The organism is Pseudomonas sp. B7(2017) (assembly GCF_002112745.1).
GTDB classification, from domain to species: domain Bacteria; phylum Pseudomonadota; class Gammaproteobacteria; order Pseudomonadales; family Pseudomonadaceae; genus Aquipseudomonas; species Aquipseudomonas ekonensis.
Genome location: NZ_NEIP01000004.1, coordinates 1 through 114161, shown reverse-complemented (window position 1 = coordinate 114161; position 114161 = coordinate 1). Strand labels below are relative to the sequence as shown.

Here is a 114161-nt window from a genome sequence, read left to right as displayed (position 1 = left end):
ACTGCAGATTGAGCATGAAGCCTTGGGCCCATTCGTCCCGCTTGGATTGCTGGGCGCTGGTGCCGTCGCGGAAGTCTCGGTTGAAGTACATGTTGCGGGTTTCGAAGGTGGCGCTGCTGTCTTCGATGAAGTCGGCATGGCTCAGCGGGGAAAAGCCGGCAAGGGCGGCGGCGCTGGCGAGGGCGGTGCGGCTGAAGCGGGAAGGGCGGACAGGCGCGAAGGCCCGGCTCTGCAAGGACTGCATGGATGCTGTACTCCGTTTATTGTTCTTATTGGTCGAAAACGCTTCGTGGCGTTTTTCGCAGCGCTGTGTGCGGCAGCGACGGAAGTCGAAACATTCCGTTACCCGACTCTAGCGGCCTAACCTTTCGCTAACCTTTCAGTTGACTTTCACGGTTTTCGGGCTTCACAGCGGCGGTGGCGGCGGTAAACTCCGCGCCAAAGAGTGGCGTCGGCCACCCCCTGAATGAGGTGAGGATCCATGCGTGTTCTGCTCGTCGAAGACCATTTGCCGCTCGCCGAAAGCGTGGCGCAGGCGCTCAAGGGCACCGGTCTGACCGTGGATGTGCTGCATGACGGCGTGGCCGCCGACCTGGCGCTGGGCAGCGAGGAATACGCCATGGCGATCCTCGACGTGGGCCTGCCGCGCATGGACGGTTTCGAAGTACTGGCGCGCCTGCGCGCACGCGGCAAGAACCTGCCGGTGCTGATGCTCACGGCCCGCAGCGACGTCAAGGACCGGGTGCACGGCCTCAACCTCGGCGCCGACGATTACCTGGCCAAGCCGTTCGAGCTCACCGAACTGGAAGCGCGGGTCAAGGCCCTGCTGCGCCGCAGCGTGCTCGGCGGCGAACGCCAGCAGCGCTGCGGCGTGCTGGCCTACGATCTCGACACACGGCGCTTCACCCTCGGCGAAGAACTGCTCACCCTGACCTCCCGCGAACAGGCCGTGCTCGAAGCGCTGATCGCGCGGCCGGGGCGGGTGATGAGCAAGGAGCAACTGGCGGCGCAGGTGTTCGGCCTGGACGAGGAGGCGAGCCCCGACGCCATCGAGATCTACGTGCACCGCCTGCGCAAGAAGCTCGACGGGCACGCGGTGGCCATCGTGACCTTCCGTGGCCTGGGTTACCTCCTGGAAAGCCGCGATGCATAAGCCCGGCAGTCTGCGCTGGCGGTTGCTGTGGAACCTGGCGCTGCTGCTGGTGGTGCTGATGCTCGCCAGCGGCCTGAGCGCCTACTGGAACGGGCGCGAAGCTGCCGACACCGCCTACGACCGCACGCTGCTGGCGTCGGCCCGCACCATCGCCGCCGGCCTTTCGCAGCGTGACGGCAGCCTCAGCGCCGACGTGCCCTACGTGGCCCTCGACACCTTCGCCTACGACAGCGCCGGGCGCATCTACTACCAGGTCAACGACATCCACCAGAAGCTGATCTCCGGCTACGAGAACCTTCCCGGCCCGCCGCCCGGCACGCCGCGCACCGACAGCTACCCGGCCCTGGCGCGGTTCTACGACGCCACCTACCGCGGGCAGAACGTGCGGGTGGTGAGCCTGCTCAAGGCCGTCAGCGAACCGAACATGAACGGCATGGCGGAAATCCGCGTCGCCGAGACCGACGAAGCGCGGGTCAGCATGGCCCAGAGCCTGGCGGCCGACACGCTGCTGCGCCTGGGCATGCTGGCCGGCGGCGCGTTGCTGCTGGTGTGGTTCGCGGTGAGCGCCGCGCTGCGGCCGCTGGAGCGTTTGCGCACGGCGGTGGAGGAGCGTCAGCCCGATGACCTGCGGCCCTTGCCGCTGGTGCAGGTTCAGCGTGAGCTGTGGCCGCTGGTGCGGGCGCTCAACCATTTCACCGAGCGCTTGCGCGGGCAGTTCGAGCGTCAGGCGCAGTTCATCGCCGACGCGGCGCACGAGTTGCGCACGCCGCTGGCGGCGCTCAAGGCGCGGCTTGAGTTGGGCCTGCGCTCGAACGAGCCGCAGGTCTGGCACGACACCTTGCAGTCCTCGGCGCAAAGCACCGACCGGTTGACCCACCTGGCCAACCAGTTGCTGTCGCTGGCACGGGTGGAAAACGGCGCCCGGGCCATCGCTGAGGGCGGCGCGGAGCTGCTCGATTTGAGCCAGTTGGCCCGGGAGCTGGGCATGGCCATGGCGCCGTTGGCCCACGCCAGGGGCGTCGCGCTGGCGCTGGAGGCGGATCAGCCGGTGTGGCTGCGCGGCGAGCCGACGCTGCTCAACGAATTGCTGAGCAACCTGGTGGACAACGCGCTGGCGCACACGCCGCCGGGCGGCAATGTGATCCTGCGGGTCACGGCGCCGGCGGTGCTGGAAGTCGAGGATGACGGTCCGGGGATTCCGCTGCACGAGCGCGACCGGGTGTTCGAACGCTTCTACCGGCGCAACCAGCAGGTGGCGGGATCGGGCTTGGGGCTGGCGATCGTCGGCGAGATCTGCCGGGCGCACCTGGCGCAGATCACGCTGCATGACGGGGAGCAGGCGGGGTTGAAGGTCAGGGTCAGCTTCATCGCCGGATGAGGCTTTTGAGGATTGACTCTGGAAGGCGGCGCCGCCCGGCGGGAGCGAGCGCCCTCGCCACAGGGGTCAGTAGAACATCGACCGTGATTCTTCCAGGTCTGCGCACATTTCCTTGTTCTCCGTGTCGATCCCCAGCTTGCGGAACGCCGGAACGCTGAACGGGTCGATGCGCGCGAACGGATGCTCGGTGTCCTTGTGGCAGTACAGGCTGGCCACCTGCACCAGATCGACGTAATCGATCTCGGCCGACTCCCGCTTGAAGTCTTGGTACAGCCCCGGCAGTTCGACCAAGCGTTCCGGAAACTCCCAGACACGCAACAGCTTGTCGCCGAGCAGCGGGTGAATGTGGTCGATCACGTGGTTGAGGCTGACAGGATCCGACAGCAGTTCGTAGTGGTCTTCGGCGTAGGTCAGGATCGGCAGGACGCCGATCTGGTGCACCAGTCCGCCGAGGGCGGCCTGGTCGGGCTTGAGCTGGGTGTGGCGGCGGCACAGCGCGTAGCTGACCCCGGCGATCTCCAGGCTCTTGCGCCAGACTTCGCGCATCTTCTGTTCCACCACGTCGGAGCGGGCGTGGAAGATCTGCTCCATCACCAGGCCGATCGCCAGGTTGCTGCTGTAGTTGACGCCCAACCGGGTGATGGCCGTGTGCAGGTCGGTGACTTCCTGCGTCGCGCGCAGCAGCGGGCTGTTGACCACCTTGATCAGGCGCGCCGACAGCGCCGTGTCCCGGCCGATCACCTTGCTCAGGTCGCTGACGCTGATCTCCGGGTCTTCGGCGGCCTTGCGGATCTGCAGGGCCACTTCCGGCAAGGTGGGCAGAACCAGATCATCGTTGTCGATGGCCTCAACCAAATCCTGTTGGACCTTATCCGCCAGCTCGCTCATGTCGTTTCTCTAGGTCTTGCACCAAAGGCCGCGTTCAGCGCTGGATCTCGCGGTCGCGATCCAGTTCGTAAGGCAGGTCGAGCAATTGCAGCGCCGGGCCCTCGAGCGTGCCCAGGTGCACATCGCCCTCGTCGGCGGCTTCGGCTTGCAGCACCGCGAGCAGTTCGATGTTGTGTTCGGCGCGGGCGGCCAGCACCACTTCGCCGATGGAACTGCCGTGGCTCGGCGCAAACAGCGGGGTGCCGGGTTCCGGCAGTTCGCCGGCCTCCAGGCTGACGCGGTACAGACGACGCTTGAGCTTGCCCAGGTACTGCATGCGGGCGACGATTTCCTGGCCGGTGTAGCAGCCTTTCTTGAAGCTCACGCCACCGACGGCCTGCAGGTTGAGCATCTGCGGAATGAACAGCTCGCGGGTGCTCGGCATGACCTGGCCGATGCCGGCGCGGATCTGGCCCAGCAGCCAGCCGTTCAGGTCGCCTTCGGCCAATGCGGCGGACAGACGGGCCTTGATGGCGTCCGCCTGATCGGCGGGCACCCAGAGCTCGGCGCGATCCGGCGAGACGCGAACCGCGATCAGGCCTTCGTGGCGCGCCACGCTGTCGGTCTCGGCCGGCAGGGCCAGGCCGAGACCGTTCAGGGCCGCGTCCCCGTTAACCAGGCCAAAGCGCACCCAGGCTGCGCTTTCGTCGGTCAGTTTGGATTTGGAGAACACCGCGTACTTTTTCAGGTCCGCCAGTTGCGGCTCCAGCAGTTCGCCGGCCATCGCCATCAGCACGCCGTCGCCTTCGAGCAGGATGCGGAAACTGGACTGCATCCGGCCCTTTTGCGTGCAGCGGGCACCGAGGCTGGATTGGCTGTCGCTCAGGTAGTTGATGTTGCAGGTCAGCTGGCCTTGCAGGAACTTGCCGGCATCCGCGCCGCGGACCGCGAGAACGCCTTCATGTGACAGGGTGCAGAAAAAAGCAGAATCGGCCATGGGTCATCGCAGGGTAAAGAGACTGGGGCACATCATAAGGGGGGCACGTTGAAATGGATAGTTCATAAAGGATCGGTGGTGGCCGACCAAAGCCGACTGTTCGGCACGCGCCCGGCCTGTATACTTGCGGCCTATTTGAGGAGCGCTCCATGGTCGAACAAGTTGAACTGAACCGCCTCTTTTGGCACAGCCGCCGCGGCATGCTCGAGCTGGACGTGCTGCTGGTGCCGTTCGTGAAAGAGGTCTACGCGAACCTGAACGACGTGGATCGCGCGCTGTATGTCCGCCTGCTCGAATGCGAGGACCAGGACATGTTCGGCTGGTTCATGGAACGCAGCGAGTCCGATGATCCGGAACTGCAGCGCATGGTCCGCATGATCCTGGACCGTGTCCAGCCCAAGTGAAACCTTCGAATGCCGCTGGCAGGCCTCAGGGCAACTGCTGGCGGCGTATCTGCTGACCCAGGCGTTCGCCCTGGGAGCCGTCTTTTGTCTGTCCGTGCCGCTCTGGGCCAGTTTGCTGGGGGCTTTGGCCTGTCTGGGCCATGCCGCTTGGGTGTTGCCGCGTCAGATTCTTCTCAGCCATTCCAAGGCCTTCAGCGGTCTGCGCCGCGACGCGCAGGGTTGGCAGTTGTGGAACCGCGCCGATGGCTGGCAGCCGGTGCAGTTGCGGCCGGACAGCCTGGCGCTGCCGCTGATCGTGGTGCTGCGTTTTCGTCTGCGGGGCGAGCGGCGCACACGGTCGGTCTGCGTGCCCCGGGACGCGCAGGCGGCGGATGTGCACCGTCGCCTGCGGGTACGCCTCAAGTTCAGCCGGCGTAGGTGGGCGGCACCAGAATAGTGTCCAGCGCTTCGGGCAGCAGGTCCGGGTAGTCGAGGGTGAAATGCAGCCCGCGGCTTTCCTTGCGTTCCATGGCTGAGCGGATCATCAGCTGCGCCACCTGCGCCAGGTTGCGCAGTTCGATCAGGTCGCGGCTGACCTTGTAGTTGCTGTAGAACTCGTCGATCTCGTCCAGCAGCAGGCGCACGCGGTGCTGGGCCCGCTGCAGGCGCTTGTTGGTGCGCACGATGCCGACGTAGTCCCACATGAACCGCCGTAGTTCGTCCCAGTTGTGCGCGATGATCACGTCTTCGTCCGAATCGGTCACCTGGCTGGCGTCCCAGGCAGGCAGGGCGCTGGGCACGCTGACGTCGGCCAGTTGGCCGAGGATGTCGGCCGCCGCCGAGCGGGCGTAGACGAAACACTCCAGCAGCGAGTTGCTGGCCATGCGGTTGGCGCCGTGCAGGCCGGTGAAGCTGGTTTCGCCGATGGCATAGAGGCCCGGCACGTCGGTGCGGCCCTGCTGGTCGACCATCACGCCGCCGCAGGTGTAGTGCGCCGCCGGGACGACCGGGATCGGTTGTCGGGTGATGTCGATGCCGAATCCGAGGCAGCGCTCGTAGACGGTCGGGAAGTGGCTTTTGATGAACGCTTCGGGCTTGTGGCTGATGTCCAGGAAAACGCAGTCCACGCCCAGCCGCTTCATTTCATGGTCGATGGCCCGGGCCACGATGTCCCGGGGCGCCAGTTCGGCGCGCGGGTCGAAGCGCTGCATGAAGCGCTCGCCGTTCGGCAGCTTCAGGTGGGCGCCTTCGCCGCGCAGGGCCTCGGTGATCAGGAAACTCTTGGCTTGCGGGTGATACAGGCAGGTGGGGTGGAACTGGTTGAACTCCAGGTTCGCCACCCGGCAACCCGCCCGCCAGGCCATGGCGATGCCGTCGCCGCAGGCGCCGTCGGGGTTGCTGGTGTAGAGGTAGACCTTGGCCGCGCCGCCGGAGGCCAGGATCACGAACCTGGCGCCGTAAGTGTCGACTTCGCCGCTGCGGCGGTTGAGCACGTAGGCGCCGAGGCAGCGGTCGCCGTCCAGGCCCAGTCGGCGTTCGGTGATCAGATCGACGGCGACCCGCTGCTCCAGCAGTTCGATGTTCGGGCGTTCCTTGGCCTGGGCCAGCAGCGTCGTGAAAATGGCCGCGCCGGTGGCGTCGGCGGCGTGGATGATGCGCCGGTGGCTGTGGCCGCCCTCGCGGGTCAGGTGGAATTCGAAGCCGCCGTCCTCGCCGCTGGCGTGTTCGTCGCGGGTGAAGGGCACGCCTTGATCGATCAGCCACTGGATCGCTTCGCGGCTGTGCTCGACCGTGAAGCGCACCGCGTCCTCATGGCACAGGCCGCCGCCGGCGTTCAGGGTGTCGTCGACGTGGGATTCGACGGTGTCGGTGTCGTCCAGCACGGCCGCAACGCCGCCCTGGGCCCAATAGGTGGAGCCGTTGGCCAGATCGCCCTTGCTCAGCACGGCGATGCGCAAATGGCCCGGCAGGGTCAGCGCAAGACTCAAACCGGCAGCGCCGCTGCCAATGACCAGAACATCGTGTTGGAACTGTTGGCTCATTTCAGGATTCCGCTCAAAGCGACCCGGGTCGGGGGTGGCGCAAGACAGCTGGATCGGCACGTCGGGACCGCCACACAGCCCACTAGTATATAGAGGGGGGGATCGGCACAATAGCCGGGCCGATATGGCATTGTGAAACTACCGTGACGGGAAAATCCGAACGTTTCGTCGGATGCCTTTTGGGCAGACTTCGCAAAAAGACGGCTGTATCGGGGATGAAACACACTTTTTCCGCTCATGGTCGCCCAATGTCGGTATGGCGCGGCTATAAATATTTGGAACTTTTGCCAAGGGCCCAAGATCAATAGACAGGTGCCTGAGACAAGGGACAGTGTCGGCTTCGAAGCGGAACCTGAGGTCGGGTTCCTGCCGGCGAACCGATGACAAGATTATTCGCGCAGCCGGTTCATTCCGCGCTGCGTTTTTCGTGCGTGCCTAATCAGAGCCCCGCAGGAAACTTGCTTGGAGGGGGAGAACTTTTGCGAAAAGCCCGAGTCTATGTTTGCAAGTCCGGTCGTTTGGTTATGCAAGCCTCCTCCGAGCTCATCGAGGAGTGTTCATGCTAACCCAGGAAGAGGATCAGCAGCTGGTCGAGCGCGTTCAGCGTGGCGACAAGCGGGCGTTCGATCTGCTGGTGCTGAAGTATCAGCACAAAATTCTCGGGTTGATCGTGCGTTTCGTGCACGACACCCATGAGGCCCAGGACGTTGCGCAAGAAGCCTTCATCAAGGCATTCCGAGCGCTTGGCAACTTTCGCGGAGACAGCGCGTTCTATACGTGGCTTTACCGCATCGCCATCAACACGGCGAAGAACTATCTGGTTTCACGCGGCCGCAGGCCGCCGGATAGCGATGTCAGTTCCGAAGACGCAGAGTTCTACGACGGCGATCATGGCCTCAAGGATCTCGAATCGCCAGAACGCGCATTGCTGCGGGATGAGATCGAAGGCACCGTCCATCGAACCATTCAGCAATTGCCGGAAGATTTGCGCACGGCGTTGACGCTGCGCGAGTTCGACGGTCTGAGTTATGAAGACATTGCGAGCGTCATGCAATGTCCGGTGGGTACCGTGCGCTCCCGGATCTTCCGCGCCCGGGAGGCCATCGACAAAGCCCTGCAGCCGTTGTTGCAGGAAAACTAAAGACAGCGGCGACAGCCAAGAGAGGAACGCCATGAGTCGGGAAGCCCTGCAGGAATCGCTGTCCGCAGTGATGGATAACGAAGCGGACGAATTGGAATTGCGTCGGGTGCTCAATGCACTGGACGATGTTGAAACCCGTGAAACCTGGGCTCGCTACCAGATCGCTCGGGCAGCCATGCACAAGGATCTGCTGCTTCCGCGTCTGGATCTCGCTGCGGCGGTCTCTGCTGCGCTGGAAGACGAAGCCGCTCCGGCCAAGGTTTCCCGCGGCCCGTGGCGCAATCTCGGTCGCCTGGCTGTTGCGGCGTCGGTGACCGTGGCCGTGCTGGCCGGCGTGCGCCTGTACAACCACGACGAAATCGCTGGCGTGGAACTGGCTCAGCAGTCCAACCAGCCGACGTTGGCCGTGCCTCAAGTCAAGGGCCCGGCGGTTTTGGCAGGCTACAATGAGAGTTCGGAAGCCACAGGTCCCATGGCCAACGGCGTTCTGCAAGGCCAGCCAGGCTGGCACGATCAGCGTCTGCCAGGCTATCTGCGCCAGCATGCCCAGCAGGCCGCACTCAAGGGAACTGAAAGCGCACTGCCTTACGCGCGTGCAGCCAGCCTGGAAAACCGTTAAGGAGGATCATGCGCGCCATACCGCTACTCTCGCTTCTGCTTGGCGGCTGGTTCATCGTTCCAGCCCATGCCGACGACGCCCAGGACTGGTTGACCCGTCTGGGCCAGGCCGAACAGCAGCAGAGCTTTCACGGCACTTTCGTCTACGAGCGTAACGGCAGTTTCTCTACCCATACCATCTGGCATCGCGTCCAGAACGGCCAGGTTCGCGAGCGTCTGCTTCAGCTCGACGGATCGGCGCAGGAAGTGGTGCGGGTGGATGGACGGACGCAATGTGTCAGTGGCGCACTGATTGCGGGGCTGGGGGATTCTCCGAATTCCGCCGCCCGCCCCCTCGATCCTCAAAAACTCAAGAATTGGTACGAACTTGCCGTCATTGGCAAGTCGCGCGTGGCCGGACGTGAAGCGGTGATCGTATCGCTGACGCCCCGCGACCAGCACCGCTACGGTTTCGAACTGCATCTGGACAAACAGACGGGCCTGCCCCTCAAGTCGCTTCTGCTCAACGACAAAGGCCAGTTGCTCGAGCGTTTTCAGTTCACCCGCCTCGATACCTCTGAAATCCCTTCCGACAGCGACCTGCAGGCAGGATCCGACTGCCGCGCCGTCGCCCTGGACAGCGACAAGGCGTCCGCCGTCAAGGCTGCCCAGGTCTGGCATTCGGACTGGCTGCCGCCGGGCTTCGAGCTGACCAGCAGTACCTCGCGCAAGGATCCGGAGACCAAGACCCAGGTCAGCAGTCTGATGTATGACGATGGCCTGGCGCGCTTCTCGGTGTTCCTGGAGCCGCTCAACGGCGCCACGGTCACGGATACTCGGACTCAGCTCGGCCCGACCGTTGCGGTGTCCCGTCGCCTGACCACGCCCGAGGGCGAAATGATGGTGACCGTGGTCGGTGAGATCCCGATCGGCACCGCCGAACGAATTGCCTTGTCGATGCGCAATGATGGCGCCGCAACCAGCAAGCAGTAAGCCGATTCCGGCCAGGCTGTTTGCGCTGCTTCGTCGACATGCAGAAATGTTTGCTGAGCATTTTCATTTGCAAAACACCCGATTTTTTTCTATAGGTCAGAGCCTCTCGGCTCTGGCCTTGTCTGTCGTTCCCGGAACAAAAATGCCGGCCCGCAGTTTCCGGCGTTCCTTGCTCCATATCGCTTAACCCTGCTCGTCGTAACGGGAGCTGTATGTCGATACCTAGCTTGAAGTCCTATCTCTCCATTCTCGCCACCGTGCTGGTGCTCGGTCAGGCCGTGCCCGCCGTTCAGGCGGCCGAGCTGCCTGATTTCACCCAGCTGGTCGAGCAGGCCTCGCCTGCGGTGGTGAACATCAGCACCACGCAGAAGCTGCCCGACCGCAAGGTGAACCAGCAGATGCCGGACCTGGAAGGCTTGCCGCCGATGCTGCGCGAGTTCTTCGAGCGCGGCATGCCGCCGCAGCAGCGTTCGCCCCGCGGCGACCGTCAGCGTGAAGCCCAGTCGCTGGGTTCGGGCTTCATCATCTCGTCTGACGGCTACATTCTGACCAACAACCATGTGATCGCCGACGCCGACGAAATCCTCGTCCGCCTTGCCGACCGCAGCGAAATGAAAGCCAAGCTGATCGGCACCGACCCGCGCTCCGACGTGGCCCTGCTGAAGATCGACGGCAAGGACCTGCCGGTGCTCAAGCTCGGCAAGTCCCAGGATCTGAAGGCCGGCCAGTGGGTGGTGGCGATCGGTTCGCCGTTCGGCTTCGACCACACCGTGACCCAAGGCATCGTCAGCGCCGTCGGCCGCAGCCTGCCGAACGAAAACTACGTGCCGTTCATCCAGACCGACGTGCCGATCAATCCGGGCAACTCCGGCGGTCCGCTGTTCAACCTGAACGGTGAAGTGGTCGGCATCAACTCGCAGATCTACACCCGCTCCGGCGGCTTCATGGGCGTGTCGTTCGCCATCCCGATCGACGTGGCGATGGACGTCTCCAATCAGCTCAAGAGCGGTGGCAAGGTGAGCCGCGGCTGGCTGGGCGTGGTCATCCAGGAAGTGAACAAGGATCTGGCCGAATCGTTCGGCCTGGAGAAACCGGCCGGTGCGCTGGTGGCCCAGATCCAGGATGACGGCCCTGCCGCCAAGGGTGGCCTGCAAGTGGGCGACGTGATCCTGAGCATGAACGGTCAGCCGATCGTCATGTCCGCCGACCTGCCGCATCTGGTCGGTGCGCTGAAGGCGGGCGCCAAGGCCAACCTGGAAGTGATCCGCGACGGCAAGCGCAAGAACATCGAGCTGACCGTCGGTGCGATTCCCGATGAGGACAAGGACACGGACGTGCTGCCGAAGTCCGGTGTCGAGAGCACCAGCAACCGTCTGGGCGTGTCGGTCGGCGAGTTGAGCGCCGAGCAGAAGAAAACCTACGACCTCAAGGGCGGCGTGGTCATCAAGGAAGTCCAGGACGGCCCTGCGGCGCTGATCGGCCTGCAGCCGGGCGACATCATCACTCACCTGAACAACCAGGCCATCGGTTCCGCCAAGGAGTTCGCCGAGATCGCCAAAGCGCTTCCGAAGAACCGCTCGGTGTCGATGCGGGTGCTGCGTCAGGGACGCGCCAGCTTCATCACCTTCAAGCTGGCCGAGTGATCAGGTCGTCAATCCAATAAAAAACCGCCTCGAAAGAGGCGGTTTTTTTATGCCCGCAGTTTAATGCCAGCGGGCAGGCTCAGCCCATCATGTCCTTGATCATGCGCTCCTGTTCCATCAGTTCGCGCTGACGGGCATCGATGCGTGACGACAGCGGGAAATTGTTGCCGGCCTTGCGCTTGGCGAAGTCCAGTTGCTGGATCGCCTGCCGGTAATCGCCCACCAGGGCGAAATACTCGGCGCGGGCCTGGTGCAGGCCGATGATGTTGCCGGACAGGCCGCGGGTCTCGGCCACCTGATACCACACGTCCGGATCGTCCGGGCGCGACTTGAGCAGGCTGTCCAGGGCCTTTTCCGCATCGGCGGCGCGGTTCTGCTTGAGCAGCAGGTCGACCCGCACCTGGTTCAGCGGGTAGTTGCCGGGAAACTGCGTGAGCAGCCGGTCGACCCGCGACTGGGCGTCGGGCAGACGGTTGTTGGTGATGTCCAGGTCGACCTGGGCCAGGTTGTAGATCAGTTCGTTCGGGGACTTGGCCAGCAACTGCTTGAGGTTTTCCCGGGCGTCATTCAACTGGCCGCCCTTGATCTGGGCAATGGCCAGGCCGTAGCGGGCGACGTCGTTTTTCGGGTTCTCGTCCAGCTGCGCACGGAAGCGCTTGGCGCCCAGCCCTGGGGTCTCTTCGTAGATCAGCTGCACGCGGGCGCGGATCAACTGATAGCGCAGGCTGTCTTCGATGCCGCCGGGCTTGGCCTGTTCGGCGCGGTTGCGGGTGTCGGCGATCCGCGATTCGGTGACCGGGTGAGTCAGCAGGAATTCCGGCGGTTTGGCGTCGAAGCGGTACTGGCGCATCAGGCGCTCGAACATGGTCGGCATCGAGCGCGGGTCGTAGCCGGCCTTTTCCAGGTTGAGGATGCCGATGCGGTCGGCTTCCTGCTCGTTCTGACGCGAGAAGGTGCGTTGCGACTGGATCGCCGCCGCCTGGGTGCCGGCGATGGTTGCGATGCCCGCATCTCCGCCGCCGGCGGCCGCGATGACGATCCCGGCCAGCAGGGCGGCCATCATCGGCACCTGCATCCGCTGGGAGGCTTCGACGCCCCGGGCGAAGTGGCGTTGGGACAAGTGCGCCAGTTCGTGGGCCAGCACCGAGGCGTATTCGCCTTCGGTCTGGGCGTTGAGGAACAGGCCGCCGTTGACCCCGACCACGCCGCCGGGCGCGGCGAAGGCGTTGAGCTGCGGGCTGTTGATCAGGATGAACTCCAGGCGCCGGTCGCTGACCTGGCTGGTCTCCACCAGCTTGTAGACGCTGGACTCGACGTAGTCCTTGAGCTGCGGATCGTTCAGTTGGGAAACCTGGCTGCGCAGCAGCGCCAGCCAGGCACGGCCCAGCTGGTATTCCTGTTGCGGCGAGACAATGGCAGAGCTGGCATCACCGAGTGACGGCAGATCGTCGGCGAAGCCCGGAGAGGCGAGCAGGCAAGCGAGCGTCAGCAGGGTAGGGCGCAGAAAAGTCATGCACAAAGCCTTAGTCGACAAAGACCTTACTGTAGCCGGACACCGGGCCTGCGACCAGATATTCTAGGCGGCCTGACCCACCTGATCCGGAGTGACGCATGAACGACGCTGTAGCCCATGACCGCGAACTGGACGCCAGCGGCCTGAATTGTCCGTTGCCGTTGCTCAAGGCCAAGATGGAGCTCAACAAGCTGCCCAGCGGCGCGGTGCTCAAGGTGATCGCCACGGATGCGGGTTCCCAGCGCGATTTCCGCACCTTTGCCAAATTGGCCGGTCATACGCTGCTGCGCGAAGAAGACGAGGCGGGCGTCTACCGTTACTGGTTGAAAAAAGCCTGAAACCGACAGCGTTCAAGACCTAAGGAATATTGATGTTCAAAGTGTTACGCGACTGGGTTCAGCGCTACTTCTCCGATGAAGAGGCGGTGGTGCTGGCGGTGCTGCTGTTTCTCGCCTTCACGGCGGTGCTCACCTTGGGCGGCATGCTCGCGCCGGTGCTGGCGGGGATGGTGCTGGCTTACCTGATGCAGGGGCTGGTGGTCACCCTCGAACGGCTGCGCATGCCCGGCGGTGCGGCGGTGGGGCTGGTGTTCGCGCTGTTCATGGGCGTGCTGATGGTGTTCATCGTGGTGGTGCTGCCGCTGCTCTGGCATCAGTTGATCACGCTGTTCAACGAATTGCCGGGCATGCTCGCCAAATGGCAGTCGCTGCTGTTGCTGCTGCCGGAGCGTTATCCGCACCTGGTCTCCGACGAGCAGGTGCTGCAGGCCATCGAGGCGGCGCGGGGCGAGATCGGCAAGTTCGGCCAGTGGGCGCTGACGTTCTCGCTGTCGAGTCTGCCGCTGCTGGTGAACGTGATGATCTACCTGGTGCTGGTGCCGATCCTGGTGTTCTTCTTCCTCAAGGATCGGGCGATGATCGGCGAATGGGTGCGCGGCTATTTGCCGCGGGAGCGGGCGCTGATCACCCGGGTCGCCCAGGAAATGAACCGACAGATCGCCAACTACATCCGCGGCAAGGTCATCGAGATCGTGATCTGCGGCGGGGTGACGTACATCGCCTTCGTTGCGCTGGGCCTCAACTACGCCGCGCTGCTGGCCTTGCTGGTGGGCGTGTCGGTGGTGGTGCCGTATGTCGGGGCGGTGGTGGTGACCGTGCCGGTGCTGCTGATCGCGCTGTTCCAGTGGGGCTGGAGCGACCAGTTCATCTACCTGATGGCGGTGTACGGGATCATTCAGACCCTGGACGGCAACGTGCTGGTGCCGTTGCTGTTTTCCGAAGCGGTCAACCTGCACCCGGTGGCGATCATCTGCGCGGTGCTGTTGTTCGGCGGGTTGTGGGGGTTCTGGGGCGTGTTCTTCGCGATTCCCCTGGCGACGCTGTTCAAGGCTGTGCTGGATGCCTGGCCGCGCAAGGAGCCGGTGGTGGCCCCGCTGCTGTAGGGCGTGTTGCGGTGGCGCCCGAGAGGGCGCCACAAAGGCATCAAGCCTTGTTCAGGGCCTGCGCCGCCGCCAGAACCTCGTCCACATGCCCCGGCACCTTCACGCCACGCCATTCCTGACGCAGCACGCCGTTCTTGTCGATGAGGAACGTGCTGCGATCCACGCCCATGTATTCCTTGCCGTACAGCTTCTTCAGCTTGATCACGTCGAACAGCTGGCAGACGGCCTCGTCCTTGTCGCTGATCAGCTCGAACGGGAACTCCTGCTTGCACTTGAAGTTCTCGTGGGACTTCAGGCCGTCGCGGGAAACCCCGAAGATTTCCGTGTCGGCGGCCTGGAACGCGGCGTACTGGTCGCGAAAGCCCTGGCCTTCGGTGGTGCAGCCGGGGGTGCTGTCCTTCGGATAGAAGTAGATCACCACCTGCTTGCCCTTGAGGCCCGCGAGGCTGACGGTTTTCCCGCTGGTGGCGGGGGCTTCGAAATCGGCAACCGGTCGGTCGATCACAACGGCCATGAAAGCTTCCTTCTTACATTGGGTTCTGTGGGCGCCACGGTTCGATCAGCGCGTCCAGGTTCATCGCGTCGGCGAAGTCCAGGAACTGGTCGCGCAGCCAGCTGATCTGGGTGCCGGCCGGCAGGGTCACGGTGAACGTGGCGTTGAGCATGGTGCCGCCGGTCTGCGGGGCCTGGTAGGTGTCGCAGGTCAGGTTCTCCAGGTCGATGTTGTGGTCGGCGAAGAACTGGCACAGCTCGCTGATGATGTCGGAGCGGTAGGCCGAGCTGACGTAGGCCACGTAGGGCAAGGCCTGCGGGCGGTTTTCCAGGGCCGCGCTGCGCACCACGTTGACGGTGAAGGCATGGCGCTTGGCCAGGACCGGCAGGCTGCTCTCGAGGCGGGCCAGGCCGTCCCAGCTGCCCGAGATCTCGAGCACCAGCGCGCTGCACTCGCCGTGGCGGGTCAGGCGCGAGGTGACCACGGCGCAGCGGTTTTCATGGCTGGCGCGGCACAGCACGTTGGTCAGCTCCATGGGGTTGGCGCCGAGGGCACTGATGACAAGGAATTGTTCGCGAACTGTGGGGGTGGACATGCAGCGTTCCTAAAGCGATGAGCGGTCGGTAGTCATTAGAGGGCATCGCCTGTCGGGGAGTGCCTGAACAGGCCTGTGCGCAAGGCCCCGGCAACGTGCTTCGTCGGCGTCCGCCGTGGCGGGAGCGTCCGGCGGCGACGCTGGAACGGGGCCCGGAGGGCCGATTCGGGAGGCTGGAACCCGGCATGCGAGCCGATCTGTACCGATCAAAGCCTGAAGGGTAGCGAAAAGCGGCGCCAAGGGGAATGGCGGCAGCGCAGTACTTCGCTTGTGCAAGCATGTTGGCGCCAGTACCATTACCGCTCTCTTTTTCCGGCAGGAGCGGTTTCATGATTGCGGGCAGTATGGTGGCATTGGTCACACCCATGGATGCACAAGGGCGTCTAGACTGGGACAGCCTCAGCAAACTCGTGGACTTCCACCTCAAGAACGGCACCCATGCCATCGTCGCGGTCGGCACCACCGGCGAGTCGGCGACCCTTGACGTCGAAGAACACATTGCCGTCATCAAAGCCGTGGTCAAACAGGTCGCCGGCCGCATTCCGGTCATCGCCGGCACCGGCGCCAACTCGACCCGTGAAGCCGTCGAACTGACCCGCAACGCCAAAGAGGCCGGCGCCGACGCCTGCCTGCTGGTGGTGCCGTACTACAACAAGCCGACCCAGGAAGGCCTGTACCAGCACTTCAAGCACATCGCCGAAGCGGTCGACATCCCGCAGATCCTATACAACGTCCCCGGCCGCACCTCCTGCGACATGCAGGCCGAGACCGTGATCCGCCTCTCCACCGTGCCGAACATCATCGGCATCAAGGAAGCCACCGGCGACCTCAAGCGCGCCAAGGCGATCCTCGATGGCGTGAGCAAGGACTTCATCGTGCTGTCCGGCGATGATCCGACCGCCGTCGAACTGATCCTGATGGGCGGCAAGGGCAACATCTCCGTCACCGCCAACGTCGCCCCGCGCGAAATGGCCGACCTGTGCGAGGCCGCGCTGGAAGGCAACGCCGAGAAGGCGCGGGCCATCAACGAAAAACTGATGCCGCTGCACAAGGACCTGTTTATCGAAGCCAACCCGATCCCGGTGAAGTGGGCTTTGGCTGAAATGGGCCTGATGCACGAAGGCATCCGCCTGCCGCTGACCTGGCTGAGCGCTCCTTGTCATGAAACGCTGCGCTCGGCCCTGCGCCAGTGCGGCGTCCTGGTTTAATTGAGGAAGTACAACGCATGAAGCGAATGGCCGGACTTTCCGCACTTGCCTTGATTATCTCCAGCACCAGCGGCTGTGGATGGATCTGGGGCCCGGAAGGTTATTTCCGTGACCGTGGCAGCGACTACCTGCAGGCGCAACAGACCGCGCCGATGCAACTGCCGTCGGGTGTCAGCACCTCCAAGCGTCTGGATCCGCTGTTGCCGATCCCGCGCAACGTGGCTGACGACACCGCAAAAGGCGAGTACGTGGTTCCTCGTCCGCAACCGCTGTCGGCCATCGCCGACGCCGGTGACTACTCGCTGCAGAAGAGCGGCGATTCGCGCTGGGTGATGGCCCAGCATCCGCCGGCCGAAGTCTGGCCGGTCGCCGTGCAGTTCTTCCAGGACAACGGCTTCCGTCTGGACGAGCAGCGTCCGCAGACCGGCGAGTTCACCACCACCTGGCAGCATTCCGATGAGCTGTCCGCCTCCATGGCCAAGCGCCTGAGCGCGGCCGGCGTCGGCGCCGACAGCGAAACCCGCGTGCGGGTGCGCATCGAGCCTGGCGTGCAGCGCAACACCAGTGAAGTCTATGTGGTCAGCGCCGAGCGTCCTGCCGGCAGCACCGCCGACGTGGCGTTCACCAACCGTTCGGTCAACACCGGCCTGGACGCGGCGCTGGTCGACGACATGCTGGCGAGCATGAGCCGCACCTCCGAGAAGGGCGGTTCGGTGTCGATGCTGGCCTCCCGCGATTTCGACGCGCCGAGCCGCGTCAGCCTCAGCGAAGACGGCAGCGGCAACCCGGTGCTCAACGTCGGCAGCGACCTCGACCGTGCCTGGTCGAGCGTCGGCCGTGCGCTGGAGCAAGGCGAATGGCGCGTGGAAGACATCAACCGCAGCCTGGGCCTGTACTACATCAACCTGGCCGAGAAGGCCGAGAAGAAAGACGACAAGCCCGGTTTCTTCAGCAGCCTGTTCGGCAGCAAGCCTGACAAGGAAGAAGTCGAAGCCCGTGCCGAGCGCTATCAGGTTCGCCTGAGCAAGGTGGGCGAGAACGTCCAGGTGACCGTCGAGAAGAACATCAACACCGTGGCGCCGGCCGAAGTGGCCCGCAAGGTGTTGAGCGTGATTCAGGACAACCTGGGCTGATCCGATGCGTTTCGCCGTTCTCGGCAGCGGTAGCCAAGGGAACGGCACGCTGGTCGCCAGCGCCGATACGGTAGTGCTGGTGGATTGTGGCTTCTCCCTGCGGGAAACCGAAAAACGCCTGTTGCGCCTGGGTGTGAACCCGGCGCAACTGAGCGCGATACTCGTGACCCACGAACATGCCGACCACGTGCATGGCGTGGGTTTGCTGTCTCGGCGCTACAATCTGCCTGTCTATCTGAGCCGCGGCACGTTGCGCGGGATGCGCAAGCCGATTGACGCCACCGGTTTCGTCGCCGGCGGCGAGCGGTTGCAGATCGGCGCCTTGAGCATCCAGGCCATTGCCGTGGCCCATGATGCGCAGGAGCCGACCCAGTATGTGTTCAGCGACGGCGAGCGGCGTTTCGGCCTGCTGACCGACCTGGGCTCTTACTGCGAACAGGTGCTGGACGGCTACCGGGATCTCGATGCGTTGATGATCGAGGCCAACCATTGCCGCGATTTGCTGGCCCGCGGTCACTACCCGTACTTTCTCAAGCAGCGGGTGGGCGGCGAGCGGGGACATCTGAACAACCATCAGGCGGCATTCCTGGTGGCCGAGTTGGGTTGGCAAGGCCTGCAACACCTGGTTCTGGCCCATCTCAGCAGCAAGAACAACCTGCCGCAGCTGGCCCGGCAATGTTTCGTCGACACCCTCGGGTGCGACCCGGACTGGCTGCAACTGGCCGATCAAGATTCAGGGCTCGACTGGCGCCACATCGCCTAGCCCACCTATTTAGCAAGCGGAGCCCATCATGGAAAAACGTGAAGAACTCTACCGCGGCAAAGCCAAATCGGTTTACAAGACCGACGACGCCGACCGCCTGATCCTGCTGTTTCGCAACGACACCTCGGCGTTCGACGGCAAGCGCATCGAACAGCTCGACCGCAAGGGCATGGTGAACAACAAGTTCAACGCCTTCATCATGCAGAAGCTCGAAGCGGCCGGCATCCCGACCCAATTCGACAAGCTGCTGGGCGACAACGAGTGCCTGGTCAAGAAGCTCGACATGATCCCGGTCGAGTGCGTGGTGCGTAACTATGCCGCCGGCAGCCTGGTCAAGCGCCTGGGCGTCGAAGAGGGCATGAAGCTCAACCCCTACACCTTCGAGCTGTTCCTGAAGGACGACGCCAAGGGCGATCCGTTCATCAACGAATCCCACGTCGTGGCGTTCGGCTGGGGCACCGCCGAGCAGCTGGTGCGCATGAAGGAACTGTCCCTGAAGGTCAACGACGTCCTGAGCAAACTGTTCGACGACGCCGGCCTGCTGTTGGTGGACTTCAAGCTGGAATTCGGTGTGTTCAGCGACGGCTCCATCGTCCTGGGCGACGAATTCAGCCCGGACGGCTGCCGTCTGTGGGACAAGGACACCAAGAAGAAAATGGACAAGGACCGCTTCCGCCAAGGCCTCGGTGACGTCATCGAAGCCTACGAAGAAGTGGCCCACCGTCTGGGCGTACCGCTTTAATCGACGCAAGCATCTGATAGCACGGAAAAAATTTGCGTCAGGGGGTTCGCTTCCGGCAAAAGTGTTGTTATGATGCGCGCCGTTGGAGAGATGCCAGAGTGGCCGAATGGGACGGATTCGAAATCCGTTGTACCTTCGCGGGTACCTAGGGTTCGAATCCCTATCTCTCCGCCATTATTTGAAAAGCCCCGTAGCTGAGAAGCTACGGGGCTTTTTGTTTGCGCCGAAGAAAGCCGGCCGAACGCGGGCTTGCCTTTCGCGATAACTGACTAAACTTTCCGGTTCAGGGTCATGGGCCGCCGGCCTCTTCCGGCAGCCATTTCAATCCGTGAGGTTTGGCCATGGCAAAAGGCAAGAAGAAGGACGTCGAAAAAGGCAAGGCGACCGAAAAGACCAAGCTGTCGAGCAAGGACTACCTGGCCGAGCTGCGCCGTCTGCATGTCGAGCTGGTGAAGATGCAGGAGTGGGTGACGGCCAATGGCATCAAGGTCTGCATCATTTTCGAGGGGCGTGACGGGGCGGGGAAGGGCGGGACGATCAAGGCGATCACCGACCGGGTGAGCCCGCGGGTGTTCCGCGTGATCGCGCTGCCGGCGCCGACCGACCGCGAAAAGAGCCAGATGTACATCCAGCGCTATCTGCCGCATCTGCCGGCCGGCGGCGAGGTGGTGATCTTCGACCGCAGTTGGTACAACCGCGCCGGGGTCGAGCGGGTGATGGGCTTCTGCACCGACAAGCAGGTGGAGAAGTTTCTGCAGACCGTGCCGCTGGTGGAACGGGCCATCGTCGATTCGGGGGTGATCCTGCTCAAGTACTGGCTGAACGTCAGCCAGGAGGAGCAGACCCGCCGGCTCGAAGAGCGCATCACCGACGGGCGCAAGATCTGGAAGCTTTCGCCCATGGACCTCAAGTCTTACAGCCGCTGGTACGACTACTCCAGGGCCCGCGATGAGATGATCGAAGCCACCGACACCGGCTACGCGCCATGGCTGGTGGCCGACTCGAACGACAAGCGACGGGCGCGCCTGAACATCATTTCCGACCTGCTCAGCCGCATACCGTACAAAGAGGTGCCCAGGGAAAAGGTCGTCTTGCCCAAGCGGCAGAAGTCGGGTGGCTATCGGGAGACGAATTACCCCTTCAAGCACGTTGTGGAGCGCTTCTGACCCATGGGCCGCCGAAACCGCCGGGTATGGCAGATGCGGCGGCCTTTGCCGGCCTCAGATCTCCTTGACCGGCGTCTCTGCGTGCACGCCTTTGATCAATTCGATCACGTGCAGGCAGTCCGCCTTGTTCACGTAGGACTCCCCGCTGGCGACGGTTTCGTGGTTCCCGGCCCTCAGCCGCCAGCGCCATTGGCCCTTGCCGGTGCTCAGGGTGCCTTTGGATTGTCTGTAGATCTCGAAATACATTCAGTTCGCTCCATGCGATTGGGATATTGCGACACGCTGTGACGCACCGACGCAAGCCTAGCGGAGCTGGCTTTTTTGGCTATCGGGCATTTGTTTCCAATCGTTGGGAGATGTGTGAGCAAGGCCCGGGGCAGGGCGCACGAACCGGCTCCGGACGAGGTGCGATGCCGTCGCCTCATTCTTGCGCCGCCTCTGGCGGTGCTGCTTAATGAGGTACGGCTCAAGGTATTCGATCCCGGTTCGGCAACCGGTCAACACGCCAAGAGAAGAGCAGGCCCGTGAACCATCCGCTCGGGACGCATGTTGCGGGGCCGGTGACGTTGTCGCTGGTGATCCCCGTGTTCAACGAGGAGGACAGCCTCGACGGCTTTCTTGTGCGCATCGGGCAGGTCTTCGCGCGCGAGGCGCAGATCGGGCTTGAGCTGGTGTTCGTCAATGACGGCAGCACCGATGCGACGCTGGAGCGGCTGTTGCGGCATCAGAGGGATGACCCGCGGATCCGCGTCGTCGACCTGAGCCGCAACTTCGGCAAGGAAGCGGCGCTGTCGGCCGGCCTGCAGACTGCCACAGGGCAGATCGTGGTGCCGATCGACGTCGACCTGCAGGATCCGCCCGAAGTCATCCTGCAGATGGTCGCCCGCTGGCGGGAAGGCTATGAGATGGTGCTGGGCCACCGCATCAGCCGCCGCAACGACTCCTGGGCCAAGCAGACCTCCGCCAATTGGTTCTACCGCCTGCACAACAGGATCGCCGACCAACCCCTGCCGGAGAACGTCGGCGACTTTCGCTTGATGGACCGCTGCGTGGTGGACGCGCTGCTGACCCTGCCGGAGTCGAGGCGCTTCATGAAAGGGCTGTTCGCCTGGGTCGGTTTCCGCACCACCCATGTCGATTACGAGCGGCCGCAGCGCGCGGCGGGCAAGAGCAAGTTCAACGGCTGGCGGCTGTGGAATTTCGCGCTGGAGGGCATCACCAGTTTCAGCACCGAGCCGCTGCGGATTTGGACCTACCTGGGGGCGGCGGTGTCGCTGGTGTCCTTTGGCATCGCGATATTCATTGTGGCGCGGACGCTGATCTACGGCGTCGACTTGCCCGGCTATGCCTCGCTGATGGTCGCCGTGACGTTTCTCGGCGGCCTGCAACTGATCGGCATCGGGGTGCTCGGCGAGTACCTGGGCCGCACGTACATCGAAGCGAAGCACCGGCCGGTTTTCCTGGTGCGCCGCATCTACGAACCCAAGGACTGAGGCATGGACCTCAAGGAAGCCGACATCCTGGGCGAGCGCATCGGTGAGCATTGGTACTACGGCGCCAAGGCCGCGGCGATCCGCCGGATGCTGGGGGACGCGCCGGTCAGGCGGATTCTCGATGTCGGCGCCGGTTCAGGGTTCTTTTCCCGCCATCTGCTGGCCTGCACCGCCGCGTGCGAAGCCTGGTGCGTGGACACCGGCTACCCCGCCGACTCCAGTGGGGAGAGCGCCGGCAAACCGGTGCATTACCGCCGTGAACTCGGGGGCGTGGACGCCGACCTGGTGTTGCTGATGGATGTGCTGGAGCACGTCGATGACGACCTCGGCCTGCTTCGGGCCTGCATCGGCCAAGTCCCGTCCGGCAGCCGCTTTCTGATGACGGTGCCGGCCTTTGCGTTCATGTGGAGCGGGCACGACGATTTTCTCGGGCACAAGCGCCGATACACCCTGGGACGGTGCGAGGCCCTGGCCGCCGCTGCGGGCCTGCAAGTGGAGCGGGGCGCCTACGGTTTCGGTGCTGTGTTTCCGTTCGCGCTGGCGTCGCGTCTGCTGGCCGCAGGCTCGGCGCCGCGCTCTCAGCTCAAGCGCCACTCTGCCTTCGTCAATGCGCTGCTCAAGGCGCTGTGCAGGCTCGAATTGCCCCTGATGGGCATCAATCGCCTGGCCGGCCTGAGCGTGTTCGTGCTGGCGCGCAAACCGTGACGGTCGCCGACCGGTCCGCCCTGATCCGTCGCGGCCTGCGTTTCGCCGTGACCGGGCTGTTCGTCACGGCGCTGCATGCGTTGGTGGCGGTGCTGTTCATCCGCTTCGTCAGCCCGCGTCCGCCGGTGGCCAACGGCGTGGCCTTCGCTCTGGCGACGGTGGTGTCGTATGCGCTCAACACGGCCTGGAGCTTCTCCGCGCGGTTGCACGGCAAGACCCTGCTGCGCTTCATGTCGGTGTCGGCGGGCGGTTTTCTGTTGGCGGTGTTCGTGGCGTGGTCGGCGCAGGTTGCCGGCCTGCACTATCTGCTGGGTGTCGCGGCGGTGGCGCTGACGGTGCCTGCCTTCACGTTCGTGCTGCACAACGTCTGGACGTACCGATGACGGACGCCGCAGCCGCCGCGCCGTTTCGATGGACGGCGCCCCCCCTGCCTTTCTACACTGCCGCCATCTGGGGATGGGGGTGAAGGATGAACCGAAATGAACTGCGCAAGGCTGACATCAACCTGATGGTGGTGTTCGAGACGCTGATGCTCGAACGCAACGTGACGCGGGCCGCCGAAAAGTTGTTCCTCGGCCAGCCGACCATCAGTTCGGCGCTCAACCGCTTGCGCACGATGCTCAACGATCCGCTGTTCATCCGCGTCGGTCACCGCATGGAGCCGACGGCCCGGGCCGAAGACATCTTCCGCCACCTCAAGCCGGCGCTGGACTCCCTCTCGGTGGCCCTGAGCCTGACCCGAGATTTCGATCCCGCCGTCAGCACCATGACCTTTCGCATCGGCCTGTCCGACGACGTCGAGTTCGGCCTGCTGCCGCCGGCGCTGCGCACCCTGCGCCAGGAGGCGCCGAACGTGGTGTTCGTGGTGCAGCATGTCGACTACTGGCGGATCCCCGACCTGCTGGCTTCGGGCGACATCACCGTCGGCATCAGCCAGACCCGCGGCCTGCCGGCCAACGCCAAGCGCAAGCTGCTGCGGCACATCCAGCCGAGCATCCTGCGGGCGGACGCCTCCGCCACGCCGCTGACCCTCGATGAGTACTGCGCCCGCCCGCACGTGCTGGTGTCCCACACCGCCAACGTCAGCGGCTACGCCGACGAGTGGCTGGCGGACATCGGCCGCACCCGCCAAGTGGTACTGTCGGTGCCGCAGTACAGTGCGTTGCCGGCGCTGCTGGCCGGCACCGACCTGATCGCCAGCCTGCCGGACTACACGGCCGAGGCGATGGCCGCCTCGGGGCTGCTGTTCAAGGAGCCGTTCCCGTTCAAGACGCCGACACTGGACCTGTCGATGGTCTGGCTCAGCCATGTGGACAGTGATCCGGCCGAGCGCTGGCTGCGCTCGCGGCTTGAGGCGCTGATGAGCGAACGCCCCGCGACCTGACCGACACCGCAGCACCTGTAGGCGCGAGCCCGCTCCTCAGGGATTAGTGATATATGTACGGCCTTTGTGCCCAATGACTGGAGTTCCCCCATGCCGCACCTGCACCTGGAATACACCGCCAACCTGCCGCAGCTGAACGCCGACCTGGCGCTGATCCGGCTCAACAACACCTTGGTGGCTTCCGGTCAGTTCGCCGCGGAGTACGACATCAAGAGCCGTGCGGTGAAGGTCGAGACGTTCAGGGTCGGCACCGCGCCTGGCGAGCGGGCTTTCGTCCATGTGAAGCTGGCGCTGCTCAGCGGGCGTTCGCCGCAGATCAAGCGGCAGTTGTCGGAAAGCCTGCTGGCGGCGCTGCAGGACCTGTGCGAGTGGCCGGCCGGGGTCGACGTGCAGCTGTGCGTGGAGCTGCTGGACATCGACCGCGAGTCCTACACCAAGACCGCCATCGGCGTGTGAGGCTCAGGCGGCTTCCAGCTCCGAGCAGGTCTTGATGACCTGCTCGCGCAGCCAGAGGTTGGCGCTGTCCTGGTCGGCGTTGCGGCTCCACTGCATGTCGAGGGTGAAGCCGGGCAGGCCGTTGGGCGCCTCGCAGTGGTTGAACACCGCGTCGTTGGTCAGCAGGCGCTGGATGCGCCGGGGCAGGGTGAGGATGAAGTCGGTGCCGGTGATCATCTTCAGCGCCGCGCTGTAGCTGTTGGAGCGGGCGACGATCTGGCGCTTCTGCGCCTGGCGCGCCAGCCAGCCGTCGACCATGTTGGTGGTGGACATCCACGGCGTGGGGAACACGTGCCGGCGTTCGGTGAAGGCCTTGAGGCTCAGGCGTGGCTCCAGCGGTGTGGCGCGCTTGTCGAAGACGCAGACCAGATCGTCCTCCAGCAGCATGCGCGATTTCAGGTCGGCATGCTGGCGGTGAAAGTGCGGGCCGAAGCAGATCACCAGGTCGAGGCTGCCGTCGCGCAGCTCGTCGGCGGGCACGTCGGTCTCGAACTTGTGCATGTTGACCATCACCGGCAGATCGTCGAAATCGAAGCGCTTGAGCATCCGCGGCAGGATCAGTTGCTCGAAGTACTCCGGCGCGCAGATGTTGAAGGTGACCGCCTGGGCCGTCGGATCGAACACCGGGGGGCCGGCGTGGCACAGGTTGATGCTTTCGAGGATCTTCTGCACATGGCTGTACATGCCGTCGGCCTTGTAGGTCGGCCGCATGCCCGTGCGAGTGTTGATGAAGAGTTCGTCTTCGAAGCTGGTGCGCAGTTTCTTCAGGCAGTAACTGACGGTGGACTGGCTGACGAACAGCGCCTCCGACACGTCGGTGACACTGCTTTGCTCGTACACGGCGACGAACACCATGAGATCCTGCATGTCGAGCTTTCTAAGCAAGTTACTGTTCAGCATCCGTTCCGTCCTGCAGTGCTCCTTGCGCCGATCCGCGCAAACGTGTGCGGACGATCCTAACGGAACGATGGTGCCAGGAAAAACCCCTGTAGGACATTTTACGGTCAGTTGTGGGACAGAAAGTTCCAGCAACACGACGTGCCGAAGTAAACCCGTAAAAGATGGCCAGAAGCCTCCCCCGCAGGCGGGCTCAAGTCACGCTCAACGGATGTGGCGGGCGTAATGTTTGGGGTCGAAGCGCAGCACCATCAGCAGCATCAGCGCCATCACGGCGGTCAGTGACCACCAGGCGCCCTCGAAGCTGCCCGAGCGGTCGCGGATGAACCCGGCCAGCAACGGCGACAGGCCGGCGATCAGGTAGCCGATCCCTTGCACGAACGCGGTCAGGGCGCCGGCCCGTTGCGGCTCGTCGAGGTGGTCCAGGGACACAATCAGGCTCATGGGAAACAGGCCGCCGATGCCCAGGCCCAGCAGGCAGGGCCACAGCAGGCCCAAGTGGTGCGGGCTGAGGATCAGGCCGCAGAAGCCTGCGATGATCAGCACGAGCAGCCCGCCGAGCACCGCCCGCCGGTCACGGCTGCGGTTGGCGATGGCGGGCACCGTCAGGCCGGCGATCACTTCCATGGCGGTGAGGAAGCCCAGCACCAGGCCGGCGTGCTGTTCGCTGAAGCCTTGCTCCACGTAGTACGGCGCGAGCCAGGCCAGCACGCAGGTGTAGGACGCTGTGCCCAGGCCGAAGAAGAGCGCCAGCCACCAGGCGCGGGCGTTGGAGAAAAAGGATTCCCTCGCGGCCTTCACCGCCGCGACGGGTGAAGCCCCCGAACCTTGCGTCCGCCACGCCAGCGCGGCGCACAGCGCCAAGGCCGACCAGAGCGCCAGCCCTCCGCGCCAGCTGCCGCCGTGCAGCAGCACCAGCGGCGCGAGCGAGGCGGCCAGCGCGGCGCCGCCCATGATCGAGGTGACGTACAGCCCCATGCACAGCGCGACGTGGTCGGGAAAGCGCGATTTGATCAGCGCCGGCATCAGGGCCTGAATCAGCGCAATGCCGATCCCGGCGAGCACCGCACTGGCGATCAGCGGCGGCGCCGAGTCGAGGAACAGCCGCGACAGGCTTGCCAGCCCGATCACCAGCAACGACAGCAGCACCGTACGCCGTTCGCCCAGGCGTCGGCTGATGCCCAGGCCGAAAAACATCGCCAGCCCCATCGCCGTCACCGGCAGCATGGTCAACAGGGAGGCGAGGCTGAAGCTCAACGGGATGTCGCCGCGGATGGCCGACAGCAACGGGCCGACCGCTGCCATCGACGGCCGCAGGTTGAGGGCGACCAGCACGATGCCGAGCATCAGCCAGGCGGCGGGACGGGTGGTCGTGGTGCGTACGCTTTCCATTGACGGGCCTTGGGACGGGAGGCGGTCGATTAGGCGCGCGGGGCCTGTGGGCGGGCAAATCAGAAAGTCTGCGGTGGTATTTAAAAAGTCGATATCACGGCGTGGCAGTCACCCCAGGTGTCGGTTGTGCTGGCCTCATCGCTGGCAAGCCAGGCTCCCACAGGGTTTTGTGGTGTACAGGGAATTTGCGGCCCAGCGAGATCCCCTGTGGGAGCCAGCCTGCTGGCGATGGCGTCAGTGATCGCGCCACCCAGTCTGGGCAAAACCTATGAGCGAACTATTCTCAAATACATCGGGCCAACTATTCGTTGGCTTCTTTTTCACAAAAAATTGATGGTTGCCTGCTTAAAGTTTGTCCCGCCTTGATCAATGAAATTTTCACAATTGGTCACAGCGCTTCTTTCAGGAAATGCCCCTCTTTATGCTGAAGTTAAAAGCCGTGCGCCCGGAATGGGTGACGTTGTTGGCCAGTGCCTTTCTTTTGCTCGGATTCAATGGCGTGCTCTGGCAGCACCTGTCCGACATCACGTCGGCGGACGGCAAAGGCATCGCCATGCGCATCGCGTTCGGCGTCATGATTTTCGCGGCCTACAACATCGTGCTGACGCTGCTGGCGTTCCGGCCGGTGATGAAGCCGCTGCTGAGCCTGATGTTTCTGGTCAGCGCCGGCGTGGCCTACTTCATGAGCCAATATGGCGTATTGATTGATGCGGGCATGTTTCGCAACTTCGCCGAAACCAATGCCACGGAAGTTCGCGACCTGCTGTCCTTGAAGTTGTTTGTTTATATTCTCCTGCTCGGCGTCTTGCCGACCTGGCTGTTGTGGAAAGTTCCGGTCAACTACCGCAAGTGGCACCGGGAACTGTTGAGCAAAGTTATCGTGGGCGTCGCGTCGGCGGCGGTCATCGGCGGGGTGGCGCTGGCCAACTACCAGGGCCTGTCTTCGTTGTTCCGCAATCACCATGAACTGCGCCTGATGCTGGTGCCGAGCAACTACATCGGCGCCTCGGCCGGCTACCTGCGCGAGCAGGTCGCCTCGGTGCAGCAGCCGTTCGTCAAGATCGGCGAAGACGCCCAACGCAATCCGGCCGTGCAGAACCGTCCGCGCAAATCCCTGACCGTGCTGGTGGTGGGAGAGAGCGCCCGGGCGGAGAACTTCGGCATTCTGGGCTACGACCGGGACACCACGCCGAAGCTGGACAAGGAAGCCGGCCTGATCGCCTTCACCGACGTGCACTCGTGCGGCACCGAAACCGCCGTGTCCGTGCCGTGCATGTTTTCCGACATGGGCCGCCAGGACTACGACGCCAGCAAGGCGAAGAACCAGGAAGGGTTGCTGGACGTGCTCAAGCGCGCCGGCCTCGAAGTGATCTGGCGCGACAACCAGTCCGGCTGCAAGGGCACCTGCGACCGGGTCACCGTGCAGGACGTCAGCAACCTGAAAGACCCGGCCCTGTGCGCGAACAGCGAGTGCCGCGACGAGATCCTCCTGCAAGGCCTGCAGGGCTTCATCGACCGCCTGGACAAGGACACCGTGCTGGTGCTGCACCAGATGGGCAGCCACGGCCCGGAATACTTCAAGCGTTACCCCAAGGAATACGAGCATTTCACCCCGGTGTGCGAAAGCAACGCCCTGAACAACTGCAGCCGCGAAAGCATCGTCAATGGCTACGACAACACGCTGGTCTACACCGACCACGTGCTGTCGAGCCTGATCGATGTGCTGCGCAGCAACCAGGACAAGGTCGACACCGCGATGCTGTACCTGTCCGACCACGGCGAGTCCCTGGGCGAGTACAACCTGTTCCTGCACGGCACGCCGTACATGCTGGCGCCGGAACAGCAAAAGCACGTGGCGATGCTGGCCTGGTTCTCCGACAGCTACCAGAAGGCTTACTCGGTCGACACCCATTGCCTGCAACTGAGCCGCGACAAGCCCCTGAGCCAGGACAACCTGTTCCACTCGATGCTCGGCCTGCTGGAGGTGCAGAGCAACGTTTACCGGCATGACCTGGACCTGTTCGCCGGATGCCGCGGCGCGGTGATCGACGGGGTGCTGGCCAAGGACTGAGTCTTCAGACACGTCCTGTCAGACTATTCTTGCTCTCAAGCAGGAGATTTCATCAATCCACCTGCCCTGCAGAGGCGCGGAAAGCGCCGGCGGCGATATATACTGCGCGCCATTCTTCAAGGGAGAGCCGTGTGGCCATCGATATTCACTGGATTCGCGACAACGATAGCCTGGCGCGCCTGTGCGCCGAGTGGCAGCAGTTGCCCTTCGTGGCCCTCGACACCGAATTCATGCGGGTCGATACCTTTTACCCGATCGCCGGCCTGCTGCAGGTCGGCGACGGCCAGCGCGCCTACCTGATCGACCCGCTGACCATCGACGCCTGGCAACCGCTGGCCGCGCTGCTGGAGAACACGGCGGTGGTCAAGGTGCTGCACGCGTGCAGCGAAGACCTCGAAGTGCTCCTGCGCCTGACCGGCAGCCTGCCGGCGCCGCTGTTCGACACCCAACTGGCCGCCGCCTACCTGAACCTGGGGTTCTCCATGGGCTATTCGCGGCTGGTGCAGGAAGTGCTCGGCATCGAACTGCCCAAGGGCGAGACCCGGTCCGACTGGTTGCAGCGGCCGTTGTCCGACACTCAGGTCAGCTACGCTGCCGAAGACGCCGTGCACCTGGCCGAAGTGTTCGTGAAGCTGCGCCCGAAACTGTCGGACGAACGTTGCGCCTGGGTGCTGGAGGACGGTGCGGAACTGGTCGCCAACCTGCGCCGCGAAACCGACCCTTACGAGGTGTACCGCGAAGCCAAGCTGGCGTGGAAACTGTCCCGCGCCCAATTGGCCGTGCTGCGCGAGCTGTGCGCCTGGCGCGAACGCGAGGCCCGGGCCCGCAACCTGCCGCGCAACCGCATCGTGCGCGAGCAGTCGCTGTGGCCGCTGGCCCGCACGCAGCCGGACAACCTCGGCGCGTTGGCCAAGATCGAAGACATGCACCCGCGCACCGTGCGTCAGGACGGCGAGTTTCTGCTTGATCTGATCAAACGCTCTGGCAGTGTGTCCCCTGACCAGTGGCCGCCGGCGATCCCCGAGCCGCTGCCGATCGAGGCCGCTGCGCTGATCAAGCGGCTGCGCGCCATCGGCCAGGCCGAGGCGGAGCGTCTGGGGATCGCGCCGGAACTGATGCTGCGCAAGAAAACCCTCGAAGCGCTGGTCAAGAGCGGCTTCCCCGAGGGGCCTTACCAACTGCCAGATTCGCTGCGTGGCTGGCGCCGCGAACTGATGGGCCAGCAGCTGCTCGACAGCCTGGCCTCCGCCGGAGAACAGCCTTGAAACAGATTTGCTCGATCTACCGCAGCCCGAAGAAAAACGAAATGTACCTGTACGTGCTCAAGAGCGATGCGCTGGAGCGGGTGCCGGAGCCGCTGCTGGCCGCGTTCGGCAAGCCGCAGCACGCCTTTGACCTGGTGCTGACCCCCGAGCGCAAACTGGCGCGCGAGGACATCGCCGTGGTGCTGGAAAACCTCGACAAGCAGGGCTATCACCTGCAGATGCCGCCGGCCGAGGACGAATACATCGAACACCTGCCCGAAGAGTTGCTGCGACGCAACGACCCGGTCTGATCCGCGGGGCCCTGTCCTGGGCCCCGGATTTCCCTGGAACTGATTTTCACGGCGATGGCTGCCACGAAGCGGGCGGCCGTCTGCACGGTTTGCGAAAGGTTTGAACATGCGCGTTCTGATTGCCGAACACGACCACGCGGTATATGCCCGACTGTTGCGTCAGGCGGCGCCCGGGCTTGAGGTGCTGACCAGCGGCGACTCCGCCGAACTGGCCCGCCAGGCCGTCGAATGCCCGGTCTGGCTGGGCCAGCCGGACCTGCTGGCGACCCTGCTGCGCCAGGGCCACCGGCCGCAGTGGCTGCAATCGACCTGGGCCGGCATCACGCCGCTGCTGGCCGATGGCCTGTACCGCGATTACCGCCTGACCCGGGCCGTGGGCATCTTCGGCCAGGTGATGGCCGAGTACGTGCTGACCTACATGCTCGGCCACGAGCGCGAAGTGCTGGCGCGGCTGGTGAGCCAGGTCGAGCGCAAGTGGGACAACCGCACCGGCCAGAGCCTGGTGGGGCGCAAGGTGCTGATCGTCGGCACCGGCGACATCGGCCAGAGCGTGGCGCAGTTCCTGCGGCCGTTCGGGGTCGAGCTGTACGGCATCGCCAGCAGCGCCCGGGAGCAGGCGCCGTTCGTCGAGGTCGGTTCGATGGCCGATCTGCCGCGCCTGGTCGGGGAGGTGGATTACGTGGTCAACCTGCTGCCGAATACCCCGCAGACCCACGACATCTACAACGCGGCGCTGTTCCGGCAGTTCAAGCCGACGGGGCTGTTCATCAACGCCGGACGCGGTGTGGCGGTGGTCGATGCGGACCTGGTGGAGGCCTTGAAGGAAGGGCATCTGGCCGGCGCGGTGATCGACGTCTGCCGCCAGGAGCCGTTGCCGCAGCGGCATCCGTTCTGGACTGCCTGGGGCCTGCTGCTGACCGGGCACAGCTCGGCGCCGACCTCGCCGCCGATGATGGTGCAGCTGTTCCTGGAGAACCTGAAGGCCTATGAGGCCGGTGAGCCGCTGCGCGGAGAAGTGGACTTCGCCCGGGGCTACTGATGCCCGATGGACGATAGGCGCTGCGGGGGCTGACCTGCCCGCGACAGCGGCGTGTGTCAGTCACCGCTGGGTGTCCGGCGGAGCGCAATCGCGAGCAGGCTCGCTCCTGCATGGGATCTGCGTCGTGCACCTGTCCCTGTGGGAGCCAGCCTGCTGGCGATGGCGTCAGTGAGGCAACAAAGGCCTCAGAGGGTGAAGTCACCCTCGGCAGCCAGCTCGCTCAGCGGACGACGCGGGCTCGGCACTTCGCGGGCCTGCAGGTACTCGGCCAGGGTGGCCTTGTCGCCCAGCTTGCCGACGGCAACGGCCGCGTGCAGCGCGTAGCCTTCCGGGATGTTCAGCTCCTTGCGGGTCAGCTCCTGGTCGAAGCCGGCCATGCCGTGGGTGTGCCAGCCGCTCAGGCTCGCTTGCAGCGCCAGGTGGCCCCAGGCCGAACCGGTGTCGAAGGTGTGCCACAGCGCCGGGGTCTCTTCGGCGGCGCCCGGTGCGGTGAAGGTGGTCTTGGAGATCACGATCACCAGGGCCGAGGCGTGCTGTGCCCAGGCACGGTTGAATTCGTTGAGCAGGCCCAGGTAACGCTCCCAGTTCGGCGTGTCGCGACGGGCGTAGAGAAAGCGCCATGGCTGCGAGTTGTAGGCCGACGGCGCCCAGCGTGCGGCTTCGAAGAAGCTCAGCAGGGTTTCCTCCGGGATCGCTTCGCCGGTGAAGGCGCGGGGCGACCAGCGGTCGGTGAACTGCGGGTGAATGGCGTAATCGGCAACGCGAGGGTTGGCACTCATCAAGAGATTCCTTGCTACGTTTGAGTAAGAGAGTCGAACCGGAACCTGGCGGGGTCAGGCGGACTGACCGATGGGGTTCCGTTGAGCCGTGCGGTTCGCCGGACGGCAACGCGGTCGAGCGTTGATGGCACCCGGGCGGGGCTTGTTGCGACAGGCAAAGCTACTTGGCCCCGGGAAAACTGACAAGCCCGGCGCAACCGGCAGTCGCCGACGCTTGGTCCGCCGGGCCTTGGGCACTAGACTGGCGGCCTTTTCACCACCTGATGTTGATGCTTGAGCCATGGCCGCCAAAGTCGAACCGTTCTGGATACGCAAAACCCTCGATCAGCTCGATCCGCAGGAATGGGAATCGCTGTGCGACGGCTGTGGGCTGTGCTGTCTGCAGAAGCTTGAGGACGAAGAGGACAACAGCGTCTATTACACGCGCATCGCCTGCAAGCTGCTGGACCTCAAGACCTGCCAGTGCAGCGACTACCCCAACCGCCGCGAATTCGTGCCGGACTGCATCCAGCTCACGCCGGGCAAGGCCGACGAGTTCAAGTGGCTGCCGCCGACCTGCGGCTACCGCCTGGTCAGCGAAGGCAAGGACCTGCCGTTGTGGCACCACCTGGTGTGCGGCGACCGTGACGCGGTGCACCACGAACGCATTTCCCAGTCCGGGCGCATGCTCGCCGAAGGCAGCGTGCCGGAAGAGGACTGGGAAGATCACCTGATTTTCCGCGCCGGATAAACCTTCACAGACTCACAAGGGAGTGGGCATGGCTTCGGGATTGCGTCGGGTGCTGGCCGCAGGCCTGCTGGTGTTGAGCGCGCCGGTGTGGGCGGCGAACAAGGTCGATCTGGATTACCGCGTGCGCCTGTTGCCGCAGAGCGATCAGGCCGAAGTGCGCCTGACCCTCGCCAAGGGCGAAGCGGTGCGCCGCCTGGATTTCGACCTGGGCGACGGCAGCCGCTACAGCGATTTCAAGGCCGACGGCCAATGGCAGCTGAGCCCGGGTAAGCAGGCCCGCGGCGTATGGCGTCCGGCGGCGGACAGCGCCAGCCTGACCTATCGCGTGCGCATCAGCCACGGTCGCAAGAGCGGCAGCTTCGACACCCGCATGACCCCGGCCTGGGCGCTGCTGCGCGGCGATGAGCTGGTGCCGCCGGCCCGGCTCGACCAGCAGGACGGCACCGAGCTGGTCGCGCGTCTGCAGTTCGACTTGCCCGAGGGCTGGAACAGCATCGAAACCGCCTGGCCGCGCATCGGCCGGAACAAATTCCGCATCGACAACCCGTCGCGCCTGTTCGACCGTCCTACCGGCTGGATGCTCGCCGGTCACCTGGGCAGCCGCCGCGCACGGCTGGGGGAAACCGAAGTCACCGTGGCCTCGCCCAAGGGCCAGGGCATGCGGCGCATGGATGTGCTGACGCTGCTGACGTTCGTCTGGCCGCAGGTGCAGGCGCTGTATCCCCAGCATCCCGGCAAGCTGCTGATCGTCGGGGCCAACGACCCGATGTGGCGCGGCGGCCTGGGCGCCCATGGTTCCGTTTACCTGAACACCCGTTTGCCGCTGGTCAGCGAAAGCGGCGCCAGCGCCCTGCTGCGCGAGTTGACCCAAGTGCTGGGCCGGATCAACGACGGGCAGCGCAACGACTGGATCAGCGAAGGCTTGGCCGAGTACTACGCCGTTGAACTGCTGCGCCGCGCCGGCGGCATGAGCGACGACCGGTATCAGGCCTGGCAGGCGAAGCTGACCACGGACAGCCATGGCGTCACCACGTTGCGCGGCGTCCAGGCCAGTCCGGCGCAGGTGGCCAAGGCCGTGCTGCTGTTGCAGGAACTGGACCGCGAGATCCGCCTCAAGACCCGCAACAAGCGCTCGCTGGACGATGTGCTGCGCGGGGCGATGCAGTCGGGGCGAGTGGATGCCCCGGCGTTCGTGCAACTGGCCGAGGGCGTGATCGGCGAGTCGTCCAGGGTGCTCGACAGCGCATTGCTCAAGTAGCGCCGCTATCGCCAGCAGGCTGTTTCCCACCCTTTCCCCTGTGGGAGCCAGCCTGCTGGCGACAGGGCCCTTCAGCTCAACCCAGATCCAGGGTCAGACCCCGGCCTTCGGGGACTTGACCGACTCGTTGCCGGTCACCGTCGCCGTGCGGGTCGCGGCCTCGGCGTTGGCCTTCAAGGTGCGCAACTCTTCGCCGGCCCGCTCGATCTTCGCTCGCACGTTGTTCATGTCCTGACGGCTCTTTTCCAGCAGGCTCTTCACGGAGCTGTGCCCTGTGAGGCCGCGGGCCATGGCCACGCCGCCGATGGCCACCTGGATCAGGCCGAACACGCCGCCCCGGCGCAGGCCCTTGCCGACCATCAGCACACCGCCGGCCAGCGAGCCGATGCGTTCCCAGCCCTGCACGTTCTGGTCGGAACGGCTCTGGAAAGGGGTGGATTCGATGCGTTCGACGCGTTTGAGTTCGCTCATGATCTGTCTCCGGGCAATGAGTGGGGATACTCAAGCTGACTGCGCAGGCCGTCGGCTTGTTCCATCGCAATGGCGACGCTTCAGCGGAATTTCGGCCCGGAGCGGGTGTTCAGGCCCTTGGCCATGCGGTCGTAGAGCACGACGTTGACCGTGGCGGCCAGGTTCATGCAGCCGGTGGTGGGGATGTACACCACGTCTTCGCACCAGTCGCGGATCTCCTTGTCCAGCGAGCCGTCCTCGGGGCCGAAGATGTACAGGGCGCGGTCCGGGTGGGTGTACTCCGGCAGGGCGCGGGCACCGTCCACCAGCTCCACGGCGACCGGCACGCAGCCCAGGGGCAGGATCTTCTTCAGGTCGTCGATGCCGATCAGCGGGATGTCGTAGTGCACGCGCTTGGTGTCGGTGACGAAATCGGCGGCGCGCTCATAGCGCTTGCCGGTGTAGAACACCGACGCCACGCCGTAGCAGCCGGCGGCGCGCATCACCGAGCCGACGTTCTCCGGTGATTTGGGGTTGAACAAACCAATGCAGCTGTACCGTTTGTCTGCCACGAGCGGGGTGCCTTCGGAAAAAATAGGGCGATTATACGGGGATTGGGGAGGAGGGGGGCAGGTTCGGGATCTGCGGCGACTGTTCCGGCCCCATCGTCGGATCGCCGCCCGGGGTAGGCCCGCTCCCACAGGGGGCGGTAGTGCACATGACACTGTGGGAGCAACTGTCTTGCTTCTGTCCTACGGCGCCTTGAATGACGCCTTCGCTGGCAAGTCGAGTCGTCGCACCGCAGCTCCCACAGGGATCTTGGTGGATGCAAAAATTGTGACCACTGCAAAACCCTGTGGGAGCGGGCCTACCCCGGGCGGCGATCCGACGATGAGGCCCGGATGGCCGACAAAGAACCTCAGTCGTCCTTCTTCATCATCCCGGCCAACGCGGCAAACGGGTTGTGGGTGGCCTTGGCGATCTTCGGCGTGCTCAGCGAGCCTTCGCCGAAGTACTGCTGGTCGGTGTAGCGCGAATGTTCGTTGTCGTGGCAGTACAGGCACAGCAGCTCCCAGTTGGAGCCGTCCTGCGGGTTGTTGTCGTGGTTGTGGTCGCGGTGGTGCACGGTCAGTTCGCTCAGGCGCTTGCCGGAGAACTCCCGGGCGCAGCGCCCGCAGACGTGCGGGTACATTTTCAGGGCCTTGTCGCGGTAGCCCATTTCCTTGTCGCGCTGGTTGTCGGCGAGGATGCGGTCCAGTTTCGAGGTGTTGGTCGGGGTCGACGAACTCATGGGTTCACCTTGGTAATAGACTAATGACGGTTACAGCAGAGTTTAGCCCAGGGCCCGCAGGATCCTGCAAGAAAGGACAGGCAGCCGGATCCGGTTGGGAGTAGCCTGTGCACAGACTCAGGCCAATACGGAGCCCTGAATGAAGCGCACCATTCTAGCGGTCATTGCGATGGCCGCAATCTCGATCCCGCAGGTCCGGGCCCAGCAGTCGGTTCCGGTGGCGCCGGCCGGCCAGCCCGGCTCGCCCGGCACGGCGACGCCCACCCCGTACCCGCAGATCAGCCCCGTGCCGATCCCCAAGACCGGAGCCGGTAGTGGCGGCCCGCCGCTGGTGCCGATCGAAATGCCCAGCCCGCCGGCCAAGGACCAGCCGGTGCCGGGAATCGAACCTGCGGTCAAGAGCAAATCCCCCGGCGGCTAGATCTGCTGCGCCGCCAACTGGCCGTCGGCCATGCGCAGGCGCTTGGAGAGCGAGACGGCGAGGGCGCGGATGATCTTGGCGGCGATCTTCGGCGCGTCGTTGAGCATCTTTTCCAGGGAGTCCTTGCCCAGGTTGAGCAACTGGCAGTCGCTCGCCGCCACGCAGGTGGCCGAGCGGCGTTCGCCGTCGAGCACGGCCATCTCGCCGAACGCACGGCCGCTGCGCAGGGTGGCCATGGTCACGGTCTGGCCGTCGCCGTTGGTCTTCTGCACCGCTACCTGGCCGCTGTGGATGATGCACATGAAGCTGCCGGCATCGCCTTCGCGAAAGATCGCCTGGCCCTCGGCCACGGTGCTGATGCTGAAGTAACCCGAGGCGGCGGCGAAGTCCGCCGGCAGCAGTTGGTCGAACAGGCCGCAGTCCATCAGCCAGTCGCGGATTTCGTTGTTGAGCAGAGTCGGTTCTGACATGTCGTCGCGGTCTTTTTTGTTTTCACGGTTTCCAGGCTTCACACAGATTCCCTGCGGGGCGAATAGGCTCGCTCCCACAGGGCTGTACGAACTATCGGCCTGCGGTGTCGGGAGTTAAGACCCGACTGACCGGCGGAGTTCCTCAGGCGATCCCCAGAACCTTGAAGACAAATGCATATTCGAGCGCTGCGTCACGCAATCCCTGATAGCGCCCGCTCATGCCGCCATGGCCGGCGCCCAGTTCGGTCTTGAGCAGCAGCGGGTTGTCGTCGGTCTTGGTGGCGCGCAGCTTGGCCACCCATTTGGCCGCTTCCCAGTACTGCACACGGCTGTCGTTGTAGCCGGCGATCACCAGCGTGGCGGGGTAGGCCTGGGCGGTGACGTTCTCGTACGGCGCGTAGGCCTTGATCCGCGTGTACACGTCCGGCTCCCCGGGGTTGCCCCACTCGTCATATTCGGTGACGGTCAGCGGCAGCTCGGGATCGAGCATGGTGTTGAGCACGTCGACGAACGGCACTTCGGCGATCGCCGCGCCGAACAGGTCAGGGCGTTGGTTGAGCACCGCGCCGATCAGCAAGCCGCCGGCGCTGCCGCCGCTGATCGCCAGTTGCGGCGAGGTGGTGAAACCCTCGGCGATCAGGTGCTCGGCGCAGGCGATGAAGTCGCTGAAGGTGTTGTGCTTGTGTTCCTGCTTGCCGGCGCGGTACCAGGCCTCGCCCAGTTCGCCGCCGCCGCGCACGTGGGCGATGGCGAAGGCCATGCCGCGTTCAAGCAGGCTCAGGCGGGCGTGGGAGAACCACGGGTCGAGGCTCGAACCGTAAGCGCCGTAGCCGTACAGGTACAGCGGCACCGGCCGGCCGAGCATTTCCCGTTTGACCACCAGGCTGATCGGCACCAGGGTGCCGTCCGGCGCCGTGGCCCACAAGCGCTGGCTGACGTAGGCGTCGGCATCGAACGGGCCGAGCACCGGGGTCTGCTTGAGCACGGCCTGTTCACCGCTGGCCAGGATCAGCTGACGCACCTGGGCCGGCCGGTTGAGGGCCTCGTAGCGCAGGCGGATGCGGTCGCTGTCGAACTCCAGGCTGTTCTGCACGTAGAGGCTGTAGGCCGCGTCCGGCAACTGCACGCGGTAGGGCGCCAGGCCTTGGGGGCGGACTTCGATGACCGGCAGGCCGCCTTCGCGCAGGCTCAGGGTCAGGGCGCCGACGTTCAGGCTCAGGCCGTCGAGCATCACCGTGTCGCTGTGAGGGATCAGGTTCTGCCAATCGGCCTCGGTCGGGGCGTGGCCGGTGTCGGGGGCGTGATACAGCGCGAAGTTGATGCCGTCGCGGTTGGTGCGGATGAACCATGTCCACTGGCCGTCGAGCTTGCCGTGATCGACGTCGTATTCGTGATCCTCGACCCGTGGCGCCAGGCAAGTGAAGGCCTCCTGCGGCCGGTTGGCGTCCAGCGCCCAGACTTCGCTGGTGGTCTTGCTGCCCAGCGACAGCAGCAATTGCTGTTCGGAACTCGAACGGTAGCAATGCAGGAAGAAGCGCCCGTCCGGCTCGTGGAACACCTCTTCGGCGGCGGTGCCGTCCAGCCGGTAGCGCATGAGCATGTGCGGGCGGTGGGTGTCGTCGAGCACGCCGAAGAACAGGGTCAGGCTGTCGTTGGCCCAGGTCATGCTGCCGTCGCAGTCCTCGAACGCCAGTTCGCTGACCTTGCCGTTGGACAGCTCCTTGACGAACAGGGTGTAGATCTCATCCCCCGAGGCATCGACGCTGTAGGCCAGGCGCTGATGGTCCGGGCTGACGCTGAACGCGCCGAGGGAGAAGAACCCGCCGTTGGCCAGGGCGTTGGGGTCGAGCAGCAGCTGTTCGCGGCTTTCGTCCAGGGTCAGGCTGCCGTCGGTCGGCCGCGGGCAGCGGTAGTGGCGGGCGTATTCGTCGCCGGCGGTGGTGCGGGTGTAGTACAGGTACGGGCCCCAAGGGGAGGGCAGCGACAGGTCGGTTTCCAGGATGCGGCCCTTGATCTCCTCGAACAGGGTTTCGCGCAGGCCTTCCTGATCGGCGGTCTGCGCCTGCTGGTAGGCGTTTTCGGCCTTGAGGTAGTCGAGCACCGCGTCGGTGTCGCGCTCCTGCAGCCAGGCGTACGGGTCGGCTCCGGGGGCTCTGCGGGCGATCGGGGCGCTGAGGGCGTTGACGGATGCGGGCATGGAGGGCTCCAGGGCAAGATTCGGAAAGAGGGTGTTCGCAGGCCGGGACGGCATGGCCGATCCCGTGGGGCCAGCCAGACAGCATCGACGCCGAATGCGCCGGCCTCGTCGCCGGCAGGCCGGCTCCCGCAGGCTGCATGTCTTTTGGGGCAAGCCGGCCGTGCGAAAAGCCGTTACTATAAGCGCCTCTTTGCCTGCCTTGCCATGGACACCATGACCGAGAACGACTATCTGATCGCCTGGGGCCTCTACGCCTTCGCCGCCTTGGGCTGCCTGCTGGTGTGGATGCGCATGACCCGCTGGATGTGGCGCTGGCTGCGCGAGCCGCTGCGGCTGCTGGTGGCGGTGCTGCTGTTCGCGCCGACCATCATCGACCCGGTGAAGGAAAAATACGCCCCGGCGGTGGCCATCACGGCGCTGGATCTGCTGTTCAAGGTCGGCAACAACGCCTTTCGCGCGATCTCCGAGCTGCTGATGTACGCCATGATCGCCTTCGGCATCTACCTGATCTTCGTGCTGATCCGCTTCCCGATCGAACGGGCCTCAAACGCGCGCAAGGAACAGGCCGAAGCCGCCCGTGCCGCGGCCCGCGCCGAAGACGAGCGGGACGCCGGCCAAGCCTTCGGCGGCGCCGGCGACGACCGCTACGGCCGTCCGCCGTTGCCGGGCAACCCGCAGCGCATGCGGGTCGAGCCGCGTCTGTAGCCACGGGAACCTGCACATGTGTGAACTATTGGGCATGAGCGCCAACGTGCCGACCGACATCGTGTTCAGCTTCACCGGGCTGATGCAGCGCGGCGGCCGCACCGGCCCGCACCGCGACGGCTGGGGCATCGCGTTCTACGAAGGGCGCGGGCTGCGGCTGTTCCAGGATCCGGCGGCCAGCTGCGAATCGGAAGTCGCCAACCTGGTGCAGCGCTACCCGATCAAGAGCGAAGTGGTCATCGGCCACATCCGCCAGGCCAACGTCGGCAAGGTCTGCCTGTCCAACACCCACCCGTTCGTCCGCGAGCTGTGGGGGCGCAACTGGTGCTTCGCGCACAACGGCCAGTTGGCGGACTTTGCGCCGGCGCAGAGCTTCTACCGCCCGGTCGGCGACACCGACAGCGAGGCGGCGTTCTGCGACCTGCTCAACCGCGTGCGTGCCGCGTTCCCGGAACCGGTCGACATCGAAGTGCTGCTGCCGGACCTGGTGGCCGCCTGCGCCGAGTACCGCGGCAAAGGCGTGTTCAACTGCCTGCTCAGCGACGGCGACTGGCTGTTCTGCTATTGCTCGACCAAACTGGCGCAGATCACCCGGCGCGCGCCGTTCGGCCCGGCGCGGCTGAAGGACGTCGACGTGATCGTCGATTTCCAGGCCGAAACCACGCCCAACGACGTGGTCACGGTGATCGCCACCGAACCCTTGACCGAAAACGAAACCTGGACCCGCTACGAACCGGGCCAGTGGAGCCTGTGGCGGCGCGGCGAATGCGTCAGCCAAGGCAAGACCGAATAAGGATCCTGCGATGTTGCTCAGTTATCTGCGGCTGGTGTTGTTTGCGGCGGGCCTGTTGGTCGGTGTCCAGGTGCCGGGGTTCATCAACGACTACGCCAAACGGGTCGAGGCCCACCTGATCGAGGCGCAGACCGGCCTGCGCGGCTTCCAGGGCACCGCCGAGCAGTTCTTCAAGGGTGACCTGCAGGCGCTGGTCGCCCACTACCGCGCCAGCGAAGACCCGGTGTTCCGCAGCGACGCCGACAGCCTGAGCACCTTGCTCAACCGCCAGCTCGCGCTGGACAAGCAGTATCAGGCGATGCAGGGGCCGTGGTACATCCGCTTCCTGCAAGTGGTGCTGGCCGCCGATCCGGACATCCGCAAGGAAACCTGGAACGGCTACAGCTACCAGATCCTGTTGACCCCGGAGGCGATGATCTGGGGCATGGGCGGGGCGATGCTGCTGTCGTTCGGCCTGGAATGCCTGTTCCGCCTGATCGACTGGGTGGTGCTGGGCGGCAAGCGCCTGCGCCAGAGCCGGCCGATCGAGGAACGCGACCTGCGCGGCCTCTGACCTGACTGCCCCACGCCCAGCGTGGGGCAGTCATTTCGACAGGACGATGTAACCCTCGCCCACCTTGCGCGCATACGCCTCCAGCACCTGCTGGCACAGGGTCACGATGTCCTCGACCCATTCCACCCCGATCCGCCACGACACCACCACCTGCAGGTCCTGCGGCCGCTGCGCGATGTCGAGCAGGGTCAGTTCTCCCCGCGCCAGTTCCTCGGCCACCAGCACCGGCGGCAGGGCGCCGATGCCGAAGCCGTCGCGCAGCAGGCGGGTGATCGCCGACACCGAGTTCACGCAGTTCAGCCGTGGCGCCGGCACGCCCTCGGCCTGCATCAGCGCGAGGATGTCCTGGTGGGGGCGGGAGTTCTTCGAGTAGGTGATGATCCGCTCCTGCGCCAGGTCCGCCAGGCCCGTGTAGTCGCGGTTGTAGATCGATTGGCTGGCGACGATCCAGCCGACCGGATGGCTGGCCAGCGCCAGGCTGCGCACGCTTTCCTGGCGCACCAGGTCGGTCTGCAGGATCAGGTCGAGAAAACCCTTTTGCAGCTGATCGCAGAGGTTCAGCGACGTATCCGCCACCAGCTCGATTTCCACCCGGGGGTACAGGTCGGTCATCTGCGCCACCAACGGGCTGAGCCAGGTGTGGATCACCGTGTCCATCACGCCGATGCGCACCCGGCCGACCTTGCTGGAGCGGGTTTCGATCGACTGCTTCAGCGCCTGCATCGTGTCGAGCATCCGCTCGGCGTATTCCAGCACCTTCAGGCCTTCGGGCGTCAGGCTGACGCCCCGGGAGTCGCGCACGAACAGTTTCACCCCGAGTTCGCCTTCGAGCACCGCGATGCGGCTGGAAATCGAGGCCTGGGTGGTGAACAGCTTGTCGGCGGTCAGGCGAAAGCTCTTCAGGCGGGCGACCCAGACAAAGGTCTCGAGAAACTTCAGGTTCATGGGATCAAATTTTTCTTATGGCTAGGGCGGGTTTTTATTCGTTGGACGCAGCAGGGCGGTGCGCCCAAGAATCGGCGCATGCGGTTCCCACGATAGGCGTCGTCGGGACTACGAACAAGACCAATAAAAGCCTGCGGAGACTTGCCATGAGTGCGCCCGACACCCTCGATCACCCCAAGACGGCGGCCCGCCCCGGCCCCTTCGACTGGTACCGCAACATCAACAAGCAAGAGCGTCGCACCTTCTGGAGCTGCAAGATCGGCTACGGCCTCGACGGCATGGACACCCAGATGCTCAGCTTCGTGGTGCCGACCCTGATCGCGATGTGGGGCATCACCACGGGCCAGGCCGGGCTGATCCACACCAGTACCCTGATCGCGTCGGCCATCGGCGGGTGGGTGGCGGGGATCCTCTCCGACCGCATCGGCCGCGTGCGCACCCTCCAGCTGACGGTGCTGTGGTTCGCGTTCTTCACCTTCCTCTGCGGCTTCGCCCAGAACTACGAGCAACTGCTGATCGCCCGCACCTTGATGGGCTTCGGCTTCGGCGGCGAATGGACCGCCGGCGCCGTGCTGATCGGCGAAGTGATCCGCGCCAAGGACCGCGGCAAGGCGGTGGGCATGGTGCAGTCGGGCTGGGCCTTGGGCTGGGGGCTGACCGCGATCCTGTATGCGCTGCTGTATTCGGTGCTGCCGGCCGAAGACGCCTGGCGGGCGCTGTTCATCCTCGGCATCGTGCCGGCGGTGTTCGTGGTGTTCGTCCGCCGCCTGGTGAAGGATCCGGAGATCTACCGCGAAGCCAAGGCCGCGCAAACCCCGCAGAACCCGTCCAGGTTCTATGAGATCTTCGCCCCCGGCATGCTCTTCACCACGCTGCGCGCCTCGCTGCTGACCACCGGTGCGCTCGGCGGCTACTACGCGATCACCTCTTGGCTGCCGACCTTCCTGAAGAACGAGCGCGGCCTGAGCGTGCTCGGCACCGGCGGATACCTGGCGATGGTGATCGTCGGTTCCTATGCCGGCTATGTGATCAGCGCCTATCTGACCGACCTGCTGGGGCGCAAGAAGAACTTCATCCTGTTTGCGGTGGGTTCGTTCACCATCGTGCTGCTCTACACGCAGATGCCGGTCAGCAATGGCGTGATGCTGTGGCTGGGCTTTCCGTTGGGCTTCTTCGCCTCGGGGATCTTCAGCGGCATGGGCGCATTCCTCACCGAGCTGTTCCCGACCCGCATCCGCGGCTCCGGCCAGGGCTTCTGCTACAACGTCGGCCGGGCGCTGGCGGCGCTGTTTCCTTTGCTGATCGGCCTGCTCAGCCAGAAGGTGCCGCTGAGCCTGGGCATCGGCGCCTTCGCGGCGGTGTCCTATGGCGTGGTGATCCTCGCGGCGCTGAGCCTGCCGGAAACCCGCGGCAAGCAACTGGACGCACAGTAACTGATAACCTGCGGGGCGCTGCCTGACGGCAAGCGTCCTACGGCAGAAAAAGATCAAAGCTACAGGAGTGTTCAACGTGAACCGCCTGCTATTGAATTGCGACATCGGCGAGAGTTTCGGCAGCTGGACCATGGGGCTGGACGCCGAAGTGATGCCCTTCATCGACTGCGCCAACATCGCCTGCGGTTTCCACGCCGGCGATCCGGGCATCATGCGCAAGACCGTGAGCCTGGCCCTGAGCCACGGGGTGAAGGTCGGCGCGCACCCGGCCTATCAGGACCTGGTGGGGTTCGGCCGGCGTTCCATGGCCTACAGCGCCCAGGAACTGCAAGACATCCTGCATTACCAGATCGGCGCCCTCGACGGCATCTGCCGCGCCCAGGGCGGGCGGGTGAGCTACGTCAAACCCCATGGCGCGATGTACAACGACATGATGGCCAACCCGGCCCAGCTGCGGGCGGTGATCCAGGCCGTGGCGGCGTACGACCGTGCGCTGCCGCTGATGCTGATGGCCACCCGTGACAACTCGGCGGCGCAGCAGTTGGGTGACGAGTACGGCGTGACGCTCTGGTTCGAAGCCTTCGCCGACCGCGCCTACGACAACGCCGGGCGGCTGGTGTCGCGCCAGTTGCCCGGCGCGGTGCATCACGATCCTGAAACGGTGGTGCGGCAGGCGCTGACCATCGCCCGCGGCGAGTCCCTCGTCGCCAGCGACGGCTCGGATCTGCTCCTGCACGCCGACACCCTGTGCGTGCACGGCGACAACGCCGCTTCCGTGGCCGCCGTGCAGCGCATCCGCCAGGCCTTGGACGAGCAGGGCGCGTCATGAACCCACGGGTGGAAGTGGTGGCGCTGGATTGCCTGATGGTGCGCCTGTTCGATGAGATCGCCGAGGCCAACATGCCTTGGATGCTGGCCGCCGGCGAGCGGTTGCGCGCAGTGTTCGGTGATTGCCTGATTGATCTGGTTCCGTCCTACACGACGCTGATGGTGCATTACGACCTGACGGCCCTGAGCCCGGCCCAGGCGCGGGAGCGGATCGCCGAAGCCTTGACCGGGCTGTCGCCGAACACGGGTTCCGCGGGCCGCTGCCATGTGCTGCCGGTCTGGTACGACCTGAGCGTCGGGCCGGAGCTGAGCTTGCTGTCCCGGCGCAGCGGGTTGACGGTGCAGGAGGTGATCCGCCGCCACAGCGCACGGGAATATCAGGTGTTCGCCCTCGGTTTCGCCCCGGGCTTCGCCTTCATGGGGCTGGTGGAAGAGGCGCTGGCGGCGCCGCGGCTGGACACCCCGCGCAAGAAGGTCGCCGCCGGCAGCGTCGGTATCGCCGAGCGCCAGACCGCAGCGTATCCGGCGGTGTCCCCCGGCGGCTGGAACCTGATCGGCCGTACCCCGGCCAGGCTGTTCGACCGCGACCGAGACGGCTACAGCCTGATGCAGCCCGGCGACACCGTGCGGTTCGAGGCGGTGAGCCATGCCGAGTTCATCCGCCTCGGCGGTGACGACACGCCACTGGAGGCCCTGGCATGAGCCGATTGTTGATCGAAGCAAGCACACCGCTGTGCCAGTTGCAGGATGCGGGGCGGTTCGGCGTGCGCCATCTGGGCGTGACCCAGGGCGGCGCGGCGGACTGGCGCTCGATGGCCTGGGCCAACTGGCTGCTGGGCAACGGGCTTGACCGGCCGGTGATCGAGATCACCCTCGGCGGCTTTGCCGTGGTGGCGCAGCACGACTGCGTGCTGGCGCTGGCCGGGGCCGACCTCGGCGCCCGTATCGACGACGAGCCGCTGCTGCCTTGGCGCAGCTTCACCTTGCGTCGGGGGCAGACGCTGCAGTTCACCCAGCCGCTGAGCGGCGCCCGCGCCTATCTGGCGGCGCCCGGCGGTTTTGCGGCGGCGCAGGTGCTGGGCAGTTGCTCGACGGTGGTGCGCGAAGAACTGGGCGGCCTCGAGGGCAGGGGATTGCCGTTGGCCAAAGGCGCGCTGCTGGACTGTGACGATGCGACTTTGCCGGTGCGTGAAGTGCCGCTTGAGCATCGGCCGGACCTGGCCCTGAAGGCACCGCTGGACCTGGTGCTGGGCGCGCAGATCGGCGAATTCAGCGGGCAGAGCCTGTTCGATGCGTTCAACCGTGCCTGGACGCTCGACAGCCGGGCCGACCGCATGGGCATCCGCCTGCTGGGCACGCCGTTGCAGTACCAGGGCCGGCCGATGATTTCCGAAGGCATTCCGTTGGGCGCGGTGCAGGTGCCGCCGGACGGCCAGCCGATCGTGCTGCTCAATGACCGGCAGACCATCGGCGGTTACCCGCGCCTGGGCGCGTTGACGCCGTTGGCGCTGGCGCGCCTGGCGCAATGCTTGCCGGGGGCGCAGGTGCGGTTGCGGCCGGTGGTGCAGGACACCGCGCACCGTGAGCAGGTCGAGTATCTGCGGCGCTTCGTCGAACGCTGAGGGCTTTGTCGGCAGGTGCCGTTGGCGGGCAACTGTCGCGGCGTCATCACCGACGCCATCGCCAGCAGGCTGGCTCCCACAGGTTTCGTGGCGTACGCAAGGTTCGTGAACGGCCAGAACCTCTGTGGGAGCCAGCCTGCTGGCGATGGTGACCGTCCGGGCGACGAAGTCATTTGGACAGGAAGCGCATCCCTTCTTCCAACCCGCGCAACGTCAGCGGATACATCTGATCCTCGATCAGGTCGCGCACGATGTTGGTCGAGGAGGTGTAGCCCCAGGTGTCTTTTGGATAAGGGTTGATCCAGATGAGCTTCTTGTACTTCTCCATGAAGCGCTGCATCCACACGTAGCCCGGCTCTTCGTTCCAGTGCTCGACGCTGCCGCCGGCCTGGGTGATCTCGTAGGGCGCCATGGCGGCGTCGCCGATGAAGATCACCTTGTAGTCGGCGCCGTACTTGTGCAGCAGGTCCATGGTCGAAGTGCGCTCGGAGGTGCGGCGCATGTTGTTCTTCCACACCGACTCATAGATGAAGTTGTGGAAGTAGAAGTACTCCAGGTGCTTGAACTCGGTCTTGCAGGCCGAGAACAGTTCCTCGCAGATCTTCACATGGGCGTCCATCGAGCCGCCGATGTCGAACAGCAGCAACAGCTTGACCGTGTTGCGCCGCTCCGGACGCATCTGGATGTTCAGCAGGCCGGCGTCGCGGGCGGTGTGGTCGATGGTGCCGTCGATGTCCAGCTCTTCCGCCGCGCCCTGGCGGGCGAACTTGCGCAGGCGGCGCAGGGCGACCTTGATGTTGCGGGTGCCCAGCTCCACGGAGTCGTCAAGGTTCTTGTACTCGCGCTGATCCCAGACCTTCACGGCCTTGCCCTGGCGCTTGCCGGCGTCGCCGACCCGGATGCCCTCGGGGTTGAAGCCGCCGGAGCCGAACGGGCTGGTGCCGCCGGTGCCGATCCACTTGTTGCCGCCGGCGTGGCGTTCCTTCTGTTCTTCCAGGCGTTTCTTGAACTCTTCGATCAGCTTGTCCAGGCCCCCGAGGGACTGGATCTGCGCGCGCTCCTCGTCGGTCAGCGAGCGTTCGAATTCCTTGCGCAGCCAGTCTTCGGGAATCAGCGCCTGGAGGTGGTCGTCGAGCTTCTCCAGGCCGTTGAAGTAGGCGCCGAACGCGCGGTCGAACTTGTCGAAATGGCGCTCGTCCTTCACCAGGATCGCCCGGGACAGGAAGTAGAACTCGTCCATGTCGGCGAAGGTCACGCGCTGCTTCAGCGCGTTGATCAGGTCCAGCAGCTCGCGCACCGACACCGGCACCTTGGCTGCGCGCATTTCGTTGAACAGGTTGAGCAGCATGGCGTCAGCCTCTTAGCGGGTGCCGCGACGGCTCATGAAGGCCAGTCGCTCAAGCAGTTGCACGTCCTGCTCGTTCTTGACCAGGGCGCCGGCCAGCGGCGGGATGGCCTTGGTCGGATCGCGCTCGCGCAGCACCGCTTCGCCGATGTTGTCGGCCATCAGCAGCTTGAGCCAGTCGACCAGTTCGGAGGTCGAGGGCTTCTTCTTCAGGCCCGGCACCTTGCGTACGTCGAAGAACACGTCCAGCGCTTCGCTGACCAGGTCCTTCTTGATGTCCGGGTAGTGCACGTCGACGATCTTCTGCAGGGTGGTGCGGTCGGGGAAGGCGATGTAGTGGAAGAAGCAGCGGCGCAGGAAGGCGTCCGGCAGCTCTTTCTCGTTGTTGGAGGTAATGATGATGATCGGGCGCTTCTTGGCCTTGATGGTCTCGTCGATCTCGTAGACGTAGAACTCCATCTTGTCGAGTTCCTGCAACAGGTCGTTGGGGAACTCGATGTCGGCCTTGTCGATCTCGTCGATCAGCAGGATCACCCGCTCCTCGGACTCGAAGGCTTCCCACAGCTTGCCTTTCTTCAGGTAGTTGCGCACGTCGTGCACCTTGTCCACGCCCAGCTGCGAGTCGCGCAGGCGGCTGACCGCGTCGTACTCGTACAGGCCCTGGTGGGCCTTGGTGGTGGACTTGATGTGCCAGGTGATCAGCTTGGCGCCGAACGACTCGGCCAGTTGCTCGGCGAGCATGGTCTTGCCGGTGCCCGGTTCGCCCTTGACCAGCAGCGGCCGCTCCAGGGTGATGGCGGCGTTGACCGCCAGCTTCAGGTCATCGGTGGCGACGTAGGCCTGGGTGCCTTCGAACTTCATCTGCAAATCCTCGAACGGTGACGCCGGCCTGAACGGGCAGGGCGGGACGAAAAAACGGATGGCCCGACTATAACGCGCAGCCCGGCCGACTGTGAACGCAGACGGCGTATTCAGTCTCTGAATGGAGCGTCACATGTTGACTCGGTTTCGGCCGATGGATGGCATCGGCGACGGTTGCTTGGCCGGTCTGCCTTTGTGGCGAGGGAGCTTGCTCCCGCTGGACTGCGCAGCGGCCCCGTCAGTCGCCCGCATCGGGTTTCGGCCGTTCATACCGGGCATTGAACGCCTGGATGAAGCCGTTGCGCAGGATCTGCAGAAACGCCTCGAACGCACTGATGTCCTGGCGGTGGACGCTGCCGTTGAGTTCGACGCGGGTGGCGAACTGGTTCTTGCCCTGGTTTTTCAGCACGGTTTCGGTGCCGCCGACCAGCGCTTCCCAGATCGAGCGGAACAGGCCCTTGTTCTTGTCTTCCACGTCCTGCTGCCAATTGAACACGTCGACATCGCGCAGCAGCGGCTTGATGTAGCCGCTGAGCCGGGCCTTCTCGGCCCGGGCCTCGATCACCACGTCGCCGTGGCCGGCGTTGAAGTCGAACTTGCCGTAGGCCGAGGCGAAGTCGTTCAGGCGCCTGAGTTCGATGTCCCGGGCGCGAAGGCGGAACTCGAAGTCTTCGAAGTTGCTCAACGGATCGAACATGGCCAGGGTTTCCAGCGGTGCGTGGCCCAGCAGCAGGGCCTTGCCGTCCAGGCGGGCGTCGCGCTTGCCTTGGGTGTCCGCCACGTTGGTCAGGTTGCGCACGATGGCCTGGACGTGGGTGGCGCTCATGTCGACCGGTGGCTTGGAGTTGAAATTGCGAAAGCGGATGCGTCCGTCGTCGATCTGCACTTCGTCGAGGGTGATCGGCAGCAGCTTGCCCAGTTGGGCGCGCCAGTCGGTGCCCTGGCCGGTCTGGGAATTCTGCTTGTTGGCCCCGCCATCGACGAAGTTCACTTCGGGTTTGACGAATTTGACCCGTGCCACCACCGCATGGTCGTGCCACAGCGAACGCCAGCTGACCGACAGGTCGATCAGCGGCGCGTCGACGAACGGCACCGGCACCTTGCCCGTGACCTTGACGATCTTCAGGCCATTGATCTTGTAGGCGCCGCGCCACAGGGCGAGGTCGACGTCGGTGATCCGGCCGCGGTAGTCGCCCATGTCCGCCAGTTTGTCGTTCAGGTAGTCGCGCACCAGCCAAGGCAGGGCGACGTGCAGGGCGACCAGCAGCGCCACGACGGTGGCGAACGTCCACAGGGGCCAGCGGTAGCGACGTTTCATGACGGCATTTTCCGCAGGGTTTAAAGCGATTGACTGCTGCCCGCCGCAGTCGTTCGACCGGGTCGGGACGGGCTGGACTGGCCGCCGCAACAGGCTTACCTTGGACGGCTGAATCCAACGCTGTCGTAAGGACCCAGCCATGAGCCGCATTTTCGCTGACAACGCCCATTCCATCGGCAACACGCCGCTGGTGCAGATCAACCGGATCGCCCCGCGCGGCGTGACCATCCTGGCCAAGATCGAAGGTCGCAACCCGGGCTACTCGGTCAAGTGCCGGATCGGCGCGAACATGATCTGGGACGCCGAAAGCAGCGGCCGCCTCAAGCCGGGCATGACCATCATCGAGCCGACTTCGGGCAATACGGGCATCGGCTTGGCGTTCGTGGCGGCGGCCCGCGGCTACAAGCTGATGCTGACCATGCCGGCCTCGATGAGCATCGAGCGACGCAAGGTGCTCAAGGCCCTGGGCGCGGAGCTGGTGCTCACCGAGCCGGCCAAGGGCATGAAAGGCGCCATCGAGAAAGCCACCGAAATCGCCGCCAGCGATGCCGGCCGATATTTCATGCCGGCCCAGTTCGACAACCCGGCCAACCCGGCGATCCACGAGAAGACCACCGGTCCGGAAATCTGGAACGACACCGACGGCGCCATCGACGTGCTGGTGGCGGGAGTGGGCACCGGCGGAACCATCACCGGTGTCTCGCGGTATATCAAGAACACCCAGGGCAAACCGATCCTGTCGGTGGCGGTGGAACCGGTGGCGTCCCCGGTCATCACCCAGGCGCTGGCCGGTGAAGAGATCAAGCCCAGCCCCCACAAGATCCAGGGCATCGGCGCCGGTTTCGTGCCCAAGAACCTGGACCTGACGATGGTCGACCGGGTCGAGCAGGTCACCGATGAAGAGTCCAAGGCCATGGCCCTGCGGCTGATGCAGGAAGAGGGCATCCTGTGCGGGATTTCCTGCGGTGCGGCGATGGCGGTGGCGGTGCGGTTGGCCGAGACCCCGGAAATGCAGGGCAAGACCCTCGTCGTGGTGCTGCCGGACTCCGGTGAGCGTTACCTGTCGAGCATGTTGTTCAGCGATCTGTTCACCGATCAGGAGAACCAGCAGTAAGGGCAAGGATTGACTCACGTCAGCCGGGGTTCAGGACACGTGTGTTAAGAAGTGCTTTGTTGCGCAACCCTTAACACTGAATCTTGGCCCGGCGGGTTTTTCCCGGCGCCGGGAGTGTTTATCATGGCCGGCCGCCATGTCGGGCAGATGACATTGCGCAGCGTTGTCTTTTTTCAAGGAGTTGTTGATGACTTTTCCATTGGCCGCCAAGGTGTCGGTGCTGTTGCTGTTCGTGGGCAGCATTCTCTTCGTGCATCTGCGCGGCAAGGCGCGCCTGCCGGTGCTGCGTCAGTTCGTCAACCACTCGGCGCTGTTCGCCCCGTACAACACGTTGATGTACCTGTTCTCGGGCGTGCCGTCCCGGCCGTACCTGGACCGCAGCAAGTTCCCTGAGCTGGACGTGCTGCGCGACAACTGGGAAACCATCCGCGACGAGGCCATGCACCTGTTCGACGAGGGCTACATCCGCGCCGCCGAAAAGAACAACGACGCCGGTTTCGGCTCGTTCTTCAAGAAGGGCTGGAAGCGTTTTTACCTCAAGTGGTACGACAAGCCGCTGCCGTCCGCCGAGGCCCTGTGCCCCAAGACTGTGGCGCTGGTCAGTGCGATCCCCAACGTCAAGGGCGCGATGTTCGCGCTGTTGCCGGGCGGCAGCCACTTGAACCCGCACCGCGACCCGTTCGCCGGCTCCCTGCGCTACCACCTCGGCCTGTCGACGCCCAACTCCGACGATTGCCGGATCTTCGTCGACGGCCAGGTCTACGCCTGGCGCGACGGTGAGGACGTGATGTTCGACGAGACCTACGTGCACTGGGTCAAGAACGAAACCGACAAGACCCGCGTCATCCTGTTCTGCGACATCGAGCGTCCGCTGAGCAACCGCCTGATGACCCGTATCAACCGCTTCATCAGCGCCTGGCTGGGCCGGGCCACGGCCCCCCAGAACCTGGACGACGAACGCGTCGGCGGCATCAACCAGGCCTACGCTTGGAGCAAAAGCTTCAGCGACAAGTTCAGCGGCGCGGTCAAGCAATGGAAACGCCGCCACCCCAAGGCCTACCGCGTGATGCGGCCGGTGCTGGCGGTGGTGGTGCTGACGTTGCTGGGGTATTGGCTGTTTGGGTGATACCCGGCCGCAAACGAAAAAGCCGCTCCCGATGAGCGGCTTTTTCATGCCCGTGAATCCGGGGCGACGTGCGCGGCGTTCGATCGTCGCGCCCAATCGTTGCATTCTGTGTCACCGGCTGGTTATAGTCGGCCCTCGTGAGCTTCAGGCTCACCCCTCCAATCTGCAAAGAAGATCAGTCCAGATGCCTGCATCCCCAGTCAACGCGGTAGTCGATCCGGCGGTCAACGCTGGCGTCGTGCCGTGCGGGAACCGGCAGCCTGTGCAGATCAGTCATTACCCTCCACCACCTGTCAGTGGCACGCCGGTGCGCGCAGTCGCACCGCCACCGGGCGTCGGGGTTTCGGGCTGATCGGCGTTTTCCGCCGTCCCCCGTGCCCGCCCGGAAAAACCTACTGAATTTCAGCTTCGGCTGAGTTGGCTATTTGCCTGACTACAGGTGGCATGCATGTTTGTCCTTTCGAAAAAATCCGCGCTCGCGGCGGCGTCCACGAGCCTGTTCGTCCTGCTGTGGAGCAGCGGGGCGATCTTCTCCAAATGGGGCCTGGCCCACGCGTCGCCCTTTGCCTTTCTCCTGCTGCGTTTTGTGATCGCCCTGTGCGGGCTGGTGCTGCTGGTGCCGTTGCTCAAGCTGAAGCTGCCTGCCGGCGGCAGGCCGATGCTGTATGCGCTGGCCACCGGCGTGGTGTTGCTGGGGGCCTATCAGATCTTCTATCTGCTGGCCCTGGACCGCAAAGTCACGCCGGGGGTGATGGCGACCGTCATGGGCGTGCAGCCGATCCTGACGGTGGCGATCATGGAGCGTCAGCGTTCGGCTTCGCGGCTGTTCGGCCTGGCGCTGGGGCTGGCGGGGCTGGTGATGGTGGTCTACCAGGGCATCGGCCTGGCCGGGATGTCATGGGCCGGCATGCTGTTCGGCCTGCTGGCGTTGGCGAGCATGACGTTCGGCTCGATCATGCAGAAGCGCATCACCGACAACCCGCTCGGCACGCTGCCGGTGCAGTACCTGGCCGGATTGCTGCTGTGCGGGGTGTTCGTGCCGTTCCAGCCGTTCCATTTCGAGCGCACGGCGGGGTTCATCGTGCCGGTGCTGTGGATGGGGCTGGTGGTGTCGGTGCTGGCGACGCTGTTGCTGTACCGGCTGATCGCCCGGGGCAATCTGGTTAACGTCACCAGCCTGTTCTATCTGGTGCCGGCGGTCACGGCGGTGATGGATTACCTGATCTTCGGCAATCGCCTGGCGATGCTGAGCGTGCTGGGGATGGCGTTGATCATCGTCGGCCTGGTGTTCGTGTTCCGTAAGGCCTGACGGCGGTCATCGCCGGCGGGTCGGCATTCACAGGAATGCCTTGTGGGAGCCGGCCTGGCGGCGATGTCGTCGGTGCCGGCCTCATCGCTTGCAGGCAAGCTCCTACAGGGCTTTGCGGCCTGCCTGCCGGCGATGACTGTTTCAGTGACGCTGCCGGCCTAGCGTGCCGGCGCTTCGGCAGGTTTGGCCACCGCCGGCTTCAGCACCAGCCACAACGCCAGCGCAATCAACACCCCGCCATACAGATGCGCCAAAGACAGCGGCTCATCCAGGAACAACGCCCCCCACAGCACGCCGAACGGCGGAATCATGAAGGTCACGGTCATCGACTTGACCGGGCCGATCGAACTCAGCAAACGGAAATAGAGAATGTAGGCGAAGGCGGTGCACGCCAAGCCCAGGCCCAGCAGCGACAGCCACACGTTCCAGCCGCCCCAGCTCGCCGGCGGTTGGGTGAGGGCGCTGTAGCCGAACAGCGGCAGCAGGAACAGCGTGGCGCCGAGCATGCTGCCCAGTGCCGACAGGCGGCTGTCGAGCCCGCCGGCTTGGTCCAGCCAGCGCCGCGCCAGGAACCCGGCAAAGCCGTAGCAGGTGGTGGCCAGCAGGCAGGCGAGGGCGCCCATCAGCAGCGGCAGGTCGAACGCTACCGGGCCTGCGCGGGTGAGCACGCCGACGCCGAGCAGGCCGAGAAACACGCCGCCGAGCTTGGCCGCCGTGAGTCTTTCGCTGAAGAACAGCCCGCCGATCAGCACGCCCATCAGCGGCGTGGTGGCGTTGAAGATCGCCGAGTACCCGGCCGGCAGCACCTGGGCGGCCACCGAGTACAGCGTGGCCGGGATCCCGGAGTTGATCAGGCCCAGCAGCATCACGGTCTTCAGCTTTCCCTTGAAGTCCCAGCTGATGCGCATCAGACCGAGGATCACCAGCAGCCCGACGGCGGCGATCGAGACCCGGAAGAACGCCGTGGGAACCGTGCCGATCACCGGCGCGATGATGCGCATGAACAGAAAGCTGGCGCCCCAGATGGCCGCCAGCGACAGTAACCGGAAAATATCGACGGGGCTCACGGGGCACCTCCTGCTGCAAAGGGACGAGAGTGTTGCCGACGGCCCCGGCGATGGCAACCGCTGTTCGGGCATTTAATTCCTGTCGGCGGCGCGCAGGGCGGACCGTCCGCGGATTTGGCGCAAATTGCGCTTCTCCTGCGCAGGCTTCCGTGGCTAAGCTCAGGCTTTGGAGCACAGATCCTTAATTCCCGCAGAGGTCTCATCTATGCCGCAGCAATGGCCCGCCACCGATATCGCCCGCCTGATCCTCGATGGCTTCGACGATTACCGCGAGCATTTCCGCCGGATCACCGACGGTGCGCGGGAGCGCTTCGAACAGGCGCGCTGGCAGGAGACGCAGACCGCCTCGGCCGCGCGGATCAACCTGTACGAAGAGAAGGTGGGCGAGACCGTGGCGCGCCTGCGCGAGCACTTCCAGGAACCGGTGTTGATGGACGTCAGTTGCTGGCCGCTGGTCAAGAGCGCCTACATCGGCATCATCGACCTGCGCTTCGACGATGAGCTGTCCGAGACCTGGTACAACTCGATCTTCTGCGGGCTGTTCAGCCATGACCTGATCAGCGACGGCTGCATGTTCATCCACACCACCCGGCCGAGCCTGCGCCGTGCCCGGGCCGCGCAGACGCGCATCTACCGGCCCGAGGGGCAACTGTCGGGCATGCTCGCCAGCATCTTCGCCGACTACCGCTTCAGCGAAGACTACGCCGACCTGCCCCGGGACCTGCAGCGCCTCGAAGCGCAACTGCGGGACAACCTGCCGGACTGGGTGTGCAAGGATCCGGAGCTGAGCGTCGAGCTGTTCTCCTCGGTGCTGTACCGCAACAAGGGCGCGTACCTGGTGGGGCGCCTCTACACCAACGACGACCAGTGGCCGCTGGTGATTCCGTTGCTGCACCGCGAAGGGCGGGGGATCCAGATCGACGCGCTGATCACCGATGAGGCGGAAGTGTCGATCATCTTTTCCTTCACCCGTTCGTACTTCATGGTCGATGTGGCGGTGCCGGCGGAATTCATCGGCTTTCTGCGGCGCATCCTGCCGGGCAAGCACATCGCCGAGCTGTACACCTCCATCGGTTTCTACAAGCACGGCAAGTCGGAGTTCTACCGCGCGCTGATCAACCACCTGGCCAACACCGACGACCGCTTCATCATGGCGCCGGGGGTGCGCGGCATGGTCATGAGCGTATTCACCCTGCCGGGTTTCAACACGGTGTTCAAGATCATCAAGGACCGTTTCTCGCCGTCGAAGAACGTCGATCGCGCCACGGTGATCGAAAAGTACCGGCTGGTAAAAAGCGTCGACCGCGTGGGGCGCATGGCCGATACCCAGGAGTTCGCCGATTTCCGTTTCCCCGTGAGCAAGTTCGACCCGGCGTGCCTTGAGGAACTGCTGGAGGTCGCGCCCTCGACCGTGTCGCTTGAAGGCGAGACCGTGCTGATCCGCCACTGCTGGACCGAGCGCCGGATGACCCCGCTCAACCTCTACCTGGACAACGCCAACGAAGCCCAGGTGCGCGAAGCGCTGGAGGACTACGGCCTGGCGATCAAGCAACTGGCGGCGGCCAACATCTTTCCCGGCGACATGCTGCTGAAGAACTTCGGCGTCACCCGCCATGGCCGGGTGGTGTTCTACGACTACGACGAGATCTGCTTCCTCACCGAGGCCAACTTCCGCCATATCCCGCCGCCGCGCACCCCCGAGGACGAAATGGCCTCCGAGCCGTGGTACTCGATCGGGCCGCTGGACGTGTTCCCCGAGGAATTCCCGCCGTTCCTGTTCGCCGACGCCGGCCAGCGCAAGCTTTTCGACCAGTTGCACGGCGAGCTGTACAACGCCGACTACTGGAAGGGGTTGCAGGAAGCGATCCGGGCGGGGAAGGTGATCGATGTGTTCCCGTACCGGCGCAAGGGGCTGGACAACGAGTGAAGGTTGCCGACGCCATCGCGGGCCTGCTCCCACAGGAACTGCACTGCTCCTGAACTGCGGTGCCTGGACTGACGCCATCGCCAGCAGGCTGGCTCCCACAGGTTTTGTCCGCGAAATGGACGCACGCCGCTTTGCGTTGTGCGCCCATGCCATCATTTATGTCGCCAAATCTGCGACAATCGCCCCCTTGCGCCACCAGACCACCGAATTGCGTACCCGATGACCGACGAATCGCCCTCCATCGACAAACTGCTGAAGAACCTCGACCACGCCATGCTCGCCGACCGCCACCGGTTGCGCCGGCAGTTGCTTGAGCAGCGCAAGAAACCCGACGAAGCCAAGCTGGCCCAGTGGGTCGCGCGCATGCAGGCGTCCTGCGACCAGGTGCTGGCGCGCAAGGCCAGCGTGCCGGCGATCCGCTACGACGACAGCCTGCCCATCGCCGCCAAGCGTGACGAGATCAAGAAGGCGCTGGAGCAGCACCAGGTGCTGATCATCGCCGGCGAGACCGGCTCGGGCAAAACCACCCAGTTGCCGAAGATCTGCCTGGAGATCGGCCGTGGCCGGCACGGCCTGATCGGCCACACCCAGCCCCGCCGGATCGCCGCGCGCAGCGTCGCCAGCCGGGTCGCCGAGGAGCTCGGCACGCCGCTGGGCGCGCTGGTCGGCTATCAGGTGCGGTTCGAGGACCAGAGCGATTCCAGCACCCTGATCAAACTGATGACCGACGGCATCCTGCTGGCGGAGACCCAGAACGACCGTTACCTGGAACGCTACGACACGATCATCGTCGACGAGGCCCACGAACGCAGCCTCAACATCGATTTCCTGCTGGGCTACCTGAAGACCCTGCTGCCGCGCCGTCCGGACCTGAAGGTCATCATCACGTCGGCGACCATCGACCTGGAGCGTTTCTCCAAGCACTTCGACGATGCGCCGATCGTGGAAGTCTCCGGGCGCACGTTCCCGGTGGAGACCTGGTACCGCCCGCTGACCCTGGAGCAGGACGAAGAGGGCAACCGGGTCGAAGACGACTTGACCGTGGACCAGGCGATCCTCGCCACCCTCGACGAAATCGCCGCCTACGAGCGCAGCGAGCGCCGCAGTCCCGGCGATGTGCTGGTGTTCTTGCCGGGCGAGCGGGAGATCCGTGACGCCGCTGAAATGCTGCGCAAGGCCCAGCTCAAGCACACCGAAATCCTGCCGCTGTACGCGCGCCTGTCGCCGGCCGAGCAGCAGCGGATCTTCCAGTCCCACCCGGGCCGGCGTGTGGTGCTGGCGACCAACGTCGCCGAAACCTCGCTGACCGTGCCGGGCATCCGTTACGTGATCGACAGCGGCACCGCGCGCATCAGCCGCTACAGCTACCGCGCCAAAGTGCAGCGCCTGCCCGTCGAAGCGGTCTCCCAGGCCAGCGCCAACCAGCGCAAGGGCCGTTGCGGACGGGTCGAGCCGGGCATTTGCGTGCGCCTGTACAGCGAAGAGGATTTCCTCGGCCGGCCGGAATTCACCGACCCCGAGATCCTGCGCACCAACCTGGCGGCGGTGATTCTGCAGATGCTCCATCTGCGCCTCGGCGACATCACCGCGTTCCCGTTCATCGAGCCGCCGGACGGCAAGGCGATCAGCGACGGCTTCAACCTGCTGCAAGAACTGTCGGCGGTGGACCGCAACAATCAGCTGACCCCCGTCGGCCGCCAGCTGGCGCGCCTGCCGGTGGATCCGCGCATGGGCCGCATGCTGCTGGAAGCGGCGCGCCTGGGCAGCCTTCAGGAAGTGCTGATCGTGGCCAGCGCCATGTCGGTGCAGGATCCGCGCGAACGTCCGCCGGAGCGCCAGCAGGCCGCCGACCAGGCCCACGCGCAGTGGAAGGACGCCGATTCGGACTTCGCCGCGCTGGTCAACCTGTGGCGCGGCTTCGAGGAGCAGCGCCAGGCGCTGACCGCGAGCCCGCTGCGCAACTGGTGCCGCAAGAACTTCCTCAATTACCTGCGCCTGCGCGAATGGCGCGACGCCCATCGGCAACTGAGCCTGATCTGCCGCGACCTCCAGCTGAGCCTGAACAAGGAGCCGGCGGACTTCGCCAAGTTCCACAAAGCGGTGCTGGTGGGCCTGCTCAGCCAGATCGGCCAGAAGACCGAAGAGGGCGATTACCTCGGCGCCCGGCAGCGGCGGTTCTGGATTCACCCGTCGTCCGGGATCGGCAAGAAGCGTCCGCAGTGGGTGATGGCCGCCGAACTGGTGGAGACCACCAAGCTCTACGCGCGCATGGTCGCCAAGATCGACGCCGACTGGATCGAGCCGCTGGCCGGGCACCTGATCAAGAAGAACCACTTCGAACCGCACTGGGAGAAGAAGCGCGGCCAGGTGATCGCGTTCGAGCAGATCACCCTGTTCGGCCTGATCGTGGTCGGCCGCCGCCCGGTGCATTACGGCCCGGTGGATCCGGTGGTCTCGCGGGAGCTGTTCATCCGCGAAGGGCTGGTGCGCGGTGAGATCCAGTCCCGGGCCAAGTGCCTGACGGCGAACAAGCAGTTGCTGGAGCAGCTCGACGAACTGGAGGCCAAGGCCCGGCGCCGCGACATCCTGGCCGACGAAGAGACCCTGTACGCCTTCTACGACGCACGGCTGCCGGCGGAGATCCACCAGACCGCCACGTTCGACAGCTGGTACCGGGTCAACAGCCAGAAGGATCCGCAGCTGCTGATCATGCGCGAAGAGGACGTGCTGGCCCGCGAGGCCAGCGAAGTCACCGCGCGGGACTACCCGGACACCCTGCACATCGGCGACCTGGAACTGGCGCTCAGTTACCACTTCGAACCTAACCATCCCCGCGACGGCGTGACCCTGCGGGTGCCGGCGCCGCTGTTGCCGATGCTGCCGCCGGAGCGTCTGGAATGGCTGGTGCCGGGGCTGATCGAAGCCAAGTGCATCGCGCTGGTGCGCAACCTGCCCAAGGCCCTGCGCAAGAACTTCGTGCCGGTGCCGGACTTCGTCAGGGCGGCGTTGCAGCGCATGACGTTCGCCGAGGGTTCGTTGCCCCAGGCCCTGGGCCGCGAACTGCTGCGCATGACCGGTGCGCGGGTCAGCGACGAAGCCTGGGCCGAAGCCGAGCAGCAGGTCGAAGGGCATCTGCGGATGAACCTGGAAATCGTCGACGGGCAGGGCAAGTTCCTCGGCGAAGGACGCGACCTGGCCGAGCTCACCGCGCGTTTCGCCGAAGCCAGCCAGGCGGCGCTCGCCGTCCCGCAGAGTGCCAAGAGCCAGCAGCCGGTGGAGGCCAAGGTCTTTGCGCCGGTGGCGGAAAAGACCCAGCAGAAGATCGCCGGGCTGTCGATGACGGTGTATCCGGCGCTGGTGGAAGAGGGCGGCACGGTCAAGGAAGGGCGTTTCTCGACGCCGGCCGAAGCCGAGTTCCAGCACCGCCGCGCGTTGCAGCGGCTGTTGCTGCAACAGTTGGCCGAGCCGGCCAAGTTCCTGCGCGGCAAGTTGCCGGGGCTGACCGAACTGGGCCTGCTGTACCGCGAACTGGGGCGGGTGGAGGCGCTGGTCGAAGACATTCTGTTGGCCAGCCTCGACAGCTGCATCCTCGACGGCGAAGACCCGCTGCCCCGGGACGGCGCCGGTCTGGCGGCGCTGGCCGAGCGCAAGCGCGGCGCCTGGACCGAGCATGCCGAACGGGTGGCACGCCTGGTGCTGGAGATCCTCAAGCTGTGGCACGGCCTGCAGAAACGCTTCAAGGGCAAGATCGACCTGGCCCAGGCCGTGGCGCTGAACGACATCAAGCAGCAGCTCAGCCAGTTGGTGTACCCGGGCTTCGTGCGGGAAACGCCGATGCTGTGGCTCAAGGAGCTGCCGCGCTACCTCAAGGCGGTCGAACAGCGGTTCGAGAAGCTCGGCGCCCAGGTGCAGAAAGACCGGGTGTGGAGCGGCGAGCTGGCCGGCCTCTGGACGCAGTACCAGACCCGCGCCGCCAAGCACGCCCAGGAAGGCAAGCGCGATCCGCAGCTTGAGCTGTACCGCTGGTGGCTGGAGGAATACCGGGTTTCGCTGTTCGCCCAGCAGTTGGGGACGAAGGTGCCGGTCTCCGACAAGCGCCTGAACAAACAGTGGACGCAGGTCGAGGCCTAGCCTTCGGGCGCACGGCTACTGTGCAGGAGCGAGCCTGCTCGCGATGGCGGAGCATCAGGCAACGGATTGATCGATTGTCTGACAGTCCTTCAGCGCGGGCAGGCTCGCTTCCGCAGTCAATCGTCTGTTGTGTGTGGGACAGAGGTCAAAACCTTGGGTTTATGGCACACTTCGCGACCATAAACGCCGGTTTCACGGCCTAGAGCCTCCGGCGCAGGATGCGCTGCGCAATAAAGCGTCACCCGGTTATTGCGTCTACCGGACGGGAATAGACCCTTTGCGTGTTGGCACGTCGGTGCCAGCACTTTCTGCCTGAACAGATCAGAGAAACGACCATGCATAACGTCGTCATCAGCGGCACCGGCCTGTACACCCCGGCCAACAGCATCTCCAACGAAGAACTGGTGAACTCGTTCAACACCTACGTTGCGCAGTTCAACGCCGACAACGCCGATGCCATCGCCCGCGGCGAGATCCAGGCCCTGACCGAATCCAGCGCCGCGTTCATCGAGAAAGCCTCCGGCATCAAGAGCCGCTTCGTCATGGACAAGGAGGGCATCCTCGACCCTGCGCGCATGACGCCGCGCCTGCCGGAGCGTTCCAACGACGAATGGTCGGTGCTCTGCCAGATGGCCACCGCCGCCGCCGAACAGGCCCTGCAGCGCGCCGGCAAGACCGCCGCCGACATCGACGGCGTGATCGTCGCCTGCTCCAACCTGCAGCGCGCCTATCCGGCCATCGCCATCGAAGTCCAGGAAGCGCTGGGCATCCAGGGCTTCGGCTTCGACATGAACGTGGCCTGCTCGTCCGCCACCTTCGGCATCCAGGCCGCCGCCAACAGCGTGCAGCTGGGCCAGGCCCGGGCGATCCTGATGGTCAACCCGGAAGTCTGCACCGGCCACCTGAACTTCCGTGACCGCGACAGCCACTTCATCTTCGGCGACGCCGCCACCGCCGTGGTCATCGAGCGCGCCGACCTTGCGACCTCCAAGCACCAGTTCGACGTGGTCAGCACCAAACTGCTGACCAAGTTCTCCAACAACATCCGCAACAACTTCGGCTTCCTCAACCGCGCGGCGGAAGAGGGCGTCGGCGCCCGCGACAAGCTGTTCGTGCAGGAAGGCCGCAAGGTGTTCAAGGACGTCTGCCCGATGGTGGCCGAGCTGATCGGCGAGCACCTGGAAGAGAACAAGCTCAACGTCGGCGACGTGAAGCGCTTCTGGCTGCACCAGGCCAACCTGAGCATGAACCACCTGATCGTGCGCAAGCTGCTGGGCCGCGAAGCCACCGAAGAAGAGGCGCCGGTGATCCTCGACACCTACGCCAACACCAGCTCCGCCGGTTCCGTGATCGCGTTCCACAAGCACCAGGACGACCTGGCGGCCGGTTCGCTGGCGGTACTGAGTTCGTTCGGTGCCGGCTACTCGATCGGCAGCGTGATTCTGCGCAAGCGTTAAGGGACGCTTCATTTCCTCTTAATCGCGCTGACGTTTCCTACATCCGGATCAGCGCGAGCGCTGTAATTTTCGAAAGTGGCGGCAGGAGAGATCCTGCCGCCATCATTTTCGGAACCGGGACAAGGGGATTGATGGATGGCGGTTGACGACACCCAATTGCTGGCGCGTTTGCTGGCCGGTGAGCAAAAGGCTTTCAAGGAACTGGTCACGACCTACCAGAGCGCCATGCGCGCCGTGGCCTATGCCATCGTCGGCCAGCGTCATGTCGAGGAAGTGGTGCAGGATGCCTGGCTGTCGGTGGTGCGCCATATTGGCAGTTTCGAAGGCCGCTCCAGCCTCAAGACCTGGCTGCTGACCATCACCGCCAATTCGGCCAAGGGCCGCTACAAGCGCAATCGCCGCGAGGTGCTGCTGGACGACCTGCCGGCGCCGCACGGCACCCTCGATGACGACCGCTTCTCACCGGGCGACGGCCATTGGCGGGTGGCGCCGTTCGCCTGGCACCACGACACCCCCGAGGCCTTGCTGACCGAGAGCGAGCTGCGCGACTGCCTGGAACACACCCTGCAAAGCCTTTCGCAGCTGCAGGGCAGCGTGTTGACGTTGCGCGAGCAGCAGGGACTGGAGCTGGAGGAGATCTGTAATCTTCTGGACATCTCGCTCTCCAATGTCCGCGTGCTGCTGCATCGGGCACGTTTGAAGGTCTTTGCGACCGTGGAACATTTTGAGGAGACCGGAGAATGCTGACCTGCAAGGAGCAAGTGGCGCGATCCAGCGATTATCTCGATGGCCGGCTGAGCTTTCGCGAGAAACTGATGGTGCGTCATCACTTGATGTTCTGCCGCAATTGCCGGCGGTTCATCCGCCAGATGCGGCTGATGCAGGCGACGCTGCGGGCCATGCCGCACAAGCCTGAAGAGGACGTGGACGCGTTGGCCGAGCGCCTGGCGGCGCAACGCCGAAAGGATCGTTCCTGACAAAAAACTGTGGCGAGGGAGTTTGCTCCCTCGCCACAGATAAGTTGAACGGCGACAGTCCGGCGCGGGCGCTGCGAACGGATGATGGGGGATCGCCCCGTCCGCGCCGGACTGAAGTCGGTCAGCCGTCTTAGAACTTCGCTTCCGCGTCCAGCTGCAGGGTGTTGGTGTCTGCGTCGCGCTGGGTGCGGCTGGAGAAGTCAGCCTTGGTCAGGAAGTACGTGGCGCCGATGGCGAAGTTCTTGTCGATGTCGTAGCCGACCTTGAACTTGTGGCCGCGGGAGCCGGTGGTGCCGTTGGCGAAGTCCGAGTCGGTGAAGGCGCCGACCACGGCGTCGCGCTGCACGTCGCGGTAGTTGTAGTCCAGGTTCAGGCCGAAGACCTTCGACTTGGCGCCCACCAGCCATGCGGTGTCCGCATCGGTCACCGCATCGTTGTTCTTCACGTACTGGCCGTAGAACGACAGCGGCATCGGCAGGCCGCCGATGTCGATCTGGCTGAAGCCTTCGTACAGGCGGAACTGGTTGTTGGCCGAGTTGCCGTTGACCGACAGGGCGCACGGGGTGGAGGTGCCGGTGCAGCGGCTGTCTTCGTCGTTCTGATAGGCGTACACGCTGCCGCCCAGGGTCAGTTTCAGGTTGTCGGTGATTGCGAAGCGGCTGCCCAGTTGGCCGGCGGTCAGGCGCAGGTCGTGGCGGAACTGCACGCCTTCGCCGTCGACGTTGTCCTTGAGGGTGTAGTTGCCCAGGCTGCCGAACAGTTCGGCGCTGCTGCCCAGCGGGTATTTGTAGGTGACGGCCAGGCCTTCGGGGTTGATGTCGCTGTCCCAGATCACATCGCCCATGCTGACCCACGGCTGCAGCATCTTGCCGCCGATCACGTGCAGGTTCTTGATGGCGTCCGGGTGGTAGTCGATGTAGCCCAGGTCCAGCCAGATCTGCTTCTTGTCGAAGTAGTTGTCCATGTCCTGGTTGGTGGAGCGGGCGTCGTCGCCGCCGCCGGTGGCGATGCGGATGCCGGTGTCCACTTGCGGGTTGATTTCGCTGTAGGCGCCCAGGCGGGCACGGATGCGCTGACGGTCCTTGTCGCGGCCGCCGTTGTTCGATTCGCCGTCGATCTTCACGGTTTCCTGGCGGATGCGCACGTCACCCTTGAACTGGGTCTTGGCGGCCCAGGCCAGCTTCTGGTCGAAGGCGCTCTGTTCGTTGGCCTTCTTCGCGACGGCGGCCACTTGTTCGTTGGTCTCTTGCTGCGCCTGCTGGGCGATTTGCTGGGCCTTCTGATCCTTGGCCAGTTCGGTCTGCAGTTCGATGTACTGCGCCTGGGTGATCGAACCGTTGGCCTTGAGCATGTCGAGCAGTTTGGCGTCGACCGCGGCACTGGCCGGAACACTCATGGCCAGCAGCAGGCCACCGCACAGGGCCGCCGCAGTTTTCGTGGAAGCAAGACGCATAGCAATCTCCGAAGATGAGAGGGGATGGCGAAGCCATCCTGGGCACAACCGACGGTTTGACGGTCGGAAAACAGTGTCCGGGTAGAACCCGGCGCTCTAAAAACAGGCGCCAGTATCGCGACGGTTTATGACAGAGCAGTGGCACGGTGATGGCAGGTTCGTGACGATACGAAACCGCCCTGAACTATCGGTCTAGAGCGCTGTCGCGGATTCGGGCGTGTGCAACGGCAGGCCGATCGGCGATACTCGGCGGGCTGTCATGCCCCGAACTGGAGAGGAAAATGCCGCTGCAACGCCTGCACGAACTGTCGCAAATCGCATCCGCCGACTGGGATGCGCTGGTGCCGGAAAACCAGCCGTTCCTGCGCCACGGTTTCCTCGCTGCGCTGGAGGACAGCGGCAGCGTCGGCGCGCACACGGGCTGGCAGGCGGAGCATCTGCTGCACGTCGAAGGCGACCGGCTGATCGCGGCGCTGCCTGCCTACCGCAAGTGGCATTCCTACGGCGAATACGTGTTCGACCACGGCTGGGCCGATGCCTGCGCCCGGGCTGGCATCGACTACTACCCCAAGCTGCTGGTGGCCGTGCCGTTCAGCCCGGTCAGCGGCCCGCGGCTGTTGGCGGCGTCGGTCGAGGATGGCTTCGAACTGCTCAAGAGCCTGCCGGGCTACCTGGAGATCGAAGGCCTCTCCAGCGCCCACATCAATTTCACCGACCCGTTCACCGACGCGGCCATGGCCGAACAGCCGGGCTGGCTGCAGCGCATCGGCTGCCAGTACCACTGGCAGAACCGCGGCTACCGGGATTTCCAGGACTTTCTCGACGGGCTCAGTTCGCGCAAGCGCAAGCAGATGCGCAAGGAGCGCGAGCAGGTGGCGGGGCAGGGCTTCAGCTTCCAATGGCTGGACGGGCACGAACTGGACGAGGCGCAATGGGATTTCGTCTACGCCTGCTACGCCAACACCTACGCCGTGCGGCGGCAAACGCCGTACCTGACCCGGGCGTTCTTCAGCCTGTTGGCCGAACGCATGCCCGAGGCCATCCGCGTGGTGCTGGCCAAACAGGGTTCAAGGCCGGTGGCGATGGCCTTCAGCCTGGTCGGGGGCGACAGCTTCTATGGCCGTTACTGGGGTTGCCTGGCGGAGTTCGACCGCCTGCATTTCGAAACGTGTTTCTACCAGGGCATGGACTACGCCATCGCCGAGGGCTTTCAGCGCTTCGACGCCGGCGCCCAGGGCGAGCACAAGCTGATCCGCGGATTCGAACCGGTGATCACCCGCTCCTGGCACTACCTGCGCCACCCCGGCCTGAAGGCGGCCGTGAAGGACTTCCTGCACCAGGAGCGCGCCGGGGTGTTGGCCTATGCCGAAGAGGCGCGGGCCGCCTTGCCCTACCGCCAGGCCTAGCTCCCACAGTACTGAACGACAGGCATCACTGTGGGAGCCAGCCTGCTGGCGATGGCGTCAGCCAAGGCAGCAGGGCAGAGGCTATGTGTCTTCGCTGCCCAGCCAACGGTAGAGCCCGCCGCCGACCACCGCCCCCAGCAGCGGCGCCACCCAGAACATCCATAGCTGCGCGATGGCCCAGCCGCCCACCATCAGCGCCGGCCCCGTGCTGCGGGCCGGGTTCACCGAAGTGTTGGTGACCGGAATCGAGATCAGGTGGATCAGGGTCAGGGCCAGGCCGATGGCGATCGGCGCCAGGCCCGCCGGGGCACGCCGGTCGGTGGCGCCGAGGATGATCACCACGAACAGGGCGGTCATCACCAGTTCGGTGACGAACCCGGCGGCCATCGAGTACTTGCCGGGAGAATGCTCGCCGTAGCCGTTGGAGGCCAGGCCGCCGGCGATGTCGAAGCCTTCCTTGCCGCTGGCGATCCAGGCGATCAGGGCTGCCGCGATGATGGCGCCGATCACCTGGGCGACGATGTAGGCGGGCAGTTCCTTGGCCGGGAACCGGCCGCCGACGGTCAGGCCCACCGACACGGCCGGGTTGAGATGGCAGCCACTGATGTGGCCGATGGCGAACGCCATGGTCAGCACCGTCAGGCCGAAGGCCAGGGCCACCCCCAGCACGCCGATGCCCGTGGGCGAGGACGCGGCGATCACCGCGCTGCCGCAACCGCCCAGAACCAGCCAGAACGTACCTAACAACTCCGTGACCGAACGTTTGAACAGAGACATGGGAATGTCCTTGATAGACGTGCTATCGAGACTGAAACGGGTTGTGAGTCCTTGCAGATTTACGACAGGTTCCACGCCGGAGCCTTGGCTGAGTACAGCAGGGTTTGCGCGGATTTCCAGCGGGCGTGAAAAAACCGGCAGGCCCCGTGGTTGGCGGGCTCTGCCGGTTTTTGGCGGGGCGGAATCAAGCGATTCCCTGTGGGGGCGAGCCTGCTCGCGATGGCGGTGTGTCTGACAGCAATGAGGGTGACTGACACACCCTCATCGCGAGCAGGCTTCCTCCCACGGAACCGCAGGGCTGGCGCGGTCAGTCGATGCCGACGAACCCGCCGGTCTGATGGCGCCACAGCCGCGCATACAGGCCGCCATGGGCCAGCAGTTCGGCATGGCTGCCGCTTTCGGCGATCCTGCCGTTCTCCAGCACCACCAGCCGGTCCATCCGGGCGATGGTCGAGAGGCGGTGGGCGATGGCGATCACGGTCTTGCCCTGCATCAGGGTCTCCAGGCTTTCCTGGATCGCCGCCTCGACTTCCGAATCCAGTGCCGAGGTCGCTTCGTCCATGATCAGGATCGGCGCGTCCTTGAGCAGGACGCGGGCGATCGCGATGCGCTGGCGCTGGCCGCCGGACAGCTTGACGCCGCGCTCGCCGACATGGGCGTCGAACCCGGTGCGTCCCTCGGCGTCGGACAGCAGCGGAATGAACTCGTCGGCCCGGGCCTTGTGCACGGCTTCCCAGAGCTCTTCGTCAGTGGCGTCGGGCTTGCCGTAGAGCAGGTTGTCGCGGATCGAGCGGTGCAGCAGCGACGTGTCCTGGGTGATCATGCCGATCCGTGCGCGCAGGCTTTCCTGGCCGACTTCGGCGATGTTCTGGCCGTCGATCAGGATGCGCCCGGCCTCGACGTCGTACAGGCGCAGCAGCAGGTTGACCAGCGTCGACTTGCCCGCGCCGGACGGCCCGATCAGGCCGATCTTCTCGCCGGGCCGGATGGTCAGGTTGAGGTCGCCGATGATGCTTTTCTTCTTGCCGTAGTGGAAATCCACATGCTCGAAGCGCACTTCGCCACGGGCCACGTCCAGCGGCTTGGCCTGGGCCTGGTCGGTGACGCTGACCGGCTGCGCGATGGTCTGCAGGCCGTCCTGCACCATGCCGATGTTTTCGAAGATGCCGGTGACCACCCACATGATCCATCCGGACATGTTGACGATGCGGATCACAAGGCCGGTGGCCAGGGCGATCGCGCCGACCGTGATCAGCGACTGCGTCCACAGCCACAGGGCCAGCGCCGTGGTGCCGACGATCAGCAGGCCGTTCATGGTGGTGATGGCCACGTCCATGCTGGTGACCACGCGGCCGGCCAGCTGGGCTTTTTCGGTCTGCTCCTGGATGGCTTCGCGGGCGTAGTGCTGCTCGAAGTTGGTGTGGGCGAACAGCTTGAGGGTGGCGATGTTGGTGTAGCCGTCGACGATCCGTCCCATCAGCTTGGAGCGCGCGTCGGAGGCCGCCACCGCGCGGTCCTTGACCCTTGGCACGAAGTAGTAGAGCGCGCCGATGTAGGCGGCGATCCACGTCAGCAGCGGGATCATCAGGCGCCAGTCGGCCTCGGCGAACAGCACCAGCGAACTGATCGCGTAGATCACCACGTGCCACAGCGCGTCCACCGCCTGCACGGCGGAGTCGCGCAGCGAGTTGCCGGTCTGCATGATGCGCTGGGCGATGCGGCCGGCGAAGTCGTTCTGGAAGAAGTTCAGGCTCTGCTTGAGCACGTAGCTGTGGTTCTGCCAGCGGATCAGGCTGGTCATGCTCGGGCTCAGGGTCTGGTGCACCAGCATGTCGTGCAGGGCCAGGAACAGCGGGCGCAGGAGCAGCGCCACCACGGCCATCCAGGCCAGCTCAGCGCCGTGGATCTTGAAGAAGTCGACGTTCGGCGTGCCTTGGGCAAGGTCGATGATGCGGCTCAGGTAACTGAACAGCGCCACTTCGATCAGTGCGCCGAACAGGCCGATGATCAGCAGGGCGGCGAAGCTCGGCCAGACCTGCTTCAGGTAATAGGTGTAGAAGGGCAGGACGCGGTTCGGCGGGGCCGCCGTGGGGGCGTCGCGGAAGATGTCGATCAGTTGTTCGAAACGGCGATAGAGCATTGGATAACTCGCCCGGCGTGCGGGCTCTCCTTTTATCGGTGTGAGCGGCGCGCCGTCGGTGGCGGCCGCTCGTCATGCCCTGTACAGCTTAGTCGATGCGCTTGGCCGACTTGATGATCACAGGGTCGACCGGCACGTTCTGCATGCCTTGTTTGGTGGTGGTGCGCGAGTTGACGATGATGTCGACCACGTCCATGCCCTTGACCACTTTGGCGAACACGGCATAGCCGGCGTCGCGGCCCGGATCGAGGAAGGCGTTGTCGGCCACGTTGATGAAGAACTGGCTGGTGGCCGAGTTCGGGTCGGAGGTGCGCGCCATCGACAGGGTGCCGCGCACGTTGTGCAGGCCGTTGCTCGCCTCGTTCTTGATCGGGGCCTTGGTGTCCTTCTGCTGCATTTGCGGGGTGAAGCCGCCGCCCTGGGCCATGAAGCCCGGGATCACGCGGTGGAAGATGGTGTTGGTGTAGAAGCCGCTGTCGACGTACTCAAGGAAGTTCTTGGTGGTGACCGGCGCCTTGACCGGATCCAGCTCGATCTCGATCTGGCCGTTGGAGGTGTCCAGCAGCACGTGCGGCGCCTTGGCCGGGGTGGCCGCCATCAGGTTGGCGGCGAACAGCACGGAGCCGGCGGCGAGGGCGATTTTTTTCAGCATGGGTCAGAGGTCCTGAGGGTGGTTGTCGGCTGCGGCGAGGAACGCCAGCAGCGTTTGATTGAAGCGTTCGGGCTGATCGAGCGGGGTGGCGTGGCGCGAATCGGCGATCACGGCCAGCTGCGCGTCGGGCAGCAGTTTCACATAGGATTCTTTCAGCGAGACGGGGGTGTAGTCCCGGTCGGCGCTGACGACGAGGGTTGGACAGGTGACCTTCGACAGTCGTTCCTGAACGCCCCAGCCGACGATGGCATCGAAGCTGGCGAGATAAGCACGTTTGTCGTTCCTTGCCCAGCGTTCGGCCATCTTCTGTCGCAATTGCGCCTGCTCAGGCTTGGGGAACAGTTTGGCGCCCAGGGCCTTGCCGATGGTGGCCAGGCTCAGCACGCGCATCAGGCTCCAGCGCTTGAACCACTGCCAATAGTCGTTGCGGCTGCGCAGTTTGACCTGCGGGGCGCTGTTGACGATGGTCAGGCTTTTGAGCCGTTGCGGCTGGTCGACGGCGAACTGGAAGCCGATCATCCCGCCCATGGACAGGCCGACGTAGTGCACCGTCTCCAGGTTCAGGTGCTCGATGAGCGCCAGCAGGTCGGCGCTGAAGCCGGCGATGCTGTAGCGCTCCCGGGGTTTGTCCGAGCGGCCGTGGCCGCGCACGTCCGGGACGATCACCCGGTAGTGCGCCGACAGCGCCGGGATCTGCATTTCCCAGTCCAGGGTGCTGGAACCGAGCCCGTGAACCAGCAGCAACGGCGTGCCGTGGCCGTATTCCTCGTAGTGCAGGTTGCAGCCTTCATGCTCGAAATAGGCCATCGGGGGACTCCGTGTCAGGCTTGTTCGGGGGCGGCGAACGGCGCGTCCAGCGGCAACGTGTCGAAGGTGCGCAGCAGTTCGACGAGAATCTGCGAAGCCGGGCCCAGCGGCTTTTCCTTGTTCGAATACAGATAGAAGCTCGGATTGCGGCTGCCGCCCTTGTCCAACGGTAGCAGCTTGAGCACGCCTTCCTTCAGTTCCCGTTCGATCATGTGCCGCGGCAGCCAGGCGAAGCCCAGCCCGCTGCCGACGAACGTCGCGGCGGTGGCCAGGCTGCCGACGGTCCAGCGCTGTTCGGCGCCGAGCCAGCCGACGTCCCGTGGCTGCTGGCGGCCGGAGTCGCGGATCACCACCTGCATCTGGCTCTCCAGGTCCTGGAAGCTCAGTTCGCGGTTGAGGCGGTGCAGCGCATGTTCCGGGTGCGCGACGGCGACGAACTCGACGTCGCTCAATTCCGTGCCCAGGTAGCCGGGAATGCTGAAGCCGGTGATGGCCAGGTCGGCCACGCCTTCGAGCAGCACTTCTTCCACGCCCGACAGCACCTCCTCGCGCAGGCGCACACGGCAGCCGCGGCTTTGCGGCATGAACGCCGTCAGTGCGCGGACCAGGCGGGCGGTGGGGTAGGCAGCGTCCACCACCAGGCGCACTTCTGCTTCCCAGCCTTGCTCCATGTGATGGGCGAGGTCTTCCAGTTGGCTGGCCTGCTTGACCAGTTGCCGCGAACGGCGCAGCAGCACGCCGCCGGCCTCGGTGAGCACGGCCTTGCGCCCGTCGATGCGCAGCAGCGGCACGCCGAGCTGGTCCTGCATGCGCGCGACGGTGTAGCTCACCGACGACTGCGAACGGTGCAGGGCCTCGGCGGCCTGGGCGAATCCGCCGTGGTCGACCACGGCCTGCAACGTGCGCCATTGATCAAGGGTCACGCGGGGCGCTTTCATCGATAGCTCCTCTTGTCCTAAGCTGGCCGTCCCCATTGGAGACTGCCGAATGAAAAAATTCTGTTGTGTGTTGCTGGCGCTGCTGCCGCTGACGGCGTTTGCGTACCCGATCGAGGTGGAAAAGAACCTCAACGGCCTGAAGATCGACTACAACACCTTCGACACCGACAACGACATCGGCTCCATTCAGGTGAACAACTACGGCGACGTCGACGCGGCCTGCAAGGTGCGCTTTATCAACGGCCCGGAAGCGCCGCGCACCCGCAACATCGACGTGGCCGCCGGCAAGCACAAGAACGCCACGGCCAAGTTCAACCGCACCATCATCAAGCTGCGCATCAATTTGAGCTGCACCCCGAAGTAACGCCGGTTCTTCTTTGCGGGAGCTTCCCTGAAGGAAGTTCCCCTGAGAAAGCTCCCCCTTGCGGGAGCTTATAAACGAATTTATCGATGCATTACAGCAGATATTTGCGCTTTTTCATCGATGCGGCACTGCTTAAGCTTCACTCCATCGACTTACAACATTCTCGGATGGAGGCTACACACCATGTCCCGCGTTCTGATCATCGAAAGCAGTGCCCGCCAGCAAGACTCGGTTTCCCGTCAACTGACCCAGACCTTCATCAACCAGTGGAAATCCGCGCACCCCAACGATCAGATCACCGTGCGCGACCTCGCCGTGAACCCGGTGCCGCACCTGGACAGCAACCTGCTGGGCGGCTGGATGAAACCCGCCGATCAGCGCAGTGACAGCGAACAGGCTTCGCTGGAGCGCTCGAACGCGCTGACCGACGAACTGCTGGCCGCCGACGTGCTGGTGATGGCTGCGCCGATGTACAACTTCGCGATCCCGAGCACCCTCAAGGCCTGGCTCGACCACGTGCTGCGCGCCGGCGTGACCTTCAAATACACCGAAAGCGGCCCCCAGGGCCTGCTCAGCGGCAAGCGCGCCTTCGTCCTGACCGCCCGCGGCGGCGTCTACGCCGGCGGCCCTGCCGACCACCAGGAACCGTACCTGCGCCAGGTGATGGGCTTCATCGGCATCCACGACGTGACCTTCATCCACGCCGAAGGCATGAACCTGGGCGGCGACTTCCAGGAGAAGGGCCTGAACCAGGCCAACGCCAAACTGGCCCAGGTCGCCTGAGCCGTTAATCGCCGGATAATCCCCGGATGGTCTATTGATCCGGCGCAACCCTTCAAGGCTCCACGCGCATCGAACCTCCCTTTGCACTTGTGCTCCTGAGTGCTGTAGCCCGATTGAACGCTTTAGCGAGATCGGGCTTTTTTTTGCCTGCGGTTTTTGCGCTGCGCGGGCGGACGCCATCGCCAGCAGGCTGGCTCCCACAGGGATCCCGGTCGTCCGCAGCATCCCTGTACACCACAGAACCCTGTGGGAGCTGGCTTGCCAGCGATGAGGCCGGCACAGTCGACATCCCTGCTGCCTGACCCACCGCCATCGCTGGCAAGCCAGCTCCCACAGGTATCGCCGGTGTCCGCAAGATCCCGGAACACCACAAACCTGTGGGAGATTGCCTGCAAGCGATGAGGCCGGAGCAGACGCCATCATCAGCAGGTTCCCACAAGGTTTTGTGCGGGTTCGGGATTCGCGGCCCGGGGCAAAAACCGCTATCGTCGCCGCCATCCGAAATCGAGGCGAGCATGGGCTATCTACTTTTTGTCACGCTGATCCAGGCGTTTTCCTTCAATCTGATCGGCGAATACCTGGCCGGTCATGTCGACAGCTACTTCGCAGTGCTGGTGCGGGTGCTGCTGGCCGGGCTGGTGTTCATCCCGCTGACCCGCTGGCGTTCGGTGGCGCCGGCGTTCATGCGCGGCATGCTGCTGATCGGCGCGCTGCAGTTCGGCATCACCTACGTGTGCCTGTACCTGAGCTTTCGCGTGCTGACGGTGCCGGAGGTGCTGCTGTTCACCATCCTCACGCCGCTGCACGTGACCCTGATCGAAGACGCCCTGAACCGGCGCTTCAACCCCTGGGCGCTGATCGCGGCGCTGGTGGCGGTGGCCGGTGCGGCGGTGATCCGCTTCGACCGGATCAATCCGGACTTCTTCATGGGCTTTTTGCTGCTGCAACTGGCCAACTTCACCTATGCCGCCGGCCAGGTGCTGTACAAGCACCTGGTGGCGAAACACCCCAGCGACCTGCCGCACTATCGGCGCTTCGGCTTCTTCTACTTAGGCGCGCTGGCGGTGGTGCTGCCGGCGTTCCTGCTGTTCGGCAAAGCCGACTTCCTGCCCGAAGCGCCGCTGCAATGGGGCGTGCTGGTGTTCCTGGGCCTGGTCGCGACCGCGCTGGGGCTGTACTGGTGGAACAAGGGCGCCTGCCTGGTCAACGGCGGCACCCTGGCGGTGATGAACAACCTGCATGTGCCGGTGGGGTTGCTGCTGAACCTGCTGATCTGGAACCGGCACGAGGACCTGGGCCGCCTGTTCCTCGGTGGCGCGGTGATCCTGGGGGCGGTGTGGATCAGCCGGTTGGGCGTGCGCAGGCCGCTGGTCGCACACTGACGCTTCCCTGTAGGGGCGAGCCTGCTCGCGATGGCGGACGGTCAGTCGATGAGGGGCTGACCGACAGGCTGCAATCGCGAGCAGGCTCGCTCCCGCCCGTGTAAGGGGTCACATCACGTGCTTGTCGGCCTCGGGAAGGCTGGCCGAACCCAGCACCGCCGGCAGCAACCCCGCCCGCAGATCCCCGCCGCTCGGCTGCTGGTACAGGCTCAACCCGAACTCCGGCATCACCGCCAGCAGGTAATCGAAAATGTCCCCCTGGATCCGCTCGTAGTCGGCCCACACGGTGGTGCGGGTGAAGCAGTAGATCTCCAGCGGAATGCCGTGGGCGGTGGTCTGCATCTGGCGCACCATGCAGGTCATGTTCGGCTGCACCTCCGCATGGCTCTTCAGGTAGGCCAGCGCGTAGGCGCGGAAGGTGCCGATGTTGGTCATGCGCCGGCGGTTGGCCGACATCGCGACGTTGCCCTGGGCTTCGTTCCAGGCCTTGAGCTCGGCTTTCTTGCGGGTCATGTAGTCGGTCAGCAGGTGCACCTGGGCCAGCTTCGCCTCTTCGTCGTCACGGATGAAGCGCACGCCGCTGGCGTCGATGAACAGGCTGCGCTTGATCCGCCGTCCGCCGGACTGCTGCATGCCGCGCCAGTTGCGAAACGACTCGGACATCAGGCGCCAGGTCGGGATCGAGACGATGGTCTTGTCGAAGTTCTGCACCTTGACCGTGTGCAGGGTGATGTCCACCACATCGCCGTCGGCGCCGACCTGGGGCATTTCGATCCAGTCGCCGACCCGCAGCATGTCGTTGCTGGTCAGTTGCACGCTGGCCACGAACGACAGCAGGGTGTCCTTGTAGACCAACAGGATCACCGCCGACATCGCACCCAGGCCGGACAGCAGCAACAGCGGCGAACGGTCGATCAGGGTGGCGACGATGATGATCGCGCCGAACACGTACAAGACCATTTTCGCCAGTTGCACATAGCCCTTGATCGAGCGGGTGCGGGCGTGTTCGGTGCGCGCGTAGATGTCCAGCAGCGCGTTGAGCAGGGCGCTGACCGCCAGCATCAGGAACAGGATGGTGAACGCCAGGGCGACGTTGCCCAGGAACACCGTCGCGGTCTTGCTCAGTTCCGGTACCAGGTGCAGGCCGAACTGGATCACCAGCGACGGTGTCATCTGGGCCAGGCGCTGGAACACCTTGTTGTGGCGGAAATCGTTGATCCAGTGCAGCGCCGGCTGGCGCCCGAGCATGCGGCTGGCGTGCAGGATCAGGTAGCGCGCCACCCGGCCGAGCACCAGAGCGATCACCAGCAGCAGCACCAGGGCCAGGCCGGCGTGCAGGATCGGGTGCTGTTCGAGGGTGCCGAAGAGGTCTTGGGCGTTGAGCCAGAGCTGTTTGAAATCCATGGGTGGGGCGATTCTTCTGTGGGACGCGAGGGACGATTAGAGCATTCAAGACGCTGTGTATTACCGTTGGAGACAAATCAGGCAACAAAAAAGCCACTGTTTGCCACCGTTTGTACAAAGAAACTCGGCCTGAGCGCTCGAAACCGGTAACCTATGCAGCTGTTTTTTGCCCATCTTCGAGGTCGCCCCCGTGTTTTCCCAATTCGCCCTGCACGAACGTTTGCTCAAAGCCGTGGACGAGCTGAAATTTGTCGAGCCAACGCCTGTGCAAGCCGCGGCCATTCCGCTGGCGCTCCAGGGGCGTGACCTGCGGGTGACGGCGCAGACCGGCAGCGGCAAGACCGCCGCGTTCGTCCTGCCGATCCTCAACCGCCTGATCGGCCCGGCCAAGATCCGCGTCAGCATCAAGACCGTGATCCTGCTGCCGACCCGCGAACTGGCCCAGCAGACGCTGAAGGAAGTCGAGCGCTTCTCGCAGTTCACCTTCATCAAGTCCGGCCTGATCACCGGCGGCGAAGACTTCAAGGTGCAGGCCGCGATGCTGCGCAAGGTGCCGGACATCCTGATCGGCACCCCGGGTCGCCTGATCGAGCACCTGAACGCCGGCAACCTGGACCTCAAGGAAATCGAAGTGCTGGTGCTGGACGAGGCCGACCGCATGCTCGACATGGGCTTTGCCGACGACGTGCAGCGCCTGGTCAACGAATGCCCCGAGCAGCGCCAGACCCTGCTGTTCTCCGCCACCACCGGCGGTTCGGGCCTGCGCGAGATGGTCGCCAAGGTGCTGAAGAACCCTGAGCACCTGCAGCTCAACGCGGTCAGCCAACTGAACGAAACCACCCGTCAGCAGATCATCACCGCCGACCACAACCAGCATAAAGAGCAGATCGTCAACTGGCTGCTGGCAAACGAGACCTACGCCAAGGCCATCATCTTCACCAACACCCGGGTCATGGCCGACCGCATCTACGGCCGCCTCGTCGCCCAAGACTACAAAGCGTTCGTGCTGCACGGCGAGAAGGACCAGAAGGACCGCAAACTGGCGATCGACCGCCTCAAGCAGGGCAGCGTCAAGATCCTGGTGGCCACCGACGTGGCGGCCCGTGGCCTGGACGTCGACGGCCTGGACCTGGTGATCAACTTCGACATGCCGCGCAGCGGCGACGAATACGTGCACCGCATCGGCCGCACCGGCCGCGCCGGCGCCGAAGGCCTGGCGATCTCGCTGATTTGCCACGGCGACTGGAACCTGATGTCGAGCATCGAGCGCTACCTCAAGCAGAGCTTCGAGCGCCGCACCATCAAGGAAGTCAAAGGCACCTACGCAGGTCCGAAAAAGGTCAAGGCGTCGGGCAAGGCCGCCGGCACCAAGAAGAAAAAGACCGACAGCAAGGGCGACAAGAAAAAAGCCGCCGCCAAGGCGCCGAACAAGCGCAAGACCGTCAACCGGCCGAAGTCGGATTCGCTGGTGAGCAGCGACGGTCTGGCCCCGCTCAAGCGCCGCAAGCCAGCGCCTGCGGCTGAGTGAGCCACCGCGCATAGCCAATGAAAAACCCGGACAGCGTCCGGGTTTTTTTATGCCCGCCGCGGGTCAGCCTCCCAACAGCCCGGTGGTGTCCGCATCATAGTGCTGCCGCGCCTGATCGGCCGCGGGCTTGAGCCGCGCCAGCAGGGCGGCGGCGTCGTACACCTGGGCGGTCGCCAGGGTTTTGGGCGTCGGCGCGATCGGGATCAGCACGTCCTCACCGCTGCCGTGCAGCCAGATCGCCACAACGCTCAGGGCCGACACGAACAGCACCCGCAGTTCGACGGTCTTGCCCTGCAACTGCGCAGACTGCTCCGCCAGTTTCAACGCATCGACCGTGGCGGCCGCCAGGTTGCCGTGGTTCAGCGACGCGAACTCGACATGGCCGCGCACGTCGGCCAACTGCGCATCGGCAATCGATACGCCATCGGCGAACACCAGGTAATGCCAGTTGCCGAGCCTGGCGTCCTTCAGTCCCTTGCCTTGGCTCAGGTCTTCCAGGCTCAGCGAGTAGCCGCGATAGGCCTCGCTGAGGCTGATCCGGCCCGCCGCGGCATTGGCGAACTGGCGGTTGACGCCGAAACCCTGGGTCTGCAACGCGGCCTGCAAGGCCGGGCGCAGGGTCTGCACGCCGTTGGAAGGCGCTTTCGGATAAGTCAGTTGCATGTCGAGGCCCTCCTAGTTTTTGGCCGTGAAGTAAGTGTGGGTCCAGTTGCCGCCGCCGTTGTAGGAACCGGGGAACGTGTTCAGCGCGCGGGTCGAGTAGCCGTAGATGGAATCCGCGACCAGCACATAGTTGCCGTTGGTGCCGTAGATCGTCAGGAAATGCGCACCGCCGCCGTACCAGGCGCAGCGCAGGCACACGGGACGGCCCATGTTGATCTGGTTCTGGATGGCCGCCATCTGCAGCGAGCCCTGGTTCATGCCGTTGTAGCTGCGGGTGATCCGCAGCGCCGTGTCCAGGTAGCCGTAGATGTTGCACGGCCCCGGCTGGTTGCAGCAGTTGCGGTCCAGCGCGGTGCTGGCCACGGCGCACTGGGTCCAGGAACCGGTGCCGTAGTAGTTGCCGACCGACGCGGACGCGGCGGCCCAGCACCAGTTGGTCTGGGTCTGCTGCTGCACGGTGAAGTTCAGGCTGGCGGCGAGCGGTGCCGCGAGGGCCGCCGCTTCGACCTCCTCCAGCTGCGGGTCGAGCAGACGGCCGGCCAGGCACCTTGGCAGTGCGTCGGCGTGGCGTGATGGGGTTTCTGTGTTCAACATCGTTCAATCCTCCATGAGTGAAGACAAGCCTCCGGCTTGCGTAGGCGTTGCGTTGTCGCAGAGCCCTCCGGCGCACGAGAGGTGCCATGTCTGATGGCAGGTTCCGGTGACGGGCTCAACGTAACCATAGGATGGATATGCGTTAATGCAAGAAAATAATTGCATTAATGCAAATTCGAGGGCTGCGGACGACGACCGGCTGCCGTGTCCGAAGGGGCGCGAGGTGTTTGCAGGCGACGACGGCGGGTCAGCCCTCAGCCTTTTTCTCGGCGGTGTTCAGTTCCTTCAGGCGTTGATCGATCAACTGGCACTTGTCCGGCAGGTCGGCGCTGGCGGTGCCCAGGTCCATCTTCTGCAACTCGTCGTTGATTTCCTTGGCCTTGGCCGGGTTCTGTTCGGTGAGCCGGGTGACTTGGCGGGCCAGCTCTTCGCGTTTGGCGGTGGCTTCTTCAGGGGTGCAGGCCCAGGCGGGCAGGGCGCAGGCGAGGGTGGCGGCGAGGGTCAGTTTGAGCAGGGTTTTCATCGGTCAGGCCTCACGTGGCGGTCAAGGCGGGTTAACCGGTTGAGGCGCCGTCGATGCTGAAAGTTCATTCGCATCGGCCGCCGATTGACCGTCATCGGGGCTTCACCTAGCATGCGCCACTATTTTGATATCTTTCGCGATCCAAAGGACTGCACATGCTGCATAGAGTCGTCACGGCAGGGCTGCTGCTGGCGCTGACCGGTTGCACCAACATCAAGGTCGAGCCGGTCGCGCCTCAATACAAGATCACGAAACTGTGCATCGAAGAGAACCCGCAAGTGGTGGTGGGCGATTTCGTCGCCGGGATGCAGAACCTGCTGCGCCGCCATTCGATCGACAGTCAGCTCTACGCCGCGCCCGTTCCGGCCAGTTGCGAATACCGCATGAGCTACACCGCGATCCGTTCGTGGGACTTGTCCATGTACCTGTCAGATGCCAGCGTCCGGCTCTACAAGGGCGACCAACAGATCGGCTTCGCCCATTACTACCTGACCAATCAAGGTGGTTTCGACCTGTCGAAACTCGCTACCGTGGAAGAAAAGATGGGGCCGGTGCTCAATCAACTGCTGGGGCAAAACCAATGAACGGCTTCATCAAAGGTCTTTCGGCACTGCTGCTGATGACGGTGTTGACCGCTTGCGGCCACAACAAACCTTCAAAGCCTTATTTCGACCCGCCCCCGCCGCCCCAAGGCAAGGCGCTGGTCTACATGATGCGCACCCAGGTCCTGCAAGGCAGCCTGTACGACAGCGTGTTCAGCATCAACGACAGCGCCGTCGTCGCCCTCAACGACCGCAACTACTCCTGGGTATACGTGAGCCCGGGCCTGCACAAGGTTTCTGCCGGCCAGCAACCGAACCCACGCAATGTGCGCCTGACCTTGCCGGTCGAAGCGGGCAAGGAGTACTTCGTCGAATACACGCAAGAGCGCTCGATGGAATTCATCCGGGTGCGCAAGGCTGAAGAAGGCAAAGCCATGGTGCGTGGTTATGGGTATTTGCCGGTCGAGTGATGCGGCGGCTTAGTGGAGCAGTGGTCAAGTGATTGCTCTACCGCCCCCCAAACCGAAGAGCTTCATGGGCACAACGGGGAAGCCCTCTCCCCGTTCGCGCTCCTGTTCATTCACCGTGGCAGCACGCCGATTTCGCCCCACCCTCATAGCGGTCATGATGCCGCACCCAGTCCATGATCTCGTCCTCATTCCTGCCCTTGGGCGTGAGGTCGTGAAAGTTGTAGGCGCCCACCAGCAGGTCCAAGCCCCGAGCGTACGTGGAATAGGTATGGAAGATCGCGCCGGCCTCATCCCGGTAGAACACGCTCAGCCCCGGCATTTCTTCCTCGGCGCTGTCGGTCTTTTCGTAGTTGTAGGTGGCCTTGCCGGCGTCGGCGTCTTCGCTCCGGGCGCAAACGCCGAAGTCGTAGTTGAAATCGGAACCGTCTGACGACACCCAATCGAATCTCCAGCCCATCCGCCGCTTGAAGGCCTGGAACTCGGCGAACGGTGCGTGGGACACCGCCACCAGGGCGATGTCGTGATGGGCCAGGTGCAGGTCGGCGCCGTCGAAGTGGTCGGCCAGGAACGAGCAGCCCTGGCAGCCTTCTTCCCAGCCCTTGGCGAACATGAAGTGGTAGACGATCAGTTGGCTGTGCTCACCGAACAGATCGGCCAGCCTCAGTTCGCCGTCGGGGCCGTGGAAGCGGTAGTCCTTGTCGACCTTCACCCAGGGCAGGGCGCGGCGTTGGGCGCTGAGGCGGTCGCGTTCGCGGGTGAAGGCCTTTTCGTCGGCCAGGTGTCGTTGGCGGGCGGCGAGCCATTCTTCGCGCGACACCACCGGATGATTCTGCACGTTCATGATGATTTCTCCTGCGGGGTTGAAACCGTCTGTCTCAGACTAGTCGTTCACTCACGGGGGAATTCGACAGACCGCCGGTCGGTCGGCGCCGTGAATCCGGCTGAACGGCACCGGACGCCTCCGGTCACACCTTTTGAGAGCGTTTTCACTGACGCACACCGGAGGTTGAATCGGATGACGACTTACAACTGGGATTTGATCGAGCGCTTGCTGCACGAAGCGCAGAACAGCGCAGGCCACAGCTTCACGCCACGGCCTTACGCCGAGCAGCACGCGGCGGAGAAGGCCGCCGCCGGTGAGCCGATAGACAACCTGGATCACCTCAAGACCCTGGCCTGCGAGTACGAAAAACTGCTGCTGTTGCGCGGCTACATCGAGCCCCGGCCGGAAGAGGAAGGCGGCACCGGAGAGAACTTCATCCTGACCCCGCGCGGCGCGAGCCTTTTGAGCCTGATCGACAGCAGCATCCCCGGCAACGACCACCCTCGGCAGGTGCTGGACGAGCAGGAAGATGCGCTGGACGAGCGGACGTTCGACGGGGTGGCCTCCAAGGCGCAGATTGCCTGAGCCTTTCGCCAGCGTATTGCGGTGGCCTCACTGACGCCATCGCCAGCAGGCTGGCTCCCACAGGGGATCCCCGGTGTCCGCAGGATCCCTGTACACCACAGAAACCTGTGAGAGCTGGCTTGCCAGCGATTGGGCATCACAGCCGACCTCTCCGGTGGCTGACAGGCCGCTATCGCTAGCAAGCTAGCTCCCACAGGTATTGCGGGTGTACTCAGGATCGGCCGCCACCCCAAATTACTGTGGGAGCTGGCTTGCCAGCGATGAGGCCAACACTGCCGACATCCCTGTTGCCTGACCCACCGCCATCGCCAGCAGGCTGGCTCCCACAGGGGATCCCCGGTGGGAGCTGGCTTGCCAGCGATTGGGCCATCACAGCCGACCTCTCCGGTGGCTGACAGGCCGCATCGCCAGCAGGCTGGCTCCCACAGGTCTCGCGGATGGACTCAGGACCGGCGGCCACCCCAAATCACTGTGGGAGCCAGCCTGCTGGCGATGGCGCCCGCCCAGGCACCGCTGGCCTAGCTGCTTTGAGCAGCTTTCAGGCATTTGAGGTCGTTGAAGTCCTTGCGCACGCCCTCGATTTTCTTCAACAGCCGCTGACGCTGCTGCGGTGTGCTCTCGGCCATGAGGTCGACGATCAGCGAACGGGCCTGGGCCTCGGTGTTGGCGTAGGCCGTGCGGTAGTCCGGCGTCCATAAGCTCTCGCGGTTGACCAGAAGCGTCTCGATCCTTTGTGGGAACCCGGGGCTCTGCCGCTGCGCCACCGCCGCGCTGAACTGCTTTTGCCAGTGGGCACGGTTGGCGATCCACTGGGTGTTCTGGTCGCCCAGCGCTGTGGACCAGGCCATTACCCGTCGTTCTTGCGTCACGCTCAGGGGCCCGAGCCAGTCGTTCAGGCGCTTGTCCATGCGGGCGCCGCGTTCGGCGATCTGTTGGTTGAGCGGCGGCTTGAGGTATTCCTGCTCGCGTTTGCGCAGATCCTTGGCGAACGCGTCGTTCATCTCGGCGACCTGCCGGTCGTCCAGCCCTTGCAGCAGTTCGACGGCCGACGGGGTGATCTGCCGGGCGGTCTCGGCGATGGCCTGCTTGGCTTCCGCCGTGCGGGCCTGAAGGGCGTCGTCGGTGACCTGGTTGCGCTCGACCATCGTTTGCAGGCGGTCCAGCCAGTCGAGGTAACCCGGCAACTGCGTGGTGCAGTGCCAGCTCAGGTGCGCCTTGAGGCGCTCGTTGAACCAGCCTTTCTGCTCGCCGTTCATGTCCAGGTAGTCGCTGAGCGTCCACGGAATGATCACGTCGAGGTTGCGGTAGGCCAGGCCGATGCGGCTGCAGGCGCCGAGGGCGAGGATGAAGGCCAACAGGACAAAGAGGTGCTTGAACCGGCGAGACATGGGCGAATCCTTGCGAAAGCCAGTCTGATGTTCATGTGAACGCAGCATGGCCCCGCCGGTTCAGCCGATCAATAGAACGCGCGCTCGGCCTTTAGCGTGACCAGCCCGTCGCACTGGCTGTTGTGGCCGGAGTAGGCTGAGCAGTCGCTGCCGCCGAGGCTGGAGTTGCTGTAGATCAGGTTCAGGTCGATGCCCATGAACGGGCGGGAGAACTTCAGCGACCAGTCGCTGAAGGCGCTGACATAACCGCCGTCCACCGACACCGGCGTGTTCAGCCGGTGGCGGGTGTACTTCATGCTGATGCCGATGCCGAACGGCTGGTTGCCGCCGAAGTCGGCGAACAGAGTGTTGTTGCGCTTGTCCGGATCGTCGCTGAAGGCCAGGCCGAAACGGCTGCCGAGCAGGGTCAGGCCGCCGAACAGTTCCTGGCTGTCGGGCGTGTCGACGCGGGGATAGCTGTAGCGGATCGTGCCGACTTCATAGCCCAGGGTCTGGTCGAAGGGCTGCTTGAAGCCCAGGTAAGAATCGACTTCCAGGTCTTTGCCCGGCGTGATGCCCATGCTGGGCGACCATTGGCCGAAGTAGAAGCCGCTGTCGTGGCTCAGGTCGAGGCCGCCGTGGAAGGCGCCGACCGCCGAAGGCTTGACCAGGCCTTGGGCCATGCTGCGGCTGGGGCTGGTGCCGAGCTTGAGGTCGAAGTCGCCGAGTTCGCGCTGGAAGATCTGCGCAACGGCGCCGGGGCAGGCCAGCAGGCCGACAAGCAATAAACAGAAGGGTTTGAACATGCGTCACTCCTTGAACAGCGAGGGCAGGGCGGTAGGACCTGCTGAAACGCTTTATCCAGACGCGTGCAAGGATACCGGCGAATGATCGGCGCCGGGGGCCGTTCGTCGATTGTCGGTGAGGGATTAAACGCGAGAGAGGTGCAGCGAGGGGCCGGTCCAGACGCTTCGAAGCTCAAAGCGCCTGTGGACGGAGGGGTTACTTCTTGCCCAGGCTGATCTGCCGGGAAGGGGCGTAGGTCTGGCCGCTGACGCCTTTGGCGATCTGCTGGATCTCGCCGCCGGACTTGAGGAACGCGGCGATCTGGTCGTTCAGCGATTCGCTGGTTTCAACGGCTGGAGCGGGCTTGGCTTTGCTGGCGGAGGCTTTGACACGCATGGCGGGCATTGACCTGTAAAAGTGGCTCGGCCGGCCAGACTACCGTAATTCCCCGACAAAATCTGGGTGAATGTCCAGGGCAAAGACCAACCTGAAAAGTCGGATATTGTCGCCCGTAGGTTGAAACGACCCGCTAACCTCCTGTTTTGAATCAGAACGCAGGCGGGCACGGAGGCAAGCTCAGCATGCAGCAGGCCCTTTCGACAATCGGACGAACGGCACCGTTGAAAGGAAGCCCAAGCCATGGGCGAATCTGCCTCGCCGGCCGTTCGTGCCGTCAACGCACCGGACAAAACCGGGTAGAATGCCGCCCACGCAAGTGAGGGTATTGGAAATGGCTTTAGTCGGGCGTTACAACAGTTTGCAAGTGGTCAAGCACACCAGCTTCGGCCTGTACCTGGACGGCGGCGCCGACGGCGAGATTCTCTTGCCCAACCGCTACGTCCCCAAGGATGTGCCCAGCGAAGATGAAGACTGGCTCAATGTGTTCGTCTATCTGGACAGCGAAGACAAACTGCTCGCCACCACCGAAAAACCGAAGATCCAGGTCGGCGAGTTCGCCAGCCTCAAGGTGGTCGAGATCAACAGCATCGGCGTGTTCCTCGATTGGGGCCTGCCCAAGGACCTGCTGCTGCCGTACTCCGAGGAAAAGCGCCAGTTGAGTGCCGGCGACTACTGCGTGGTGCATGCGTACCTCGACAAGCGCACCCGCCGCATCACCGCCACCGCGCGGCTGGACCGCTACCTGGACAAGACCCCGGCCACCTACGCGCCTGGGCAAGAGGTCGATCTGCTGGTCGTCGAGTCCACCGACATGGGCTACAAGGCGATCATCAACAACAAGCATTGGGGCCTGATCCACAAGAACGAGATCTTCAAGTACATGCGCTCGGGCATGCGCGAGAAGGGCTTCATCAAGGAAATGCGTGCCGACGGCAAGATCAGCCTCAGCCTGCAACCGGTCGGCCAGGAAGCGGCGGGCAGCCTGAACGCGAAGATCCTCGCCAAGCTGCGCGAAAGCAACGGCACCCTGGCGGTGAGCGACAAGAGCGATCCGGCGCTGATCAGCAGCCTGTTCGGCGTCAGCAAGGGCAACTTCAAGAAGGCCATCGGGGCGTTGTACAAGAACGGCCAGATCGTCATCCATGCCGACCGCATCGAGCTGACCTGAGTTTTACCGCTGTCTGTGCTGCCCGAACCGGCCTCGTTCCCTGTGGGAGCGAGCCTGCTCGCGATGGACGGCGCAGCCGTCATCCATTTGCCCCGGATCCGTCCGGGGCTTTATTTTCAGCGTTGGGGAAATCTGCCATGACCTGTGTGTTCGAGGTGTCGCGATGAGCGCCGAGCGGCGCAACGCCGACGGTTTCGCCCTGCAAGTGATGATCGGCCTGTGCCTGGTCTGGGGCGTGCAGCAGGTGATGATCAAGTGGGCGGCGGCCGACATCGCGCCGGTGATGCAGGCGGCCGGTCGGTCGGGGATCTCGGCGTTGCTGGTGGGCCTGCTGATCTGCGTCAAGGGCGGCTGGGACCAGGTGGGCGCGACCTGGCGCGGCGGCCTGCTGGCCGGTGCCTTGTTCGGCCTCGAGTTCTTCTTCATCGCCGAGGGGCTGCAACTGAGCACGGCGGCGCACATGTCGGTGTTCCTCTACACCGCGCCGATCTTCACGGCGCTGGGCGTGCATTTCCTGCTGCCCGGCGAGCGTCTGCGCGCGGTGCAGTGGTTGGGCATCTGCCTGGCGTTCGTCGGCATCGCCATCGCCTTCGCCGGCGGGGTGTCGTGGGACAACCTCGACCGGCGCATGCTGTTGGGCGATGCCCTGGGCGTGCTGGCCGGCGCCTGCTGGGGCGCGACCACGGTGGTGGTGCGCGCCTCGCGCCTGTCCGAGGCGCCGGTGACGCTGACCCTGTTCTATCAGCTGATCGTCGGTTTCCTCGGCCTGCTGGCGATTGCGCTGTTCAGCGGCCAGATCACCCACGTCAGCCTCACCGGCGTGGCGGTGGCCAGCGTGCTGTTCCAGGGCGTGGTGGTGTCGTTCTTCAGCTACCTGATCTGGTTCTGGCTGCTGCGGCGCTACCTGGCGGCCAACCTGGCGGTGTTTTCGTTCATGACGCCGCTGTTCGGCGTCACGTTCGGCGTGTTGCTGCTGGGCGAGAAGCTGAGCCTGAACTTCATCGCCGGCGCGGTGCTGGTGCTGCTCGGCATCACCTTCGTCAGCGCCGAGCAGTGGGTGCGCCGGCGCCTGCGCAAAGCTCTGGGTCAGCCCTGAGCGGTTGCAGGGCCAGGCCGCCGGCGACCAGCAGGCCGCTGCCGGCGAGCACCAGCGCCGGTTGCAGGCCGCCGCCGAAATGGCTGCTCAGCGCCGCCAGCAACGGGCCGCTGAGCTGACCGACCGCGAAGCACGCGGTCAGCAGCCCGGCGTTGCGCTGGGTGGCGTGGGGCGCCAGCTCCCGCGAGCGCTGCATCACCAGTTGCATGCAGGCCAGGAACGGCGTGCCGCACAGGATCACCCCCAGCGCCAGCCCGGCGCCGCTGCCCAACAGACAGGCGAACACCCCGGCCGCCTGCAGCCACAGGGTGGCCAGCAGCCAATGGCGGGTGGTGCCCCCATCGGGCTTGCGCAGGCTCACCAGCACGACGCCGAGGGCCGACGCCAGGCCGAAGCAGGGCCAGAACAGATCCGCCTGCCATTGCCCGTGGAACTGCGCGTTGGCCATCTGCGACAGGAACGTGGCCGGAATGATGTAACCCACCCCGTACAGTGCGTACACCGCCGCCAGCCGGGCGATGCCGCGGGTCGGCGCGCCGCTGGCCTCGGGGGCTGCGGCCGCCGGAACGGCCGGTTGCGGCAGGATCCGCACGATGCCCAGCAGCATCGCCAGCGCCACGGCGGCGTAGATCAGCCACAAGGTGGCGGACGTCTGGTTCAACAGGTGTGAGGCCAGCGCCAGCAGGCCTGTCAGAAAAATCCCCAATCCCGGCCCGGCAAACACCACCGCGCCCAGCCGTGGGCGACCGGCGGCCAACGCCAGCGGCTGGCTCAAGGCCGTGATCATCACCAGCACCCAGGCGCTGGCCACGCCGGTGCCGAAGCGCAGGATCAGGTGCGACCAGAACCCGTCGGCCCAGAACGAGGCCAGGGTCAGCAGCACGCACAGCCACAGGCCGCCGTGCAAGCGGCCGCGCACCTGCTCCGGCCGACGGGAAAACATCGCATCCACCGCGCCCAGCAGGTAGCCGAGGTAATTGGCGGCGGCGATCAGGCCGGCGGCGGTCAGGTCGACCTGGCCTTCGCTGAGCAGGTGCGGCATTTGCGGGGTGAGGGCGAAACGCCCGATGCCCATGGCCATCATCAGGGCGACAAAACTGGCGAGAAGGCGAATCAGCGGTGACATGGTCGCAGTTCCAGGAAGGTTCGATGACCGTCAGGCTAGGACTGATTGACTTTCTTTAAAATTGAATAATAGTGAGTAACTTGTTCTGTTACGGAGAAGACTCGTGGAATTCAGCCAACTGCGGATCTTTCAGGCGGTGGCCGAGGAAGGTTCGATCACCCGCGCCGCCGAACGCCTGCACCGGGTGCCGTCCAACCTGTCGACCCGGCTTAAACAGCTGGAGGAGCAGTTGGGCGTCGAACTGTTCGTCCGCGAGCGTCAGCGTTTACAGCTGTCGCCTGCGGGAAAAGTCCTGCTGGACTACGCCGGCAAGCTGTTCGCCCTGCGTGACCAGGCCAGCGCGGCGGTGATGGGCGGGCAGCCGGCGGGGGACTTCGTGCTGGGCACGCTGTACAGCACGGCGGCGATCCATCTGCCGGCGCTGCTGGCCCGCTATCACAAGCGCTATCCGGCGGTGAACCTGCAAGTGCAGTCCGGGCCCAGCGGTGAGCTGCTCGAAGGACTGCTCACCGGCCGGCTCGACGCGGCGCTGGTGGACGGCCCGCCGCAGCTGGCCGGCATCGACGGCGTGCCGCTGTGCAACGAGCGGCTGGTGCTGATCAGCGAGGCCGAGCACCCGCCGGTGCGCAGCGCCAAGGATGTCGAGGGGCGCGCGGTGTTCACCTTCCGCCATGGCTGCGCCTACCGTGCGCGGCTGGAATCCTGGTTTGCCCACTACCACGCGGCCATGGGCCGGGCGATGGAGATCGAGTCGTATCAGGGCATGCTGGCCTGCGTGATCGCCGGCAGCGGGGTGGCGCTGATGTCCGAGTCGATGCTCGCCAGCCTGCCGGGGCGCGAAGGCGTGGCGGTGCACCCGCTGGCCGAGCCGTTCGCCAGCGCGACGACGTGGCTGATGTGGCGCAGAGGGATGGTCGGCGCCAACCTCAATGCCTGGATCGAACAGCAGCGGGCGCTCTATCCCGTGGCCGGTGAAGACACGCGGGAAACGGCTTGAGCGAACGGTCAGGGATTTCGTCCGATTCAGTAACAGATCATTGCGGATTTCACTGCGCATTGCGTAGGACTTCAGACTATTATCAGTGCGAAGCGGCCTCAGAATTCCGGCCGCTCGGCACCACCCTGAAGGGGGCATGACGATGAAAGAGAAAATTCAGAACTGGCTGCACGATTTGGGTGTTGCCCTCGGCTTGATCGAACCGCCTCTGCAACCTGTACCGATCCGCACCGACGACGAACAGCGCCGGCGTCAGCCGCGTCGCCGGTAACCAAGGCGCAATCCTGTGGCGAGGGCGCCTGCTCCCGCCTACGGCTCAGCCGCCACCCATCACAGGGCCGCTTGGCGGCCCGGCGCGAGCAAGCGCCCTCGCCACACAGACCTGCTCTTCGACTCAGCCGGTCTCGTCCTCAAGCACGTATCAGACAACCGTTCTCAATGCCGGCTGATTTCCATCAGGAACCGGCTCAAGTCATTCGCCGTTTTCGCGCGCCTGAGCATTCGGTCTTCCTCCGCGGTGAACGCCGTCAGTCCGAATTCATCTTCCAGATGAAAGATCAGATCTTCGATGTCCGCTTTCTCCAGCCCCAATTGCGCCAGGCTGGTGTTGTCGTCGAATTCGCGGTTCTCCAGCAGGCGAAAGATGAATCGGTGCACGGCGGCGCGCACGGCGGCTCTGTTCATGGCAGTCATTCGAAGGTGTCGACCTGATGGAGTACAGCAGGCTTCACCCGTGCCGGCGCAGCCACTGGTCAATCATTCCCCGCAGATGCTCCCCGGAGAAGCTGCCGAAGTGCCCGCCATGCACCGTGCGCACCGGCAGGCCGTGCAGGCGCCGCAGGCTGGCGGCGTAGTCGTCGAGGTCGGAGTGGTAGGCGTCTTCGATCAGCGGGCCGTCGTAGATGATGTCGCCGCTGAACAGGGTTTGGGTCGCCGCTTCGTACAGGCTGATCCCGCCCGGCGAATGCCCCGGCGTGTGCAGCACCTGCAGCGTGCGGTCGCCCAGGTCGAGCACGTCGCCGTCCTCGACGAAGCCGGTGGCCGGCGCTGCCTTGACCCGGTACTCGGCATAGCACAGCGGGCAGTCCGGGTGGGCCTCGAACATGTCGTCGCCGACGAAGGCGCGGCTCAGGTCGTTGTCGCCGTCCGGCGCCGCCAGAATGTCGGCCTCGGCCGGATGCACCAGCCGCTCGGCGAATTCGTGGTGGCCGGCGATGTGGTCGAAGTGGCAATGGCTGGCCACCGCCACCAGCGGCCGCTCGGTGAGCCAGGGCAGTTGTTCGCGCAGGCTGACCAGCCCCGAGCCGCTGTCGAGCAGCAGATCCTTGTCGCGGCCTTGGATGTGCCACAGGTTGCAGCGGTAGAACGGCCGGATGTACGGCTCGTGGATCAGGCGGATGCCGTCGCCCAGGGACTGGACTTCGAACCACCGGTCGCGGCTGACGATCTTCATCAATCATTTTCTCCAGACGAAAAAAACGGGTGTGGCAACCGACGCCACACCCGCCGAAGAAAGCATCGAGTCGTTATGTGAAGCTTAGATCGCGCTGGCCACCGGGGCAGGGCGACGGGACATCAGGCTCACCACCACGAAGCTCACCAGGCCCACGGCCAGGCTGTAGTAGATCGGGGTGTTGGCGTCCAGACCGTCCTTGACCATGAACAGCAGCGCCGTGGCGAAGCCCATGCCCATGCTGGCGATGGCGCCGGCGGTGGTCGCGCGCTTCCAGAAGATCGCGCCGATCAGCGGGATCAGCATGCCGCCCACCAACAGGTTGTAGGCCAGGGTCAGGGCGCTGATCACGTCGTTCACCACCAGGGCGATGGCCAGCACCACGGCGCCGGTCAGCAGGGTGAACAGGCGATTGATGCCCAGGCTCGACGGCTTGCCGCCGCGCAGCTTGGGCAGCAGGTCTTCGGTCAGGGTGGTGGACGCGGCCAGCAGGCCGGCGCTGGCGGTGGACATCATCGCGGCCAGCGCGGCGGCGATCACCAGGCCGCGGATGCCGTCCGGCAGCGACAGTTTGACGATGGCGGCGAAGGCGTTGTTGACGTTGTCCAGGTCCGGGATCAGCACGTGGGCCGCCATGCCGATCAGGGCGCAGGCCAGGCCGTAGAGGATGCAGTAGACCCCGGCGAAGCTGCCGGCGTACTGGGCCACTTTCTCGTTCTTGACGGTGAACACCCGTTGCCAGATGTCCTGACCGATCAGGATGCCGAAGAAGTAGATCATGAAGTAGGTGATGATCGTGTCCCAGCCGATGGTGGTGAAGTTGAACGCCGCCGCCGGCAGCTTCATCACCAGGTCGTCCCAGCCGCCGACGCGGTACAGGCAGATCGGCAGCAGGATGAACATCAGGCCCACGGTCTTGATGATGAACTGGACGATGTCGGTCAGGGTCAGCGACCACATGCCGCCGATGGCCGAGTAGACCACCACCACGCCGCCGCCCAGCAGCACCGAGATCCAGAACGGCAGGCCGAACAGCACCTGCAGCACGGTGCCGATGGCCAGGATCGAGGTCACGCCGATCATCAGCGCGTAGGCCAGCATGATCGCCGCGCTCGCCGAGCGGGCCATCGGGTTGTAGCGCTTCTCCAGCACCTGGGTGACGGTGTAGATCTTCAGTTTCAGCAGCGGCTTGGCCAGGAACAGGTTCAGCGCGACGATGCCGCAGCCCAGGGCCGCGCACAGCCAGAAGCCGGAGATCCCGTGCACATAGCCCAGGCGCACGGTGCCGACGGTGGACGCACCGCCCAGCACGGTCGCCGCCATGGTGCCCATGTACAGGCTCGGGCCCAGGTTGCGCCCGGCGACCAGGAAGTCTTCGTTGGTTTTGGCCTTGCGCATGCCGAAGTAGCCGAGCAAGAGCATGCCGGCCGCGTAGATGAGGACGACGAATAAATCCAAAGCCATGATGGCGTGTCTCCGATTGTCTTTTTTATGGTGAAACAAATGGGTTCGGTGTGGCTGCCCCCCGTGGGAGCGAGCCTGCTCGCGATTGCGGTCTGTCGGTCACATCGAAGCCGGATGTGCCGCCGTCATCGCGGGCAGGCTCGCTCCCACAGGGGCAAGTCGCTTACGCCAGTTCAGGCTTGGCCGCCGGGTTCAGCCTTTTGCTCCGGGCATCCTGCGGGCCGTACACCAGCGCCGGCTCCGGGAACAGGCTCAGCAGCATCAGGTACAGCACCGAGGCCAGGCCCAGGGTCACCAGCAGGCTGATGTCGATGCCGCCGGCCAGTTCGCCCAGCGGGCCGACGAACTGCCCCGGCAGGTTGACGAAGCACAGGCCGACCGCCGCGCTGGGGATCCAGGCGCCCATGCCGCGCCAGTTCCAGCCGTGGTGGAACCAGTAGCGGCCGCCTCGCTCGCCGCGGGTGAACACTTGCAGGTCGTCCGGGCAGTAGAAGCCGCGGCGCACCACCAGGCCGATGATCATGATCACCATCCACGGGGTGGTGCAGGTGATGATCAGCACGGCGAAGGTCGACACGCTCTGCACCAGGTTGGCCGCGAAGCGCCCGATGAAGATGAAGGCGATCGACAGCACGCCGATCAGCAGCGTCGCCTTGACCCGCGACAGCACCCGCGGGAACACGCTGGACATGTCAAGGCCGGTGCCGTACAGCGACGTGGTGCCGGTGGACATGCCGCCGATCACCGCAATCAGGCACACCGGCAGGAAGAACCAGCCCGGCGACACCGCCAGCAGGCCGCCGACGTAGTTGTTGGCCGCGATGTAGTCCGGCGTCTGGATCGCCACGATGGTGGCGGTGGTCAGGCCGAACAGGAACGGGATGAAGGTGGCGATCTGCGAAAGGATCACCGCCGTCATGATCCGCTGCCGGGAGGTGTCGCGCGGAATGTAGCGGGCCCAGTCGCCGAGGAACGCGCCGAAGGAGATCGGGTTGCTCATGGCCACCAGCGCCGCGCCGATGAACGCCGCCCAGAAGCCCGGCTGGCCGAGGCTGACGGTGCCGGCGTAATGCGCATCGAAGGGGCCGGCGAAGGCGAACGCGCCCAGCAGGAACAGCAGGCTGGCGCTCCACACCGCGATCTTGTTGACCCACAGCAGGAAGCGGAAGCCGTAGATGCACACGGTCAGCACCAGCACCGCGAACAGGCCGTAGGCCAGGCCCAGGGTCAGGTCGGTTTCCGGCAGGCCGATCAGGCGCTTGGCGCCGCCGATCAGCGCATCCCCTGAACTCCACACCGAGAGCGAGAAGAAGGCGATGGCGGTCAGCAGCGACAGGAACGAGCCGACGATCCGTCCGTGCACGCCGAAGTGCGCACCGGACGATACGGCGTTGTTGGTGCCGTTGAGCGGGCCGAACAGGCCCATCGGCGCAAGGATCAGCGAACCCAGCAGCACGCCCGAGACAATCGCCCAGACACCGGCCTGGAAAGACAGGCCGAACAGCACCGGGAAACTGCCGAGCACGGCGGTGGCGAAGGTGTTGGCGCCGCCGAAGATCATGCGGAACAAGTCCACGGGACCTGCGGTGCGTTCGTGGTCCGGGATCTGTTCGACCCCGTGGGTTTCAATCTGCGTAAGGCTTTGGTCGTTGTTCTTGTTATTCATGATCTGCTCCGATCATCAAGGCGCGCCCATCGTGCGTGGTCGTCGCCTGTTTGGCTAAGGGGGTGGCAGCCCTTCCGGCATTGCGGACAAATGTTCATGGCAGGCCAGCCATAGGCCTTGTTGTTCTAGGCTCGACGCGTGTTTCCTGAACACAATCGTCTCGCGCTCCTGGCTGAAGTGTTGCTCCCCTTGCATGCGCAGCTCGGTGGCCACGTCATGGATGAAGACCGCCACGTCACCTTGCAGGCTGACGTAGGCGTTGCTCGAGGTGCACGAGAGCACCTCGAAGCCATCCTCGGCGCGCCAGCTGTCCCACAGCGCCTGATAGGCGTCGCGCGACAGCAGGGGCTGTTCGAGGGTGTGGAACACGAAGCTGGCGTCGGCGCTGAAGGCACCGAAGTAGGCTTCGCGGTCGTTGCGGGCGAAGGCGGACACGAGGTCGGCGGCCGCCTGCAGAACCTGATCACGTTCGTTCATGGCGAACCCTCAGCGGTGGACCACGCCAGGCAGTACGCAGAGCATTTCGTACAGCAGGTTGGCGGCCAGCAGCGAGGTGTTGCCGGTGGTGTCGTAGGCGGGCGAGACTTCTACCAGATCGCAGCCGATCAGGTCGAGGCCCTGGCAGCCGCGCACGATCTCGATCGCCTGGATGGTGGTCAGGCCGCCGATTTCCGGGGTGCCGGTGCCGGGCGCCCAGGCCGGGTCGATGCCGTCGATGTCGAAGCTCAGGTACACCGGGCCGCCGCCGACTTTTTCGCGCACTTCGGCCATCAACGGCTCCAGCGACTTGTGCCAGCACTCTTCGGCCTGCACCACGCGGAAACCCTGGTCGCGGCTCCAGTTGAAGTCGTCGGCGGTGTAGCCTTGGGCCCGCAGACCAATCTGCACCACGCGGTCGCAATCCAGAAGGCCTTCTTCGACGGCGCGACGGAAGGTCGTGCCGTGGGCGATCTTCTCGCCGAACATGTGATCGTTCACATCGGCGTGGGCGTCGATGTGCACCAGGCCGACCTTGCCGTGCTTCTTGTGGATGGCGCGCAGGATCGGCAGGGTGATGGTGTGGTCGCCGCCCAGGGTCAGCGGGATCACGTTGTGCTCGAGGATGTTGTCGTAGGCTTCTTCGATGATGCGCACGGCGTCGAGCAGGTTGAAGGTGTTGATCGCCACGTCGCCGATGTCGGCCACCGACAGCGAGTCGAACGGGGCGGCGCCGGTGGCCATGTTGTACGGGCGGATCATCACCGATTCGGTGCGGATGTCGCGCGGCCCGAAACGGGTGCCGGGGCGCAGCGAGGTGCCGATGTCCAGCGGCACGCCGACGAAGGCGGCGTCGAGGCCGGCGGCGGTGTCGAGGTGGGGGAGTCGGAGCATGGTGGCGATGCCGCCGAAGCGCGGCATTTCGTTGCCGCCCAGTGGTTGGTGAAGAATCTTGTCCACGGGTAGGGCCTCATCGTCTTTGTTTTAGTTGTTCGGGTGCGCCGCTTACGCAAGGTTCGGGCACCGTTGTGGGCGGATTCTGCGAAATGCCGCAGGTCGGAAGAATCGCTGCGGGCAAATACTTAGTTCATATTTTTCTGAACTAATGGCGCGTCCGCAGATAGACTGACCGCCGAATCCCTCGATGGGATGAAGACTGCAATACCTGTGGGAGCGAGCTTGCTCGCGATCGCGGTGGATCGGTCAACATGGATGTCGGCTGTTACTCCGCCTTCGCGGGCAAGCCCGCTCCCACCAGGATCTGCATCGGCTTGAGCTACGTGCACTGCCCTGAGACCGGAGCCTTACGATGGCCAACGCTTTACCCGACCTGAAACTTTTGCGCATCTTCGTCAGCGTGGTGCGCCATCAGGGATTCGCCAACGCCCAGCAGGAGCTCAACCTGTCGACCTCGGCGATCAGCACCTACATGAGCCAGCTGGAGGCCGCCCTCGGCCTGGTGCTGTGCCACCGCGGGCGCGGCGGGTTCAGCCTGACCAGCAAGGGCGAACTGTTCCATCAGGAGACCCTGCGCCTGCTGGCCGAGCTCGAAGGCTTCGAGCAGTACGCCGCCGCGCTCAAGGGCGAGCTGCGCGGCACGCTCAACCTCGGGGTGATCGACTCCACCGTCAGCGACAAGGCCCTGCCGTTCGCCGAGGCCATCGGCGCCTACAGCCAGGAGCACCCGGCGGTGCACCTGCACCTGTCGGTGATGAGCCCCTACGAATTGCAGCTGGGCGTGCAGGACAACCGTCTCGACCTGGCCATCGGCGCGTTCTCCACGCGCATGAGCGGCCTGGTGTACATGCCGCTGTACCGCGAGCAGCACTGGCTGTACTGCAGCAACCGTCACCCGCTGTTCACCGAGCGGCGGATCCCCGAGCAGGTCATCACCCAGCAGCGCATGGTCGGGCGCGGCTACTGGAGCCAGGCGGAACTGGCCCGCCACGGCTTCAAGCACAGCGCCGCGACGGTGGAGAGCATGGAGGCGCAGCTGATCCTGGTGCTGTCCGGCGCCTACATCGGTTACCTGCCGGAGCATTACGCCCAGGCCTGGGCCGACAAGGGCGACCTGCGCGTGCTGCTGCCGGCGACCTTCGGCTACCAGGCGCCGTTCTCGATGATCATGCGCCGTGGCCGCAGCCGCGAGCCGCTGATCCAGACCTTCCGCGATTTGCTCAAAGCCCAGCTCAATCAGGCCTGAAAATGTCCAGACCCCAATGCCCGCGCTGCCTGCGCCCTCTAACCCATTGCCTGTGCGCGCTGATCCCCAGCCTCGACAGCCGCACGCGGGTGTTGTTGCTGCAGCACCCGAGCGAGGTCAACCACGCGCTCAACACGGCGCGGCTGGCGGCGCTGGGGCTGACCAATGCCGAGCTGATCGTCGGTGAGGTGTTTGAGGATCTGCCGGCGCTGCTGAACCGGCCGGGGTATCAGGCGCGCTTGCTGTTTCCGGCGGACGATGCGCAGCCGATGCAGGCCTACGGCGCATCCGACGAACCGCTGCTGCTGGTGGTGCCCGACGGCACTTGGCGCAAGGCGCGCAAGCTGCTGCACCTCAACCCGTTGCTGGCGGCGCTGCCGCGGGTGACGCTGGCCGACGGCGGGGTGTCCCGCTACCGCTTGCGCAAGGCGCCCGGGCCCGGGGCGTTGTCCACGGTCGAGGCGATCGTCCAGGCCTTGCGGACGCTGGAGGCGCCGGCGTCGTTCGAGCCGCTGCTCAAGCCGTTCGAGGCGTTGATCGAGGGGCAGATCGCGGCGATGGGGGAGGAGACCTTCCAGCGCAATCATGCAGAAAAATGACCGGTGCCCTTGCTGGCCCCATCGCTGGCAAGCCAGCTCCCACAGGTATCACCGGTGCCTGCAAAATCCAGGCACACCGCAAACACTTGTGGGAGCTGCGGTGCGACGACTCGACTTGCCAGCGATGAGGCCGGCACTGCCGGCATTTCTGCTGCCTGACCCACCGCCATCGCCAGCAGGCTGGCTCCCACAAAGGATCCCGGCTGTCCGCAGAATCCCGGTACACCGCACAACCTGTAGGAGCTTGCCTGCAAGCGATGAGGCCAGTTCAGCCGACATCTCTGTTGCCTGGCCTACCGCTATCGCTGGCAAGCCAGCTCCCACAGTGTCCCTGTCGAACACAAAGTCCGAGCCCGGCGCTGAACCTGTGGGAGCTGGCTTGCCAGCGATGAGGCCATGCCTATCAGCACAAATTCCGGATAATCACTAGCGTTCGCGCATCGCCTCGGTCCGGGCTTTGAGCACCGGCTTGAGCAGGTAGTCCAGCACGGTTTTCTCGCCGGTGATGATGTCCACCGTCGCCACCATCCCCGGAATGATCAGCAGTGGCTTCACGTCCCCGCCCAAATGGTTTTTGTCGGTGCGCACCTGGATCAGGTAGAAGCTGTTGCCCTTGTCGTCGGTGATGGTGTCGGCGCCGATCAGTTCCAGCTTGGCGCTGAGCCCGCCGTAGATCGTGTAGTCGTAGGCGCTGAACTTGACCATGGCTTTCTGGCCCGGATGCAGGAACGCCACGTCCTGCGGACGCACCTTGGCCTCGATCAGCAGGTTGTCCTCCAGCGGCACGATCTCCACCATGTCGCTGCCTGGCTGCACCACGCCGCCGATGGTGTTGACCTTCAGTTGCTTGATCACCCCGTGCACCGGCGAGGTCACGGTGGTGCGGCTGACGCGGTCGTCGATGGCGATGCTCGACGCGGTGATCTTCGACAGGTCGGTGCGTTTCTCGTTGAGCTCCTTGGCCGCTTCGGAGCGGAAGGTCTGCTCCGATTCGTCGATCTTGCTGCGGATCTCGGCGATGGCCGATTCGGCCCGGGGGATCGCCAGGGTGGTGGCGTTGAGCGAGCCGCGGATCTCCACCGCGCTGCGCTTGAGCCGCAGGATCTCCACCGGGGAGACCGCGCCGGTCTTGACCAGCGGTTCGGACATGTTCATCTCCTGATTGACCAGCGCCAGGCTTGAGCTGAACTGCCCTTGCTTGGAGCGGAACTCGGCCAGTTCCTGGGTCTTCTGCCGCAGTTGCTCGCTGAGAGTGCGCTGTTCGCTGGCCAGTCGCCGCTGCCGTTGTTCGTACAGCGAGCGTTCGTCCTCGGCCACCTGCGGGGCCTTGCCGCTGACTTCGGCGGACACCGTGAACGGCCGGCCCTCGGCCTCCGCCGACAGCCGCTCGACCTGGGCCATCAGCGCATAGCGGTCGGCCTCGCTTTCGCCCTTGTTCGACAGGAACCGGGTGTCGTCCAGGCGCAGCAGGGTGTCGCCCTTGTTCACCATCTGGCCTTCGCGCACGAAGATTTCCGTGACGATGCCGCCCTCCAGGTTCTGGATCACCTGCACCTTGCTCGACGGGATCGCCTTGCCTTCGCCCATGGTCACTTCCTGGAGCACCGCGAACCTGGCCCACACCAGCGCGCTGATCAGCAGCGCCGCCGCCAGCCACACGGTGATGCGCGAGGCCCTGGGCGAATCCTGCAGCGAGGCGCCGGCGGTTTCCGGCATGAACTCGGCCTCGGCGCTTTTGCCGAAGCTGTCGAAGTAGCCGCGCTGTTTTGAAGACGAAGAAGCAGACATGGGGCAACTCCTAGACCGCGGCCGAGCCGACCCGGCCCTTGCGCAGCGCATCGATGACCGCTTCCTTCGGACCGTCGGCGACGATCCGGCCGTTGTCCAGCACCAGCAACCGGTCCACCAGGCTCAGCATCGAGGTGCGGTGAGTGACCAGCAGCAGGGTCTTGCCTTGCACCTGTTCGTGGAGCTTCTGGCGCAGGGCGTCTTCGCTGCTGTTGTCCATGGCGCTGGTGGGTTCGTCCAGCAGCATGATCGGCGGATCCAGCAGCAGCGCCCGGGCCAGCAGCACCGCCTGGCGTTGGCCGCCGGAGAGCAGTTGCCCGCGCTCGCCCACCGGCCGGTCGAAGCCTTGCGGGTGCTGGCGGGCCAGTTCGGTGACGCCGGTCAGTTCGGCCACTTCGAGCATCCGGGCATCGCTGACGTAGCGGGCGCCGAGGGTCAGGTTGTCGCGCAGGCTGCCGGCCAGCAGCGGCAGGTCATGGGCGACGTAACCGACCTGTTGGCGCAGGTCGGCCACGTCCAGTTGGCGCAGGTCCAGGCCGTCGAGCAGGAGCTGGCCTTCGCCGGGCTCGTAGAAGCCCATCACCAGCCGTGCCAGGGTGCTCTTGCCCGAGCCGCTGCGGCCGATGATGCCGATCCGTTCGCCGGGCTTGAGGCTGAAACTGATGTGGTTCAGGGCCGGGGCGTTCTGGCCGTTGTAATGGAAGGTCACGCCGTTGACGTCCAGCGCGCCTTGCAGTTGCGTGCGCTCCAGGGGCCGCTGCTTGCCGTCGCGCTCCTGGGGCAGGGCCATCAGGGCGTCGGTGCTTTTCATGGTCAGCTGCGCTTGCTGGTAGCGGGTGATCAGCCCGGCGATCTGCCCCAGCGGCGCGAGCACACGGCTGCCGAGCATGTAGCTGGCCACCAGCGCGCCGACGCTCAGGTTGCCGGCGATGATGCTGTAGACCCCGGCGACGATCGTCGCCATCCCCGAGAACTGCTGGATGAACAGCGTGCCGTTGGTCGCCAGCGCCGAGAGGTTGCGCGCATGGCTGTCGAGGCGGGTGAGGGCGCCGTGGGTGCTTTCCCACTTGTGCTGGCGCTCGCTTTCGGCGCTGCACGCCTTGAGGGTCTCCAGGCCGCCGAGGGTCTCGATCAGCAGCGCCTGGCGCTCGGCGCCCAGGCTCAGGCTCTTCTGCACGGTGTCGCGCAGGCGGGCCTGGATCACCAGGGCGAACACGATGGTGACCGGGAACGCCGCCAGCGGAATCACCACCAGCCAGCCGCCGAGCAGGCCGATCACCGCCAGCATCAGCACCACGAAGGGCAGGTCGATCAGGCTGGTCAGGGTGACGGCGGTGAGGAATTCGCGCAGGCCCTGGAAGTCGTGGATGCTCTGGGCGAACCCGCCGATGGTCGCGGGCCTGGCCTTCATCGCCATGCCGGTGATGCGCTCGAACAGGGTCGCGGACAGGATCACGTCGGTCTTCTTGCCGGCGGTGTCCAGCAGGTGCGCGCGCACAACCCTCAGCACCAGTTCGAAGCCGGTGCCGATCAAAAGACCGATGGCCAGCACCCACAGGGTCGAGGTGGCCTGGTTCGGCACTACGCGGTCGTAGGTCTGCATGACGAACAGCGGCACCATCAGGCCCAGCAGGTTGATCAGGAAACTGGCGAGGATCGCGTCGCTGTACAGCCATTTCGACAGCTTCAGGGTGTCGCGAAACCACGCCTGCACCCGCGGCACCAGCGGCGAGCGCAGGTCTTCCAGCTCATGGCGCGGCCGGGCGAAGAGGGCCTGGCCGCTGTAGTGCCCGGCGAGCTCTTCGTGGCTGACCCACTGCTCGCCGCCGTCGGCCTCGCTGGGCAGGATCAGCGCCTTGCCGTCGTCGGCCAGGCGCCGCAGCACGGCGGTGCGGCCGTTGTTCAACAGCAGCAGCACCGGCAGGTTGAGCGGGGAAATGTCCTTCAGCTCACGGCGCAGCAGGCGCGCCTGCAGACCGGCCCGTGCCGCTGCGCGGGGCAGCAGGTCCAGGCTCAGGCGTTGCTTGTCCAGGGGCAGGCCGGCGCTCAGGCTGGCGCGGCTGACGATGGCGCCGTGGAGTTTGCAGAGGATCAACAGTCCGTCGAGCAACGGGTCGTCGAAACTCAGCCGCGGATCGATCCCGGTGTTGCCGGGTTCCATGCTGGTCATACCGATCGCTCCCCTTGATGAAGGGCCGATGACCTGCGGCGAGGGAGCAAGCGCCCTCGCCGCAGCGAATCACTTCAGACGAGCTACTTCAGTTCGGGCAGACGCGCCTCGTTCTTCACTTCCGTGGCGGCGATTGCGTCGGCGGGCAGCACCACCCGTTGCTTGCTCAGCAACTGGCCCATGTTCGCCAGCACCCGGTACATCGAGAACTCTTCGGTGTAGCGGATCTCGGTGTAGCGGCGGTTGGCGTTGTACAGCTCGTTTTCGCTGTCGAGCAAGTCGAGCAGGGTGCGCTGGCCGAGGCCGAACTGGTCCTGGTAGGCGGCGCGCACGCGCTTGGTGGTCTCGGCGTATTCGCGGGCGGTCGGGGTCTGCTTCTTGGCGTTGACCATCGCGTTCCACGCCAGGTGGATGTTCTCGTTGAGCTGGCGCAGGGCGTTGTTGCGGATGTCCATCGCCTGGTTGATCTGGTGCGCGTCGGACGCCAGGCGAGCCTTGTCGCTGCCGCCGCGGAACAGGTTGTAGTTCATCACCACGCCCACGCGCCATTCGTTGTCGTGGCCTTCGTCGCCCTGCACGTTGTTGTTCGCGCCCACGGCGGCTTCGGCATCGAAGCGCGGGTAGAACGGCGACTTGGCGACTTCGTACTGGCTCTCGGCCGATTGCACGTCGGCCTGGGCGGATTTCAGGTAAGGGTTGTTCTCGACCATGCTCTGCTGGGCCTCGCGCAGGTCGGCGGGCATCTCGCCGCGGGTCGAGGGCGGGGCCTCCAGCTCGTCGGGCATGCGCCCGACCACGCTGTAGAAGTTCGACTCGGCGTCGGCCAGGTCCACCTCGGCGGTGTCGAGGTTGTTCTGCGCCAGCGCCTTACGGGCCACCGACTGGTCGGAGTCGGCGGTGCTGCCCACGCCGCGTTCGGTGCGCAGGCCGATCTGGTCGTTGACCCGCAGGTGCGCCTGCAGGTTGTTCTTGGCCAGGGTCACCAGTTCGCGGCGCTTGAGCACTTCGAGGTAGACCTCGATGGTGCGCAGGGCCAGGTCCTGGGCGGTGCCTTGCGCATAGTAGGCGCGGGAGTTGGACACGCCCTTGGTGCGCTCGACCTCGTTGGCGGTGTTGAAGCCGTCGAACAGCATCTGCCGCAGGCGCAGTTCGGACTGGGTGTAGTTGAGGATTTCGGTGTGGTGGTTGCCGAAGGCCCGGGTATTGGTGTTGTCGCTGTAGCCGCGCCCGTAGGCGGCGTTCAGGTCCACCGACGGGTAGAAGCCGCCCTTGGCGACCTTCACCTGCTCATCCGCGGACAGGCGGGCGTCCACGCGCGAGGCCAGTTCCGGGTGGGTGGCGATGGTGCTCTGGATGGCTTCGGTGAGGTTCATGGCCTGAGCCTGGGAAGTGCAAGCCATGGCCAGCAAAACCGCACTGCAGAGGGGGGTCAATACGCGCATGGTTTACATCTCCCTGAGTCCTGATGGTGTTTCACTGTCGCCAATTTATTGACGATTTTTGTTGTAAAAAGCGTTTCATCTCTTTAACAACAGAGCTAAGAACATCCTGAAGCGTAGCTAAGAAAAATTTTTCATATGGGTTATGCCGAAAAAAACTTATGCGCTTGGCCGAAACCGGCACATTGTTCCTCTCGAAAGCCTTTGTTTTATGAGCTTTAGGGAGCACAGAAAGGCTTGAGGAAAGTTCCACTCACTTTGCGACATACGGCGAAGTACTGCTAAAGGGGAGGGACGCGTAGCGGTCAATGGGCGACAGTTTTTTGTCACTCGGGTGATTCACCACCGTTACGTAGCGCTAGTGGGCGTGCTGCAGTGATCAGGGATCACAAGTGCTTGAGGGCACTGACATTTCCCGGTCCTGCGCGACCTGCGAAACGAACTGCCGAGGTGCGAGAGCGTCGCCCCGGCAACCCGCTTGAGCCATGGGCTGCTTCGCGAACCAGCGCCGACGGTGGTCGGCAGCGGAGGAAATGCACATGGCAACGCTCATCGGGATCGTCACTAAGGTCGTGGGTCAGGTTTTTGCGGTGGGGGGCGACGGCAGCCGTCGAGCCTTGGTCGAAGGCGACCGGCTCTACGCCGGCGATCAGCTGGTCACGGGGGCTGAAGGCGCCGTGGCGGTGCACCTGCAGAACGGCCAGGAACTGACGCTGGGCCGCGACAGCAGCCTGACCATGACCGGCCAACTGCTGGCCCACCAGGCCACCCACGTCGACACCCCGGAAGCGCTGACCCCCAGCGAAGCGCAGCTGACCGACGTCGAGCAGATCCAGAAAGCCATCGCCGCCGGCGAAGACCCGACGAAATCCGCCGAAGCCACCGCGGCCGGCCCCGGTGCGACCGGCGGTGCGCCCGGCGAGCTGGGCGGCGGCCACAGTTTCGTGCTGCTGACCGAAGTGGGCGGGCGGGTCGATCCGATCATCGGTTTCCCCACCGCCGGGTTCGGCGGCATTCCCGAGTTTCCCGAAGAGCGCCACAACGCCGTGATCGACAACGGCGACAACACCCCGGCGCCGGTCGTGCCGCCGGTCAACAATCCCGTCACCCTCAGCGGCCTCGACGTGCCGGGGGGCGAACTGACCGTCAACGAAGCCAACCTGCCTGACGGCTCCGCCGCCAATCCGGGGGCGCTGACCCAGACCGGCAGCTTCACGGTCTCCGCTCCCGACGGCCTGACCAGCCTGAGCATCGGCGGCATCAACGTGATCGTCGGTGGCGTGGCCGCAGGTTTCCCGCAGTCGGTCACCACGCCGCTGGGCAACACCTTGACCGTCATCGGCTACAACCCGGCGACGGGCACCGTGACCTACAGCTACACCCTCAACGGCAGCGAGACCCATGCATCGGGCGACGGTGCCAACAGCCTCGGCGAACACTTCACCGTGGTGGCCGGGGACAGCAACGGCGACACCTCGACCGGCTCGCTGGACGTCAACATCACCGACGACGTGCCCAAGGCCGTGGACGACAGCAATGCCTCGACCGCCTCGGAAACCACCCTCACCCTGACCGGCAATGTGCTGCCCAACGATGTTCAGGGCGCCGACCGCATCCCCGTCGGCCCCGACAGCGGGCCGGTGGTGAGCGGCACGTTCGTCGGCACCTACGGCACCTTGGTGCTCAACGCCAACGGCACCTACACCTACACGCTCAACACCAGCGACGCCGACTTCAAGAACCTGCACGGCGGCGGCAGCGGCACCGAGACCTTCACCTACACCCTGCGGGACGCCGATGGCGACACCAGCACGGCGAACCTGGTGCTGCAGGTCCACAACAATGACGATCCCGTCGTCATCGGCGGATTGAACGTCGAAGGGGGCGAAGTGACGGTGTTCGAGAAGAACCTGTCCCTTGGCAGCGCGCCTGATTCGGCGGCGCTCACCCAGAGCGGCACGTTCACCGTCACCGCTTTGGACGGCGTCACCACCCTGACCGTGGGCGGCATTGCCGTGGTCACCAACGGCGTGGCCGCCGGCTTCCCGCAATCGGTCACCACACCGCTGGGCAGCACCTTGACCATCACTGGCTTCAACGCCGCGACCGGCGTCGTGAGCTACAGCTACACCCTGGTCGACAACGAGGCGCATCCCAACGCCAATGGCGCCAACAACCTGCCTGAGCAGTTCGCCGTCACGGTGGTGGACGACAACGGCACGACGGCCAACGGTACGTTGGACGTCAACATCATCGACGACCTGCCGAAGGGGGTGGATGACAGCAACGCGTCGACCGCCTCGGAAACCAATCTGACGTTGACGGGCAACGTGCTGACCAACGACGTGCAGGGCGCCGACCGGGTTCCGGTCGGGGAAAGCACCGGGCCGATCACCGCAGGGACTTTCGTCGGGACTTACGGCACGTTGGTGCTGAACGCCAACGGCACGTACACCTACACCCTCAACACCACCGATGCCGACTTCAAGGCCTTGCACGGCGGCGGCAACGGCACGGAAACGTTCACCTACACCATCACCGACTCGGACGGCGACACCAGCACCGCCAACTTGGTGCTGAACATCCACAACAACGACGATCCGGTGACCATAAGCGGCCTGGACGTGAACGGCGGTGAGCTGACCGTCTACGAGAAAAACCTCAGCGCCGGCAGCGCACCGGACTCGGCGGCCCTGACCCAGAGCGGCACGTTCACCATCACCGCTTTGGATGGCGTCACCACCCTGACCGTGGGCGGCATCGCCGTGGTCACCAACGGCGTGGCGGCAGGGTTCCCTCAGTCCGTAGTGACCCCATTGGGCAGCACGCTGACCATCACCGGATTCAACGCGGCCACCGGCGTGGTCAGCTACAGCTACACCCTGGTCGACAACGAAGCCCACCCGAACGCCAATGGCGCCAACAACCTGCCTGAGCAGTTCGCCGTCACGGTGGTGGACGACAACGGCACGACGGCCAACGGTACGTTGGACGTCAACATCATCGACGACCTGCCGAAGGGGGTGGATGACAGCAACGCGTCGACCGCCTCGGAAACCAACCTCACGCTGACCGGCAACGTCCTGACCAACGACGTGCAGGGAGCCGACCGGGTTCCGGTCGGGGAAAGCACCGGGCCGATCACCGCAGGGACTTTCACCGGGACTTACGGCACCTTGGTGCTGAACGCCAACGGCACGTACACCTACACCCTCAACACCAACGACGCCGACTTCAAGAACCTGCACGGCGGCGGCAACGGAACGGAAACGTTCACCTACACCATCACCGACTCGGACGGCGACACCAGCACCGCGAATCTCGTGCTGAACATCCACAACAACGACGATCCGGTGACCATAAGCGGCCTGGACGTGAACGGCGGTGAGCTGACCGTCTACGAGAAAAACCTCAGCGCCGGCAGCGCACCGGACTCGGCGGCCCTGACCCAGAGCGGCACGTTCACCATCACCGCTTTGGATGGCGTCACCACCCTGACCGTGGGCGGCATCGCCGTGGTCACCAACGGCGTGGCGGCTGGCTTCCCTCAGTCCGTAGTGACCACACTGGGCAGCACGCTGACCATCACCGGGTTCAACGCCGCGACCGGCGTCGTGAGCTACAGCTACACCTTGGTCGACAACGAGGCGCACCCGACCGCCAATGGCGCCAACAACCTGCCTGAACAGTTCGCCGTGACTGTGGTGGACGACAACGGCACCACGGCCAACGCAACCCTCGATGTGAACATCATCGACGACCTGCCGAAGGGCGTTAACGACTCCAACGCCGGCACCGCATCGGAAACCAACCTCACGCTCACCGGCAACGTCCTGACCAACGACGTGCAAGGCGCCGACCGCATACCGACCGGCCCCAACGCCGGCCCGATCACGGCAGGTACTTTCACCGGGACTTACGGCACCTTGGTGCTCAATGCCAACGGCACCTACACCTACACCCTCAACACCAACGACGCCGACTTCAAGAACCTGCACGGCGGCGGCAACGGCACGGAAACGTTCACCTACACCATCACCGACTCGGACGGTGATACCAGCACCGCCAACCTGGTGTTGAACATCCACAACAACGACGATCCGGTGACCATCAGCGGCCTGGACGTGAACGGCGGTGAGCTGACCGTCTACGAGAAGAACCTCAGCGACGGCAGCGCACCGGACTCGGCGGCCCTGACCCAGAGCGGCACGTTCACCATCACCGCACTGGACGGCGTTACCACCCTGACCGTGGGCGGCATCGCCGTGGTCACCAACGGCGTGGCGGCTGGCTTCCCGCAATCCGTAGTGACCCCATTGGGCAGCACGCTGACCATCACGGGGTTCAATGCTGCGACCGGTGTCGTGAGCTACAGCTACACCTTGGTGGACAACGAAGCCCACCCGAACGCCAACGGCGCCAACAACCTGCCCGAGCAGTTCGCCGTGACTGTGGTGGATGACAACGGCACGACGGCCAACGGTACGTTGGACGTCAACATCATCGACGACCTGCCGAAGGGCGTGAACGACACCAACGCCAGCACCGCGTCGGAAACCAACCTCACGCTGACCGGCAACGTCCTGACCAACGACGTGCAGGGCGCCGACCGCATACCGACCGGCCCCAACGCCGGCCCGATCACCGCCGGCACCTTCACCGGCACTTACGGCACCTTGGTGCTCAATGCCAACGGCACCTACACCTACACCCTCAACACCAACGACGCCGACTTCAAGAACCTGCACGGCGGCGGCAACGGCACCGAAACCTTCACCTACACCATCACCGACTCGGACGGTGATACCAGCACCGCCAATCTCGTGCTTCAGATCCACAACAACGACAACCCGGTCATCATCTCCGGCCTGGACGTGAACGGTGGCGAACTCACCGTCTACGAGAAAAACCTCAGCGATGGCAGCGCGCCTGACTCGGCGGCCCTGACCCAAAGCGGCACGTTCACCATCACCGCACTGGACGGCGTCACCACGCTGACCGTCGGCGGCATCGCCGTGGTCACCAACGGCGTGGCCGCAGGCTTCCCGCAATCGGTCACCACGCCGCTGGGCAGCACGCTGACCATCACCGGGTTCAACGCCGCGACCGGTGTTGTGAGCTACAGCTACACCCTGGTGGACAACGAGGCGCACCCCAACGCCAACGGCGCGAACAACCTGCCTGAGCAGTTCGCCGTCACCGTGGTGGACGACAACGGCACCACGGCCAACGCAACCCTCGATGTGAACATCATCGACGACCTGCCAAAGGGCGTTAACGACTCCAACGCCGGCACCGCATCGGAAACCAACCTCACGCTCACCGGCAACGTCCTGACCAACGACGTGCAGGGCGCCGACCGCGTACCGACCGGCCCCAACGCCGGCCCGATCACGGCCGGCACCTTCACCGGCACTTACGGCACCTTGGTGCTGAACGCCAACGGCACCTACACCTACACCCTCAACACCAACGATCCGGACTTCAAGAACCTGCATGGCGGCGGCAACGGCACCGAAACCTTCACCTACACCATCACCGACTCGGACGGCGACACCAGCACCGCGAATCTCGTGCTGAACATACACAACAACGACGATCCGGTGACCCTCAACGGCCTCGACGTCAACGGCGGCGAACTGACCGTCTACGAGAAGAACCTCAGCGACGGCAGCAGCCCCAATGCCTCCGCGTTGACCCAAAGCGGCACCTTCACCGTGACGGCCCCGGATGGTCTGCAAACCCTGACCGTGGGCGGCATCGCCGTGGTCACCAACGGCGTGGCCGCAGGCTTCCCGCAATCGGTCACCACGCCGCTGGGCAGCACGTTGACCATCACCGGCTTCAACGCCGCGACCGGCGTCGTGAGCTACAGCTACACCCTGGTGGACAACGAAACCCACCCGACCGCCAACGGCGCCAACAGCCTCACCGAGAACTTCAACGTGGTGGCCACCGACGGCGACGGCAGCACCGCGAGCGGGCAGATCAATGTCAACATCATCGATGACCTGCCCACCGCCAAACCCGACACCGGCTCGGTGGCGGAGGGCGGCACGGTCAACGTCAGCGTGCTGGGCAACGACGTCAGCGGCGCCGACGGCGCGGCCACCGTGGTGGGCGTGCGGGCCGGCGGCAACACGTCGACCTCGGCCATCGGCGGCCTCAACAGCAACATCAACGGCACCTACGGCTACCTGACCCTGGACGCCGCCGGCAACGCGGTCTACCACAGCAACCCGAACTCGGTGAGCCCGCCCGGCGCCACCGACACCTTCACCTACACCATCCGCGACACCGACGGCGACGAGAGCACCACCACGATCACCATCAACGTCGCCGATTCCAACCTCAAGGCGTCGGTCGACCAGGATGTGACCGTCTACGAAAAAGCCCTCGACCTGACCAAGGACGGCCAAGACCTGGCCGCCGGCACGGTCACCGGCAGCGAGCCCGGCAACACCGGCGAAACCATGTCCGGCACCCTGGTCGGCTCGGTCACCGGCGGCAGCGGGGCGATCACTTACACCCTGGTCGGCAGCGGCACCGGCACCTACGGGCAGATCCTGCTCAACGCCGACGGCACCTACACCTACACCCTGACGTCGGCGCCGAAGACCACGCCCAACGCCAACGACGGGCCGAACGTGCTGAGCGAAAGCTTCACCTACAAGGCCACCGACGCCCTGGGCAACTCCACCACCAGCACCATCGTGGTCAACATCGTCGACGACGTGCCCAAGGCCGTGGCATCCGACCGCTCGGTGGCGGCGGTGGAGATCGACTCCAACATCCTCATCGTGCTCGACATCTCCGGCAGCATGGCTGACGCCTCCGGCGTGCCGGGCCTGTCGCGGCTGGACCTGGCCAAGCAGGCGATCAGCGCCTTGCTCGACAAGTACGACGACCTGGGCGATGTGAAAGTGCAGCTCGTCACCTTCAGCAGCAGCGCCACCGACCGCACCTCGGTGTGGGTCGACGTGGCCACTGCCAAGACGATCCTGGCCGGCCTCAGCGCCGGCGGCGGCACCAACTACGACGCCGCCGTGGCCATGCTGCAGACGGCGTTCAACACCTCGGGCAAACTCACCGGGGCGCAGAACGTCGGCTACTTCTTCTCCGACGGCAAACCCACCACCGGCCAGGAGATCGGCACCGCCGACGAGGCCGCGCTAAAGGCCTTCCTCGACGCCAACAACATCAAGAACTACGCCATCGGCCTGGGCAACGGCGTGAGCAACGCCAACCTCGATCCGCTGGCCTACGACGGCATCAGCCACACCGACACCAACGCGGTGGTGGTCACCGACCTCAACCAGCTCAACTCGGTGCTGTCGGGCACCGTGCAGGGGGCGCCGGTCACCGGTTCCCTGCTGGGCGAGGGCGGTACGTTCGGCGCCGACGGCGGCTTCATCAAATCCATCGTGGTGGACGGCACCACCTACACCTACGACCCCAAAGCCAACAGCGGCCAGGGTTCGCTGACCTTCAGCGGCGGCACCAACCACGGCACCTTCAACACGGTCAACAACACCCTGAGCATCGCCACCAACAACAGCGGCACCCTGGTGATCAACCTCGACTCCGGCGACTACAGCTACACCTCGCAGAAGACCACCACCACGGTCATCACCGAGAACATCGGCTTCACCGTCAGCGACAACGACGGCGACCTCGCCAGCTCGACGCTGACGGTCAAAGTGATCCCCAACTCGCCGCCGGTGGCGGTGGACGACCACATCATCACCAACGTGCTGTCGGGCAACATCGTGGTGCCGGGGGAACTGCTGCTGGCCAACGACAGCGACCCGGACGGCGACACCCTCAACGCCTCGCCCACCAGCTTCAACACCGGCTGGGTGGCCAAGGGCGCGGACTTCACCGGCTCAGGCGCCATCAACTTCTCCGGCACCAGCAACACCGCCGCCAACCAGAGCCTGGCCGACGTGCGCAATTCGTTCGCCGCCAACGCCGCGACCATGACCGCCGTGCTGGTGGTCAGCGGTTACCTGGGCGCAGTGACCAACGCCAACGCCAACGACGAGGACCTGATCACCATCAAGCTGAAACAGGGCGAGACCCTCAACCTGGACCACAACCTGGCGGCCGGGCACATCACCATGGAGTACTCGCTCAACGGCGGGGCGTTCGTCAGCATCGCCGACGGCGGCACGATCACCGCCGGCGCCGACGGCACCTATCAGATCCACCTGACCAACATCACCAACACCAGCGGCGGCAACGCCAACGCGGCGGAGAACTACCAGCTGACCATGACCGTGAACTACGCCGGGGCCCAGAACACCACCCCGGACTACCACGGCACCTACACCGCCAACGACAACCACGGCGGCAACGACACGGCCAACGTGACCATCAGCTACCAGGACGGCCACACCCTCACCGGCACTTCGGGCGATGACGTGCTGGTGGCCGGCAGCGGCGACAACATCCTCAACGGCGGCGACGGCAACGACGTGCTCACCGCAGGTTCCGGCAACAACGAACTGCACGGCGGCGCCGGCAACGACTTGCTCTACAGCGGGCCCGGCAACGACCTGCTCGACGGCGGCAGCGGCATCGACACCGCCAGCTACGCCCACGCCACCGCCGGGGTGACGGTCAACCTAAGCCTGCTCGGTGCGCAGAACACCGTGGGCGCCGGGACGGACACCCTGACCGGCATCGAAAACCTCGTGGGTTCGAACTTCAACGACACCCTCACCGGCGACAGCAACAGCAACGTCATCAACGGCGGCCTGGGCAACGACATCCTCAACGGCGGGGGCGGCGACGACCTGCTGATCGGCGGGATGGGCAACAACACCCTCACCGGGGGACCGGGGGCCGACACCTTCCAGTGGCTCAAGGGCAACAGCGGCCACGACACCGTCACCGACTTCACCCCCGGCACCGACAAGCTCGACCTGTCGCAACTGCTGCAAGGGGAGAACGGCACGGCGGCGTCTCTGGACGACTACCTGCACTTCACCGTCACCGGCAGCGGCGCGTCGGTGGTGACCACCATCGATGTGAGCGCCATGGCCGGCGCCACGCCGAACCAGACCATCGACTTGGCCGGCGTCAACCTGGCCAGCCACTACGGCGTGACGCCGGGGGCGGGCGGGGTGATCGCGGGCGGGGCGGACACGGCGACGATCATCAACGGGATGCTGAATGATCATTCGTTGAAGGTGGATACGGTGTAAGCGGAAGTTGAAACGGCAAACCCGCTTTCCCGAATGCCTGGGTCAGCGGGTTTCCGACTGTGTCTGTCGACTATTCCTCAGGGGACTGTCGTCATTTGAGGCCTACGCCATTGGCTCCTCCTGCATAGGGATAGGTTCCGACCGACCATTGCTCACCCGTGATGATGGACAGCACGTGCTTGCCACCCAGCGGCCAAAAGGCATTGCTATTGTCTGTCGACCAGCAACCGCTGTAATACGCGTCTCCAGGCCATCTGCGGCCAAAAATCGAACTCAATTCCCGCAGTTCTCCAAGGTTGGGCAGTCGGGTTCCCGCATTGCTCGCCGCTTGTTCCATTTCGCCCCATCTCCCCCTTCCGACGAGGATGCAATGAATGACCCCGGAAACCGACACCGTGTAACTCAAGGACTGGTTGCTTGTGTCGCGTACCGTAATGCTGGCCTGGCCACGGCCCCTGACCGTCACATATCCGGTTGAGTCAACGACCGCCACTGATGGGTTGCTGGAACTGTAGGTATAGGGCGGTAGGCCGCCGGAAGCCTGATAGTGCACGGATGTTCCCCCGCCAAACGCCGGCAATATTTGGGGGTATTGCGGCAGGATGTAGCACTTTCCGCTCAACGTCACCGGACTGGTGTTGAAGTTCAACGGCGATACCACGGTAAAGCTCCGCGCATTGGACACCTGCCCGGTGCTGACGGCCTTGGCCGTGATCGAGTGCGCGCCCAAGGCCACATTCAGCGTGGTGCTCCAGATATTTCCCACGGCCCGCACCGTGTGATTGGGCACATTGTTGTCGTGGATCTGCACTTCGTGATTGGGGGTGACGCTGCCTTGCAGGGTCACGGTCGTTCGGGTCGTCCGCCCGCCATTCGGCACTTCACCGTTCGAATCCCTCACCGAGGTGAGCGTCGGGGCAACGTGCTCGGCCACCACGAACGTGCGCGGCGGCGCGGACACCGGGCTGTCGCCGTACAGCGCCAGGGCGGTCAGGCTGTACGCCTTGGCGGTCAACCCGTTGACGACGTGGCTCCAGTCGCCCTGAGCGTTGGCAAGCGGTTCGCCCAGCGCCTGCGTGCCGTCGAGCAGCCGCACCTTCTGGCTCGGGCTGGCCGTGCCCCTGACGGTAACGGTCCGGTCATAGGTGGTGGCGCCGTTGGCGACGCTGCCAAGGGAATCGGTGACGTTGGAAATCACCGGTTTGTTGGCGACGGCCACCGTGAACGCCCACGGCGGGCTGGTCACCGGGTTGGCGTCATACAGCGCCCGGGCGGTGAGGTGATAGGCCTTGACCGTCAGGTTGTTCAGCACCTTGCTCCAGACACCTTCCGAACCGGTGCCGCCCGGGGCGACGTCCGCAGAGCCGTAGGAGTTGGCCCCGTCGAGAATCTCCACTTTCTGCCCACGGGTCGCCGTGCCCGTCACGGTGACCTGGTCGTTGTAGGTCACGCCGCCGTTCGCCACCGTGCCCCATTGGTCGGTGACCCGGGTGATCGCCGGCGTCAGGTAGTCGTAGCGGGTGCGGATCGTCAGGTTCAGCCGGGGAAACTCAATGGCGGTGTGCTCCTGCACGTCGCCGTCGAACGTCACCTTGCACACGACCGACGCCGATGAAGCGTGATCCAGTTTCAGCAGCTCGGAACGGGGCAGGGTTTCCTTCAGACCGGCGCTGACTTGTCCGGCGGTGATGAGCGCACCGTCCAGCAACACAATGCGGTAATCACTGCCGTCCAGCGCCTTGCCTTCCAGGCGCAGCCACAAACGTTGCTCAAGCGCGATGTAAGGCCAGACCTTGACTTGTACATCCGGATCGCCGGCAAATTCCATCAGATCCAGCACCTGATTGACCGCTTGCGGCACCTCCGGGCGCGGCAGCTCGGTTTCCGGTGACTGGAACCGCAGCACGTTGAGCGTCAGCAGCTCCGAGGTGGTCCAGAAGTTGTAGCGCTTGACGTCATAGGTCACCGCCACCGGCCGGCCGATGTTGGGCCCCACCACCGACGCCGGCAGATGGAACTGCACCCGGCCGCTGGCGTCGGCCGGCAGTTCCAGGTCCTCCGACGTACCGGCGCCGGGTGTGCCGCGCCACTTCAGGGCGATGGTGTCGAGCGCCGGATCCATGTTGGCGTACGCCACCGCCACATCCACCCCGCCCAGCGCCTTCATCGGGTCGAGGCTGTCGCCGTCGGCCTGGATCACGTCGGGCGGCGGCAGCTCCCCGACCAACTGCCCGATCAGCAGCTCATACGTGGCCGAATAGCTCAGCAGCCCGGTGGCCGCATGCTTGAGGGTGTAGCGGATCTTCACGTACTCGCCGATGCTGGGCGTGACGAAGCGGGCGTCCACCCGGAAGTTCACCGGCTTGCCGGCCGACACGGTGGTGATGGGCAGCCAGTCGCTGGTGCTGATGTCGGCGCTCACGGCGGTCCAGTAGTAGGTCAGGATGTCGTCCTTCACCGTGCCGGTGTAGCCGACCCGCACCGTCACCTTTTCGTACACCCTGGCCGGGTCGAGAACGCCCTCGATGGCCTCGGGCACGTCTGGCGCCGGCAAGGTCGCCGGAATCGCCTGCACTTTCAGCAGCAGGTGTTCGGACTCGCTCGTGCCGTAGGCTGCGGTGTCGTTGGTCACCCGGTACCAGAGATCCAGGCGGCCATTGACCAGCAAGCCGATGTGCTCGCTCATGACATACAGCGTGACACGTTTCGCCACGGCGTCGTTGCGGCTGATGTCGTACTGCTCCGTGTGCACATAGGGCGCGCCGTTGGCCAGGGTGCCTTCCCAGATCAGCTCGACAGTGTCGCCGTCCGCCATGCCGGGGTAATGGATGTCGACGGTGGCGTGGTTCACGCCCGGCTCAAGGACATCGCCCACCGCTTCGCGCACCACTGGGGCAGGGTGGGCGTACACATCGCCGATCACGTTGGCGAAGGTGTGCTTGGAGGCCAGCGGCGGTTGGCCGTCCTTCTTGGTCAGCATGTAGAACACATCCACCGAGCCGTTGACCAGTGCCCGCACCTCTTCGTAGGGAACCCGCAGTTCGAGAATGCTCGGCACGTTGGCGATGACCGTCGACTGCGTGTGAACCAGCGGTTTGCCGCTCAGCGGTGTGCCGGTCCAGGTCATCGTCACCGTGTCGCCGACGGCGAAGTCTTCGGTGCGGACGTGGATCTGCACGGTGACGGGCTGCTGGTTGAGCTGTTTGAGGTCGATGACGCCATTGAACGATTCCCTGATGATCGGCGCTTCCAGGCGCGAGGCACCGGCCTCGACGTCGACGGTGGTGGTGAGCGACCACTTTTCCGAATAGTTCCAGACCTCGTCGTACACCTCATACGCGATCAGCAGGGCGGAGCTGTCGCCGCCGGCAAGGATGTCGGCCTGCTCGGCGCGCACCACGATGGGAAAGGTGCCGTCGACGTGGGCCTGCATCAGCACCAGCGGTGCCAGGAACACGCTGCCCCACTTCACTTGGATCGTGTCGCGCAACGCGATGTTGGGGTAGCGCTGGATCGTCATCGGCACGCCCTTGGCGGCCCACTCGGCATCGACGCCTTGCTCGATCACCTCCTGGGGCAGTTGCACAATCTTGAGCTCCGAGTGGCCGGGCTTGTGCGGCTCTTTGTCGATGCCGGCCGGGCGGTCGAGCTTGACCCGCAAGCGCAGCGGCACGGAGGGATCGTCCGGTGCCGCTTCCCCTGCGCGGTGCAGCAGGAAATAGCACTCCTCGATCCAGCCCGGCACGAAGCGGGCGGCCGCGACGAAGAAGAACAGCCGCTGATTGACGTCGTTCGCCGTCACCACCTGGTGATAGACCACGCTCTGGTCAAGGAAGACATCCACGGTGTCGCCTTCGGCCATGGAGATCCACGGGTCGATGACGAACATCACCCCTTGCTCATGGTCGCTGACCACCGCAATGCTGATGCCGCCGTCGCCGTCCGTGATCGGCCGGGTCATGCCGGCGATGAACAACGGCTGCAGGGCCAGCACGCCGAAACCGGGCGCGCTGCCGACGAGGGTGAGCGGGGCGGGCAAGTAGGAACGCAAGGCGGTCATGGTCAGCTCCTTGCCGAGGTGGGCATGGATGTGCAGGCGGGTCGTTGACCGGAATTAGGGACTGCGCAGGGGTGTTTGACCACTGTCAGATCTGACAGGGGGAGGGTGATTTCCGATGACCGGCTATGTGCACGAGGCTGCTTTAAGTCCACCACCAATCCTGTGGGAGCCAGCCTGCTGGTGATGGCGGTGGGTCAGTCGAATGTGATGCTGGCTGACACGCCGCCATCGCCAGCAGGCTGGCTCCCACAGGGTCTTGTATCTGCTCAGAGGACCGCGTCGGCCTTCAGCTCCAGGCTGTCCAGCACCCGGTTCACCGCCAGCTCGCCGAGCATGATCAGCTGCGCGATGCCTTGCGCGGTATGCCGGTGCTGGCCGTCCAGCAGCCCCGCAAAGTTGTTGGCCATGACCTTGGCCGAGGTCAGGGTCTCGCAGGCGTCGGCCAGCAGTTCCTCGTTGTCGGCGGCGGGGGCG

Annotated in this window: 104 protein-coding genes and 1 tRNA gene (1 of these 105 running past the window's edge); 58 read left to right on the top strand and 47 right to left on the bottom strand. The window is 64.8% G+C overall.

The features are described 5' to 3' along the window. Positions 1-244 carry the 5' portion of an OprD family porin gene (locus CAG29_RS09580; protein WP_085585145.1) on the bottom strand. Its footprint begins 1049 nt before the window's first position, so the window shows 244 of its 1293 coding nt (coding positions 1-244); its start codon is at positions 242-244; the stop codon falls past the left edge of the window. A 237-nt stretch (positions 245-481) separates the two neighbouring features. Between CAG29_RS09580 and CAG29_RS09575 the strand changes: the two genes are divergently transcribed. Together CAG29_RS09575 and CAG29_RS09570 are read left to right on the top strand one after the other, a co-directional pair. Further along, the gene (locus CAG29_RS09575; RefSeq protein ID WP_085585143.1) at positions 482-1153 is read left to right on the top strand and encodes a response regulator; all 672 of its coding nucleotides are present in this window, start codon (positions 482-484) and stop codon (positions 1151-1153) included. Beyond that, positions 1146-2531: a sensor histidine kinase gene (locus tag CAG29_RS09570; RefSeq protein WP_085585141.1), complete on the top strand. Its 1386-nt coding sequence runs from the start codon at positions 1146-1148 to the stop codon at positions 2529-2531. The genes CAG29_RS09575 and CAG29_RS09570 overlap by 8 nt, the downstream gene beginning before the upstream one ends. Positions 2532-2597: 66 nt before the next feature. Here the strand turns inward: CAG29_RS09570 and CAG29_RS09565 are convergent, their stop codons facing one another. Together CAG29_RS09565 and CAG29_RS09560 are read right to left on the bottom strand one after the other, a co-directional pair. Continuing rightward, complete coding sequence (locus CAG29_RS09565) at positions 2598-3419, bottom strand: HDOD domain-containing protein (RefSeq protein WP_085585139.1); 822 nt, start codon at positions 3417-3419, stop codon at positions 2598-2600. A gap of 34 nt (positions 3420-3453) precedes the next feature. Beyond that, a complete protein-coding gene (locus CAG29_RS09560) occupies positions 3454-4395 on the bottom strand; it encodes a folate-binding protein YgfZ (protein WP_085633030.1) in 942 nt (313 codons plus the stop codon). A 149-nt stretch (positions 4396-4544) separates the two neighbouring features. Here CAG29_RS09560 and CAG29_RS09555 point away from each other — a divergent pair, with 149 nt between their 5' ends. Both CAG29_RS09555 and CAG29_RS09550 read left to right on the top strand, forming a co-directional pair. Beyond that, a complete protein-coding gene (locus CAG29_RS09555) occupies positions 4545-4799 on the top strand; it encodes a succinate dehydrogenase assembly factor 2 (protein ID WP_085585135.1) in 255 nt (84 codons plus the stop codon). Then, entirely contained in the window at positions 4783-5235 is a 453-nt protein-coding gene (locus CAG29_RS09550; RefSeq protein ID WP_085585133.1) for a protein YgfX, read from the top strand. Before CAG29_RS09555 ends, CAG29_RS09550 begins: the two co-directional genes overlap by 17 nt. On the opposite strand, the gene nadB is transcribed toward CAG29_RS09550, so the two are convergent. Continuing rightward, positions 5204-6820, bottom strand: a complete 1617-nt coding sequence (gene nadB / locus CAG29_RS09545) for an L-aspartate oxidase (RefSeq protein WP_085637210.1) — start codon at positions 6818-6820, stop codon at positions 5204-5206. The two genes, CAG29_RS09550 and nadB, sit on opposite strands and share 32 nt — an antisense overlap. A 559-nt stretch (positions 6821-7379) precedes the next feature. Here nadB and rpoE point away from each other — a divergent pair. From rpoE to CAG29_RS09525, 4 genes are all read left to right on the top strand, one after another. Beyond that, the gene (gene rpoE, locus CAG29_RS09540) at positions 7380-7961 is read left to right on the top strand and encodes an RNA polymerase sigma factor RpoE (RefSeq protein ID WP_085585129.1); all 582 of its coding nucleotides are present in this window, start codon (positions 7380-7382) and stop codon (positions 7959-7961) included. Positions 7962-7992: 31 nt separating this feature from the next. Continuing rightward, positions 7993-8580 (top strand): sigma-E factor negative regulatory protein, encoded by a 588-nt coding sequence (locus CAG29_RS09535; protein WP_085585127.1) that lies wholly within the window; start codon positions 7993-7995, stop codon positions 8578-8580. A gap of 8 nt (positions 8581-8588) precedes the next feature. Then, positions 8589-9551, top strand: coding sequence for a MucB/RseB C-terminal domain-containing protein (locus tag CAG29_RS09530; protein WP_085585125.1), 963 nt, complete (start codon positions 8589-8591; stop codon positions 9549-9551). A gap of 212 nt (positions 9552-9763) precedes the next feature. Continuing rightward, the gene (locus CAG29_RS09525) at positions 9764-11194 is read left to right on the top strand and encodes a DegQ family serine endoprotease (protein WP_085585123.1); all 1431 of its coding nucleotides are present in this window, start codon (positions 9764-9766) and stop codon (positions 11192-11194) included. Positions 11195-11273: 79 nt separating this feature from the next. Here the strand turns inward: CAG29_RS09525 and CAG29_RS09520 are convergent, their stop codons facing one another. Next, a complete protein-coding gene (locus CAG29_RS09520) occupies positions 11274-12707 on the bottom strand; it encodes a M48 family metalloprotease (protein ID WP_085585121.1) in 1434 nt (477 codons plus the stop codon). Between the two features lie 98 nt (positions 12708-12805). On the opposite strand from CAG29_RS09520, the gene CAG29_RS09515 reads away from it, so the two are divergent. Both CAG29_RS09515 and CAG29_RS09510 read left to right on the top strand, forming a co-directional pair. After that, the gene (locus CAG29_RS09515) at positions 12806-13045 is read left to right on the top strand and encodes a sulfurtransferase TusA family protein (protein WP_085585119.1); all 240 of its coding nucleotides are present in this window, start codon (positions 12806-12808) and stop codon (positions 13043-13045) included. Positions 13046-13077: 32 nt separating this feature from the next. Continuing rightward, positions 13078-14148 (top strand): AI-2E family transporter, encoded by a 1071-nt coding sequence (locus tag CAG29_RS09510; RefSeq protein ID WP_085585117.1) that lies wholly within the window; start codon positions 13078-13080, stop codon positions 14146-14148. A gap of 40 nt (positions 14149-14188) precedes the next feature. Here the strand turns inward: CAG29_RS09510 and CAG29_RS09505 are convergent, their stop codons facing one another. Next, a complete protein-coding gene (locus tag CAG29_RS09505; protein ID WP_085585115.1) occupies positions 14189-14662 on the bottom strand; it encodes a peroxiredoxin in 474 nt (157 codons plus the stop codon). A gap of 13 nt (positions 14663-14675) precedes the next feature. After that, entirely contained in the window at positions 14676-15236 is a 561-nt protein-coding gene (locus CAG29_RS09500) for a glycine cleavage system protein R (protein ID WP_085585113.1), read from the bottom strand. A gap of 329 nt (positions 15237-15565) precedes the next feature. Between CAG29_RS09500 and dapA the strand changes: the two genes are divergently transcribed. From dapA to ppk2, 6 genes are all read left to right on the top strand, one after another. Next, on the top strand, positions 15566-16444 hold the full coding sequence (dapA, locus tag CAG29_RS09490) for a 4-hydroxy-tetrahydrodipicolinate synthase (RefSeq protein WP_085585109.1): 879 nt from the start codon (positions 15566-15568) through the stop codon (positions 16442-16444). A 17-nt stretch (positions 16445-16461) separates the two neighbouring features. Beyond that, a complete protein-coding gene (gene bamC / locus CAG29_RS09485) occupies positions 16462-17577 on the top strand; it encodes an outer membrane protein assembly factor BamC (RefSeq protein WP_085637200.1) in 1116 nt (371 codons plus the stop codon). A gap of 4 nt (positions 17578-17581) precedes the next feature. Continuing rightward, positions 17582-18340, top strand: a complete 759-nt coding sequence (locus CAG29_RS09480; protein WP_085585105.1) for an MBL fold metallo-hydrolase — start codon at positions 17582-17584, stop codon at positions 18338-18340. A gap of 28 nt (positions 18341-18368) precedes the next feature. After that, entirely contained in the window at positions 18369-19082 is a 714-nt protein-coding gene (purC, locus tag CAG29_RS09475) for a phosphoribosylaminoimidazolesuccinocarboxamide synthase (RefSeq protein ID WP_085585103.1), read from the top strand. A gap of 84 nt (positions 19083-19166) precedes the next feature. Next, positions 19167-19256, top strand: a tRNA-Ser gene (locus CAG29_RS09470). A gap of 167 nt (positions 19257-19423) precedes the next feature. Then, the gene (gene ppk2 / locus CAG29_RS09465; RefSeq protein ID WP_085585101.1) at positions 19424-20248 is read left to right on the top strand and encodes a polyphosphate kinase 2; all 825 of its coding nucleotides are present in this window, start codon (positions 19424-19426) and stop codon (positions 20246-20248) included. Positions 20249-20302: 54 nt separating this feature from the next. On the opposite strand, the gene CAG29_RS09460 is transcribed toward ppk2, so the two are convergent. Next, entirely contained in the window at positions 20303-20494 is a 192-nt protein-coding gene (locus tag CAG29_RS09460) for a DUF1508 domain-containing protein (RefSeq protein ID WP_085585099.1), read from the bottom strand. A gap of 278 nt (positions 20495-20772) precedes the next feature. Between CAG29_RS09460 and CAG29_RS09455 the strand changes: the two genes are divergently transcribed. The 5 genes from CAG29_RS09455 (at position 20773) to CAG29_RS09435 (ending at position 24286) form a co-directional block, all read left to right on the top strand. Next, entirely contained in the window at positions 20773-21741 is a 969-nt protein-coding gene (locus CAG29_RS09455; protein ID WP_085585097.1) for a glycosyltransferase family 2 protein, read from the top strand. 3 nt (positions 21742-21744) lie between these two features. Continuing rightward, complete coding sequence (locus CAG29_RS09450; RefSeq protein WP_085585095.1) at positions 21745-22446, top strand: bifunctional 2-polyprenyl-6-hydroxyphenol methylase/3-demethylubiquinol 3-O-methyltransferase UbiG; 702 nt, start codon at positions 21745-21747, stop codon at positions 22444-22446. Beyond that, entirely contained in the window at positions 22443-22829 is a 387-nt protein-coding gene (locus CAG29_RS09445; protein WP_085694313.1) for a GtrA family protein, read from the top strand. The genes CAG29_RS09450 and CAG29_RS09445 overlap by 4 nt, the downstream gene beginning before the upstream one ends. Positions 22830-22915: 86 nt before the next feature. After that, complete coding sequence (locus CAG29_RS09440) at positions 22916-23830, top strand: LysR family transcriptional regulator (RefSeq protein ID WP_085585091.1); 915 nt, start codon at positions 22916-22918, stop codon at positions 23828-23830. Between the two features lie 90 nt (positions 23831-23920). Beyond that, positions 23921-24286 (top strand): 5-carboxymethyl-2-hydroxymuconate Delta-isomerase, encoded by a 366-nt coding sequence (locus tag CAG29_RS09435; protein ID WP_085585089.1) that lies wholly within the window; start codon positions 23921-23923, stop codon positions 24284-24286. A gap of 3 nt (positions 24287-24289) precedes the next feature. On the opposite strand, the gene CAG29_RS09430 is transcribed toward CAG29_RS09435, so the two are convergent. Both CAG29_RS09430 and CAG29_RS09425 read right to left on the bottom strand, forming a co-directional pair. Then, positions 24290-25225 (bottom strand): LysR family transcriptional regulator, encoded by a 936-nt coding sequence (locus CAG29_RS09430; protein ID WP_085585087.1) that lies wholly within the window; start codon positions 25223-25225, stop codon positions 24290-24292. 201 nt (positions 25226-25426) lie between these two features. Then, entirely contained in the window at positions 25427-26614 is a 1188-nt protein-coding gene (locus CAG29_RS09425; protein ID WP_085585085.1) for a cyanate transporter, read from the bottom strand. Positions 26615-27035: 421 nt separating this feature from the next. Between CAG29_RS09425 and CAG29_RS09420 the strand changes: the two genes are divergently transcribed. From CAG29_RS09420 to CAG29_RS09405, 4 genes are all read left to right on the top strand, one after another. Continuing rightward, positions 27036-28685: a phosphoethanolamine transferase gene (locus tag CAG29_RS09420; protein WP_085694311.1), complete on the top strand. Its 1650-nt coding sequence runs from the start codon at positions 27036-27038 to the stop codon at positions 28683-28685. Between the two features lie 131 nt (positions 28686-28816). Then, positions 28817-29950 (top strand): ribonuclease D, encoded by a 1134-nt coding sequence (gene rnd, locus CAG29_RS09415; protein WP_085585081.1) that lies wholly within the window; start codon positions 28817-28819, stop codon positions 29948-29950. Next, positions 29947-30240: a YcgL domain-containing protein gene (locus CAG29_RS09410; RefSeq protein WP_085585079.1), complete on the top strand. Its 294-nt coding sequence runs from the start codon at positions 29947-29949 to the stop codon at positions 30238-30240. Before rnd ends, CAG29_RS09410 begins: the two co-directional genes overlap by 4 nt. A gap of 106 nt (positions 30241-30346) precedes the next feature. After that, complete coding sequence (locus tag CAG29_RS09405; protein WP_085585077.1) at positions 30347-31279, top strand: D-2-hydroxyacid dehydrogenase; 933 nt, start codon at positions 30347-30349, stop codon at positions 31277-31279. A 185-nt stretch (positions 31280-31464) separates the two neighbouring features. Here CAG29_RS09405 and CAG29_RS09400 read toward each other — a convergent pair whose 3' ends face one another. Beyond that, positions 31465-32058 (bottom strand): nitroreductase family protein, encoded by a 594-nt coding sequence (locus CAG29_RS09400; protein ID WP_085585075.1) that lies wholly within the window; start codon positions 32056-32058, stop codon positions 31465-31467. 280 nt (positions 32059-32338) lie between these two features. Here CAG29_RS09400 and CAG29_RS09395 point away from each other — a divergent pair, with 280 nt between their 5' ends. Next, complete coding sequence (locus CAG29_RS09395; protein WP_085585073.1) at positions 32339-32788, top strand: YcgN family cysteine cluster protein; 450 nt, start codon at positions 32339-32341, stop codon at positions 32786-32788. A 28-nt stretch (positions 32789-32816) separates the two neighbouring features. After that, positions 32817-34046, top strand: a complete 1230-nt coding sequence (locus CAG29_RS09390) for a hypothetical protein (protein WP_085585071.1) — start codon at positions 32817-32819, stop codon at positions 34044-34046. 93 nt (positions 34047-34139) lie between these two features. On the opposite strand, the gene CAG29_RS09385 is transcribed toward CAG29_RS09390, so the two are convergent. The 3 genes from CAG29_RS09385 to CAG29_RS09375 all read right to left on the bottom strand — a co-directional run bounded on the left by CAG29_RS09385 (position 34140) and on the right by CAG29_RS09375 (position 35787). After that, positions 34140-34517 (bottom strand): DUF2892 domain-containing protein, encoded by a 378-nt coding sequence (locus CAG29_RS09385; RefSeq protein WP_085585069.1) that lies wholly within the window; start codon positions 34515-34517, stop codon positions 34140-34142. Positions 34518-34597: 80 nt separating this feature from the next. Continuing rightward, positions 34598-35068: an RNA methyltransferase gene (locus CAG29_RS09380; protein ID WP_085585067.1), complete on the bottom strand. Its 471-nt coding sequence runs from the start codon at positions 35066-35068 to the stop codon at positions 34598-34600. Between the two features lie 347 nt (positions 35069-35415). Continuing rightward, positions 35416-35787, bottom strand: a complete 372-nt coding sequence (locus CAG29_RS09375) for a YajD family HNH nuclease (protein ID WP_085585065.1) — start codon at positions 35785-35787, stop codon at positions 35416-35418. Between the two features lie 139 nt (positions 35788-35926). On the opposite strand from CAG29_RS09375, the gene CAG29_RS09370 reads away from it, so the two are divergent. After that, entirely contained in the window at positions 35927-36208 is a 282-nt protein-coding gene (locus CAG29_RS09370) for a hypothetical protein (protein ID WP_085633040.1), read from the top strand. On the opposite strand, the gene CAG29_RS09365 is transcribed toward CAG29_RS09370, so the two are convergent. After that, positions 36205-36678, bottom strand: a complete 474-nt coding sequence (locus CAG29_RS09365; RefSeq protein WP_085585257.1) for a cyclic nucleotide-binding domain-containing protein — start codon at positions 36676-36678, stop codon at positions 36205-36207. The two genes, CAG29_RS09370 and CAG29_RS09365, sit on opposite strands and share 4 nt — an antisense overlap. Positions 36679-36820: 142 nt before the next feature. Next, complete coding sequence (locus CAG29_RS09360) at positions 36821-38875, bottom strand: S9 family peptidase (protein WP_085694309.1); 2055 nt, start codon at positions 38873-38875, stop codon at positions 36821-36823. A gap of 204 nt (positions 38876-39079) precedes the next feature. Between CAG29_RS09360 and CAG29_RS09355 the strand changes: the two genes are divergently transcribed. The 3 genes from CAG29_RS09355 to CAG29_RS09345 are packed head-to-tail and all read left to right on the top strand — an operon-like array spanning position 39080 to position 40926. Then, on the top strand, positions 39080-39580 hold the full coding sequence (locus CAG29_RS09355) for an MFS transporter (RefSeq protein ID WP_085585255.1): 501 nt from the start codon (positions 39080-39082) through the stop codon (positions 39578-39580). A 16-nt stretch (positions 39581-39596) separates the two neighbouring features. Next, positions 39597-40373, top strand: a complete 777-nt coding sequence (locus CAG29_RS09350; RefSeq protein ID WP_085585059.1) for a class II glutamine amidotransferase — start codon at positions 39597-39599, stop codon at positions 40371-40373. 10 nt (positions 40374-40383) lie between these two features. After that, entirely contained in the window at positions 40384-40926 is a 543-nt protein-coding gene (locus tag CAG29_RS09345) for a DUF2937 family protein (RefSeq protein ID WP_085694307.1), read from the top strand. A 30-nt stretch (positions 40927-40956) separates the two neighbouring features. Here CAG29_RS09345 and CAG29_RS09340 read toward each other — a convergent pair whose 3' ends face one another. Further along, on the bottom strand, positions 40957-41871 hold the full coding sequence (locus tag CAG29_RS09340) for a LysR family transcriptional regulator (protein WP_085585055.1): 915 nt from the start codon (positions 41869-41871) through the stop codon (positions 40957-40959). 146 nt (positions 41872-42017) lie between these two features. Here CAG29_RS09340 and CAG29_RS09335 point away from each other — a divergent pair, with 146 nt between their 5' ends. From CAG29_RS09335 to CAG29_RS09320, 4 genes are all read left to right on the top strand, one after another. Then, positions 42018-43304 (top strand): MFS transporter, encoded by a 1287-nt coding sequence (locus CAG29_RS09335; RefSeq protein WP_085585053.1) that lies wholly within the window; start codon positions 42018-42020, stop codon positions 43302-43304. 76 nt (positions 43305-43380) lie between these two features. Then, on the top strand, positions 43381-44133 hold the full coding sequence (locus CAG29_RS09330; RefSeq protein WP_085656176.1) for a 5-oxoprolinase subunit PxpA: 753 nt from the start codon (positions 43381-43383) through the stop codon (positions 44131-44133). Next, positions 44130-44834 (top strand): allophanate hydrolase subunit 1, encoded by a 705-nt coding sequence (locus tag CAG29_RS09325; RefSeq protein ID WP_085656157.1) that lies wholly within the window; start codon positions 44130-44132, stop codon positions 44832-44834. The genes CAG29_RS09330 and CAG29_RS09325 overlap by 4 nt, the downstream gene beginning before the upstream one ends. Further along, positions 44831-45754, top strand: a complete 924-nt coding sequence (locus CAG29_RS09320; RefSeq protein ID WP_085656158.1) for a biotin-dependent carboxyltransferase family protein — start codon at positions 44831-44833, stop codon at positions 45752-45754. Before CAG29_RS09325 ends, CAG29_RS09320 begins: the two co-directional genes overlap by 4 nt. 169 nt (positions 45755-45923) lie before the next feature. On the opposite strand, the gene CAG29_RS09315 is transcribed toward CAG29_RS09320, so the two are convergent. The 3 genes from CAG29_RS09315 to CAG29_RS09305 all read right to left on the bottom strand — a co-directional run bounded on the left by CAG29_RS09315 (position 45924) and on the right by CAG29_RS09305 (position 49278). Beyond that, positions 45924-47102 carry a VWA domain-containing protein gene (locus tag CAG29_RS09315; protein WP_085585044.1) on the bottom strand — a complete coding sequence of 393 codons (1179 nt, stop codon included), beginning with the start codon at positions 47100-47102 and terminating at the stop codon, positions 45924-45926. A gap of 12 nt (positions 47103-47114) precedes the next feature. Further along, positions 47115-47960, bottom strand: a complete 846-nt coding sequence (locus tag CAG29_RS09310; protein WP_085585042.1) for a MoxR family ATPase — start codon at positions 47958-47960, stop codon at positions 47115-47117. Positions 47961-48198: 238 nt separating this feature from the next. Beyond that, positions 48199-49278: a DUF748 domain-containing protein gene (locus CAG29_RS09305; RefSeq protein ID WP_085694305.1), complete on the bottom strand. Its 1080-nt coding sequence runs from the start codon at positions 49276-49278 to the stop codon at positions 48199-48201. A gap of 139 nt (positions 49279-49417) precedes the next feature. Between CAG29_RS09305 and cysK the strand changes: the two genes are divergently transcribed. From cysK to CAG29_RS09290, 3 genes are all read left to right on the top strand, one after another. Then, positions 49418-50392, top strand: a complete 975-nt coding sequence (gene cysK, locus CAG29_RS09300) for a cysteine synthase A (protein ID WP_085585038.1) — start codon at positions 49418-49420, stop codon at positions 50390-50392. A 187-nt stretch (positions 50393-50579) separates the two neighbouring features. Then, a complete protein-coding gene (locus CAG29_RS09295; RefSeq protein ID WP_085656159.1) occupies positions 50580-51518 on the top strand; it encodes an aspartyl/asparaginyl beta-hydroxylase domain-containing protein in 939 nt (312 codons plus the stop codon). 448 nt (positions 51519-51966) lie between these two features. Next, positions 51967-52827, top strand: coding sequence for a DMT family transporter (locus CAG29_RS09290; protein WP_085585034.1), 861 nt, complete (start codon positions 51967-51969; stop codon positions 52825-52827). Positions 52828-52985: 158 nt separating this feature from the next. On the opposite strand, the gene CAG29_RS09285 is transcribed toward CAG29_RS09290, so the two are convergent. After that, the gene (locus tag CAG29_RS09285) at positions 52986-53894 is read right to left on the bottom strand and encodes a DMT family transporter (RefSeq protein ID WP_085585032.1); all 909 of its coding nucleotides are present in this window, start codon (positions 53892-53894) and stop codon (positions 52986-52988) included. A 205-nt stretch (positions 53895-54099) separates the two neighbouring features. Here CAG29_RS09285 and aceK point away from each other — a divergent pair, with 205 nt between their 5' ends. From aceK to CAG29_RS09260, 5 genes are all read left to right on the top strand, one after another. After that, complete coding sequence (aceK, locus tag CAG29_RS09280; RefSeq protein ID WP_085585030.1) at positions 54100-55821, top strand: bifunctional isocitrate dehydrogenase kinase/phosphatase; 1722 nt, start codon at positions 54100-54102, stop codon at positions 55819-55821. 219 nt (positions 55822-56040) lie between these two features. Further along, on the top strand, positions 56041-59952 hold the full coding sequence (gene hrpA, locus CAG29_RS09275; protein ID WP_085694303.1) for an ATP-dependent RNA helicase HrpA: 3912 nt from the start codon (positions 56041-56043) through the stop codon (positions 59950-59952). A gap of 335 nt (positions 59953-60287) precedes the next feature. Then, a complete protein-coding gene (locus tag CAG29_RS09270; protein ID WP_085585026.1) occupies positions 60288-61409 on the top strand; it encodes a beta-ketoacyl-ACP synthase III in 1122 nt (373 codons plus the stop codon). A gap of 135 nt (positions 61410-61544) precedes the next feature. Further along, positions 61545-62156: an RNA polymerase sigma factor gene (locus tag CAG29_RS09265; protein WP_085637176.1), complete on the top strand. Its 612-nt coding sequence runs from the start codon at positions 61545-61547 to the stop codon at positions 62154-62156. Continuing rightward, positions 62150-62386: an anti-sigma factor gene (locus CAG29_RS09260; RefSeq protein WP_085585021.1), complete on the top strand. Its 237-nt coding sequence runs from the start codon at positions 62150-62152 to the stop codon at positions 62384-62386. Before CAG29_RS09265 ends, CAG29_RS09260 begins: the two co-directional genes overlap by 7 nt. Before the next feature lie 130 nt (positions 62387-62516). Here the strand turns inward: CAG29_RS09260 and CAG29_RS09255 are convergent, their stop codons facing one another. Then, a complete protein-coding gene (locus CAG29_RS09255; protein ID WP_085585019.1) occupies positions 62517-63839 on the bottom strand; it encodes a putative porin in 1323 nt (440 codons plus the stop codon). A gap of 281 nt (positions 63840-64120) precedes the next feature. Between CAG29_RS09255 and CAG29_RS09250 the strand changes: the two genes are divergently transcribed. Continuing rightward, a complete protein-coding gene (locus CAG29_RS09250) occupies positions 64121-65245 on the top strand; it encodes a GNAT family N-acetyltransferase (RefSeq protein WP_085633050.1) in 1125 nt (374 codons plus the stop codon). Positions 65246-65326: 81 nt separating this feature from the next. Here CAG29_RS09250 and aqpZ read toward each other — a convergent pair whose 3' ends face one another. The 5 genes from aqpZ to CAG29_RS09225 form a co-directional block, all read right to left on the bottom strand. Beyond that, complete coding sequence (gene aqpZ / locus CAG29_RS09245; protein ID WP_085633052.1) at positions 65327-66022, bottom strand: aquaporin Z; 696 nt, start codon at positions 66020-66022, stop codon at positions 65327-65329. 307 nt (positions 66023-66329) lie between these two features. Beyond that, positions 66330-68162, bottom strand: a complete 1833-nt coding sequence (locus CAG29_RS09240) for an ABC transporter ATP-binding protein (protein WP_085585013.1) — start codon at positions 68160-68162, stop codon at positions 66330-66332. Between the two features lie 88 nt (positions 68163-68250). After that, entirely contained in the window at positions 68251-68814 is a 564-nt protein-coding gene (locus CAG29_RS09235; RefSeq protein WP_085585010.1) for a peptidylprolyl isomerase, read from the bottom strand. 3 nt (positions 68815-68817) lie between these two features. Beyond that, positions 68818-69621, bottom strand: coding sequence for an alpha/beta fold hydrolase (locus CAG29_RS09230; protein WP_085633055.1), 804 nt, complete (start codon positions 69619-69621; stop codon positions 68818-68820). A gap of 14 nt (positions 69622-69635) precedes the next feature. Beyond that, a complete protein-coding gene (locus CAG29_RS09225; protein ID WP_085585006.1) occupies positions 69636-70559 on the bottom strand; it encodes a LysR family transcriptional regulator in 924 nt (307 codons plus the stop codon). 49 nt (positions 70560-70608) lie between these two features. Between CAG29_RS09225 and CAG29_RS09220 the strand changes: the two genes are divergently transcribed. The 3 genes from CAG29_RS09220 (at position 70609) to CAG29_RS09210 (ending at position 73088) form a co-directional block, all read left to right on the top strand. After that, entirely contained in the window at positions 70609-70923 is a 315-nt protein-coding gene (locus CAG29_RS09220; RefSeq protein WP_085585004.1) for a 3-phosphoglycerate kinase, read from the top strand. Positions 70924-71106: 183 nt separating this feature from the next. Beyond that, a complete protein-coding gene (locus CAG29_RS09215; protein ID WP_085633059.1) occupies positions 71107-71706 on the top strand; it encodes an FMN-dependent NADH-azoreductase in 600 nt (199 codons plus the stop codon). Positions 71707-72221: 515 nt separating this feature from the next. Further along, positions 72222-73088 (top strand): carboxylate/amino acid/amine transporter, encoded by an 867-nt coding sequence (locus CAG29_RS09210; RefSeq protein ID WP_085633061.1) that lies wholly within the window; start codon positions 72222-72224, stop codon positions 73086-73088. A gap of 108 nt (positions 73089-73196) precedes the next feature. Here CAG29_RS09210 and CAG29_RS09205 read toward each other — a convergent pair whose 3' ends face one another. Further along, positions 73197-74492, bottom strand: a complete 1296-nt coding sequence (locus CAG29_RS09205) for a mechanosensitive ion channel family protein (RefSeq protein ID WP_085694301.1) — start codon at positions 74490-74492, stop codon at positions 73197-73199. A gap of 190 nt (positions 74493-74682) precedes the next feature. On the opposite strand from CAG29_RS09205, the gene CAG29_RS09200 reads away from it, so the two are divergent. After that, complete coding sequence (locus tag CAG29_RS09200) at positions 74683-76020, top strand: DEAD/DEAH box helicase (RefSeq protein WP_085656177.1); 1338 nt, start codon at positions 74683-74685, stop codon at positions 76018-76020. Between the two features lie 63 nt (positions 76021-76083). On the opposite strand, the gene CAG29_RS09195 is transcribed toward CAG29_RS09200, so the two are convergent. The 3 genes from CAG29_RS09195 to CAG29_RS09185 all read right to left on the bottom strand — a co-directional run bounded on the left by CAG29_RS09195 (position 76084) and on the right by CAG29_RS09185 (position 77800). Next, positions 76084-76683, bottom strand: a complete 600-nt coding sequence (locus tag CAG29_RS09195; protein ID WP_085656163.1) for a hypothetical protein — start codon at positions 76681-76683, stop codon at positions 76084-76086. A 12-nt stretch (positions 76684-76695) separates the two neighbouring features. Beyond that, the gene (locus CAG29_RS09190) at positions 76696-77277 is read right to left on the bottom strand and encodes a C39 family peptidase (RefSeq protein ID WP_085584993.1); all 582 of its coding nucleotides are present in this window, start codon (positions 77275-77277) and stop codon (positions 76696-76698) included. Between the two features lie 247 nt (positions 77278-77524). Next, positions 77525-77800, bottom strand: a complete 276-nt coding sequence (locus tag CAG29_RS09185) for a hypothetical protein (RefSeq protein ID WP_085584991.1) — start codon at positions 77798-77800, stop codon at positions 77525-77527. Positions 77801-77955: 155 nt separating this feature from the next. Between CAG29_RS09185 and CAG29_RS09180 the strand changes: the two genes are divergently transcribed. Beyond that, positions 77956-78384 carry an Sbal_3080 family lipoprotein gene (locus CAG29_RS09180; protein ID WP_085637161.1) on the top strand — a complete coding sequence of 143 codons (429 nt, stop codon included), beginning with the start codon at positions 77956-77958 and terminating at the stop codon, positions 78382-78384. Further along, complete coding sequence (locus tag CAG29_RS09175; RefSeq protein ID WP_256576716.1) at positions 78381-78812, top strand: DUF2846 domain-containing protein; 432 nt, start codon at positions 78381-78383, stop codon at positions 78810-78812. The genes CAG29_RS09180 and CAG29_RS09175 overlap by 4 nt, the downstream gene beginning before the upstream one ends. Before the next feature lie 106 nt (positions 78813-78918). Here CAG29_RS09175 and CAG29_RS09170 read toward each other — a convergent pair whose 3' ends face one another. After that, the gene (locus CAG29_RS09170) at positions 78919-79653 is read right to left on the bottom strand and encodes a thioredoxin family protein (protein ID WP_085584987.1); all 735 of its coding nucleotides are present in this window, start codon (positions 79651-79653) and stop codon (positions 78919-78921) included. A 174-nt stretch (positions 79654-79827) separates the two neighbouring features. Here CAG29_RS09170 and CAG29_RS09165 point away from each other — a divergent pair, with 174 nt between their 5' ends. Then, a complete protein-coding gene (locus CAG29_RS09165; RefSeq protein ID WP_085584985.1) occupies positions 79828-80220 on the top strand; it encodes a transcriptional regulator in 393 nt (130 codons plus the stop codon). Positions 80221-80738: 518 nt separating this feature from the next. Here CAG29_RS09165 and CAG29_RS09160 read toward each other — a convergent pair. The 3 genes from CAG29_RS09160 to CAG29_RS09150 all read right to left on the bottom strand — a co-directional run bounded on the left by CAG29_RS09160 (position 80739) and on the right by CAG29_RS09150 (position 82778). Further along, positions 80739-81608 (bottom strand): DUF6279 family lipoprotein, encoded by an 870-nt coding sequence (locus tag CAG29_RS09160; RefSeq protein WP_085584983.1) that lies wholly within the window; start codon positions 81606-81608, stop codon positions 80739-80741. Positions 81609-81676: 68 nt separating this feature from the next. Beyond that, on the bottom strand, positions 81677-82393 hold the full coding sequence (locus CAG29_RS09155) for a TorF family putative porin (protein WP_085584981.1): 717 nt from the start codon (positions 82391-82393) through the stop codon (positions 81677-81679). Between the two features lie 196 nt (positions 82394-82589). After that, positions 82590-82778 carry a hypothetical protein gene (locus tag CAG29_RS09150; RefSeq protein ID WP_170929956.1) on the bottom strand — a complete coding sequence of 63 codons (189 nt, stop codon included), beginning with the start codon at positions 82776-82778 and terminating at the stop codon, positions 82590-82592. A 325-nt stretch (positions 82779-83103) separates the two neighbouring features. Here CAG29_RS09150 and CAG29_RS09145 point away from each other — a divergent pair, with 325 nt between their 5' ends. Next, entirely contained in the window at positions 83104-83940 is an 837-nt protein-coding gene (locus CAG29_RS09145) for a S1 RNA-binding domain-containing protein (protein ID WP_085633078.1), read from the top strand. A gap of 163 nt (positions 83941-84103) precedes the next feature. After that, positions 84104-85036, top strand: coding sequence for a DMT family transporter (locus CAG29_RS09140; RefSeq protein ID WP_085694299.1), 933 nt, complete (start codon positions 84104-84106; stop codon positions 85034-85036). On the opposite strand, the gene CAG29_RS09135 is transcribed toward CAG29_RS09140, so the two are convergent. Beyond that, complete coding sequence (locus tag CAG29_RS09135) at positions 84981-86162, bottom strand: MFS transporter (protein ID WP_085584973.1); 1182 nt, start codon at positions 86160-86162, stop codon at positions 84981-84983. The two genes, CAG29_RS09140 and CAG29_RS09135, sit on opposite strands and share 56 nt — an antisense overlap. A gap of 103 nt (positions 86163-86265) precedes the next feature. On the opposite strand from CAG29_RS09135, the gene CAG29_RS09130 reads away from it, so the two are divergent. Then, a complete protein-coding gene (locus CAG29_RS09130; protein WP_085584971.1) occupies positions 86266-87159 on the top strand; it encodes a LysR family transcriptional regulator in 894 nt (297 codons plus the stop codon). Between the two features lie 142 nt (positions 87160-87301). Continuing rightward, on the top strand, positions 87302-87430 hold the full coding sequence (locus CAG29_RS28750; RefSeq protein WP_003184145.1) for a PA1414 family protein: 129 nt from the start codon (positions 87302-87304) through the stop codon (positions 87428-87430). A 164-nt stretch (positions 87431-87594) separates the two neighbouring features. Here CAG29_RS28750 and CAG29_RS09125 read toward each other — a convergent pair whose 3' ends face one another. The 6 genes from CAG29_RS09125 to speB form a co-directional block, all read right to left on the bottom strand. Continuing rightward, a complete protein-coding gene (locus CAG29_RS09125; RefSeq protein WP_085584969.1) occupies positions 87595-87843 on the bottom strand; it encodes a phosphopantetheine-containing protein in 249 nt (82 codons plus the stop codon). A gap of 43 nt (positions 87844-87886) precedes the next feature. Further along, on the bottom strand, positions 87887-88612 hold the full coding sequence (locus tag CAG29_RS09120) for an MBL fold metallo-hydrolase (protein WP_085584967.1): 726 nt from the start codon (positions 88610-88612) through the stop codon (positions 87887-87889). Between the two features lie 84 nt (positions 88613-88696). After that, positions 88697-90076 carry a sodium:solute symporter gene (locus CAG29_RS09115; protein WP_085584965.1) on the bottom strand — a complete coding sequence of 460 codons (1380 nt, stop codon included), beginning with the start codon at positions 90074-90076 and terminating at the stop codon, positions 88697-88699. Between the two features lie 163 nt (positions 90077-90239). Beyond that, positions 90240-91742 (bottom strand): cytosine permease, encoded by a 1503-nt coding sequence (locus CAG29_RS09110; RefSeq protein WP_085694297.1) that lies wholly within the window; start codon positions 91740-91742, stop codon positions 90240-90242. 54 nt (positions 91743-91796) lie between these two features. Continuing rightward, positions 91797-92219, bottom strand: a complete 423-nt coding sequence (locus CAG29_RS09105) for a nuclear transport factor 2 family protein (RefSeq protein WP_085584961.1) — start codon at positions 92217-92219, stop codon at positions 91797-91799. A gap of 9 nt (positions 92220-92228) precedes the next feature. After that, the gene (speB, locus tag CAG29_RS09100; protein ID WP_085584959.1) at positions 92229-93179 is read right to left on the bottom strand and encodes an agmatinase; all 951 of its coding nucleotides are present in this window, start codon (positions 93177-93179) and stop codon (positions 92229-92231) included. 349 nt (positions 93180-93528) lie between these two features. Between speB and CAG29_RS09095 the strand changes: the two genes are divergently transcribed. Both CAG29_RS09095 and CAG29_RS09090 read left to right on the top strand, forming a co-directional pair. Beyond that, positions 93529-94422 carry a LysR family transcriptional regulator gene (locus CAG29_RS09095; protein ID WP_085584957.1) on the top strand — a complete coding sequence of 298 codons (894 nt, stop codon included), beginning with the start codon at positions 93529-93531 and terminating at the stop codon, positions 94420-94422. Positions 94423-94424: 2 nt separating this feature from the next. Beyond that, positions 94425-95021: a tRNA-uridine aminocarboxypropyltransferase gene (locus CAG29_RS09090; RefSeq protein ID WP_085694294.1), complete on the top strand. Its 597-nt coding sequence runs from the start codon at positions 94425-94427 to the stop codon at positions 95019-95021. A gap of 426 nt (positions 95022-95447) precedes the next feature. Here CAG29_RS09090 and CAG29_RS09085 read toward each other — a convergent pair whose 3' ends face one another. The 3 genes from CAG29_RS09085 to CAG29_RS09075 all read right to left on the bottom strand — a co-directional run bounded on the left by CAG29_RS09085 (position 95448) and on the right by CAG29_RS09075 (position 100421). Beyond that, positions 95448-96809 (bottom strand): HlyD family type I secretion periplasmic adaptor subunit, encoded by a 1362-nt coding sequence (locus CAG29_RS09085; protein ID WP_085584952.1) that lies wholly within the window; start codon positions 96807-96809, stop codon positions 95448-95450. Between the two features lie 10 nt (positions 96810-96819). After that, positions 96820-98979, bottom strand: coding sequence for a type I secretion system permease/ATPase (locus CAG29_RS09080; RefSeq protein WP_085641276.1), 2160 nt, complete (start codon positions 98977-98979; stop codon positions 96820-96822). Positions 98980-99062: 83 nt separating this feature from the next. Beyond that, the gene (locus CAG29_RS09075) at positions 99063-100421 is read right to left on the bottom strand and encodes a TolC family outer membrane protein (RefSeq protein WP_085584948.1); all 1359 of its coding nucleotides are present in this window, start codon (positions 100419-100421) and stop codon (positions 99063-99065) included. A 536-nt stretch (positions 100422-100957) separates the two neighbouring features. On the opposite strand from CAG29_RS09075, the gene CAG29_RS09070 reads away from it, so the two are divergent. Next, positions 100958-109627, top strand: a complete 8670-nt coding sequence (locus CAG29_RS09070; protein ID WP_085694292.1) for a retention module-containing protein — start codon at positions 100958-100960, stop codon at positions 109625-109627. Positions 109628-109718: 91 nt separating this feature from the next. Here CAG29_RS09070 and CAG29_RS09065 read toward each other — a convergent pair whose 3' ends face one another. Together CAG29_RS09065 and CAG29_RS09060 are read right to left on the bottom strand one after the other, a co-directional pair. After that, positions 109719-113687, bottom strand: a complete 3969-nt coding sequence (locus tag CAG29_RS09065; protein WP_085694290.1) for an Ig-like domain-containing protein — start codon at positions 113685-113687, stop codon at positions 109719-109721. A gap of 266 nt (positions 113688-113953) precedes the next feature. Further along, positions 113954-114161 (bottom strand): DUF6124 family protein (locus CAG29_RS09060; protein WP_256575737.1); only part of this gene is annotated, 208 nt, incomplete at its 5' end.

Bases quoted from the DNA above. Each gene is read 5' to 3' on its own strand.
- CAG29_RS09085 (WP_085584952.1), bottom strand. From the start codon at position 96,809: ATGTCTGCTTCTTCGTCTTCAAAACAGCGCGGCTACTTCGACAGCTTC.
- CAG29_RS09505 (WP_085585115.1), bottom strand. From the start codon at position 14,662: ATGGCCGTTGTGATCGACCGACCGGTTGCCGATTTCGAAGCCCCCGCC.
- CAG29_RS09175 (WP_256576716.1), top strand. From the start codon at position 78,381: ATGAACGGCTTCATCAAAGGTCTTTCGGCACTGCTGCTGATGACGGTG.
- CAG29_RS09105 (WP_085584961.1), bottom strand. From the start codon at position 92,219: ATGAACGAACGTGATCAGGTTCTGCAGGCGGCCGCCGACCTCGTGTCC.
- CAG29_RS09560 (WP_085633030.1), bottom strand. From the start codon at position 4,395: ATGGCCGATTCTGCTTTTTTCTGCACCCTGTCACATGAAGGCGTTCTC.
- CAG29_RS09150 (WP_170929956.1), bottom strand. From the start codon at position 82,778: ATGCCCGCCATGCGTGTCAAAGCCTCCGCCAGCAAAGCCAAGCCCGCT.
- CAG29_RS09360 (WP_085694309.1), bottom strand. From the start codon at position 38,875: ATGCCCGCATCCGTCAACGCCCTCAGCGCCCCGATCGCCCGCAGAGCC.
- CAG29_RS09335 (WP_085585053.1), top strand. From the start codon at position 42,018: ATGAGTGCGCCCGACACCCTCGATCACCCCAAGACGGCGGCCCGCCCC.
- CAG29_RS09185 (WP_085584991.1), bottom strand. From the start codon at position 77,800: ATGAAAACCCTGCTCAAACTGACCCTCGCCGCCACCCTCGCCTGCGCC.
- CAG29_RS09535 (WP_085585127.1), top strand. From the start codon at position 7,993: ATGAGTCGGGAAGCCCTGCAGGAATCGCTGTCCGCAGTGATGGATAAC.
- CAG29_RS09170 (WP_085584987.1), bottom strand. From the start codon at position 79,653: ATGAACGTGCAGAATCATCCGGTGGTGTCGCGCGAAGAATGGCTCGCC.
- CAG29_RS09215 (WP_085633059.1), top strand. From the start codon at position 71,107: ATGTCCCGCGTTCTGATCATCGAAAGCAGTGCCCGCCAGCAAGACTCG.
- CAG29_RS09530 (WP_085585125.1), top strand. From the start codon at position 8,589: ATGCGCGCCATACCGCTACTCTCGCTTCTGCTTGGCGGCTGGTTCATC.
- CAG29_RS09440 (WP_085585091.1), top strand. From the start codon at position 22,916: ATGAACCGAAATGAACTGCGCAAGGCTGACATCAACCTGATGGTGGTG.
- CAG29_RS09520 (WP_085585121.1), bottom strand. From the start codon at position 12,707: ATGACTTTTCTGCGCCCTACCCTGCTGACGCTCGCTTGCCTGCTCGCC.
- CAG29_RS09325 (WP_085656157.1), top strand. From the start codon at position 44,130: ATGAACCCACGGGTGGAAGTGGTGGCGCTGGATTGCCTGATGGTGCGC.
- CAG29_RS09565 (WP_085585139.1), bottom strand. From the start codon at position 3,419: ATGAGCGAGCTGGCGGATAAGGTCCAACAGGATTTGGTTGAGGCCATC.
- CAG29_RS09480 (WP_085585105.1), top strand. From the start codon at position 17,582: ATGCGTTTCGCCGTTCTCGGCAGCGGTAGCCAAGGGAACGGCACGCTG.
- CAG29_RS09140 (WP_085694299.1), top strand. From the start codon at position 84,104: ATGAGCGCCGAGCGGCGCAACGCCGACGGTTTCGCCCTGCAAGTGATG.
- cysK (WP_085585038.1), top strand. From the start codon at position 49,418: ATGAGCCGCATTTTCGCTGACAACGCCCATTCCATCGGCAACACGCCG.
- CAG29_RS09165 (WP_085584985.1), top strand. From the start codon at position 79,828: ATGACGACTTACAACTGGGATTTGATCGAGCGCTTGCTGCACGAAGCG.
- CAG29_RS09315 (WP_085585044.1), bottom strand. From the start codon at position 47,102: ATGCTGCTCAACCTGTTCAACGAAATGCGCGCAGCCAAGGTGCCGGTG.
- CAG29_RS09125 (WP_085584969.1), bottom strand. From the start codon at position 87,843: ATGAACAGAGCCGCCGTGCGCGCCGCCGTGCACCGATTCATCTTTCGC.
- CAG29_RS09390 (WP_085585071.1), top strand. From the start codon at position 32,817: ATGGCTTCGGGATTGCGTCGGGTGCTGGCCGCAGGCCTGCTGGTGTTG.
- CAG29_RS09120 (WP_085584967.1), bottom strand. From the start codon at position 88,612: ATGAAGATCGTCAGCCGCGACCGGTGGTTCGAAGTCCAGTCCCTGGGC.
- CAG29_RS09290 (WP_085585034.1), top strand. From the start codon at position 51,967: ATGTTTGTCCTTTCGAAAAAATCCGCGCTCGCGGCGGCGTCCACGAGC.
- CAG29_RS09250 (WP_085633050.1), top strand. From the start codon at position 64,121: ATGCCGCTGCAACGCCTGCACGAACTGTCGCAAATCGCATCCGCCGAC.
- CAG29_RS09555 (WP_085585135.1), top strand. From the start codon at position 4,545: ATGGTCGAACAAGTTGAACTGAACCGCCTCTTTTGGCACAGCCGCCGC.
- CAG29_RS09080 (WP_085641276.1), bottom strand. From the start codon at position 98,979: ATGACCAGCATGGAACCCGGCAACACCGGGATCGATCCGCGGCTGAGT.
- CAG29_RS09270 (WP_085585026.1), top strand. From the start codon at position 60,288: ATGCATAACGTCGTCATCAGCGGCACCGGCCTGTACACCCCGGCCAAC.
- CAG29_RS09220 (WP_085585004.1), top strand. From the start codon at position 70,609: ATGAAAAAATTCTGTTGTGTGTTGCTGGCGCTGCTGCCGCTGACGGCG.
- CAG29_RS09420 (WP_085694311.1), top strand. From the start codon at position 27,036: ATGCTGAAGTTAAAAGCCGTGCGCCCGGAATGGGTGACGTTGTTGGCC.
- CAG29_RS09090 (WP_085694294.1), top strand. From the start codon at position 94,425: ATGTCCAGACCCCAATGCCCGCGCTGCCTGCGCCCTCTAACCCATTGC.
- CAG29_RS09210 (WP_085633061.1), top strand. From the start codon at position 72,222: ATGGGCTATCTACTTTTTGTCACGCTGATCCAGGCGTTTTCCTTCAAT.
- CAG29_RS09450 (WP_085585095.1), top strand. From the start codon at position 21,745: ATGGACCTCAAGGAAGCCGACATCCTGGGCGAGCGCATCGGTGAGCAT.
- CAG29_RS09195 (WP_085656163.1), bottom strand. From the start codon at position 76,683: ATGCAACTGACTTATCCGAAAGCGCCTTCCAACGGCGTGCAGACCCTG.
- CAG29_RS09110 (WP_085694297.1), bottom strand. From the start codon at position 91,742: ATGAATAACAAGAACAACGACCAAAGCCTTACGCAGATTGAAACCCAC.
- CAG29_RS09295 (WP_085656159.1), top strand. From the start codon at position 50,580: ATGACTTTTCCATTGGCCGCCAAGGTGTCGGTGCTGTTGCTGTTCGTG.
- CAG29_RS09180 (WP_085637161.1), top strand. From the start codon at position 77,956: ATGCTGCATAGAGTCGTCACGGCAGGGCTGCTGCTGGCGCTGACCGGT.
- CAG29_RS09345 (WP_085694307.1), top strand. From the start codon at position 40,384: ATGTTGCTCAGTTATCTGCGGCTGGTGTTGTTTGCGGCGGGCCTGTTG.
- CAG29_RS09225 (WP_085585006.1), bottom strand. From the start codon at position 70,559: ATGAAAGCGCCCCGCGTGACCCTTGATCAATGGCGCACGTTGCAGGCC.
- dapA (WP_085585109.1), top strand. From the start codon at position 15,566: ATGATTGCGGGCAGTATGGTGGCATTGGTCACACCCATGGATGCACAA.
- CAG29_RS09515 (WP_085585119.1), top strand. From the start codon at position 12,806: ATGAACGACGCTGTAGCCCATGACCGCGAACTGGACGCCAGCGGCCTG.
- ppk2 (WP_085585101.1), top strand. From the start codon at position 19,424: ATGGCAAAAGGCAAGAAGAAGGACGTCGAAAAAGGCAAGGCGACCGAA.
- CAG29_RS09525 (WP_085585123.1), top strand. From the start codon at position 9,764: ATGTCGATACCTAGCTTGAAGTCCTATCTCTCCATTCTCGCCACCGTG.
- nadB (WP_085637210.1), bottom strand. From the start codon at position 6,820: ATGAGCCAACAGTTCCAACACGATGTTCTGGTCATTGGCAGCGGCGCT.
- CAG29_RS09355 (WP_085585255.1), top strand. From the start codon at position 39,080: ATGGACACCATGACCGAGAACGACTATCTGATCGCCTGGGGCCTCTAC.
- CAG29_RS09260 (WP_085585021.1), top strand. From the start codon at position 62,150: ATGCTGACCTGCAAGGAGCAAGTGGCGCGATCCAGCGATTATCTCGAT.
- CAG29_RS09365 (WP_085585257.1), bottom strand. From the start codon at position 36,678: ATGTCAGAACCGACTCTGCTCAACAACGAAATCCGCGACTGGCTGATG.
- CAG29_RS09190 (WP_085584993.1), bottom strand. From the start codon at position 77,277: ATGTTGAACACAGAAACCCCATCACGCCACGCCGACGCACTGCCAAGG.
- CAG29_RS09405 (WP_085585077.1), top strand. From the start codon at position 30,347: ATGCGCGTTCTGATTGCCGAACACGACCACGCGGTATATGCCCGACTG.
- CAG29_RS09430 (WP_085585087.1), bottom strand. From the start codon at position 25,225: ATGCTGAACAGTAACTTGCTTAGAAAGCTCGACATGCAGGATCTCATG.
- CAG29_RS09255 (WP_085585019.1), bottom strand. From the start codon at position 63,839: ATGCGTCTTGCTTCCACGAAAACTGCGGCGGCCCTGTGCGGTGGCCTG.
- CAG29_RS09305 (WP_085694305.1), bottom strand. From the start codon at position 49,278: ATGAAACGTCGCTACCGCTGGCCCCTGTGGACGTTCGCCACCGTCGTG.
- CAG29_RS09070 (WP_085694292.1), top strand. From the start codon at position 100,958: ATGGCAACGCTCATCGGGATCGTCACTAAGGTCGTGGGTCAGGTTTTT.
- CAG29_RS09095 (WP_085584957.1), top strand. From the start codon at position 93,529: ATGGCCAACGCTTTACCCGACCTGAAACTTTTGCGCATCTTCGTCAGC.
- CAG29_RS09340 (WP_085585055.1), bottom strand. From the start codon at position 41,871: ATGAACCTGAAGTTTCTCGAGACCTTTGTCTGGGTCGCCCGCCTGAAG.
- rpoE (WP_085585129.1), top strand. From the start codon at position 7,380: ATGCTAACCCAGGAAGAGGATCAGCAGCTGGTCGAGCGCGTTCAGCGT.
- CAG29_RS09435 (WP_085585089.1), top strand. From the start codon at position 23,921: ATGCCGCACCTGCACCTGGAATACACCGCCAACCTGCCGCAGCTGAAC.
- CAG29_RS09310 (WP_085585042.1), bottom strand. From the start codon at position 47,960: ATGAAGTTCGAAGGCACCCAGGCCTACGTCGCCACCGATGACCTGAAG.
- CAG29_RS09510 (WP_085585117.1), top strand. From the start codon at position 13,078: ATGTTCAAAGTGTTACGCGACTGGGTTCAGCGCTACTTCTCCGATGAA.
- CAG29_RS09240 (WP_085585013.1), bottom strand. From the start codon at position 68,162: ATGCTCTATCGCCGTTTCGAACAACTGATCGACATCTTCCGCGACGCC.
- CAG29_RS09460 (WP_085585099.1), bottom strand. From the start codon at position 20,494: ATGTATTTCGAGATCTACAGACAATCCAAAGGCACCCTGAGCACCGGC.
- CAG29_RS09235 (WP_085585010.1), bottom strand. From the start codon at position 68,814: ATGCTGAAAAAAATCGCCCTCGCCGCCGGCTCCGTGCTGTTCGCCGCC.
- CAG29_RS09320 (WP_085656158.1), top strand. From the start codon at position 44,831: ATGAGCCGATTGTTGATCGAAGCAAGCACACCGCTGTGCCAGTTGCAG.
- bamC (WP_085637200.1), top strand. From the start codon at position 16,462: ATGAAGCGAATGGCCGGACTTTCCGCACTTGCCTTGATTATCTCCAGC.
- hrpA (WP_085694303.1), top strand. From the start codon at position 56,041: ATGACCGACGAATCGCCCTCCATCGACAAACTGCTGAAGAACCTCGAC.
- CAG29_RS09205 (WP_085694301.1), bottom strand. From the start codon at position 74,492: ATGGATTTCAAACAGCTCTGGCTCAACGCCCAAGACCTCTTCGGCACC.
- CAG29_RS09350 (WP_085585059.1), top strand. From the start codon at position 39,597: ATGTGTGAACTATTGGGCATGAGCGCCAACGTGCCGACCGACATCGTG.
- CAG29_RS09145 (WP_085633078.1), top strand. From the start codon at position 83,104: ATGGCTTTAGTCGGGCGTTACAACAGTTTGCAAGTGGTCAAGCACACC.
- CAG29_RS09375 (WP_085585065.1), bottom strand. From the start codon at position 35,787: ATGAGTTCGTCGACCCCGACCAACACCTCGAAACTGGACCGCATCCTC.
- CAG29_RS09065 (WP_085694290.1), bottom strand. From the start codon at position 113,687: ATGACCGCCTTGCGTTCCTACTTGCCCGCCCCGCTCACCCTCGTCGGC.
- CAG29_RS09115 (WP_085584965.1), bottom strand. From the start codon at position 90,076: ATGGCTTTGGATTTATTCGTCGTCCTCATCTACGCGGCCGGCATGCTC.
- CAG29_RS09425 (WP_085585085.1), bottom strand. From the start codon at position 26,614: ATGGAAAGCGTACGCACCACGACCACCCGTCCCGCCGCCTGGCTGATG.
- CAG29_RS09155 (WP_085584981.1), bottom strand. From the start codon at position 82,393: ATGTTCAAACCCTTCTGTTTATTGCTTGTCGGCCTGCTGGCCTGCCCC.
- CAG29_RS09265 (WP_085637176.1), top strand. From the start codon at position 61,545: ATGGCGGTTGACGACACCCAATTGCTGGCGCGTTTGCTGGCCGGTGAG.
- CAG29_RS09500 (WP_085585113.1), bottom strand. From the start codon at position 15,236: ATGTCCACCCCCACAGTTCGCGAACAATTCCTTGTCATCAGTGCCCTC.
- CAG29_RS09570 (WP_085585141.1), top strand. From the start codon at position 1,146: ATGCATAAGCCCGGCAGTCTGCGCTGGCGGTTGCTGTGGAACCTGGCG.
- CAG29_RS09575 (WP_085585143.1), top strand. From the start codon at position 482: ATGCGTGTTCTGCTCGTCGAAGACCATTTGCCGCTCGCCGAAAGCGTG.
- CAG29_RS09395 (WP_085585073.1), top strand. From the start codon at position 32,339: ATGGCCGCCAAAGTCGAACCGTTCTGGATACGCAAAACCCTCGATCAG.
- purC (WP_085585103.1), top strand. From the start codon at position 18,369: ATGGAAAAACGTGAAGAACTCTACCGCGGCAAAGCCAAATCGGTTTAC.
- CAG29_RS09370 (WP_085633040.1), top strand. From the start codon at position 35,927: ATGAAGCGCACCATTCTAGCGGTCATTGCGATGGCCGCAATCTCGATC.
- CAG29_RS09400 (WP_085585075.1), bottom strand. From the start codon at position 32,058: ATGAGTGCCAACCCTCGCGTTGCCGATTACGCCATTCACCCGCAGTTC.
- CAG29_RS09160 (WP_085584983.1), bottom strand. From the start codon at position 81,608: ATGTCTCGCCGGTTCAAGCACCTCTTTGTCCTGTTGGCCTTCATCCTC.
- CAG29_RS28750 (WP_003184145.1), top strand. From the start codon at position 87,302: ATGAAAGAGAAAATTCAGAACTGGCTGCACGATTTGGGTGTTGCCCTC.
- CAG29_RS09385 (WP_085585069.1), bottom strand. From the start codon at position 34,517: ATGAGCGAACTCAAACGCGTCGAACGCATCGAATCCACCCCTTTCCAG.
- aceK (WP_085585030.1), top strand. From the start codon at position 54,100: ATGCCGCAGCAATGGCCCGCCACCGATATCGCCCGCCTGATCCTCGAT.
- aqpZ (WP_085633052.1), bottom strand. From the start codon at position 66,022: ATGTCTCTGTTCAAACGTTCGGTCACGGAGTTGTTAGGTACGTTCTGG.
- CAG29_RS09135 (WP_085584973.1), bottom strand. From the start codon at position 86,162: ATGTCACCGCTGATTCGCCTTCTCGCCAGTTTTGTCGCCCTGATGATG.
- CAG29_RS09075 (WP_085584948.1), bottom strand. From the start codon at position 100,421: ATGCGCGTATTGACCCCCCTCTGCAGTGCGGTTTTGCTGGCCATGGCT.
- CAG29_RS09230 (WP_085633055.1), bottom strand. From the start codon at position 69,621: ATGGCCTATTTCGAGCATGAAGGCTGCAACCTGCACTACGAGGAATAC.